106 protein-coding genes and 1 pseudogene (1 of these 107 running past the window's edge) are annotated in these 113,955 nt (G+C 61.3%); 69 read left to right on the forward strand and 38 right to left on the reverse strand.

Annotation, left to right across the window (positions count from 1 at the left end; all coding sequences use genetic code 11):
- Together HGHM_RS21590 and HGHM_RS16065 are read left to right on the forward strand one after the other, a co-directional pair.
- The coding region (locus HGHM_RS21590; RefSeq protein ID WP_034349274.1) for a response regulator at positions 1-3,394 on the forward strand (3,394 nt) is incomplete at its 5' end.
- 191 nt (positions 3,395-3,585) lie between these two features.
- A complete protein-coding gene (locus tag HGHM_RS16065; RefSeq protein ID WP_019142573.1) occupies positions 3,586-5,385 on the forward strand; it encodes a hybrid sensor histidine kinase/response regulator in 1,800 nt (599 codons plus the stop codon).
- On the opposite strand, the gene HGHM_RS16070 is transcribed toward HGHM_RS16065, so the two are convergent.
- Together HGHM_RS16070 and HGHM_RS16075 are read right to left on the reverse strand one after the other, a co-directional pair.
- Complete coding sequence (locus HGHM_RS16070) at positions 5,382-6,551, reverse strand: DUF3443 domain-containing protein (RefSeq protein ID WP_051155343.1); 1,170 nt, start codon at positions 6,549-6,551, stop codon at positions 5,382-5,384. The two genes, HGHM_RS16065 and HGHM_RS16070, sit on opposite strands and share 4 nt — an antisense overlap.
- A 7-nt stretch (positions 6,552-6,558) precedes the next feature.
- Positions 6,559-7,014, reverse strand: a complete 456-nt coding sequence (locus HGHM_RS16075; RefSeq protein WP_019142578.1) for a DUF2844 domain-containing protein — start codon at positions 7,012-7,014, stop codon at positions 6,559-6,561.
- A gap of 154 nt (positions 7,015-7,168) precedes the next feature.
- On the opposite strand from HGHM_RS16075, the gene HGHM_RS16080 reads away from it, so the two are divergent.
- From HGHM_RS16080 to HGHM_RS16095, 4 genes are all read left to right on the forward strand, one after another.
- Positions 7,169-8,371, forward strand: a complete 1,203-nt coding sequence (locus tag HGHM_RS16080; protein WP_081583593.1) for a serine hydrolase domain-containing protein — start codon at positions 7,169-7,171, stop codon at positions 8,369-8,371.
- Between the two features lie 180 nt (positions 8,372-8,551).
- The gene (locus HGHM_RS21595; protein WP_019142580.1) at positions 8,552-10,792 is read left to right on the forward strand and encodes an ATP-binding protein; all 2,241 of its coding nucleotides are present in this window, start codon (positions 8,552-8,554) and stop codon (positions 10,790-10,792) included.
- A 26-nt stretch (positions 10,793-10,818) separates the two neighbouring features.
- Positions 10,819-11,460, forward strand: coding sequence for a TenA family transcriptional regulator (locus HGHM_RS16090; protein WP_019142581.1), 642 nt, complete (start codon positions 10,819-10,821; stop codon positions 11,458-11,460).
- Positions 11,461-11,693: 233 nt separating this feature from the next.
- Positions 11,694-12,635 carry a crotonase/enoyl-CoA hydratase family protein gene (locus tag HGHM_RS16095; protein WP_019142582.1) on the forward strand — a complete coding sequence of 314 codons (942 nt, stop codon included), beginning with the start codon at positions 11,694-11,696 and terminating at the stop codon, positions 12,633-12,635.
- A 98-nt stretch (positions 12,636-12,733) separates the two neighbouring features.
- On the opposite strand, the gene HGHM_RS16100 is transcribed toward HGHM_RS16095, so the two are convergent.
- Positions 12,734-13,429, reverse strand: coding sequence for a DUF4197 domain-containing protein (locus HGHM_RS16100; RefSeq protein WP_019142583.1), 696 nt, complete (start codon positions 13,427-13,429; stop codon positions 12,734-12,736).
- A 164-nt stretch (positions 13,430-13,593) separates the two neighbouring features.
- Here HGHM_RS16100 and HGHM_RS22385 point away from each other — a divergent pair, with 164 nt between their 5' ends.
- From HGHM_RS22385 to HGHM_RS16130, 4 genes are all read left to right on the forward strand, one after another.
- Positions 13,594-15,828 carry a hybrid sensor histidine kinase/response regulator gene (locus HGHM_RS22385; RefSeq protein WP_019142584.1) on the forward strand — a complete coding sequence of 745 codons (2,235 nt, stop codon included), beginning with the start codon at positions 13,594-13,596 and terminating at the stop codon, positions 15,826-15,828.
- Between the two features lie 169 nt (positions 15,829-15,997).
- Positions 15,998-17,449, forward strand: coding sequence for a hydroxysqualene dehydroxylase (locus HGHM_RS21605; protein ID WP_019142586.1), 1,452 nt, complete (start codon positions 15,998-16,000; stop codon positions 17,447-17,449).
- Positions 17,450-17,599: 150 nt separating this feature from the next.
- Positions 17,600-18,019 (forward strand): secondary thiamine-phosphate synthase enzyme YjbQ, encoded by a 420-nt coding sequence (locus HGHM_RS16125; RefSeq protein WP_019142588.1) that lies wholly within the window; start codon positions 17,600-17,602, stop codon positions 18,017-18,019.
- Positions 18,020-18,060: 41 nt separating this feature from the next.
- A complete protein-coding gene (locus HGHM_RS16130; RefSeq protein WP_019142589.1) occupies positions 18,061-18,624 on the forward strand; it encodes a flavin reductase family protein in 564 nt (187 codons plus the stop codon).
- A 47-nt stretch (positions 18,625-18,671) separates the two neighbouring features.
- On the opposite strand, the gene HGHM_RS16135 is transcribed toward HGHM_RS16130, so the two are convergent.
- Positions 18,672-19,589, reverse strand: coding sequence for a YihY/virulence factor BrkB family protein (locus tag HGHM_RS16135; protein WP_051155353.1), 918 nt, complete (start codon positions 19,587-19,589; stop codon positions 18,672-18,674).
- Between HGHM_RS16135 and HGHM_RS23245 the strand changes: the two genes are divergently transcribed.
- Together HGHM_RS23245 and HGHM_RS16140 are read left to right on the forward strand one after the other, a co-directional pair.
- A complete protein-coding gene (locus tag HGHM_RS23245; protein ID WP_148415699.1) occupies positions 19,567-19,773 on the forward strand; it encodes a hypothetical protein in 207 nt (68 codons plus the stop codon). The two genes, HGHM_RS16135 and HGHM_RS23245, sit on opposite strands and share 23 nt — an antisense overlap.
- A 111-nt stretch (positions 19,774-19,884) precedes the next feature.
- A complete protein-coding gene (locus HGHM_RS16140) occupies positions 19,885-20,556 on the forward strand; it encodes a hypothetical protein (RefSeq protein WP_148415701.1) in 672 nt (223 codons plus the stop codon).
- Between the two features lie 9 nt (positions 20,557-20,565).
- On the opposite strand, the gene HGHM_RS16145 is transcribed toward HGHM_RS16140, so the two are convergent.
- Complete coding sequence (locus HGHM_RS16145; RefSeq protein ID WP_019142592.1) at positions 20,566-21,150, reverse strand: chromate transporter; 585 nt, start codon at positions 21,148-21,150, stop codon at positions 20,566-20,568.
- The gene (locus tag HGHM_RS16150) at positions 21,147-21,722 is read right to left on the reverse strand and encodes a chromate transporter (RefSeq protein WP_026076105.1); all 576 of its coding nucleotides are present in this window, start codon (positions 21,720-21,722) and stop codon (positions 21,147-21,149) included. The genes HGHM_RS16145 and HGHM_RS16150 overlap by 4 nt, the downstream gene beginning before the upstream one ends.
- Before the next feature lie 294 nt (positions 21,723-22,016).
- On the opposite strand from HGHM_RS16150, the gene HGHM_RS16155 reads away from it, so the two are divergent.
- Together HGHM_RS16155 and HGHM_RS16160 are read left to right on the forward strand one after the other, a co-directional pair.
- Positions 22,017-22,457, forward strand: a complete 441-nt coding sequence (locus HGHM_RS16155) for a CBS domain-containing protein (RefSeq protein ID WP_019142594.1) — start codon at positions 22,017-22,019, stop codon at positions 22,455-22,457.
- Positions 22,458-22,630: 173 nt separating this feature from the next.
- Complete coding sequence (locus HGHM_RS16160) at positions 22,631-23,869, forward strand: CynX/NimT family MFS transporter (protein WP_019142595.1); 1,239 nt, start codon at positions 22,631-22,633, stop codon at positions 23,867-23,869.
- A 24-nt stretch (positions 23,870-23,893) separates the two neighbouring features.
- Here the strand turns inward: HGHM_RS16160 and HGHM_RS16165 are convergent, their stop codons facing one another.
- A complete protein-coding gene (locus HGHM_RS16165) occupies positions 23,894-24,556 on the reverse strand; it encodes a GntR family transcriptional regulator (RefSeq protein WP_019142596.1) in 663 nt (220 codons plus the stop codon).
- A 176-nt stretch (positions 24,557-24,732) separates the two neighbouring features.
- Here HGHM_RS16165 and HGHM_RS16170 point away from each other — a divergent pair, with 176 nt between their 5' ends.
- From HGHM_RS16170 to HGHM_RS16215, 10 genes are all read left to right on the forward strand, one after another.
- Positions 24,733-25,749, forward strand: coding sequence for a TRAP transporter substrate-binding protein (locus tag HGHM_RS16170; RefSeq protein ID WP_026076107.1), 1,017 nt, complete (start codon positions 24,733-24,735; stop codon positions 25,747-25,749).
- Positions 25,746-26,300, forward strand: a complete 555-nt coding sequence (locus tag HGHM_RS16175; protein ID WP_019142598.1) for a TRAP transporter small permease — start codon at positions 25,746-25,748, stop codon at positions 26,298-26,300. Before HGHM_RS16170 ends, HGHM_RS16175 begins: the two co-directional genes overlap by 4 nt.
- On the forward strand, positions 26,297-27,646 hold the full coding sequence (locus tag HGHM_RS16180) for a TRAP transporter large permease (RefSeq protein WP_019142599.1): 1,350 nt from the start codon (positions 26,297-26,299) through the stop codon (positions 27,644-27,646). Before HGHM_RS16175 ends, HGHM_RS16180 begins: the two co-directional genes overlap by 4 nt.
- Positions 27,647-29,314 (forward strand): malonate decarboxylase subunit alpha, encoded by a 1,668-nt coding sequence (mdcA, locus tag HGHM_RS16185; protein WP_019142600.1) that lies wholly within the window; start codon positions 27,647-27,649, stop codon positions 29,312-29,314. It abuts the gene before it with no gap.
- 8 nt (positions 29,315-29,322) lie between these two features.
- The gene (gene mdcC, locus HGHM_RS16190; protein ID WP_019142601.1) at positions 29,323-29,637 is read left to right on the forward strand and encodes a malonate decarboxylase acyl carrier protein; all 315 of its coding nucleotides are present in this window, start codon (positions 29,323-29,325) and stop codon (positions 29,635-29,637) included.
- Positions 29,634-30,527 (forward strand): biotin-independent malonate decarboxylase subunit beta, encoded by an 894-nt coding sequence (locus tag HGHM_RS16195; protein WP_019142602.1) that lies wholly within the window; start codon positions 29,634-29,636, stop codon positions 30,525-30,527. Before mdcC ends, HGHM_RS16195 begins: the two co-directional genes overlap by 4 nt.
- Before the next feature lie 2 nt (positions 30,528-30,529).
- Positions 30,530-31,246, forward strand: coding sequence for a biotin-independent malonate decarboxylase subunit gamma (gene mdcE, locus HGHM_RS16200; RefSeq protein WP_019142603.1), 717 nt, complete (start codon positions 30,530-30,532; stop codon positions 31,244-31,246).
- Positions 31,230-31,910: a malonate decarboxylase holo-[acyl-carrier-protein] synthase gene (mdcG, locus tag HGHM_RS16205; RefSeq protein WP_245549287.1), complete on the forward strand. Its 681-nt coding sequence runs from the start codon at positions 31,230-31,232 to the stop codon at positions 31,908-31,910. Before mdcE ends, mdcG begins: the two co-directional genes overlap by 17 nt.
- A complete protein-coding gene (gene mdcB, locus HGHM_RS16210; protein WP_019142605.1) occupies positions 31,898-32,845 on the forward strand; it encodes a triphosphoribosyl-dephospho-CoA synthase MdcB in 948 nt (315 codons plus the stop codon). Before mdcG ends, mdcB begins: the two co-directional genes overlap by 13 nt.
- A gap of 78 nt (positions 32,846-32,923) precedes the next feature.
- Positions 32,924-33,853 (forward strand): ACP S-malonyltransferase, encoded by a 930-nt coding sequence (locus HGHM_RS16215; RefSeq protein WP_019142606.1) that lies wholly within the window; start codon positions 32,924-32,926, stop codon positions 33,851-33,853.
- Positions 33,854-33,980: 127 nt separating this feature from the next.
- On the opposite strand, the gene HGHM_RS16220 is transcribed toward HGHM_RS16215, so the two are convergent.
- On the reverse strand, positions 33,981-34,889 hold the full coding sequence (locus HGHM_RS16220; RefSeq protein WP_019142607.1) for a LysR family transcriptional regulator: 909 nt from the start codon (positions 34,887-34,889) through the stop codon (positions 33,981-33,983).
- A gap of 127 nt (positions 34,890-35,016) precedes the next feature.
- On the opposite strand from HGHM_RS16220, the gene HGHM_RS16225 reads away from it, so the two are divergent.
- The 4 genes from HGHM_RS16225 (at position 35,017) to HGHM_RS21610 (ending at position 39,482) form a co-directional block, all read left to right on the forward strand.
- Positions 35,017-36,369, forward strand: coding sequence for an acyclic terpene utilization AtuA family protein (locus tag HGHM_RS16225; RefSeq protein ID WP_019142608.1), 1,353 nt, complete (start codon positions 35,017-35,019; stop codon positions 36,367-36,369).
- Positions 36,356-36,679 (forward strand): AtuA-related protein, encoded by a 324-nt coding sequence (locus HGHM_RS16230; protein ID WP_019142609.1) that lies wholly within the window; start codon positions 36,356-36,358, stop codon positions 36,677-36,679. The genes HGHM_RS16225 and HGHM_RS16230 overlap by 14 nt, the downstream gene beginning before the upstream one ends.
- Positions 36,680-36,735: 56 nt before the next feature.
- A complete protein-coding gene (locus tag HGHM_RS16235; RefSeq protein WP_019142610.1) occupies positions 36,736-37,707 on the forward strand; it encodes a Bug family tripartite tricarboxylate transporter substrate binding protein in 972 nt (323 codons plus the stop codon).
- A 503-nt stretch (positions 37,708-38,210) separates the two neighbouring features.
- Complete coding sequence (locus tag HGHM_RS21610; RefSeq protein WP_019142611.1) at positions 38,211-39,482, forward strand: chloride channel protein; 1,272 nt, start codon at positions 38,211-38,213, stop codon at positions 39,480-39,482.
- A 440-nt stretch (positions 39,483-39,922) separates the two neighbouring features.
- Here the strand turns inward: HGHM_RS21610 and HGHM_RS16245 are convergent, their stop codons facing one another.
- Complete coding sequence (locus HGHM_RS16245; protein WP_019142612.1) at positions 39,923-40,999, reverse strand: tartrate dehydrogenase; 1,077 nt, start codon at positions 40,997-40,999, stop codon at positions 39,923-39,925.
- Between the two features lie 116 nt (positions 41,000-41,115).
- On the opposite strand from HGHM_RS16245, the gene HGHM_RS16250 reads away from it, so the two are divergent.
- Both HGHM_RS16250 and HGHM_RS16255 read left to right on the forward strand, forming a co-directional pair.
- A complete protein-coding gene (locus HGHM_RS16250) occupies positions 41,116-42,027 on the forward strand; it encodes a LysR family transcriptional regulator (RefSeq protein WP_020693859.1) in 912 nt (303 codons plus the stop codon).
- A gap of 130 nt (positions 42,028-42,157) precedes the next feature.
- A complete protein-coding gene (locus HGHM_RS16255; protein WP_019142614.1) occupies positions 42,158-42,613 on the forward strand; it encodes a universal stress protein in 456 nt (151 codons plus the stop codon).
- Between the two features lie 31 nt (positions 42,614-42,644).
- Here the strand turns inward: HGHM_RS16255 and HGHM_RS16260 are convergent, their stop codons facing one another.
- Positions 42,645-43,388, reverse strand: coding sequence for a YoaK family protein (locus HGHM_RS16260; protein ID WP_019142615.1), 744 nt, complete (start codon positions 43,386-43,388; stop codon positions 42,645-42,647).
- A gap of 154 nt (positions 43,389-43,542) precedes the next feature.
- Between HGHM_RS16260 and HGHM_RS16265 the strand changes: the two genes are divergently transcribed.
- Positions 43,543-44,301, forward strand: coding sequence for a CPBP family glutamic-type intramembrane protease (locus HGHM_RS16265; RefSeq protein ID WP_019142616.1), 759 nt, complete (start codon positions 43,543-43,545; stop codon positions 44,299-44,301).
- A gap of 39 nt (positions 44,302-44,340) precedes the next feature.
- On the opposite strand, the gene HGHM_RS21615 is transcribed toward HGHM_RS16265, so the two are convergent.
- Entirely contained in the window at positions 44,341-44,637 is a 297-nt protein-coding gene (locus tag HGHM_RS21615) for a hypothetical protein (RefSeq protein WP_148415705.1), read from the reverse strand.
- 218 nt (positions 44,638-44,855) lie between these two features.
- On the opposite strand from HGHM_RS21615, the gene HGHM_RS23250 reads away from it, so the two are divergent.
- On the forward strand, positions 44,856-45,092 hold the full coding sequence (locus HGHM_RS23250; RefSeq protein ID WP_148415707.1) for a hypothetical protein: 237 nt from the start codon (positions 44,856-44,858) through the stop codon (positions 45,090-45,092).
- A 97-nt stretch (positions 45,093-45,189) separates the two neighbouring features.
- Here the strand turns inward: HGHM_RS23250 and HGHM_RS16280 are convergent, their stop codons facing one another.
- From HGHM_RS16280 to HGHM_RS16300, 5 genes are read right to left on the reverse strand one after another with little or no spacing between them, the layout of a single operon-like run.
- Positions 45,190-45,933: an ABC transporter ATP-binding protein gene (locus HGHM_RS16280; RefSeq protein ID WP_019142619.1), complete on the reverse strand. Its 744-nt coding sequence runs from the start codon at positions 45,931-45,933 to the stop codon at positions 45,190-45,192.
- Positions 45,930-46,664, reverse strand: coding sequence for an ABC transporter ATP-binding protein (locus HGHM_RS16285; RefSeq protein ID WP_019142620.1), 735 nt, complete (start codon positions 46,662-46,664; stop codon positions 45,930-45,932). The genes HGHM_RS16280 and HGHM_RS16285 overlap by 4 nt, the downstream gene beginning before the upstream one ends.
- Positions 46,661-47,608, reverse strand: a complete 948-nt coding sequence (locus HGHM_RS16290) for a branched-chain amino acid ABC transporter permease (protein ID WP_019142621.1) — start codon at positions 47,606-47,608, stop codon at positions 46,661-46,663. The genes HGHM_RS16285 and HGHM_RS16290 overlap by 4 nt, the downstream gene beginning before the upstream one ends.
- Positions 47,605-48,468, reverse strand: a complete 864-nt coding sequence (locus HGHM_RS16295; protein WP_019142622.1) for a branched-chain amino acid ABC transporter permease — start codon at positions 48,466-48,468, stop codon at positions 47,605-47,607. The genes HGHM_RS16290 and HGHM_RS16295 overlap by 4 nt, the downstream gene beginning before the upstream one ends.
- 24 nt (positions 48,469-48,492) lie before the next feature.
- Positions 48,493-49,704, reverse strand: a complete 1,212-nt coding sequence (locus tag HGHM_RS16300; protein ID WP_019142623.1) for an amino acid ABC transporter substrate-binding protein — start codon at positions 49,702-49,704, stop codon at positions 48,493-48,495.
- Positions 49,705-50,183: 479 nt separating this feature from the next.
- Between HGHM_RS16300 and HGHM_RS21620 the strand changes: the two genes are divergently transcribed.
- Positions 50,184-50,609 (forward strand): DUF4148 domain-containing protein, encoded by a 426-nt coding sequence (locus HGHM_RS21620; RefSeq protein WP_019142624.1) that lies wholly within the window; start codon positions 50,184-50,186, stop codon positions 50,607-50,609.
- Between the two features lie 209 nt (positions 50,610-50,818).
- Entirely contained in the window at positions 50,819-51,490 is a 672-nt protein-coding gene (locus tag HGHM_RS16310) for a glutathione S-transferase (RefSeq protein WP_019142625.1), read from the forward strand.
- Between the two features lie 99 nt (positions 51,491-51,589).
- Here the strand turns inward: HGHM_RS16310 and HGHM_RS16315 are convergent, their stop codons facing one another.
- Complete coding sequence (locus HGHM_RS16315) at positions 51,590-51,826, reverse strand: hypothetical protein (RefSeq protein WP_019142626.1); 237 nt, start codon at positions 51,824-51,826, stop codon at positions 51,590-51,592.
- A 219-nt stretch (positions 51,827-52,045) separates the two neighbouring features.
- Here HGHM_RS16315 and HGHM_RS16325 point away from each other — a divergent pair, with 219 nt between their 5' ends.
- The 5 genes from HGHM_RS16325 to HGHM_RS16345 are packed head-to-tail and all read left to right on the forward strand — an operon-like array spanning position 52,046 to position 57,126.
- A complete protein-coding gene (locus HGHM_RS16325; protein WP_019142628.1) occupies positions 52,046-52,711 on the forward strand; it encodes a response regulator in 666 nt (221 codons plus the stop codon).
- Positions 52,708-54,132 (forward strand): sensor histidine kinase, encoded by a 1,425-nt coding sequence (locus tag HGHM_RS21625; RefSeq protein ID WP_019142629.1) that lies wholly within the window; start codon positions 52,708-52,710, stop codon positions 54,130-54,132. Before HGHM_RS16325 ends, HGHM_RS21625 begins: the two co-directional genes overlap by 4 nt.
- 50 nt (positions 54,133-54,182) lie before the next feature.
- Positions 54,183-55,160 carry a Bug family tripartite tricarboxylate transporter substrate binding protein gene (locus HGHM_RS16335; RefSeq protein WP_019142630.1) on the forward strand — a complete coding sequence of 326 codons (978 nt, stop codon included), beginning with the start codon at positions 54,183-54,185 and terminating at the stop codon, positions 55,158-55,160.
- Complete coding sequence (locus tag HGHM_RS16340) at positions 55,157-55,615, forward strand: tripartite tricarboxylate transporter TctB family protein (protein WP_019142631.1); 459 nt, start codon at positions 55,157-55,159, stop codon at positions 55,613-55,615. The genes HGHM_RS16335 and HGHM_RS16340 overlap by 4 nt, the downstream gene beginning before the upstream one ends.
- Entirely contained in the window at positions 55,615-57,126 is a 1,512-nt protein-coding gene (locus tag HGHM_RS16345; RefSeq protein WP_019142632.1) for a tripartite tricarboxylate transporter permease, read from the forward strand. Before HGHM_RS16340 ends, HGHM_RS16345 begins: the two co-directional genes overlap by 1 nt.
- Before the next feature lie 39 nt (positions 57,127-57,165).
- Here HGHM_RS16345 and HGHM_RS16350 read toward each other — a convergent pair whose 3' ends face one another.
- The 5 genes from HGHM_RS16350 to HGHM_RS16370 form a co-directional block, all read right to left on the reverse strand.
- Positions 57,166-58,248, reverse strand: coding sequence for a hybrid sensor histidine kinase/response regulator (locus HGHM_RS16350; RefSeq protein WP_019142633.1), 1,083 nt, complete (start codon positions 58,246-58,248; stop codon positions 57,166-57,168).
- A gap of 12 nt (positions 58,249-58,260) precedes the next feature.
- Positions 58,261-58,869, reverse strand: coding sequence for a chemotaxis protein CheB (locus HGHM_RS16355; RefSeq protein WP_019142634.1), 609 nt, complete (start codon positions 58,867-58,869; stop codon positions 58,261-58,263).
- Positions 58,870-58,884: 15 nt separating this feature from the next.
- Complete coding sequence (locus HGHM_RS23505) at positions 58,885-59,700, reverse strand: CheR family methyltransferase (protein ID WP_019142635.1); 816 nt, start codon at positions 59,698-59,700, stop codon at positions 58,885-58,887.
- Between the two features lie 15 nt (positions 59,701-59,715).
- The gene (locus HGHM_RS16365; RefSeq protein WP_019142636.1) at positions 59,716-62,841 is read right to left on the reverse strand and encodes a response regulator; all 3,126 of its coding nucleotides are present in this window, start codon (positions 62,839-62,841) and stop codon (positions 59,716-59,718) included.
- 75 nt (positions 62,842-62,916) lie between these two features.
- The gene (locus tag HGHM_RS16370) at positions 62,917-63,342 is read right to left on the reverse strand and encodes a response regulator (protein WP_019142637.1); all 426 of its coding nucleotides are present in this window, start codon (positions 63,340-63,342) and stop codon (positions 62,917-62,919) included.
- 344 nt (positions 63,343-63,686) lie between these two features.
- Between HGHM_RS16370 and HGHM_RS16375 the strand changes: the two genes are divergently transcribed.
- Positions 63,687-64,517: a response regulator gene (locus HGHM_RS16375; protein WP_019142638.1), complete on the forward strand. Its 831-nt coding sequence runs from the start codon at positions 63,687-63,689 to the stop codon at positions 64,515-64,517.
- Here HGHM_RS16375 and HGHM_RS16380 read toward each other — a convergent pair.
- Entirely contained in the window at positions 64,511-66,367 is a 1,857-nt protein-coding gene (locus tag HGHM_RS16380; RefSeq protein ID WP_019142639.1) for a putative bifunctional diguanylate cyclase/phosphodiesterase, read from the reverse strand. The genes HGHM_RS16375 and HGHM_RS16380 overlap by 7 nt on opposite strands.
- Positions 66,368-66,740: 373 nt before the next feature.
- Here HGHM_RS16380 and HGHM_RS16385 point away from each other — a divergent pair, with 373 nt between their 5' ends.
- Complete coding sequence (locus HGHM_RS16385) at positions 66,741-67,757, forward strand: AI-2E family transporter (RefSeq protein ID WP_026076111.1); 1,017 nt, start codon at positions 66,741-66,743, stop codon at positions 67,755-67,757.
- Between the two features lie 117 nt (positions 67,758-67,874).
- Positions 67,875-68,198 (forward strand): DUF3135 domain-containing protein, encoded by a 324-nt coding sequence (locus HGHM_RS21630; RefSeq protein WP_019142641.1) that lies wholly within the window; start codon positions 67,875-67,877, stop codon positions 68,196-68,198.
- Between the two features lie 14 nt (positions 68,199-68,212).
- On the opposite strand, the gene HGHM_RS16395 is transcribed toward HGHM_RS21630, so the two are convergent.
- Complete coding sequence (locus tag HGHM_RS16395; RefSeq protein ID WP_026076112.1) at positions 68,213-68,821, reverse strand: TetR/AcrR family transcriptional regulator; 609 nt, start codon at positions 68,819-68,821, stop codon at positions 68,213-68,215.
- Between the two features lie 96 nt (positions 68,822-68,917).
- Between HGHM_RS16395 and HGHM_RS16400 the strand changes: the two genes are divergently transcribed.
- The 17 genes from HGHM_RS16400 (at position 68,918) to HGHM_RS16485 (ending at position 88,509) form a co-directional block, all read left to right on the forward strand.
- The gene (locus HGHM_RS16400; protein ID WP_019142643.1) at positions 68,918-69,736 is read left to right on the forward strand and encodes a metal-dependent hydrolase; all 819 of its coding nucleotides are present in this window, start codon (positions 68,918-68,920) and stop codon (positions 69,734-69,736) included.
- A gap of 502 nt (positions 69,737-70,238) precedes the next feature.
- Positions 70,239-71,387 (forward strand): GGDEF domain-containing protein, encoded by a 1,149-nt coding sequence (locus HGHM_RS21635; RefSeq protein WP_019142644.1) that lies wholly within the window; start codon positions 70,239-70,241, stop codon positions 71,385-71,387.
- A 3-nt stretch (positions 71,388-71,390) separates the two neighbouring features.
- On the forward strand, positions 71,391-73,220 hold the full coding sequence (locus HGHM_RS21640; protein ID WP_019142645.1) for a putative bifunctional diguanylate cyclase/phosphodiesterase: 1,830 nt from the start codon (positions 71,391-71,393) through the stop codon (positions 73,218-73,220).
- Between the two features lie 104 nt (positions 73,221-73,324).
- Positions 73,325-76,111, forward strand: coding sequence for a DUF1631 family protein (locus tag HGHM_RS16415; protein ID WP_075111754.1), 2,787 nt, complete (start codon positions 73,325-73,327; stop codon positions 76,109-76,111).
- A gap of 366 nt (positions 76,112-76,477) precedes the next feature.
- Entirely contained in the window at positions 76,478-77,059 is a 582-nt protein-coding gene (locus tag HGHM_RS22390; protein WP_019142647.1) for a DUF3306 domain-containing protein, read from the forward strand.
- A gap of 7 nt (positions 77,060-77,066) precedes the next feature.
- On the forward strand, positions 77,067-79,178 hold the full coding sequence (locus HGHM_RS16425) for a 4Fe-4S binding protein (RefSeq protein WP_019142648.1): 2,112 nt from the start codon (positions 77,067-77,069) through the stop codon (positions 79,176-79,178).
- A gap of 289 nt (positions 79,179-79,467) precedes the next feature.
- Positions 79,468-80,130, forward strand: a complete 663-nt coding sequence (locus HGHM_RS16430) for a TorD/DmsD family molecular chaperone (protein WP_019142649.1) — start codon at positions 79,468-79,470, stop codon at positions 80,128-80,130.
- Positions 80,131-80,137: 7 nt separating this feature from the next.
- On the forward strand, positions 80,138-80,374 hold the full coding sequence (locus HGHM_RS16435) for a hypothetical protein (RefSeq protein ID WP_019142650.1): 237 nt from the start codon (positions 80,138-80,140) through the stop codon (positions 80,372-80,374).
- A 12-nt stretch (positions 80,375-80,386) separates the two neighbouring features.
- The gene (locus HGHM_RS16440; RefSeq protein ID WP_019142651.1) at positions 80,387-83,254 is read left to right on the forward strand and encodes a formate dehydrogenase subunit alpha; all 2,868 of its coding nucleotides are present in this window, start codon (positions 80,387-80,389) and stop codon (positions 83,252-83,254) included.
- A gap of 49 nt (positions 83,255-83,303) precedes the next feature.
- Positions 83,304-83,984, forward strand: a complete 681-nt coding sequence (gene fdh3B / locus HGHM_RS21650) for a formate dehydrogenase FDH3 subunit beta (protein WP_218918055.1) — start codon at positions 83,304-83,306, stop codon at positions 83,982-83,984.
- Positions 83,981-84,199, forward strand: coding sequence for a hypothetical protein (locus HGHM_RS16450; protein ID WP_019142653.1), 219 nt, complete (start codon positions 83,981-83,983; stop codon positions 84,197-84,199). Before fdh3B ends, HGHM_RS16450 begins: the two co-directional genes overlap by 4 nt.
- Positions 84,200-84,211: 12 nt before the next feature.
- Entirely contained in the window at positions 84,212-85,270 is a 1,059-nt protein-coding gene (locus HGHM_RS16455) for a formate dehydrogenase subunit gamma (protein WP_019142654.1), read from the forward strand.
- Positions 85,271-85,283: 13 nt separating this feature from the next.
- A complete protein-coding gene (locus HGHM_RS22395) occupies positions 85,284-85,688 on the forward strand; it encodes a hypothetical protein (protein ID WP_019142655.1) in 405 nt (134 codons plus the stop codon).
- 17 nt (positions 85,689-85,705) lie between these two features.
- On the forward strand, positions 85,706-86,137 hold the full coding sequence (locus HGHM_RS21660; protein WP_148415709.1) for a hypothetical protein: 432 nt from the start codon (positions 85,706-85,708) through the stop codon (positions 86,135-86,137).
- A gap of 46 nt (positions 86,138-86,183) precedes the next feature.
- Entirely contained in the window at positions 86,184-86,624 is a 441-nt protein-coding gene (locus HGHM_RS16470; protein ID WP_019142657.1) for a DUF3305 domain-containing protein, read from the forward strand.
- A gap of 362 nt (positions 86,625-86,986) precedes the next feature.
- Positions 86,987-87,280, forward strand: coding sequence for a hypothetical protein (locus tag HGHM_RS16480; protein WP_019142659.1), 294 nt, complete (start codon positions 86,987-86,989; stop codon positions 87,278-87,280).
- 77 nt (positions 87,281-87,357) lie between these two features.
- A complete protein-coding gene (locus HGHM_RS16485) occupies positions 87,358-88,509 on the forward strand; it encodes an ABC transporter substrate-binding protein (RefSeq protein ID WP_019142660.1) in 1,152 nt (383 codons plus the stop codon).
- Between the two features lie 201 nt (positions 88,510-88,710).
- Here HGHM_RS16485 and HGHM_RS16490 read toward each other — a convergent pair whose 3' ends face one another.
- The gene (locus HGHM_RS16490; protein ID WP_034349211.1) at positions 88,711-90,636 is read right to left on the reverse strand and encodes an AAA family ATPase; all 1,926 of its coding nucleotides are present in this window, start codon (positions 90,634-90,636) and stop codon (positions 88,711-88,713) included.
- A gap of 612 nt (positions 90,637-91,248) precedes the next feature.
- Here HGHM_RS16490 and HGHM_RS22855 point away from each other — a divergent pair.
- Positions 91,249-91,899, forward strand: a complete 651-nt coding sequence (locus tag HGHM_RS22855; RefSeq protein WP_148415711.1) for a DUF4142 domain-containing protein — start codon at positions 91,249-91,251, stop codon at positions 91,897-91,899.
- A gap of 384 nt (positions 91,900-92,283) precedes the next feature.
- Here HGHM_RS22855 and HGHM_RS21675 read toward each other — a convergent pair.
- The 6 genes and pseudogenes from HGHM_RS21675 to HGHM_RS16535 form a co-directional block, all read right to left on the reverse strand.
- A pseudogene (locus HGHM_RS21675) lies at positions 92,284-93,111 on the reverse strand (methyl-accepting chemotaxis protein); the annotation flags it as partial.
- A gap of 395 nt (positions 93,112-93,506) precedes the next feature.
- On the reverse strand, positions 93,507-94,856 hold the full coding sequence (locus HGHM_RS16515; RefSeq protein WP_019142667.1) for a DUF3422 family protein: 1,350 nt from the start codon (positions 94,854-94,856) through the stop codon (positions 93,507-93,509).
- A 474-nt stretch (positions 94,857-95,330) separates the two neighbouring features.
- Positions 95,331-96,656 (reverse strand): MFS transporter, encoded by a 1,326-nt coding sequence (locus HGHM_RS16520; RefSeq protein ID WP_019142668.1) that lies wholly within the window; start codon positions 96,654-96,656, stop codon positions 95,331-95,333.
- A gap of 72 nt (positions 96,657-96,728) precedes the next feature.
- A complete protein-coding gene (locus tag HGHM_RS16525) occupies positions 96,729-97,676 on the reverse strand; it encodes a hydroxyacid dehydrogenase (RefSeq protein WP_019142669.1) in 948 nt (315 codons plus the stop codon).
- Complete coding sequence (locus HGHM_RS16530; RefSeq protein ID WP_019142670.1) at positions 97,673-98,374, reverse strand: RraA family protein; 702 nt, start codon at positions 98,372-98,374, stop codon at positions 97,673-97,675. Before HGHM_RS16530 ends, HGHM_RS16525 begins: the two co-directional genes overlap by 4 nt.
- Before the next feature lie 78 nt (positions 98,375-98,452).
- On the reverse strand, positions 98,453-99,424 hold the full coding sequence (locus tag HGHM_RS16535) for a Bug family tripartite tricarboxylate transporter substrate binding protein (protein WP_019142671.1): 972 nt from the start codon (positions 99,422-99,424) through the stop codon (positions 98,453-98,455).
- Positions 99,425-99,622: 198 nt separating this feature from the next.
- On the opposite strand from HGHM_RS16535, the gene HGHM_RS16545 reads away from it, so the two are divergent.
- Positions 99,623-100,537 (forward strand): LysR substrate-binding domain-containing protein, encoded by a 915-nt coding sequence (locus HGHM_RS16545; RefSeq protein ID WP_019142673.1) that lies wholly within the window; start codon positions 99,623-99,625, stop codon positions 100,535-100,537.
- Between the two features lie 401 nt (positions 100,538-100,938).
- Here HGHM_RS16545 and HGHM_RS16550 read toward each other — a convergent pair whose 3' ends face one another.
- From HGHM_RS16550 to HGHM_RS16565, 4 genes are all read right to left on the reverse strand, one after another.
- Positions 100,939-101,565 carry a LysE family translocator gene (locus HGHM_RS16550; RefSeq protein WP_026076117.1) on the reverse strand — a complete coding sequence of 209 codons (627 nt, stop codon included), beginning with the start codon at positions 101,563-101,565 and terminating at the stop codon, positions 100,939-100,941.
- A gap of 66 nt (positions 101,566-101,631) precedes the next feature.
- Positions 101,632-102,069 (reverse strand): universal stress protein, encoded by a 438-nt coding sequence (locus tag HGHM_RS16555; RefSeq protein ID WP_026076118.1) that lies wholly within the window; start codon positions 102,067-102,069, stop codon positions 101,632-101,634.
- Between the two features lie 164 nt (positions 102,070-102,233).
- On the reverse strand, positions 102,234-103,223 hold the full coding sequence (locus tag HGHM_RS16560) for a zinc-dependent alcohol dehydrogenase family protein (protein ID WP_026076119.1): 990 nt from the start codon (positions 103,221-103,223) through the stop codon (positions 102,234-102,236).
- 109 nt (positions 103,224-103,332) lie between these two features.
- Entirely contained in the window at positions 103,333-103,995 is a 663-nt protein-coding gene (locus HGHM_RS16565; protein WP_019142677.1) for a nicotinamidase, read from the reverse strand.
- Positions 103,996-104,249: 254 nt separating this feature from the next.
- Between HGHM_RS16565 and HGHM_RS23410 the strand changes: the two genes are divergently transcribed.
- The 6 genes from HGHM_RS23410 (at position 104,250) to sorB (ending at position 108,431) form a co-directional block, all read left to right on the forward strand.
- On the forward strand, positions 104,250-104,702 hold the full coding sequence (locus HGHM_RS23410; protein WP_026076120.1) for a CBS domain-containing protein: 453 nt from the start codon (positions 104,250-104,252) through the stop codon (positions 104,700-104,702).
- Positions 104,703-104,894: 192 nt separating this feature from the next.
- On the forward strand, positions 104,895-105,344 hold the full coding sequence (locus HGHM_RS16580) for an Hsp20/alpha crystallin family protein (protein WP_019142680.1): 450 nt from the start codon (positions 104,895-104,897) through the stop codon (positions 105,342-105,344).
- Between the two features lie 481 nt (positions 105,345-105,825).
- Positions 105,826-106,194 (forward strand): hypothetical protein, encoded by a 369-nt coding sequence (locus HGHM_RS16585; protein WP_148415716.1) that lies wholly within the window; start codon positions 105,826-105,828, stop codon positions 106,192-106,194.
- A gap of 394 nt (positions 106,195-106,588) precedes the next feature.
- The gene (locus tag HGHM_RS16590; RefSeq protein WP_019142682.1) at positions 106,589-106,819 is read left to right on the forward strand and encodes a YgaP family membrane protein; all 231 of its coding nucleotides are present in this window, start codon (positions 106,589-106,591) and stop codon (positions 106,817-106,819) included.
- Between the two features lie 40 nt (positions 106,820-106,859).
- Positions 106,860-108,080, forward strand: a complete 1,221-nt coding sequence (gene sorA, locus HGHM_RS16595; RefSeq protein ID WP_019142683.1) for a SorA family sulfite dehydrogenase catalytic subunit — start codon at positions 106,860-106,862, stop codon at positions 108,078-108,080.
- 9 nt (positions 108,081-108,089) lie between these two features.
- Positions 108,090-108,431, forward strand: coding sequence for a SorB family sulfite dehydrogenase c-type cytochrome subunit (sorB, locus tag HGHM_RS16600; protein WP_019142684.1), 342 nt, complete (start codon positions 108,090-108,092; stop codon positions 108,429-108,431).
- Positions 108,432-108,457: 26 nt separating this feature from the next.
- On the opposite strand, the gene HGHM_RS16605 is transcribed toward sorB, so the two are convergent.
- The 3 genes from HGHM_RS16605 to HGHM_RS16615 form a co-directional block, all read right to left on the reverse strand.
- On the reverse strand, positions 108,458-109,297 hold the full coding sequence (locus tag HGHM_RS16605) for a universal stress protein (RefSeq protein WP_019142685.1): 840 nt from the start codon (positions 109,295-109,297) through the stop codon (positions 108,458-108,460).
- Between the two features lie 78 nt (positions 109,298-109,375).
- Complete coding sequence (locus HGHM_RS16610; protein WP_026076121.1) at positions 109,376-109,816, reverse strand: universal stress protein; 441 nt, start codon at positions 109,814-109,816, stop codon at positions 109,376-109,378.
- A gap of 55 nt (positions 109,817-109,871) precedes the next feature.
- A complete protein-coding gene (locus HGHM_RS16615) occupies positions 109,872-110,723 on the reverse strand; it encodes a universal stress protein (RefSeq protein WP_019142687.1) in 852 nt (283 codons plus the stop codon).
- 298 nt (positions 110,724-111,021) lie between these two features.
- On the opposite strand from HGHM_RS16615, the gene HGHM_RS16620 reads away from it, so the two are divergent.
- Together HGHM_RS16620 and HGHM_RS16625 are read left to right on the forward strand one after the other, a co-directional pair.
- Positions 111,022-113,721: a bifunctional acetate--CoA ligase family protein/GNAT family N-acetyltransferase gene (locus HGHM_RS16620; protein ID WP_019142688.1), complete on the forward strand. Its 2,700-nt coding sequence runs from the start codon at positions 111,022-111,024 to the stop codon at positions 113,719-113,721.
- 19 nt (positions 113,722-113,740) lie between these two features.
- A protein-coding gene (locus tag HGHM_RS16625; protein WP_026076123.1) for an HAD-IC family P-type ATPase crosses the window boundary here: on the forward strand, positions 113,741-113,955 show its 5' portion. It continues 2,326 nt past the right edge of the window; the window shows 215 of its 2,541 coding nt (coding positions 1-215); its start codon is at positions 113,741-113,743; the stop codon falls past the right edge of the window.

Genomic DNA, 113,955 nt, shown 5'->3' on the forward strand with positions numbered 1-113,955 from the left:
AGGCGAAATCCTGGAACTGAAGAACACCATCAATGTGATGGTGGACCAGCTTTCGTCGTTTGCGTCAGAAGTGACGCGGGTGGCGCGCGAAGTGGGCACCGAAGGCCGCCTCGGTGGCCAGGCCCACGTGCCGGGCGTGGGCGGCACCTGGAAGGACTTGACGGACAACGTCAACTTCATGGCGTCGAACCTGACAGGACAAGTGCGCAATATCGCGGAAGTGACGACGGCGGTGGCCCGCGGCGACCTGTCGAAAAAGATCACGGTGGATGTGAAGGGCGAAATCCTGGAATTGAAGAATACCATCAACGTGATGGTGGACCAGCTGTCCTCGTTCGCTTCGGAGGTGACGCGGGTGGCGCGCGAAGTGGGTACCGAAGGCAAGCTCGGTGGCCAGGCGCAGGTGAAGGGCGTGGGCGGCACCTGGAAAGACTTGACGGAAAACGTCAACCAGCTGGCGGCCAATCTCACGACCCAGGTGCGGGCGATTGCGGAAGTGGCGACTGCGGTGACGCGCGGCGACTTGTCGCGCTCGATCCAGGTGGAAGCGCGCGGCGAGGTGGCGGACCTGAAGGACAACATCAATGAAATGATCCGCAACCTGAAGGAAACCACGCAAAAGAATGCCCAGCAGGACTGGCTGAAAACCAACCTGGCGCGCTTTACCCGCCTGCTGCAGGGCCAGCGCGACCTGTCGACGGTGACCGCGCTGATCCTGTCGGAACTGGCGCCGCTGGTGTCGGCGCACCACGGCATGTTTTACATGATGGATTCGGCCGGCGAGGAATCGCGGCTGAACATGGTTGCAAGCTATGGCTATCGTCCGCTCAACCAGTTCTCAACCTCGTTCGCGCCGGGTGAAGGCCTGGTCGGGCAGTGCGCGCTGGAAAAGCAGCGCGTCTGGCTGACCGACGTGCCGCGCGATTACATCATGGTGTCCTCCGGCCTGGGCGCGGCACCACCCACCAATATCGTGGTACTGCCCATCCTGTTCGAGCAGCAGGTGAAAGCCGTGATCGAAATCGCTTCGCTCGACCGTTTCACCGAGACCCACCTGTCTTTCCTCGACCAGTTGATGGAATCGATCGGCGTGGTGCTGAACACCATCGAAGCCAACAGCCGTACGGAAAGCCTGCTGACCCAGTCGCAATCTCTTGCGCAGGAACTGCAGCAGACCAACCTGGAGCTGGCGGAAAAGGCGCGCCTGCTGTCGGACCAGAATATCGAAGTCGAGCGCAAGAACCGGGAAGTGGAGCAAGCCAAGCGGGCGCTGGAAGAAAAGGCGACCCAGCTGGCCCTGTCGTCCAAGTACAAGTCGGAATTCCTGGCCAACATGTCGCATGAATTGCGCACGCCGCTCAACAGCTTGCTGATCCTGGCCCAGCAATTGAGCGACAACCCGGAACACAATCTGTCCGAGACGGAGGTGGAATTCGCCAAAACCATCTATTCCTCCGGCAGCGACTTGCTGATGCTCATCAACGACATCCTCGACTTGTCGAAGATCGAGTCCGGCACGGTGACGCTGGAAATCAGCGAGTACCGCTTTGCGAATTTGCGCGACTATGTCGAGCGCACTTTCCGCCACATGGCAGCGGACAAGAATATCGATTTCCGCATCGAACTCGCGGACTCCCTGCCCGAGTCCATGATGACCGATACCCTTCGCCTGCAGCAGATCCTGAAAAACTTGCTGTCGAACGCCTTCAAGTTCACGCCTCAGGGTGAGGTATCGCTTCGCATCGGAGTCGCCGAATCGGGCTGGACACCGGGGCATGCACACCTGAACGAAGCCGATGCGGTACTGGCCTTTGCCGTGACCGATACCGGCGTGGGCATCGCCTCCGACAAGCTGCAACTGATCTTCGAAGCCTTCCAGCAAGCCGACGGCAGCACTGCCCGCAAATATGGCGGCACCGGGCTGGGCCTGTCGATCAGCCGCGAACTGGCGCGCTTGCTCGGCGGCGAGATCCGGGTGGAGAGCGTCATTGGTATCGGCAGCACCTTCACGCTGTACCTGCCATATAACGGCAAGGCATTCATCGACCACGACCTGTCACGGGAATGGGGCCGTCACATGCCGGCGGCCACGGCCAATGTCATTCACCCGGACGAGGACTCGCACGTGAATGCACGGATGCCGCGGCAGGAAGCCGAGGCCGCCGGCGCGGCGCAGGCGGAAGGAGAAGTCAGCCTGGACGACCGGACCCTGGTGGCCACGGGCGATCCCTCGGTGCTGATCATCGAACCGGACAGTCAGCTGGCAGCGGCCTTGCTGGACTATGCACGGGAAAAGAATTTCAAGGGCATTGTCACGCCGAGCGGGGAATCGGCGCTGACCCTGGCGCGCGACTATGCGCCGACGGCCATCCTCCTGGACCTCGATGAACTCGAACCGGATGGCTGGACGGTGCTGGAACGACTGAAGCGCGATCCGGACACCCGCCATATTCCGGTGCATGTGCTTTCGGCTTCGCCGCAGCGCGAGCGTGCATTGCGCCAGGGCGTGCTGTCCTGGCTGCCCAAGCCGATCGATCAGGCAAGCCTGGACGAAGAGTTCAACCGCATCCAGCACTTCCTGAAAGGGGAAGAGCGCAGCCTGCTGGTGGTGGAAAACGATTTGATGCAGCGCGATGCCGTCGTCAAGCTGATTGGCGGCAGCGACGTGAACATCGTCGCGGTGGACAGCGGGCAGGCGGCGCTGGAAGCCCTGGAAGGCAGGCACTTCGATTGCATGGTGCTCGACCCCGAACTGCCCGACATGGAATGCCGCGAACTGCTGGAAAGGATCGCGCGCAATCCGGCCCTGCATGAATTGCCGGTGGTGACCTATGCCGCGCAGTCGACGGCACCGACGGAGGTTCAACGCGAAGGCATGGCCGGGCCGGTCGTGCTCAAGGATGCGCGCTCGCCGGAAAGCCTGCTCGACGAGACGGCGCTGTTCCTGCATCGCGCACCGGCCAGCCTGCCGGAGATGCAGCGCCGCATGCTGGAAGAGATGCGCGCGGCTGAAGGGGCGCTCGAAGGCCGCACCGTGTTGATCGTCGACGATGATCTGCGCAATATCTTTGCGCTGAGCTCGGTGCTGGAGCGGCACGGCATGACCACGCTGTATGCGGAAAACGGCAGGGATGGCATCGAAGTCCTGAAAAACCACCCCGGCATCGAAATCGTCCTGATGGACATCATGATGCCCGAGATGGATGGCTATGACACGATGCGTGCGATCCGGGACATTCCGGAATTCAAGTCACTGCCCATCATCACCCTGACCGCGAAAGCAATGAAGGGCGACCGCGACAAGTGCATCGCGGCGGGAGCCTCGGATTACATCACCAAGCCGGTCGATGTGGCCCGTCTGCTGTCCCTGCTGCGGGTCTGGCTGCATCGATGAGCAGATTGTGACGCAGACTTGCGCCGTGCCAAGGCGGAGTGTCTGTCGCTATGGCATTACTGTTGCCTGGCTTGCCGGAACCAGGCACAGAGGAAACGCCATGGCGGCCGGTGTCCGTTGGGGGCAGGCCATGATCGGTGTTGACACCCGATCAAACTCCGCTAATGTTGTATTGTCAGGGTTTGAAAGTCATGCTCCAACTCATCCGTCCCCAGTCCGCTTTTGAAGCCGAGGTGCGAGAACGGCTGGGCCTGCTGCCGAACTTTTTCCGGCATGGGCCGGAATCAGCCGCCATCGTTCAGCAAATGTGGATGCTGGCCCAGGCAGCCTATCTCGACAACCCGCTTCCCAGCTTATTCAAGGAAAGGTTGCTGACTTATCTCGCGCGCCTTTCCTCGGCTCCCTACTGGCGTGCGCGCCATGCCGGCTTTTTAACGGGACGCGGATTTCCGGCAGGCGATGCCGCGGCCGACCCGCAGACTGTGCAGGAAGCCATTGCCTTGCTGCAGATGCCCCTGGCGTCGCCGGAGCGGATCCAGGCCGCCGCCACGCGCCTGCTCGCGCAACCGGTACCGCTTGCAGCCCTGCCTGCACCGGGAGAGGATGAGGAACTTGCATTGTTTCATGCAGCCGGCGCAATCCTGCTGGCTCCGGACGCAAGCGAATTGCCGCGCAAGGCATTGCATCATGCGCTGGGCAGTGAAAGGGCGGAGTCGCTGCTCGGCCTGATCACCTTTGCCCACGCTGCGCAGATGTGGGCCAGCGTCCATCCGGATATTGCAATCGAAGACGACATGCAGGACGTGTTGCGGCAGCAGCCGGAACTCTCTGCCCTGGTCCATCTTCCGCCGCCGAGTGCAGGCGCGCCCGGAAGCATGCGCTCCGGCGGCCCGGCTCTGCGCAGCGAGCGTGACAGCGAGCAGGACGACTTCCTGATGCTGGTGGGGCATGATTTGCGCAATCCGCTGGCGGCAATGAGCGCGGCAGTGGAAGTCCTGCAGTTAACGGGATCGCCAGACCCGAGGCTGCACAAGGCGAGCAACATCCTGAGTCGCCAGACCGAAGCGATGGGGCACATGCTGGATGAACTGGTGGATCTGGCGCAACTGTCGCGCGGCCAGATTTCTCTCAACAAAGAGTTGCTGGCAATTGATGACGTATTGCGGGAGGCAGTGCGTGGACGCCAGGCATCGCTGCAGGAAGCCGGCATCACGGTAAGGCTGGACTTGCCGCTCACGCATACCTATGTGCTGGCCGACCGCAGCCGGCTCGGCCAGATTTTCAGCAATCTCTTGTCTGGCGCGCAGCGCTTCATGAGAGGACCTGGCCAGATCGTGGTGAACATGAGCACCACGGCCGAGCGGGTCTTGATCAGCCTGGGTGAAGCCGGTTCGGCCAGCCTGCCCGGCCCTCCATCGCGGCTTCCGGCCCAAGGCCAACGGAGGCAGGCGCCGAACCTCGGGCTGGCGATCGCCGTCAGACTTGCCGAGCTGCACGGTGCCTTGCTTGAAATCGGCGCGCCATCACAGGGAGCGGGATTCAAGTTTTCCATGCCCGTGAAGCAGCAGGCAACGCCGCCCGCGGAAACCGATTCCGCAAGCGAGCCTGCGTCCGAGGCCGTCAAGGTGCTCGTGATCGAAGACAACCGCGACCTGGCCAAGCTGTTTTGCGATTTGCTGGAAGTGATGGGGTGTACCACGGAAGTCGCACTCAATGCCCGGGCCGGGCTGGAGCGTGCGCGGAAACGCGCGCCTGACATCGTGTTTTGCGACCTTGCGCTGCCCGGCGAGAAAAACGGCTTCGATTTCGCCCACGACTTGCGCGCCGATCCACAACTGGGACGCATTCCGCTGATCGCCGTCACTGGGCACAGCGGCGACCAAGACCGGCAGCGCGCGCTTGGCGCCGGCTTCGACCGGGTGTTTGCCAAGCCGATCAAATTCGCGGAAATTCAGGAAGTCCTGCATGCCTTCCAGAGGCAGGCGCGCTAGTAGGCATAATACGGGCCGGTCCCGCCGGGCGTGCTCTTGCCCTCGATCGCGGTGAATACGCTCCTGCCAAAGAAAAACGGCAGTCCCCAATCAAATTCCGCAGCAGACGCATTGTAATAGCCGAGGCCATCGAAAACGGCCAGGCCGGGATTGAGGCGCACTAATGCTTCCACATTATCCAGGTGAAAGGCGGTCGCGATCGCCGCACCGTTGCTTCCCTGGTTGAACGCGCCGAGAACCTGCGGCATGGCCGGGCAATACGAGCCGGTACTGCATACCGGGAGTTCCGTGTCCGAAAAAAATATTCCGTTCGAGCCGCTGTCGATAAAGCCTTTGACGCGAGCTACACCCTTGTAAAAGGTGGTGAAGTAGCCGGCGGGATTCACCGCCAGAACGCTTGCCGCACCGAGCGTATTGTTGGCTTGCGTGCCGATGCCGAACACAAGTTCGCCTGTGGCGGACGCAAGCCCGTGGGCAGCGGCGGGAGGCAGCTTGATCACGACGCCATTGTTATCGGCGGGGAAAAACGGGACCGGATGCTGCACCTGCCGCTCCAGCGGCGCGAGCGCCGGCTGGCAACCGGCCGGCGCACAGGCGTAATAAAAGCCCAGACTGGCGGTCTGGGCGCAAGGCAGGCCGCAGTCCTGAATGAACACGCCCACGCCCAGCAAGCCATTGGCGCGCAGGGATTGCACCCCGTCCACCAGCGGCGCAACGCCGGCGCAGTCGGCCGGCACATTCGGAAATTCGGCGCCGCCTATGAGCTGGATCGGTATGGCGCTCGCCTGTTCGCCGGCCAGGCGCACATCCGCCTGCTTGACCGGTCCCCAGGCGACATGGGTCAGGAACTGGGTGCATTCCACCAGTGCGCTGCCGTCGGCCAGCGTTTGCTGGGGCAGCGGCAGGTCGAGGGCCGAGGCAAGAATCCGCAAGCCGGATGAACCGGTATCGACCATGACATGGTCGATAGTACGGCAATCGGTGCGGCTGCCCGGCATGCAGACGGTGACGCTGACGAAAGGCCGGTTGATGCTCGCATTGACCGGTCCGGCATCGATCGTGATGGGAAGCACATTTGCATTCGCGCTGGCCGGAGTCTGAGCGCTCGCGGCGTGCCACGGCAAGAAATTCAAGCAGGACAGCAGGAGGATCAGGAAGGCGCGCATGCTTGCCTCACTGCAGGTCTTCGGCCGCGACGCCTTGGGGCAGCAAGTCGGGCAGGTATGCCTTTCCGGAAAAGGTGCGCATATGGCCGCTCGATTGCAGCACGAAGCCGGGCTGCCGGATCATTGCCTGCCTTTGTCCCGCTGGAACTTCCTGCGCTGCTTCGCTGTATTGATCGAAGTAAGGGCCGAGGAGCTGGTCCAGTTTTGGTTGTGCCGGGCCTTCCCAGGTCACGGCAAACACCTTGCCGTTGGCGCCCGCATATTCCCGGACGACGGTGCCCGAAGGCATGCGCATTTCATGCACGGTGTAATCGCTGCCCGCGCTGGCATCGGTGCGCGTGGCCTGCATGCGCAGGCGGTCAGCCTGGATGGACTGGATATCGCCGCCCAGTTCTGCCCGGGCGGGAAGAGTCATGTATGCGGCAATCAGGGCAATGCTTGCCGGCCAGATTGCAGGCTTCATTGCATTCTCCCGTCAATCCCAGCATAGACTCTTTGACAAGCATGATAGTTCTGCCGGGACGATCGCGAGGGCGATGCGCTATCATGCCGCCCGGATAAGACACCGGCCTGACAACTCATTACCATGTGCCATTTCCGATGCCCGGAGCAGGAAGATGAAGAAAATAATTGACCAGCCTGATTCCCGCGGGGTTTTGCGTGAGCGGCTCGCCATCTTGACGGACAGGATGCAAGCCGATATCGATGCCGGCCGGATTCCCGGTGCGGCCATGCTGATTGCCCGGGAAGGCGACGTCGTGTACGAGCAAGCCGTGGGTGTGCAGGATCCGGCCACCGGCGCGCCGATGACGCTCGATACCATTTTCCGCATTTATTCCATGACCAAGCCGATCGTATCGGTGGCGGTGATGATGCAGGTGGAGCGGGGCCGCCTCTTGCTCAGCGACCCGGTGGCGCAGTATCTGCCGGAACTGGCCAATCTCAAGGTCGGCATCGAAACCGTGGACGCGGACGGCCAGCCGGCACTGGAACTGGTCGAGGCGAGGCAGGCCATCACGGTGCAGGATCTGCTGCGCCATACTTCGGGCTTCACCTACGGAATCTTTGGCGAATCGCTGGTCAAGAAGGCGTACCTGAAGGCCGGCATCGGACATCCGAAAAGCACGAGCGAGGAATTCATCCGTGCCCTGGCCGGAGTGCCGCTCGCCTATCAGCCGGGAAGCACCTGGGAATACGGCGTGTCGACCGATGTGCTCGGCGTGCTGCTGGAAAGACTGTCGGGCAAGCCGCTGGATGCCTTCCTGGAACAGGAGATTTTCCAGCCGCTGGGGATGCGGGAAAGCGGGTTCTGGGTCGAGCCCCGGAACCAGCACCGGATCGCGGAACCGTTCGCGGCCGATCCGGTCACGGGCGCCGCGGTAAAGCTGCGCCAGGCGCAGACCAGGCCCAACTTCCTGTCCGGCGGCGGTGGCATGGTATCGACCATGCGCGACTACCGGCGGTTTGCACAAATGCTGCTGAATGAAGGCGAACTGGACGGCGTGCGCCTGCTGTCGCCCAAGACGCTGCGTTACATGACCAGCGACCACCTTGGCGACCTGCCGCAGGCGAAAGGCGGCGCTGCCTTCCTGCCGGGACCCGGTTATGGCTTCGGGCTGGGATTTGCGGTCCGCACCAGCATGGGCGGCCCGGTCATTCCCGGCACGCCCGGCGATTACACCTGGAGCGGTCTGGCCGGCACTTATTTCTGGGTCGATCCTCAGGAAAGGATGCTGGCGATTTTCATGATGCAGGCGCCGGAGCAGCGGGACCGTTACCGCCAGCTGTTTCGCCACCTGGTGTATGCCGCGCTCAGGTGATGCCGGCGGCTGCGGCCGGGTCGGGGCGCCTCTTTTCCCCGGGGCTGCCACTAAAGAGGTGTATGTCGACTTTAAGCAACACTCTCTGCTCGCGGGAGAGAGGACCTGTAGTACCTTCTACCGGTATTGCCACTTTGATTGCGGATTGGCGTCGGACTACAAACAGATACTTTGACAAGCATGCAAAACCAGAATCAATTCGCAAATGCCGGCCTTTACCGCTTTCCCGAGAAAGCCCGCAAGCTGTTCAAGCCTTTCGAGCGGCGTTTCGTGGGCCGGCTCGACAGCGAACATGAGCAGGCTTTCGTCAGGCTTTGCGTCGGCATCGTCCTTGGTTGTTATTTTTCCTATTTCGCCTACCAGCATCCCGACAGCGGCCAGATGCTGAATACGCTTACCGTAAGCGTCATGGCGGTGTTCATTCTCGCTTCGGCGGCGCTCATCATCCACATTGCCCTCTATCCGGAGATTTCGGTCAGCAGGAGGATGATCGGCGCAGCGCTCGACTCGGGCACGACCACCTATTTCGCCTTTACCCTGCCGGAATTCGCGGCACCCCTGTACAGCCTGTACCTCTGGCTCATTTTCGGCCACGGATTCCGCTTTGGCCGGCGCTACCTGTTCTTTACCCTGGCGCTGTCGCTGGTCGGCTTCGGCGCGGCGGTCGCCTATGTGCCGTATTGGGCCGACAAGACTTTCCTCGGGGTTGGCCTCTGGGTGGGGATGTTGCTCATTTCCTGCTATCTCAGCACGCTGGTCAATCGCCTCATGAAGGCGCTCGAACATGCGGAGGCGGCAAACCTTGCCAAGCGCAGGTTCGTCTCCTCGATCAGTCATGAAATGCGCACGCCGCTGAATGCGGTGATCGGCATGGCCGATCTCCTGCAAAGCACGGACCTGAACAAGGATCAGGAAGAGATGGTGCGCAGCATGGACAGCGCATCCCGGCTGATGCTGTCGCTGATCGAGGATGTGCTGGACTTTTCCAAGATCGAGGCCGGCAAGCTGGTGGTGGAGAACACGCCGTTCAACCTGCATCAGTTGATCCATGAAACCGCCAAGCTGTTCAAGTACCAGGCTGCCGCGAAAAACCTGGCCCTGCAGGTTGACCTCCATCCGGACGTGCCCGAACCGGTAATCGGCGACCCGACCCATCTGCGCCAGGTCCTTTCCAATCTCTTGTCCAACGCCCTGAAGTTCACCGAGAAGGGCAGGGTGGTCCTGCGCACCCGTGCGCTGGGCGTGGATACGAAGGCTGCGCGCCTGCGCTTCGAGATCGAAGACACCGGCATCGGCATTGCTCCGGACGCGCAAGCCCACATCTTTGAAAGCTTCACGCAGGCCGACGCCTCCACCACCCGGCAGTATGGCGGCACCGGCCTGGGCACGACCATATCCAAGCAACTCGCCGAACTGATGGGCGGCCGCCTGGGTTTTTACAGCGAAGCCGGCAAGGGCAGCACTTTCTGGCTCGAGCTGAAGCTCCCGCTCCAGCCTGCAGTTCCGGCTGCCGCGCCTGCACCCGTCATGCACGGTCCGCAAAAGGCCCAGCTGCCACCGCCTCGGCAGAATCAGGACATATCGGTGCAGCGCCAGTACAGGATTCTGGTCGCCGAGGACAATTCCCTGAATCGCAAGGTCATCGAAAAAATGCTGGCGCGTGCAGGACATGTCTGCACACTCGCTACCAACGGGGAAGAGGCGCTCGATTTGCTGACGCAGTCAAGTTTCGATGCAGTGATCCTGGACATGAACATGCCGGAAATGAGCGGACTGGAAGTGATCAAGGCCTACCGCTACATGCACGGTGCCAAGCCGCGCTTTCCGTTCGTGATGCTTTCCGCCGACGTGACGCAGGAATTGCAAACCGAATGCCTGGCTTCAGGCTTCGATGAATTCCTGCCGAAGCCAATCCAGATCGCCCAATTGCTGACCACGATAGACCGACTGGTCGAGCAATACCAGAGCATCTCGAGTCCGGACGAAGGCAGCGGGGGCAGCCCGGCATCCGCAGCGGAGACAGGGATGGCGAAGGAAGACTCCAGCTTGCTCAATTATGAAATCCTGCATGAGCTGGATGAGATCACGAGCGACAATGCCTTTTTGAACGGCCTGATTGATGAATTTGCCACAAGTACGCAAGCGTTGACCGACAAGCTGGAAAGGGCGTTGCACATGCAGCAGATGAGCGACTGCAGGAATATCCTGCATGCGATCAAGGGGTCGGCGCTCGGAATCGGCGCGGTTTCGCTGCAGGCCACCTGCGAGGAATTTGAACGCACGTCCCAGCAGAAACTGCAAAGCGATCCGCAATTCGTGGTGGCTGCAGTGCGCAACAGCTACCGGCTGACGCAGCAGGCCCTTGAGAATTACCGCAGACGCCGGCAGCGGCCGCGCGCGGCGATGAACGCAACCAATTGAAGAAAAAATCAAAACAAGGAAGCTACATGTCATTTTTTATCCGTCTCATCGAGTCCACCGATAACAGCCGCCGCGAATTGGAAGCGCTCCCCAAGGTGCAGGACATGTTGAACAGCAGGATGTCGCGGGAAACCTACCAGGCGTTTTTGATGGATCTCTACCATATCGTGTGGCACTTCTGCCCGATCATGGCGGCGGCGGCAAGCCATTGTCCCGACGAGTTCCGGGATGTGCGCTATCACCTCTACAACAACATCAATGAAGAAAAGGGACATGAATCGCTGGTGCTGAACGACCTGGCAGTGTTCGGCGTCAGTGCGCAACAAGTGGCCGCAGCGCCGCCGACTTATCCGGTACAGGCCATGATTGCCTATAACTACCATGCGGCGGAACGCATCCATCCCTGCGCGGCACTCGGCATGCTGTATGTGCTGGAAATCATTTCATCGGTGTATGGCGGCCAGGTGGCGACATCCATCTCCCGGGGCTTGAACATGGAACTGCCGGACGGCTTTACCTTCCTGGAATCGCATGCGTCGATGGACATGGACCACATGGCGAAGCTGCGGGCGCTGCTGCAGAAGATCACGGATGAAGAGGTGCAGGATATCGTCATCAATGCGATCCACATGAATTTTTATCTCTTCATCAAATTCCTGTCCCAGTAGGAGACGGAATCTTGCTTCCGCGGGGCGCCAGGCATCGATGCAGGCCGACGGCATGCGCGTGCCTCATTCAGCATGGATTTGGGCTAGAGTAGCGGATCCGCGAATGAACCGCGCTGTGACTGCGCCGACCAGACATTACATAACAAGGTTCGAAGTACTGTCCGGCGGCGGGCAAACCCGTACCGGTTCGGCCAGCAATTTCCAATCGCAGCGCAATCCTAGGGAGTATGAAAATGAATGCATTGACAGGGCCGCAGCACCTGAGATTTCCGGTTAGCCCTGAAACTGCAGGGGGCAAGAAATTCAGCCAGATCGATGTCGAATACGATCCGGCCACGCGCTCGGTCTGGACTTTTCTGAAGCCGTCCGGCACGGCCTGCTTCAACCTGGGCATCCTGCAGGATTTGCACAACAACCATGAGTTCTTCAAGAAGAACGGCGGCAAGGCCTGGCATGCCGGCGACCTGTGCCCGGTGGATTATTTCGTCGTTGCTTCCAGGGTCGAGCACATCTTCAATTACGGCGGCGACCTTGCGCTGTTCGTCCTGCTGATCAAGTCGCGCGACCGCGAGGCGCTGCTGCATTACGCCAGGCTGTGCATTGACTGCATCTATGCGCGCATCAGGAATTACGACACCAATGCCCTGACCATTTCACTGGTGCAGGGCGATGCCCTAGGCGGCGGTTTCGAAACGGCATTGACCAGCAACGTGGTCATTGCGGAAGAATCTGCGCGCATGGGCTTTCCTGAAATCCTGTTCAACCTGTTTCCGGGCATGGGCTGCTACAGCCTGCTGGCGCGCCGCCTGGGCCCGAGGAAGACGGAAGAGATGATCTTGAGCGGCAAGATCTACTCCGCCGCCGAGCTGCATGAGATGGGTCTGGTCGACGTCCTGGTGCCGGCGGGGCAGGGGGAACAGGCGGTGTATGACTTCATGCGTCAGAGCGGCAAGCGCCTGAACGGCATGCGCGCCATGTATGAATGCCGGCACCACACCTTCCCGGTCTCGTATGAAGAATTGATGAGCATTACCGAAGTGTGGGTGGATGCGGCGCTGCGCCTGCAGGACAAGGACTTGAAAATGATGGGGCGGCTGGTGCGTTCCCAGATGCGCCAGCAGGAGTTGCGCAAGAACGGCTTGCCGGTGGATCCGGACGGCGACTGCATCGATTGAGCGCGGAACGGCGACGCTTTTTACACTGTCCCGTCCCGCCCGCGCCGCCGTCTGCTGGCTAATGCGGAATGCCCGACTGCCGCCAGAGAATCAGCCTTTCAGTTCAGGCTGCCGAACACCTTGCCGATGATTTTGCTGCCGGTACCGATCGGGTCGCGCCGGATCGCCTTTTCTTCCTCGCCGATCATGTAAAACAGCCCGTCCAGCGCGCGCTGCGTCACATAAGCTTCCACCGTCGCCTGCTGCTCCGGTACCAGGTTCAGTGACGAGACCTGGGCCATGGCGGCGTTGTATCGCGTGGCAAGGCCGGAGCGATCAGTCACGGCCTTCACCAGCGGCAGGAATTTCACGGCCAGCGGAGCGGTGGTCTTTTCCCTGAAAAAATCGGTGACGGAAGTCTCGCCACCCGTAAGAATTCTTTTTGCATCGGCCACCGACATCGATTTCACCGCATCGAGCAGCAAGGGCTTTGCCATCGGAATGGCGGACTCGGCGGCCCGGTTCATCGCCACCTCCAGCTCATCCAGGCGCTTGCCATGTCCCGTGATCTTCAGCAGCGGTTTCGCCCGTTCGAGCATGTCCGGCAGCGTGATGCGTACCTTGTCGTTCTTCAGAAAGCCATCCTCGATACCGAGTTTGGATACGGCCGCAAGCGAGCCCGTTTCCAGCGCCGCCTTCAATCCACTGGCGGCGTCACGGTTCGACAAATCCGACAGGGACAGCGCGAAGGCGCTCGAAGCGATTGCGATGGACAGCAGGAACGATGACAGTTTGAAGACTTTGAAGCCGGACATGAAGTTTCGATGCATGGAACGGACAGGGCGCTTAGTGTAACCGGAACGGGAGGGGGACAGGCATTTGAAACAGACATTTTCAACCGCTAGCCGAATTGACATAAATCAATCAGTTCTCCGCCGGTTTTGAGAACCTTAGCGCTTCACGAACTCGCCATGCCTCCATGCGCCTGCGCTCCCGTCTTCTGATCCTGATTACGATCGTCTTGCTGCCGACGGTGCTGGGCGCGGTATTCGCCATCAGCTACGTCTATCAGGAGCAGCAGAAGGCTTACCGGCGCAGCATTCAGGAACTGGCCCGGGCCATGGCCATTGTGCTCGACAAGGAAATTCGCGAACGCGAATCCCTCCTCAAGTTGCTGGCAGCATCGCCTGCCCTGAAAACTGGCGACCTTGAATCGTTTTATGTCCATGCGACCGCCCTGGCGAGCTCATGGGATACCACCATCATCTTGTCCGACCTCTCCGGCCAGCAATTGCTCAATACCCGGGTACCCCTGGGCACGAAGGATTTGCCGCACTCCAGGCCCTTGATGCCGCTGCGCGAGCGTCTCGGGCCGGAAGCAAGTGTGGTTTCGGACGTGTACTTTGCGCCGATCGGCAAAAGTCACAGTTTCGCCATGCAGATCCCGGTGAAAATAAACGGCGAACTGAAGTACTACCTTGCGATCGGATCATTCACCAGCCATTTGCAGGACGTTTTCAAAGGCCAGCAGATGATGCCGGGCTGGGTGACGGCGATCATCGACCGAAACGGTACTGTCGCCGCACGTTCGCATGAGCCGGAAAAATTCGTCGGGAAGCAGGTAAGTCCGGGATTGCGCAACGCCTTCGCCCAACAGAACGAGGGGTTTTACGAAGGGACTGGTTTGACGGGCATTCCGGTCACCGCGTTCTTCAGCCGTGCTCCCACTGCAGGCTGGGGATTCGTCGTGGCTGTGCCGCGGGCGCAGCTGCAGCAGACCGCCGTTCACGCCATGCTGCTGATGAGCGGCGTATTCATCCTCATGCTCATACTGGCGATCGCCGCCGCCGTGCTGGTCGGACGCAAGATCGCCAAACCCATGGAATCTCTGCGCCGCGCGGCAGGAAGGATGGGGCAAGGGGAAGCCGTCGCCGCGCGCCAGACGGGCATTCTCGAGATCGATTCCGTCAACCTCGAGATGGCGCGCGCGAGCGAGCAGATCCGCAATACCAGGGCCGAACTCGAACATCGGGTCGCCGAAGCGGTGGCGGCCGCCGAGCGTTCGCATCGCGCGCTTTTGCAAGGCCAAAAACTGGAGGCGCTCGGGCGGCTGACCGGCGGTATCGCACATGATTTCAATAATGTCCTGCAAACCCTGACGACCGGTCTGCAGGTGGTTCTTATGCGCTCCCAAGAACCTGGCGTCAGGAAGGCAATCGAGTCGTGCCAGCGCGCGGTGCAGCGTGCGGCGGAGCTGGTGAGGCAGCTCATGGCTTTTGGCAGGGTGCAGGAAGCCCACTTGTCGACCATCGACCTCGGCAGGCAAATCGAGGAAATCCTCCCGATGCTGAAAAGCGGCCTGCGCAGCGATATCGACTTGCAGGTCGAGGTGGAAGCCGGCTTGTGGCCAGTGACGATCGATGCTCTGCTATTCGAGCTTGCCATGCTGAACCTGACGATCAATGCACGGGATGCCATGGCCTCGGGCGGCATGCTGAGGATAGCCATGTGCAATCGAGCGCTGGATCAGCTCCCCGACAACCTCCCGCCGGGAGATTATGTGCAGATTGCCGTCGCCGATACCGGGGCAGGCATGGAGGAGGAAGTGCTTGGGCGCGCCCTGGAGCCCTATTTCACGACCAAGAAGCTTGGTCACGGCTCCGGCATGGGCTTGTCGCAGGTATATGGATTTGTGAAGCAGGCCGGAGGCGCCCTCTCGATCGACAGCGATCCGGGCAAGGGGACCGTCGTTACGCTCTATCTGCCGAGGGCAGCAGCCTGCGTGGCAACCGCTCCTTCCAGCCAGGCAAGGCTGGTGCCCGGACCTGTGAGCGGAAAGGTATTGCTGGTCGAGGACGATCCGCTGGTGTCGGTTGTCGTCCGCCCCGCCCTTGAAGCAGCAGGACTTGATGTGCGGGTGGCAATGAATGGCGACGAAGCATTGGCCATCCTGGCCGGGAATGAAAGCTTCGACGTCGTGTTTTCCGATGTCGTGATGCCGGGTATGACGAGTGGCATCGAGCTTGCACACCTTATCCGGGAGCAGCATCCGGACACCGCCATCGTCCTGGCAACCGGTTATTCCGAACAGCGCATCAGCCTTCCGCATGTAAGAGTTCTCGCCAAGCCGTATGAAACGGCAGACGTGGTGCAGGTGCTGCGCGGCGAACTGACCAGGAAGAGGGAACATGCCGCGGCTAGGCACGGCCTTTAGATTAATCGGCCTGCGGGCCGGCTTCCACGCCTCTGTCCTCGGACTCCAATCGCATTTCCCTCAGGGGAACGAGCCAGGCATCCAGCCTTGCGAACGCGAACATATCCACGCGGGCAGGGTCTAAACGGCGGCCTGAATTTCTTGCCGTATCTCTCTTCCGGAGCTTTGGATGTTCGATGTGGTCGTCATCGGCGGCGGACTCGCCGGGCTTGCCTGCGGGGTAGCACTTGCGGACAGCGGTGTGCGCGTCGCCGTGATCGAGCGCGACGGGCGTCTTGGCGGGCGTGCGGGCAGCTGGGCGCACAGCGGGACCGGCGACATGGTCGATGTCGGGCCGCATGTGGTGCATACCGAGTATCGCGACATGCTGGCACTGTTGGAGCGCCTGGGCACGCGCGACCTCATTACCTGGCACATGGACAAGGTGCTGACGATCGCGAGCAAGCCGCGGCCCGTCGTGTTGCGGCACTGGCCCCTGCCGCCACCCTTCAGCCTCTTCCCCAGTCTGCTCGGCGCGCCGGGCCTGACGATTCGCGACTGTCTTTCCATGAGAGCGACGACCTGGAAAACCATGCAGTTCGGCGAGGAACAGGTGCCAGCGCTCGATCGCATGAGCGCGCTCGACTTCCTGCGCGCGCAAGGCGTGAGCCAGCCGATGATCGACTGGTGGTGGAAATTTGCTGCAATGGTGGTCACGAATGTGCCGCTTGAACACTGCTCGGCAGCGGCGCTCATGCGCATTCATGCTCAGCTGAGCGGCCATCGCCGCCTGCATTTCGGTTTCGCGGCGGTCGGTCTGGCGGAGCTTTTTGCACAGCAGGCTTCGCAGGCTATCGAAGCCGCAGGCGGCCGCGTCCTGACGGGCAGGGAAGTGCGTGCCTTCATCGGAAGCGACAGGGTGGAGGGCGTGGTCCTGGACGAGGGCACCCGGCTGCAGGCCGCGCATTGCGTCAGCGCCGTGCCGCCGCAAGAACTTGCGCCATTGGTGCCGGATGCATGGAAGAGCCGGCAGCCGTTCGATGCGCTGGCCGCCTTCGAGCCCAGCCCCTATGTCTCCTGCTATCTCTGGTTCGATCGCCAAGTCCTGAACGAGCGCTTCTTTGCGCACCTGTGGTCGCCGACGCGCCTCAACTACGATTTTTACGATCTCTCCAGGATTCGCCGCGGCTGGGCCGACAGGCCATCGGTCATCGCCAGCAATATCATCTACAGCCACCGGGCGCATGGCATGAGCGACGAAGATATCGTGCAGGCGACGGTGCGCGAGCTTGCCGAATTCGCGCCGGAAGCGGCCAATGCACAGGTGCTGCATGCCGACGTGCACCACATTCCGATGGCCATTCCCTGTCCGACGCCGGGCACCGAGCGCAAGCGGCCACATACGCGCACGCCCATCCCCGGCCTGGTGCTTGCAGGCGATTGGGTGCAGACCCATCTGCCCTGCTCGATGGAGAGTGCGGTGCGATCAGGCTGGCTGGCCGCGGAACAGGTGCTCGCCGAGCGCGGCTCGCCGCGGCAAATCGCACTGCCCCAGCGACCGTATGACGGGCTTGCCGGGCTGGTGCGCCGGGCAACCTGCTGGTATCGCGGGCGCACGGCAGCGGGCAAGACTGACCCCTAATCGGCAAGGGCGCAGAGGCGCGATGGCCGGCATGGCATGTTCGTTCAAAGGGAAGGCCGGGATCGGATGCCGCCGGCCGCCTGCGGGAAGATGGCATAGAATCGGGCCACCGGCTTGCGGGCCGGCAGGAGGATGGAGCGGAGCATCGTCATGAAAAGTTATCGCAAGGAACTCTGGTTCAACATACCCACGCGCCGCGCCTTCATCAATATCACGCAGCAAGTCGAGGCAGCGCTGGAAGAGAGCGGCATCCGGGAAGGGCTGGTGCTCGTCAATGCCATGCATATTTCGGCGTCGGTGTTCATCAATGATGACGAACCGGGACTCCACCATGACTATGAAGTCTGGCTGGAAAAGCTGGCGCCGCATGAACCCGTTGACCAGTACCGCCACAACGATACCGGCGAAGATAATGCCGATGCCCACATCAAGCGCCAGGTCATGGGACGCGAAGTGGTGGTCGCAGTCACTGAGGGCCGGCTCGATTTCGGGCCATGGGAGCAGATCTTCTATGGCGAATTCGATGGCATGCGCAGAAAGCGCGTGCTCATCAAGATCATCGGTGAATGAGGGGATGTTCCTCCGCGCCGGACAAGGAAAGAAGTGTTGTCATGTCCTATCGTCTTCCGGTCGAACTATCCAAATGCTATCGCCTGCTCAATCACGGACCGACCGTCCTGGTCAGCAGCGCGCATGGAACGACTGTCAATGTGATGGCGGCGGCGTGGTCGATGCCGCTCGATTTTTCGCCGCCCAAGGTGGCGGTCGTGATCGACCGCAATACGCTGACGCGGCAACTGGTTGAAGGCTCGGGCGAGTTTGCCCTGAACATTCCTTCGCGGGAAATGGCAAAGGCAACGCTGGCGGCAGGCTCGGTCTCCGGTCGCGAATTGGACAAGTTCCGCGCGCATGGATTGCAAACCTTTGCCGCCGACAAGATCGGCGCACCCTTGCTCGATGGCTGTCTTGGCTGGCTGGAATGCCGGGTCCTTCCCGAGCCGCAGATCCAGGACCGTTACGACCTGTTCCTCGGCGAGGTTGTCGCGGCCTGGGCCGATCCGCGCGCATTCAGGGATGGGCACTGGCTGTTCGAGGAAGGCCAGCCGCGCAGCATCCACTATATTGCAGGGGGCAATTTCTTCGAGACGGGAACCGAGTTCGAAATCGAGAAATAGCGGCAAGGATTCCGGGCTCTCCCTTCCTGGCCGTAACCATGCCGGACTCAGTCCGTGCGCCACGCCTGCTGCCGCATATCCTCTTCCGTCTTGCCGATCCGCTCGTACTCTGAAATGACCTGGGCGCCGAACAGCAGCAGGGTGGCTGCGATTTCGAGGCTCAGGAGGACGGCGATCGCCGTCGTCAGCGATCCATAGACCACCGTGACTTGCGACAGCGTGGCGAAGTACCAGACCAGCACGTGGCGGGTCAGCTCCCACAGGAGCGCGGCAGTCACGCCGCCGAGCAGGGCATGGCGCAGTGACAGCCGCCCGACCGGCATGACAAGATAGATCGAGGTGAGGACGAAGATTTCTCCTCCAAGGCCAAGCAGGTAAAGCAGCAGGCCGGACACGCCGCCCAGCGACCAGGTATAGCCGAGGAAGTCGACGCTTTCCTGGCCCATGGCTTGCAAAATGCCTGCCACCAGCGTGACGATCAGGATGCCGATGCCGAGGAACAGGATGTAGCAGTAGGGGAGCAAGGCCGACACGAGGAAGTGGCGCCGCCGGATCGCGACCCGGTGGATGAAGATCACCGACATGGCATTTTCCAGCACGGTGAATGCGAGCGAACTGAAAAAGATCATCGTCGCCAGCAGCACCCATCCCATCACATCCCGGTGTTCGAGGAAATTCGCCAGCTCGGCAATGATCGGTTTCGATTGTCCCGGAATCAGCCACTCCAGATAGCGGCCCAGGGTTTGCAGCAATTCCCCCTGGTCGATCAGGTGCGAGAGTGCAATCACGATCAGGATGAGCAGGGGCACGATGGACAGCAGGGCGTAATAGGCGACCGCGCCCGCGAGCAGCAGTCCCTGGTTGGCGCGGAACGCCTTGAGCGTGCGCACCGCGAAGCTGCCGGGGCGCTGCAGTACCTGCTGCGCCTGGGGGCCGATGTTCATGAGTGAAGGCTTGCCTTTCATGCGATGCCCTTGTTCCTGCCATGTCCGCCATGCGGAAGGCAGCATGCCGCGGATGGCTATTTTTACAGGAAAACCCTGCGCTCTTGTTGATCCACAAAGAGATCCGCGCGCATCTCTTGAAGAACCCGCAAGCTTTACGCCGATGCCTTTAGCCTTCCTGCAAGCTTCTGCAGAAAATGATTGATTCGCGGAACCGGTCCGTGCATCGACAGTCGTATGCCCCTGTGCCTCAGGCAATTTTGCTTACCCGCAAAAATGGCTTGTTCACTTATCACCTCGTAAAAGGAACGAAATAGTGAAAAAAACACTTGCGGCTTTCGGTGTATTGACAGGATTGATGACAGCAGGTGCTGCAGCGCATGCGGGCGTCTTTGGCGAAATTGGCACGACCGGCGCTGGCGCGCATGTCGACATACCCTTGCGGCCCGACCTCAGTGCGCGTGTCGGCATGGGCCAGCTCAGCTATTCCTACAAGGGTGGCGCCCGCGACCTGGACTTCGATTTCAGGCTGCATGGGAAGACCTACGATGTCCTGCTCGACTGGTATCCCTCGAAGGACAGCTCCTTTCATCTGACCACCGGGCTCGCCTACAACGGCAACACCATCAGCGGACGCGCGCGCTCGAACGCTGCCGGCGGCTATACCATACAAGGCAATACCTATCAGGCCGGCAGCGTCGGCAGTATCGACAGCAGAATGGATTTCAACAAGATCGCACCCTATCTCGGCATCGGCTGGGGACGCCCTTCGGAAACGGACAAGGGCTGGAGATTTTCCACGGATGTCGGCGTGCTGTTCCAGGGAAGGCCGAAAACCAGCCTGACTTCCTCGGGGTGCAGTGCCGGTACGGTGGCCTGCAACCAGCTTGCCGCAGACCTTGCCAGGGAAAACGGTGCGCTCGGGCATGAGGCAGGCAAGCTCAAGCTGTATCCGGTGCTGCGCATCGGCATCAGCTACAAATTCTGATCTTTGTCGTCAGACCAAACCGAACCAGCCGAGCAGGGCACCGGCACCGAGCAGCCACAACAGGTGGATCCTGACGCGCCAGACGATGATGGCTGTAACCGCCGTCAGCAGCCACAGACGCCAGTCCTCGGCCGGACGATTGTGCGCGCTGGCCAGGATCCAGCCGGTGGCAATCACGAGCGCGACAACGATCGGCGCCATGCCCAGCTTGAATGCCCGCACGCCGCGCAATTCGCGGTTCTTGTGTCCCCAGCGCGCAGCCAGGTAAGTCAGCGTCGTACTCGGCAGCAGGATGCCGACCATGGTGATCAGCATGCCGAGCAGCCCGATCCACATGCTGCCGGCATTGTTGCCGACGTTCCAGCCCATCAGTGCGACGAACAGGATATTGGGCCCGGGAGCGGCCTGGGCGATCGCGATCGAAGCATTGAATTGCGGATCGGTCAGCCAGCGCTGCTGGTCCACCAGGTAGCGATGCATTTCCGGCGCGGTGGTGATGCCGCCGCCGACGGACAGGAGCGACAGCAGCATGTATTTGGCGAACAGGTGCAGCCAGTCGCTCCATTGCAGGGACAGGTGAAGAGATTCGTTCATGGCTTGAGCTTCCGGTAGGCCAGGATGCAGGCGATGATGCCGAGGCCGAACAGCACGTAAGCCAGCTGCCAGCGCAGCAGCGCCACCATCACGAAGCAGGCGAGTCCGAGCGCGGCGCAGACGGGAATGCCGAGCGGATTCTTTTTCAGCGCGGTGGACAGCTTCAACCCGGAAGCGATGATCAGTCCGGCAGCGACTGCGCCCAGTCCGCGCAGGGCGCCGGCGACGCCTGCATTGTCGGCGAAATGCACATAGGCCAGCGCCAGCAGCATCACCACTACCAGCGGCAGCGCCAGCATGCCAATTAGTGCGACCATGGCGCCGCGCAAACCGAAATAGCGATCGCCGATCATCAGTGACAGATTGACGACATTCGGTCCCGGCATGAGCTGCGCGACTGCCCAGTCTTCAATGAATTCTTCCCGCGTCATCCAGCGTTTTTTTTCCACCAGTTCATGCTGCACGATTGCCATGACGCCGCCAAAGCCTTGCAGCGCGAGCAGGGTGAAGGAGACAAACAGGTCGGTGAGGGAGCGGGGTCGCGGCCGGTCTTCGGTCGGCATGGCATTCATACGGAGGAACTCGTCTTCGGAAATCTGGAACAGCCAGCCCGGCAGGGCAGCGACCGGTCATGGCAAAGGCATTACTATACCTATCCTCATGGCAAGAAGCGATCCTGTTTACGATCGCTTACGCGCGCTCTCGTCAGCGTGTAGTTTTTCGGGTTTCCATCGCTCAAGCTGATATAGCCCAAAAAGCTGCAGGAATTCCTTAGCGCTGCCGGGAACCGGATGGGAGAATGGGCAAAAACCGTACGGCTGCCGTCGTTTGCTTGCCGGTACAAGACTGCTTACAGGAAGCCCGCCATGAAAACAGTTGCGCACATTCTCAAGTCCAAGCCGAGCCAGACTGTCTACACCATCGCCCCGGACAAGCCGGTGCTGGATGCCATCAAGCTGATGGCGGAAAAGCGCATCGGGGCGCTGCTGGTGATGGAAGGCGAAAAGATCGTTGGTATCATGACCGAACGCGACTATGCCCGGAAAGTCGTGCTGATGGGGCGGTCTTCGGTCGATACGCCGGTGCGCGCCATCATGACTTCATCAGTGATGTATGTGCGCCCGGACAACAGCAATGAACAATGCATGGCGCTGATGACGGAAAACCGCTTGCGCCATCTGCCGGTGATCGATGATGGCAAGCTGGTTGGCCTGGTCTCGATCGGCGACCTGGTGAAAGACATCATCTCCGAGCAGCAATTCATCATCGAACAGCTCGAACATTACATCCGCGGCGAGCGCGGTTGAGCGGCCCCGGCCTGCACGAGCACGTATCGCCCGCCGGGGGACGCACCTCGATATGACAGGGCCGCCCGCGCACGGGCAACTACTCCTGGCACCGGCAGCAAAAAACACCTGTTTGGTAGATACTCACGGCTTTCTTCGCCGCCCGGCGGCGAATCAACCCGACAGGATTTTGAATGGTGCATAAAGACGGGCCGTCTCCTTCTTCCGCGCTCGACGCCAAGGCCGAGCCTTTGCCTTCCGAACACTCCCGCTGGTATCTCTTGTTCGCGCTTTTCCTGGTCGGCATCAACCTGCGGCCGGCATTGTCCAGCGTCGCGCCCGTGCTCGCAATCATCCGTGACAGCATCGGCCTGTCTTCGACCGGCGCCGGCCTGCTGACCACGCTGCCGGTGCTGTGCTTCGGCTTGTTTGCCCCGCTGGCGCCGCGCCTGGCAAACCGGCTCGGCGCGGAACGGACGGTGTTCCTCGGCCTGCTGGTTCTGGCGGCGAGCCTCGGCTTGCGGGTATTCGGCGGCATTCCCGGCATGTTCTTCGGCACCCTGGTGGTCGGCGCCAGCATCGGCGTGATCATGATCCTGCTGCCTGGCATCATCAAGCGTGATTTTGCGCAGCAAGCCGGCAGCATGACCGGCGTCTATACCATGGCATTGTGTCTCGGCGCCGCCTTGTCGGCCGGGCTGACCGTGCCGCTGGAAAAAATCAGCGGCAACAGCTGGCGCGCTGCCCTCGCATTCTGGCTGCTGCCTGCAGTGGTGGCGGCTGCGGCATGGTGGCCGCATGCCCGCGATATGCGCAACGAAGGCGCTGGCCGGCAGAGCCGGGTGCAGGGCTTGCGTTCCAATGCACTCGCATGGCAAGTCACGGCGTACATGGGACTGCAATCGGCGCTTGCCTACTGCGTGTTCGGCTGGCTGCCCACCATCCTGATCGAACGCGGCATGAGCCCGCTGACGGCAGGCGGCATACTGTCGCTATCCATCGCGCTGCAACTGGTCACTGCGCTGGGCGGACCGTGGCTCGCCAGCCGGCTGGGGCGCGACCAGCGGCCTTCGATTGCGCTGATGATGGCGCTGAGCCTGGTCGGTTATCTCGGCTGCATCTATGCCGGCCTCGATGCGATCTGGTTCTGGGCCATCCTGCTCGGCCTCGGGCAGGGCGGCTCCTTCAGTATCGGCCTGACGCTGATCGTGCTGCGCGCGCCGAATCCCGCCATCGCCGCTTCCCTGTCGGCGATGGTGCAGGGCATCGGTTACACCGGCGCGGCGCTCGGTCCGCTTGCCTTCGGCCTGCTGCGCGACCTGAGTCACGACTGGAATGCCGCGACCGAGTTTTTCGTGGTGGTATGCCTCGGCGCCCTGATTGCCGGCATGGGAGCCGGGCGCAACCGCTACGTGACCGCCGCCGCTGCGTAAGCGCAACGGCCGTAACCGGTTTCGCTAGGCGGCTTTCGCCGACAGTTGCGGCAATGATGCGATCAGATCGGCGAAGCGCTGTCCCTGGATCATGATGTGGTTGCGCAGCAGGTCAGCAGTCCGCTCGCCATCGCCCGCGACAATGGCATTGACGATGTCTTCGTGCTCGGAATACGAGGTGGCTACCCGGTCGCGCACCCGCAACTGCAGGCGGCGGTAAGGCCGCAGGCGGCGGTGCAGGTTGCGCGCCTGTTCAGCCAGGAAGGTGTTGTGGCTTCCGGCATAAATCTCCTGGTGGAACGCTTCGTTCTGATAGTAGTAGCTATCGGCATCATTGGCGTCGCGCGCCTGCTGGCAGGCCCGGTGCGCCGCCAGCAGCTGTGCATGCTCGGCTTCCGACATCCGACGTGCGGCCAGACGGCCGCACATGGCTTCCAGTTCCGCCATGACTTCGAACATTTCCACCAGCTTCTGCGGCGGGATTTCCGCGACGACGGTGCCGCGACGCGGACGAGTCACGACCAGGCCCAGCGATGCCAGCTGGATCAGCGCCTCGCGAATCGGTGTGCGGGACACGCCGAAGGCATTGGCCAATTCGGTTTCATCGAGATGCTGGCCGGGCTTCAGCTTGCCGACCGCAATCATTTCCTCAATCGAATCGCGCAAGGTTGCAGAACGGTTTTTCATGGAACAGGCTGCGTCCGAGATTGATTTACTTCAAATACAAAAAAGTAAATATGTTTTGACAAAGTATTCTATAGAGGTATTCTTGTATACACAAATAAAGAGTTTGCATAAAAGTTGACTTAAAGTCATCGCGAAGCGAACCTCAAATTCCTATTTCTTACTTGTAGGAGGAGCACATGTCTTTTTTAAAAAGAAGATCCGTTCTTGGCGCAATCGCAGCAAGCCCCCTGTTGTCGGTCCTGCCGGCCTGGGCAGAAACAAACCTGAAGATTTCCCATCAGTTCCCCGGCGGGACCATCAACGAAGGAGACTTTCGCGACCGTCTGTGCCGCATGTTTGCAGCGGAAGTGGAAAAGCGTACCAAGGGTGACCTGAAATTCACGGTGTATCCCGGCTCGTCGCTGATGAAAACCGTGGCCCAGTTCTCCGCGATGCGCAAAGGGGCTCTCGATCTTTCACTGGTTCCACTGTCCTATGCCGGCGGAGAAGTGCCGGAAGTGAATATCGGGCTGATGCCGGGCCTGGTGCCATCCTATGAAGTGGGTTATGCCTGGAAAAACGCCGAGATCGGCAAGGCGCTGACCAAGCTGCTGGAAGACAAGGGCATCGTGCTTGTCAGCTGGATCTGGCAAGCGGGAGGCATGGCGTCGCGCGGCAATCCGGTGATTAATCCGGAAGATGCGAAAGGCATGAAAATCCGCGGTGGCTCGCGCGAGATGGACCTGATCCTGAAGGCGGCCGGTGCCGCGGTGGTGTCTCTACCCTCGAACGAGATCTACGCCGCGATGCAGACCGGCGCCATGGATGCCGCCCTGACTTCGTCGACTTCCCTGATTTCCTTCCGCCTCGAAGAAGTGTCCAAAGCCCTGACGACCGGACGCGGCAAATCCTACTGGTTCATGTTCGAGCCGCTGATGATGTCCAAGGCCGTATTCGATCGCCTTACCAAGGAACAGCAGGCAGCCGTGATGGCGGTCGGCGCAGAGCTGGAGCAGTTTGCACTGAAGTCCGCGCGCATGGACGACAATCAGGTTGCCTCGGTCTACCAGAAAGTCGGCGCAAAAGTGGTTGACCTGAACGATGCGACAGTCAAGAAATGGCAAGCCATCGCGCGCGACACTGCATGGAAAGACTACGCCGCCAAGAATGAGAACTGCGCCAAGCTGCTCTCGCTGGCGGAGAAAATGCTATGAGTCACGGCTTTGAACTGGAATCGGCGAACACACCGCCGGTTCCCGAAAACCTGACGATGGCCGGCGCATTCCATGTTCTGCATGTCATCAACAAGGGATTGCTTGGTCTTTCAATGGTGGCCATGGTACTGACCAGCATCGTCCTGACCTACTCGGTGGTGACCCGCTATTTCTTCAGTGCCCCCACCGACTGGCAGGACGAGGCATCCGTATTCATGCTGGTCGGTGTCACCTTTTTCTGCTCGGCTTACGTGCAGTCGTATCGCGGGCACATCGGGATCGAGGCGCTCGCCCCCTTGCTGCCGCCGGCAGTGAACGCAGTGCGCCTGCTGCTGGTCGACGTTTTCTCGTTCGCATTCTGTGCCTTCTTTTCCTGGAAGTCGTGGACCTTGTTTCATGAAGCATGGCGCGATGGGCAGACCACATCGTCCACACTTGCGCCTCCGCTCTGGATTCCTTATTCCATGATGGCGCTGGGCATGACCCTGCTGACAGTCCAGATTCTTGTGCAAGTGCTGTCCCGAATCACCAGCAAGAAGGGTGGGAAATGAGCGATCTGACATTAGGTGCGTTGTACGGCATCGTTACCCTGCTGGTGATGTTCTCCGGCATGCCGATCGCGTTCGCGCTCGGCGTGGTCTCGGTCGGGTTCATGTATTTCTTCATGCCGGAATCCTCCCTCGATACGGTCACGCAGAACGTCTATGAAGAGCTGGCTTCCATCACGCTGCTCTCCATCCCGCTGTTCATCCTGAAGGGGGCGGCCATCGGAAAATCGCCTGCCGGCCGCGACCTGTATGCCGCGATACATGCCTGGTTGCACAAGGTCCCGGGCGGTCTGGGTATCGCCAACGTGTTTGCCTGTGGTCTGTTCGCGGCGATGGCTGGATCCTCACCCGCTACCTGTTCGGCCATCGGATCGGCTGGCATTCCGGAGATGCGCCGGCGCGGCTATTCGCCGGGCTTTGCCGCCGGCATCATCGCCGCGGGAGGCACGCTGGGAATCCTGCTGCCGCCATCGATCACGATGATTCTGTATGCGGTGGCGGCGGAGCAGTCGCTCGGCCGCCTGTTCCTGGCCGGCATCGGTCCCGGCTTCCTGCTGGTCCTCCTGTTTGCCGGATATGCGGTGTACCGGGCCCGCAAGGAATACCGCATTGCGCTCGATGTCTATCAGCGCGGCGGCGAGAAATCCGCCTACCTCGCCGACGAGCATTTCACGTTCTCACAGAAAGTTGAGATGCTGCCGCGGGTGCTGCCTTTCGTCGTGCTGCTGATCGGCGTCATGGTGGCCTTGTACGGTGGCTATGCCACGCCTTCCGAAACCGCCGGTCTCGGCGCCCTGCTGGCCATGGTACTGATCGCGCTGGTCTACCGCATCTGGAAGCCGAAGGACTTGTCACCCATCCTCGGATCCACCATCAAGGAATCGACCATGCTGCTGATGATCATCGGCATGTCGCTGCTGTATTCCTATGTGATGAGTTACCTGCACATCAGCCAGTCGGCTGCGCAATGGGTGGTCGGCCTGCACCTGTCGAAATGGCTGCTGCTGGCGATGATTCTGTTCATGGTGATCGTGCTCGGCTTTTTCCTGCCGCCGGTCTCGATCATCCTGATGACGGCGCCCATCATCCTGCCCCCGCTCCGAGCAGCCGGATTCGACCTGATCTGGTTTGGCGTCGTGATGACGATCGTCATGGAAATGGGCCTGATCCACCCGCCGGTCGGCCTGAACATATTCGTGATCAAAAATATCGCGCCGGACATTCCGCTGCGCGACGTGATCTGGGGTGTCATGCCTTTCGTCGCTCTCATGTTTCTGGCGGTCGTGCTGCTCTGCGTGATGCCTGAAATCGCAGTCGGCTTGCCGAATGCGATCATGGGAGGACGATAAATGGGCGTGCCTGACCGGGCATGGAACACGCAGCGGGCAAATCGGTCGCAGCGCCTGGAGCGCGCACGTTCCGCCCTTGGGAGCTCGTTGTCGGGCAAGCTGTGTGCAACAGACCGCATTACCGACTTGCTGCACCAGGTGCTGGAACCCGGAGATCGGGTTTGCCTGGAGGGCAATAACCAGAAGCAGGCTGATTTCCTGGGCAAGGCGCTCACTCGGCTCGACTCGGCCCGCATCAATAGCCTGCACATGCTGCAATCGGTGCTGGCGTTGCCGGAACACCTCGACGTCTTTGAGAAGGGCATTGCCTCGCGGCTCGACTTTTCCTTTTCCGGACCACAGGCCGGACGACTGGCGAAACTCACGGCGGCCGGCAAGCTGGATATCGGCGCGATCCATACCTATCTCGAACTGTTCGCCCGCTATTTCATCGACCTCACGCCGCGCGTGGCTCTCGTTGCAGCACAGGCGGCCGACCGCCACGGCAACCTGTACACCGGGCCGAATACCGAAGACACGCCAGCCATCGTGGAAGCGACGGCGTTCAAGAGCGGCATCGTGATCGTCCAGGTCAATGAAATCCTCGACGTGCTGCCGCGGGTGGATATCCCGGCCGACTGGGTCGACTTCGTAGTCCAGGCGCCGACGCCGCATTACATCGAACCGCTGTTCACACGCGACCCGGCACAGATCTCCGAGATCCAAATATTGATGGCAATGATGGCCATCAAGGGCATCTATGCCGAATACGAGGTTCAAACGCTGAACCACGGCATCGGCTTCGATACCGCAGCAATCGAACTGCTGCTGCCGACCTATGGCGCATCTCTTGGCCTCAAGGGAAAAATCGCCCTGCATTGGGCCTTGAATCCCCATCCGGCGCTGATCCCGGCGATCGAGGCCGGCTTCGTCGAATCGATCCATTCCTTCGGCTCAGAACTTGGCATGGAGGAGTACATCCGTGCCCGCCCCGATGTGTTCTTCGTCGGGCCGGATGGCTCCATGCGCAGCAACCGCGCATTCTGCCAGGCAGCCGGGCACTATGCCTGCGACATGTTCATCGGCTCGACGCTGCAGATCGATTTGCAGGGCAATTCCTCGACTGCCACGCTGGGCCGCATTTCCGGTTTCGGCGGCGCGCCCAACATGGGCGCGGATGCGCGAGGACGCCGCCATGCGAGCGCCGCATGGCTGAAGGCGGGACAGCAAGCGCGCAATGGCAAGAAACTGATTCCGCGCGGACAAAAGCTGGTGGTGCAGACAGTCGAGACCTTTCGCGAACACATGCAGCCCGCCTTTGTCGAAAAGCTCGATGCCTGGCAGCTGGCGGAACAGGCCAGCATGGCGATTCCGCCGGTGATGATCTACGGCGAGGATGTCACGCATATCCTGACCGAGGAGGGCATTGCCAATCTGCTGCTGTGTCGCACGGAGGAAGAGCGCGAACAGGCGATCCGCGGCGTCGCCGGTTATACCCCGGTCGGCCTTGCACGCGACAAGCGCATGGTGGATAACCTGCGCGACCGCGGCATCATCCGGCGCGCCGAAGACCTCGGCATCGACAAGCGGCGCGCCACGCGCGACCTGCTGGCAGCCAAGAACATGAAAGACCTGGTGCGCGCATCCGGCGGTCTGTACGACCCGCCCAAACGTTTCAGAAACTGGTGAGTCTCGACATGGAAACCCTGAAATTCCGTTTCGACCGTGGATCCCGCAAAGGCGGCTCGCAGCCGCAGATCGTCGGCGTCGTCAGTTCCGGCAACCTGGAAGTGCTGATCGAGCCGGCAGCGCTGAATGGTGCCTGTGAAATCGAAGTGAAAACCGCGGCCGTCGGATTCGGCACGATCTGGGATGCGGTGATGCGCGACTTCCATGCGCGCTGGCCGCTGGCCGATACCCGGATCTCCATCAACGACATGGGCGCGACGCCGGCGGTGGTCAGCCTGCGCCTCGACCAGGCAGTGGAATCCCTGCTGGGAGCGGCCGCATGAGCAGCTATCTCGAAGCCAGCGCCCGCGAGCGCGTGCAGCAGTTGCTCGATGCCGGTTCTTTCGAGGAATTCCTGCCGCCGGCGATGCGTGTCATCAGCCCGCACCTGGAACAGCTCGGCGCGCCGGTATCGTTCGACGATGGCGTCGTCATCGGGCGCGGCCGCTTGCAGGGAAAAGCGGTATTCGCCGCCGCGCAGGAAGGCGGCTTCATGGGCGGCGCGGTGGGGGAGGTGCATGGTGCCAAGCTGGTCGGACTGCTCAAGCGCGCCATCCAGGAGCATGCCGAGGCAGTCGTGCTGCTGCTGGAAACCGGCGGTGTGCGCCTGCATGAAGCGAACGCCGGCCTGATCGCGGTATCGGAAGTGATGCGCGCCGTGCTCGACGTGCGCGCAGCCGGCATTCCCGTGATCGTGTTGATCGGCGGTGCGAACGGCTGTTTCGGCGGCATGGGCATTGTCGCGCGCTGCGCCAATGCCATCATCATGTCGGAAGAAGGGCGGCTTGCTTTGTCGGGCCCGGAAGTGATCGAAACCGCGAACGGCGTGGAGGAATTCGATTCCCGCGACCGCGCGCTGGTGTGGCGCACCACCGGCGGCAAGCATCGTTATCTGTTGGGCGACTGCCAGCGCATCGTCGACGATGACATTACCGTCTTCCGGCAGGCTGCCGCGGAAGAGATCGAGTTCACCGCCGCAGCAGGTACCGGGCTGTCGCTGTCCGAACTGGAAGCCGAACATGAATTGCTCGACCGCCGTCTGCATGACTTCGGCACGGCAGCCGATTCGATGGAGATCTGGTCCGGTCTCGGCATCGTCGAACCACAGAAGCTGCCGATTCTGGACGGCGACGCCTTCCGCAAAGCCGCAGAACACCACCGGGCAGGAGCGTGACGATGGATTGGAAAACCCTGGCATCAAACCTGTTCCCGCAAGGTCATGACATTACCGAACGCGATTGCTTCCTCTCGGGCACGGCGCAGGTCGGCGACACGACCGTCACCGTGATCGGCACTACCGGGCATACGCCGATCGGCGTCGAGATTGCCTTCGCCCAGGCCACGGCCATCCTGCACACGATGCGCGAGCATCCGGGCCGGGCAATCGTCATCCTGATCGACACCGAAGGCCAGCGCCTGCGCCATCGTGATGAAATGCTGGGCATCAACAGCTACATGGCCCACCTCGGCAAGTGCATCGATCTCGCGCGCCGGCGCGGACACAAGGTGATCGGGCTGGTCTATGACCAGGCGCTGTCCGGCGGCTTCATCACCAGCGGCCTGATGGCCGATGCCTGCTATGCCTTGCCGGATGCGACGATCCGGGTCATGGGCTTGCCGGCGATGGCGCGCATCACCAAGGTGCCGGAAGAACGGCTGCGGGAATTGGCCAAGACCAATCCGGTGTTTGCACCCGGCGCGGAAAATTATTTCGTGATGGGCGGCGTGGAAGCGATCTGGACCGGCGACCTCGCCCAACAACTGGCCCGGGCCCTCGAACACGCGAGCCCGAAAGACAGGCGCAGCCGGCTTGGCGCCGAACGCGGCGGACGCAAGCTGGCGCAGCGGGTGGCGCAGGCAGTGATGTCCGATGGCCATGCTCGCACGACATAGCCTGGTCTGGCTGACCGACGCGGGATGGCAGGAGGCGCAAAACAGCGCGCCGCAAGACTGCCGCGAGATCATCGCGGCGTGGAAGCGCACAGACTGGCCGGCAATTGCGCGGCGCCACGATCCGGAAGCCACGCAGGAGCAAGCTTGCCTCGGCATCGCATTGCCACCGGATTCTGTCGATGGCAGCAAGAAGCGCATCCCAGTGCGCGTATCCCGCTCCAGCATCCGGAAGTCCGATGCCCCTCCGGCACTCGATGCGGTGCTGGCAGCGGCACCACCCGATTGGCGTGAACCGCTGGCTGCGCTCGATGCCAATGCACGGGCAGCCGGCATCTGCCTGAGAGTGTATGGATCGCTTGCATTGCAGGCGTTCACCGGCCAGGCTTATCTCACCAAAGCATCCGATATCGATCTCCTGTTTGCGCCGCACTCTGTGGCGAGCCTGTCACGCGGGCTTGAGTTGCTGCGTACCTATGCCGGCAGCTTGCCTCTGGATGGCGAAATCCTGTTTCCGGCGGGACAGGCTGTGGCGTGGAAGGAATGGGACAGGGCGCAGACTTCGGGAGGCGGCTGCCGCGTACTGGTCAAGGAAATGCAAGCCGTGCGGCTCCGGTCCTTGGATGAGCTGCTGTCGCTACTGGAGACTGCGCCATGGCCGGCATAGCGACGCATGCCATGCAGGTATCCGAATGGATTCGGCCTTACCCGCCGGCGGAAGACGCGCATCGGGAACGGAAGTTGGCCGCAGCTCATGCGTTCTGCGCACGGTTGGGCCGCCTTGCAGTACGCAGCCTCTACGACGAACTCACGCTGTATCCCAAGCCCGGCCTGGTGTCGCTTGTCGACAATGGCAGCCATCGCGACATGAATGCGGAAACTTTCATGCGCAGCCTGTTCGCCTTGCGACACTACTTCATCCGGATTGCCAAAGCGGGCGCGGACGGTGCGGCGTTTACCGAACTCAGGCAGCTCGGCATCGATGCCGAGCAAAAAATGCTGCACGCCACCCGTGGCATCAACACCCACCGCGGCGCAATCTTCTGCCTTGGCCTGCTATGCGCCGCTGCCGGCTATTGCCACGCACATCGCATCCGCTTGTCGCCGCAGGCGCTGCGCGCGGTGCTGCTGATGGAGTGGGGCCAAGCCCTGACCATCCATGCCCGGGCGACTGACGGCAGCTCGCACGGCTTGCAGGTCGCGGCACGGCATGCCGCGAGCGGTGCGCGGGAAGAAGCCGCGCTTGGCCTGCCTTCCGTGTTTGAGGTTGCTCTGCCGGCGCTGCAAAGTACTCTGGAAACGCGCGCCTGCTGGGAGCGCGCACGCATCGATGCACTGTTCGCCCTGATGGCGTACGTCAGCGACACCAATGTGTACTACCGCGGCGGCACGACAGGCGCCGCAATGGTGCGCAGCATGGCGCAGGAATTCCTCGTGCGTGGTGGCACGGCGCATGCTCAATGGAAAACGTATGCGCTCGAATGCCACCGCCAGTTCATCAGCAGGAAACTGTCGCCGGGCGGCGCGGCGGACTTGCTGGCGGCTGCCTGCCTGGTGCACAGGCTGACTTACCGTTTGGGCGGCACGATTGCCGCTGCGTAGTGAAATGAAGCGCTGCAGGTATTCATTCCACGTCGCTAAAGGCATTACGGACGGGAGGAAGCCGCAAGGAGCGCACGCATGAGCCGCCTCGCCATCCTGTGCCCGGGACAGGGCGCACAGCATCCGCACATGTTTGACTTTGCCCACGTCGTGCTTAGCGCCGATGTGGTGCCAGATCATTGGGCGCTGGAACAGGCGCTTGGCATGCCGCTGGATGCGGCGCTGAACGACAAGGCTATGCTTTTTTCCAATCGCATCGCGCAACCCTTGATCGTTGCCGCAACCATGTCCACCTGGGCAGCCATCCGGAACCTGCTGCCACAGCCAGCCCTGGTCGTCGGCTACAGCATCGGCGAAGTGTCGGCTTATGCGATCACCAATGGACTGCAACCGGAAGAGGCCATACGCCTCGCCGCCCGCCGCGCACAACTGATGGATGCCTGCCTTGATCCGGATGCGCCGCAAGCCCTCGTCGCGGTTTCCGGTCTCACCCGGCAAGCGCTAGCCGGCCTACTGGATCAATATGGGTTCGCCATCGCGATCGAAACCGGTGAAGACAGCATCATCGCAGGTGGCCTGGCTGCATCCTTGCCCGCGCTGCAGCAGAAGATCATCGATCTGGGCGGGCACCCGACTGTCCTCCCGGTGGAAATCGCATCGCACACGCCCCTCATGCATGCTGCAGTCGAACCTTTCAGGCAGGCATTGCACCAATCCGGCTTGGCGGACCCGGAGGTGCCCGTGCTGGCAGGAGTACTGGGAGAAGCAGTGTCCCGCAAGGAGCAAGCCATCGCTACGCTCGCACGCCAGCTGGAAGAAACCATACGCTGGAAGGATTGCATGGATGCCTGTGCCGAGGCAGGCATTACTGTCGCCCTCGAACTCGGTCCGGGTTCGGCGTTATCGCGCATGCTGCAGGCGAGACATCCCGATATTGCGTGCCGGTCGATTGCGGATTTCCGTAGCGCCGCGGGAGTGGGGGCCTGGGTTGGACGGCAGTTGGACTGAGCGGGCCGGCAGCATGCCATTTCGATGAAGCGATGTATTGATGGGGTCTGCATCGTTGGCTCAAGTGATATGAATTACACGGAGCCGGAAAAACGAACAAAAGCGTATCCCGGTCTCGGGAAGAGCCTTACTTGCGAAGGGCGCTGGCCGATCCGATTCTTTCCTCTATCAAATCAAGCATGGCCTTGGCCGCTATCGACAGAGGCTGGTCTTTGCGTTTCACCATCAATATGGGCCGCTTCTGTTCAGAGCGCAAAGGAACCGCAACCAGATCCATCTGCCGGAACTGAAACAGCGTTAATTCGGGCACCAGACTGATTCCCAGGCCCTGGCTGACCAAACCTGCGACGGTCGCAAGGTGCTCCACCTCGAACCCAGAGTGGATGGCACGCACCTCCCGCAGCAGGATGTCGACGTGCTGGCGGACGCTTGACGACTTCGCGAGATGTATCACTTCCTGGCCTGCAAGGTCCGTTACCCGAACAATGCGTTTTCTTGCAAGCGGATGGTCATGCCGGCAGACGAGGTAAAAAGGATCGCTGCAAAGCGTCCGCGACTCGAACTCTGCGACATTGGACCCTGGTGCAGTGAGCACGATGTCAGCTTTTCCCTGGCGCAGGAGGGAAAGGCACTGGTCGGACAGCGCGTCATGCAAGGTGACTGCCACGGCCGGGTACAGCTTCTTGTACTCGGCGATGATCTCGGGCAGGCCGTTGGCGGCGAGGGACGGCAAAGCCGCCACGGAGACTCGCCCGCGCCGTCGTGCAACGTAGTCCGACATATCGTCGAACGCCGATTCGATCTCGGCAAGGAGGGAGCGGACCGCTTCAGCGAACAATTCGCCTTCCGGGGTCAATGTGACCTTTCGCGTATCCCGCTCAAATAGCCGTGTCCCGACTTCGGACTCGAGTTTCCGGATCATCACGCTTAATGCCGACTGCGAAGTGTGGCATCGCTCCGCCGCGCGGGTGAAGTGTTTCAGTTCCGCGAGTGCAGCGAAAGCGTACAGAAGGCGCGTGGAAATATTGGCTTGCATGATTAATACTGGAACACGATTAAATGATCAGAAATTTTCATTTTACTTAATCAAACTACCTGGGGAAAATCAGATCATCAATCGTTCGGGGCGTCGGCATTTCGTCCAGCGCCTCCAAAGGGTCTTCATGAAAAGCATCAGAATAGGTTCGGGCGCAGGCTACTCCGGTGACCGCATCGAGCCGGCTGTCGAGCTTGCCGAAAAAGGTGCCATTGATTACCTGATTTTCGAATGTCTCGCCGAGCGCACGATCGCTCTTGCCCAGCGCACCAGGCTGGCCGATCCGGCAGCTGGTTACGACCCCTTGCTTGAGGACCGGATGCGGGCAGTGCTCCCGGCTTGCCGGAAAAGGGGGATCCGCATCATCACGAACATGGGTGCGGCCAATCCGCTTGCGGCGGCGGTAAAGGTGCGGGAAATCGCGGAATCACTGCAGCTTGGCGGATTGAATGTGGCAGCCGTGCTGGGAGACGATGTACTGGATATCGTGCGAAATGGCGACTATACAGACGATACCGGGCGCCAGGTCGGCGAGCTCGGCGAACGCCTGATCTCTGCCAACGCGTATCTCGGAGCCCAGCCGCTGGCTGATGCGCTAGAACAGGGAGCCGACGTCATCATTACGGGCCGCGTCGCGGATCCATCCCTGGTCCTTGCGCCGCTCATCCACGAATTCGGCTGGGCGATGGACGACTGGCATCGTCTCGGACAGGGAACCCTGGTCGGCCACCTGCTGGAATGTGCCGGGCAGATTACCGGCGGCTATTTTGCGGATCCCGGCTACAAGGATGTTGCTGGCCTGGCCCGCCTCGGATTTCCGATCGGAGAAGTGTACGAGGATGGCACTGCCATCATAACGAAGGTCGACGGAAGCGGCGGGCAAGTCACCACCGCAAGCTGCAAGGAGCAGATGCTCTATGAGATCCACGATCCTCGCTCGTATTTGACGCCGGATGTCGTGGCCGATTTTTCCGGCGTCGATATTGCGCAAGTCGGCCCGGACCGGGTTCGCGTCAGCGGGGCGACGGGGCGCGCCCGGCCGGATAATTTAAAAGTGTCGATCGGCTACCTCGACAGTTACATCGGAGAGGGCCAAATGTCCTACGCCGGGCCGGGCGCTTTGGCTCGCGCCCGGCTGGCGCTCGACATCGTGGCTGAGCGCTTGAAGATCATAGGCTTGCAGGCGAGTGAAGTCCGCTACGACCTTCTTGGCGTCAATGCAATGCACGGAGAAAAGTTGTCCTCCGGCTCGCAGGAGCCGTACGAAGTACGCATCCGGGTGGCAGGTCGGACTGAAAGCCTCAAGGAAGCGATGCGCGTCGCCAACGAAGTCGAAAGCCTCTATACCTGCGGCCCCGCAGGCGGCGGTGGCGCAACGAAATCGGCGAAAGACATCGTGGCAGTGGTTTCCACGCTTTTGCCGCGCGATAAAGTAAAAGCGTCAGTGCACATCGAGGAGGTTCCGGATGTTATTGCGTGAGATCGCCCATGCTCGTGCGGGCGACAAAGGAGACATCTCCAACATATCGCTCATCGCGTATGAGCTCAAGGATTACCCCCTGCTCGAAAAATATGTGACTGCTGCTCGCGTCAAGGATCACCTCTCAGGAATCGTGCACGGCACGGTGGAGCGCTATGCCTTGCCCGCGCTAGGCGCCCTGAACTTCGTGATGCACCACGCGCTTGCTGGCGGCGTTACCCGTTCGCTTGCGCTCGACGCGCACGGAAAGACCTTAAGCTTTGCCCTGCTCAGCATCGAGATACCCGAACCCGGCCAGCCTGATAGCTGATGATTGGCGGGCTAACTCCTGCAACTCCCCATCACAATCCTACAAAGGAGACAAACATGAAGTTCACCAAGCTGCCTTATATCGCGATGTCGTCGCTTTGCCTGGCGTTGCTGGCGGGTCCAGCGGCTGCAGAATTCCCGGAAAAGCCGATCCGCTTTGTCGTGCCGTTTGCTTCCGGAACAGCAACCGACCAGCTCGCGCGCGCACTGGGACAAGCCATTACCCAGGAAACGAAGCAGCAGGTGATCGTCGATAACAAACCCGGCGGCAATGGCTTCATTGGCGCGAACGATGCGGCCCGCTCGGCGCCGGACGGATATACCGTGTTTATCACCACCAACACCACCCACGCGGCCGCAGAGCATCTCTTCAAAAAGCTCCCCTACGATCCCGTGAAGGACTTCGCTCCCATTACTGCATTGGGCAAGGGTGGGCAAATGATGGTCGTCAACGCTCAGTTTCCCGCAACAAGCGTCAAAGACGTCATCGCCATGGCCAGGAAAGAACCGGGAAAGATCACGTTTGGCAGCGGAAGTTCATCGAGTCGGATCGCAGGTGAACTATTCCAGCAGCTCGCTGATGTGAAATTGCTGCATGTTCCATACAAAAGCAACACATTCGCCATCACTGATTTGCTGGGCGGGCAAATCGACATGATGATCACGGACACGGCTACCGGCCTGCCCCATGTAAAGAGTGGCAAGCTGCGCGCCTTGGGCTACTCTGCAAAAACCCGGTCGCCGCTGGCTCCTGATGTCCCGACGATTAATGAGGCCGGCGTGAAAGGCTACGACATCGGATATTGGTTTGCGGCGTATGCGCCAGCCAAGACTCCACAAGCGATTGTCGCGCGGCTTAATGAATTCCTGACGAAGGCTGCCAAGAGCCCTGCTGCAAAATCGGCGTTCTATGCCCAGAGCGGTGTGGAGGTTTTCGTGACAACACCCGAAGAGCTTGCCCAGTTCCAGGCGGAGGAAACACGGAAATGGGGCGAGATCATCAAGAAGGCGGGAATTGAAAAGGAATAAGAGCGCCTTGAACTGCTTCCTTTCGCGCTGCTGATTCCGCAGCTGGAAGGTTATTGCAAAAGCAGGGAGATCGGATCTACCCTGCCTTCCTTGAGAGGCGGCCTCAAATGGCCGCCGCAATCGCCTTCCCTCCGCCGTCGTAATTTGCCATGCCGCCCAAATCTGGCGTGCGCGGCCTGCATGCTCTTAAAAGGCAAAATTCCGAACCATCGACTACGTGCTCTTTGTACAGCTCTGGGTTACCGGCAGCAGCGAGTCTGCCTTTCCAATCCATCTCTGCAGGAGTCACGACCCCGGACTATAATCTGCCCGTTCCCTGCCGTTCCAGCCCGATCATCTTGCCACCCACTTCCTCCCATACGCAGGTGTCCAGACAAACATCTGCGCGATCCCGCCTTGTTGGCTCCGTCCGACGCCGCGCGCGCCACACCCTGAGGTTCTCCCGCCACGGCATTCGCTATGCGGTCTTCCTGGCCGGCGCAGCATGCGTCGCCCTGGTGTCGATGTCCTTTGCCTGGCTGGCTGAAAAGGCGCTCGACGTCAACCTCCTTGTCACGCATGCCTATTGGTGGAGCAGCTTGCTGATGCTGCCGCTCGGCTTCGCCGGCTTGCGCTGGCTGACGGTTCGCTATGCGGCACAGGCGCGCGGAAGCGGGATACCGCAGGTGATCGCGGCGATGGACATGCCTTCCCGCAGCGACCAGCAGCGTCTGCTGGTCTCGCTGCCGCAAGCGCTCTGGAAGATCGTGCTCACTGTCAGCGGCCTGGCGATCGGCGCTTCGATCGGCCGTGAAGGCCCTTCGGTGCAGGTCGGCGCCGCAGTCATGCTGGCATGGGGAGTATGGTTGCATGAAAAGACGCGCGCAAACAGCAACTTGCGCTTCGGTTTCCGCACCGACGCCCTGATTGCCGCCGGCGCGGCAGGCGGGATCGCCGCCGCGTTCAACACACCGCTGGCCGGCGTGGTGTTCGCCATCGAGGAGTTGGGGCGCGGCAGCGTGGTGCGCTTTGACAGGCTGGTGATGGCAGGTGTGCTGACGGCCGGCTTCCTGACACTCGCACTCCTTGGAAACAACTCGTATTTCCGCGTCGACCATACTTTCCTCGCGCTGAGCACCGATTGGTGGGGCGTATTGCTGGCGGGAGTCGTGAATGGCGTGCTTGGCGGGCTGTTCGCGCGGCTTCTGTTGCGTGGCGCGCCGGGCCTCGTGCCTGCCGGGTGGCGCCACTACACGCAGCAACATCCCATCGTGGTGGCAGCGGCATGCGGTCTGCTGGCTGCGCTGCTTGGCCTCGTCGCGCATGGCAGCACATACGGTACCGGCTATGCGCAAGCCTCGTCACTGCTCAACGGCCGCGAAAGCGGCAGCGACCTGTTCGGCATTGCGAAACTGGCCTCGACCGTGCTGGCCTATGTCGCCGGTCTGCCTGGCGGCATCTTTACGCCCTCGCTCGCCATCGGTGCCGGCATCGGCGAACATCTTTCAGCACTGTTACCCGGGCATTTCTCGCCCGGTATGCAGGCCCTGTTGTGCATGGCAGGTTTCCTCGCCGCTGCCACGCAGGCGCCGATCACCGCGACTGTCATCACGATGGAAATGACGCGCTCGCAAGACCTGACGCTCCTGCTCCTGGCGGTGACGGTAGTCGCCTCCTTCGTCTCGCGTCAGTTCTGTCCGCGCCCGTTCTATCACAGTGCCGCCCGCAACTTCCGCCGCGAAGCGGTGACATTGGTACGCGCGAGCCAGGAAACGCGACTGGATCGGCACGGTTAGCCGCGCCGGCTTTGCGGTTACATCCTCTAGCTGCGGACTGGGTCAGTCTGCAGCTACCGACATCATGGTCATGGTGCCGTCATCCGGATGAACCGACGGCCGATCTGCATTCAGGCGCAACCAGAAACTTCCCTTGCCTGTTCAACATCGGCGTCAACAAGTCCGGCAAGACGTAGGTAAGGCAAGCACAGGCGCCAAGTCAGTCAAGGCCCGCTGGCTGGGATTACTGCGGAATGGTGCCTCATGGCCGACAGCAGTCGTGAAAAATGTCCAAGGCACACAGGATGGTGTACCGCTGCACCGGGTATGCGGCAAATCCGAAGGCCGACCGAACCATTAACAAAGCAGGAGCTTGATGCATTCCGGGCCAGCCATCTTCTCGATACATGCGAAGAGCGGCGGGCAGGACGTCTCCCCGCTGCTTTTCTCAGCAGTCGATTTCAAATCGCTGCCGCAATTGCCTTCCCTACCTCCGTCGTATTCGCCGTGCCGCCCAGGTCCGGGGTGCGCGGGCCTTCCACCAGGCTCTTCTCAATCGCCTTGATGATCGCGTCATGCGCGGCAGTGTAGTTCTGGTCGCCGTTCCCGAGGAAGTCGAGCATCATTGCGCCGGACCAGATCATGGCGATCGGGTTGGCGATGTTCTTGCCGTAGATGTCGGGAGCGGAGCCGTGCACCGGTTCGAACAGCGAGGGGAAGGTGCGCTCCGGGTTCAGGTTGGCCGACGGTGCAATGCCGATGGTGCCGGTGCAGGCCGGGCCGAGGTCGGAGAGGATGTCGCCGAACAGGTTGGAGGCGACCACGACATCGAAGCGCTCCGGGCTGAGCACGAAGCGGGCGGTCAGGATGTCGATATGGTATTTGTCCCAGTGCACGTCGGGGAAAGCCTTGCCCATCGCTTCGACGCGCTCGTCCCAGTACGGCATGCTGATCGAGATGCCATTGGACTTGGTGGCCGAGGTCAGGTGTTTTTTCGGCCGGCTTTGCGCGAGCTCGAAAGCGTACTTCAGGATGCGGTCGACGCCCTTGCGGGTGAATACGGCTTCCTGCAGCACGGTCTCGCGCTCGGTGCCTTCGAACATGCGGCCGCCGACGGAAGAGTATTCGCCTTCCGTGTTTTCGCGCACCACGTAGAAGTCGATGTCGCCCGGCTTCTTGTTTGCGAGCGGACAGGGCACGCCGGGCATCAGTCGCACCGGACGCAGGTTCACGTATTCATCGAAGTCGCGGCGGAACTTGATCAGCGAGCCCCACAGCGAAATATGGTCGGGTACGGTGGCAGGCCAGCCGACCGCGCCGAAGTAGATGGCTTCGAAGCCCTTGAGCTGCTCGAACCAGTCGGGTGGCATCATTTCGCCATGCTTGATGTAGTAGTCGCAGTTGGCCCAGGCAAACGTGGTGAATTCCAGGTTGATGTTGAACTTGCGGGCGGCGGCCTGCACGGCGCGCAGGCCTTCCGGCATGACTTCCTTGCCGATGCCGTCGCCGGCGATCACGGCGATCTTATGAGTTTTCATGGTCGTATTTCCCAAGAGTAAAAAGGCAGAATAGGGGAGAGGATGACTGGCGAGGATGATACTGCACATGATTGGCAATATAATGCGCCGTCATGTAATGCAACCAATCACGAATCGTGAACAATCGACCTCTCCTGGAAGACTTGCGCCTGTTTTGCATCGTGGTGCGCAAGCAAAGTTTTGCCGCATCGGCGCTTGAGCTGGGAGTGTCCAAAGCCTTTGTCAGCAAGCGGATCGCGCTGCTGGAGGCATCCCTGCAAGTGAAGCTGCTGCACCGGACCACGCGCAGCGTCAGCCTGACCGAGAATGGCGACATCGTGCAGCAGTGGGCGCAGCGCATCCTGGAAGACGTCGACCAGATGGCTGAAGCCGTCTCCAGCGCGAAGCTCACGCCGCGCGGGTTGCTGCGGGTATGCACCAGTTCCGGTTTCGGTCGCAACCGGGTGTCGCCGGCGATCTCGGCATTCGCCCTGAAGTATCCGTCGCTGGAAATCCAGCTCGAATTGCTGGACCGGCCGGTGGATTTGATCGGAGAAGGTTTCCACTTGGATATACGCATCGGCGAAGTGCATGAGTCGAACCTGATTGCCAAGCGCATCGCGCCGAATGCGCGTGTGCTGTGCGCCTCGCCTGCCTATCTGAAAAAGCATGGAACGCCGAAAGCGCTCGCCGACCTGGTCAGCCACCGCTGCATCGTGATCCGGGAGCGCGACCAGGATTTCGGGCGCTGGAAGCTGAGCGGACCCGACGGGACAGAAACGGTGCGCGTTGGCGGCCCGCTGTCGGCCAACAATGGCGAACTCGTCCACCGCTGGGCCATAGACGGGCACGGGATCATCCTGCGTTCGATCTGGGATGTCGGCCCCAGCCTGGAAAACGGCGACCTGGTCCGGGTGCTGCCGCAGTATCGGCAGGAAGCGGACGTCTGGGCGGTTTATCCCTCGCGGCTGTCGAGTTCGGCCAAGGTCAGGGTATGCGTCCAGTTCCTGGAACAGTGGCTGAACAAGCCCGCAAGGCGCTCCCGCTGACCGGGCTTGCATTGGCGGCGATAACGAAGTATTAATTCTTATCAGAGACGCGGCCTGCAGAAGCTTTGAAGATAAGCAGTGCAGCGGCTCCGGACTGGCATACAGCCGCTTCTCATGAAAGGAGGCTCACATGTATCGCAAGATCCTGGTCGCCTACAATGGCACCCCCGAAAGCCGTCTCGCTTTGCAGGAATGCATACGCCTCGAGCCCGGCCCCGCGACGGAAATCCATTTGCTGGCGGTGATCACGCCGCAGCCGGTGCTGCTGATCGGGGAATTCGCGGCTGCAGCCATTCCCAGCGAAGAAGAGGAGCGGGCGGAGCGGCAGGCGATGGAAGACGTGCTGGAATCGGGGCGCAGCTACCTGGCGGACGCCGGCCTGCGTGTGCAGACCCGTCTGGAAACCGGTGAGCCGGCCGACATCATCGCCAATATGGTCAACAGGCTGGGAATCGATCTGGTGATCGTCGGCCACTCGCGCCACAAGCCGTTTGCCCTGCGCTGGTGGCGCGGCTCCATGGATGCCCTGCTGGTGGAAAAAGTGCGCTGCAGCGTGCTGGTGGCGGGGGATCCGCAGCGGTCCTGATGCGGCAGCCATCGTTCTGCCGTCAAAGCGTTCAGAGAGTCGGCTTCGACGGCTTGAGCGAAGGTGCCATCGAAATCAGAACCAGCACGACGGCAAGTGGAACGGTCGAGGAAAAACCGACATACTTGAATCCGAGCGCGCCTGTCAGGCCTCCGGTGAAGAAGGAGACGATCAGGGAGGAATGCACGACCAGCCGTTTCCGGTTCGCGAGTACCAGCTGCTGAGTTCCGCTTCCGCTGCGATTCCAGTACAGGAGCTTCCCCAGTTCGATGCCGAAATCCGTCACCAGCCCGGTGAGATGGGTGGTGCGGATTTCCGCATTCGAGATCTTTGTCACCAGGGCATTCTGCAATCCCATGACATAGCACAGCAGGACGGTCGTCAGCGACACGCTCACTAATTCATGCAGCTGCAGCCTGGCGCCGACAAATCCGAACACGAGCAGCAGCAGTGCTTCGATGATCAGCGGCGTGGTGTAGATATTGGTTTTGCCGTTTCGCTTTGCATAATTGACCAGCAGTGCCGTGGTTGCCGCGCCGGAAACGAAGGAACCGAGGGAGAGAAATCCGGCCGCGGCAAGGGCGATATTGCCGAGGACTAGATTGTCCGCGGCTGATGACACGATTCCCGTCATGTGGGAGGTGTACTGTCCGATGGCGAGGAAGCCCCCGGCATTGACGGCGCCGGCGACGAAGGCAAGGCAAATACCCAGTTGAAGATTGGCACGCGCGCTGCGCTCGGGGGAAATGAGGCGGCTCAGATAAGCAACCGGCATGCTATTGCTGGAAATGATTGCGTACGGACATTGCGGTAGTGTACGCGCCGCAAAGCAGGCCTGTCCATCCAGAGGCGGCATTTCTTCGGCCGGGGCCGCATGCAGTCATGGTTCACCGGACCGCTTAACAAACTATCAATCCAAACCATCAACCATGAACGACAATGCCCTCCCTGTCTCAAGGCTTCGCCTCGCTGTCACGCTCTGGCTTGCCGGCGTGCCGGGCATTCTTGCCGTCGTGCTGTTCTGGCTACCCGGCTTGCTGGCTGGCCGCGTGCTTTCGCTGACGTCCTGGGCCATCCTGACGCTGAGCGGCTTGCAGACTGCAGTCCTGCTGGCCGTCGCCGTATGGGTGGGAGTTCGGTTTGGCACAAGGGCTGACTTGCATGCACCTGCGTTCGAGGCCTTGGTCGCTTCCCGGCCGCTGCTGCCGGCCTTCCTTCCCCAATTGCGGCCAGGCTTGGTCGGCGGGCTGGCGGGTGCCATCCTCCTGATCCTGTTCAGCCAGCACGCTCCTGCTGAACTGGCGTCCGCACCGGAGAGGGCCGGCATGCCGCTCTCGGTACGCGTGCTGTACGGTGGCATTACGGAAGAGCTTTTGCTGCGCTGGGGATTGATGTCATTGCTGGTGTGGCTGCTGTGGCGCATTCTGCAACGAAGCCGCCCCGTGCCTGGGGCGTTCTCTGTACTGCTGGCGGTGCTTGCCAGCGCCCTGTTGTTTGGAGCAGGGCATTTGCCGGCAGCGCATGCGGTCGCCGGCAGCCTGTCTCCTGCAGTAATTGCCTATGTCGTCGGTGGCAACGCCTTGTTCGGTATCCTGGCCGGCTTCCTGTTTTGGCGTTTTGGGTTGGAAGCTGCCATGCTGGCACATGCATTCGCCCACCTTCTTGCCTACTGGCTTGCTGCCACGTGACCGCGTCACGGGTCGGGCCGTGTACGCAGTGCGGCAGCTTCAAGGCAGCTGGTCTGCCGAATGGGAGGGAAACTGCCAGGTCCGGCTCATATGATTGAGCCAGTCGCCGCAGCCCGAATGCCGCGCGGCCCAATCCTCAGTCAGCCTGGCTATGAAGAGCACATCATCCGTGCGGATGAATCTGCTCAGTTCATCCCGAATTTGTGTTGCAGTCTTGTTGGTATCCAGCAGCCAGACCGGCTCCATGCCATGGCAATGCGTAAATTTTTGTAAATGCTGTGTCAGGGGACGGTAATCGTGATCCTGCCCTTTCAACACATAGCTGACCAGTATCACTGCCATTTTCTTCTGCTTTTCTCTCTGTTAGACGGGGTTGCGGGGCAAGTCACTTCGATGCCCTTGCGAGCGGGCGCTGATTGCATCATAGAGTGGCCAGATACGCCATCCCATAAATGCGGTATCCCCACAGGAAGCGCTCTTGTGTACTCTTCCTTCGCCGCCTCTCTTCTATTCCACAACGAAGGACGCGTATGTTCAACAGACCGTTAAATGTAATGAAAGAAGCCCCACGCTGCTCCCCGCCCTCTGTTCGCCTGTCACGCGGCTATTGTCTTGCCGGTGGCGTTGTCGCGTTGTGTGCCGGGGTCGCATTCCTTCTTGTCGGGCCGGCGAAGTCCTTGCCCCTGACTGCCGGACTGCTGTCGGGCGGTGCAGCATTGATGTTCCTGGCGTTTTCAAGGACTGACCATGCCGATGCAACGCCCGGCGAGGACGAGGACATCACGGGCTGAGCACGAAAACGGTTCGATGTCGTCAAAGAGACGGGGAATTTTTTTCAGGACAATGCCCAAGATCCCTGCCCGGTAGCGATCGTCTTCCGCATTTCTACTAGGCTCCAAGATAGGCACGCTGCACCGCCGGGTCGTCTATCAGCACGCTGGCGGGACCGCTGTGCACGATGCGGCCGGTTTCCATGACATAGGCGCGGTCCGCGTTTGACAATGCCAGTTGCACATCCTGTTCCACCAGCAGTACCGTCACGCCATTGCCGCGAATCGCGGCCAGCACTTCCATCAGCTGTTCGACCACCACCGGCGCCAGGCCAAGGCTCATTTCATCGACCATCATCAGCACTGGCGCTGCCATGAGCGCCCGCGCCATCGCGCACATTTGCTGCTCGCCGCCCGACATGCTGCCAGCCAGCTGGCGCCGCCGCTCGCCCAGCCGCGGAAACAAGGCATACATCCGATCCAGGTCGTGCGCCACAGCCACCTTGTCGGAACGCCGGTACGCCCCCATCAGCAAGTTATCCTGCACCGTCATGCGGTCGAACAGCTGGCGGCCTTCAGGCACCTGCACCAGCCCGAGGCCGAATACCTGGTCGGGCGTCATTCCGACGAGTTCCCGACCGTTCATCGTGACGCTGCCGCTGCAGGGCAGCACGCGGGACAGCACCCGCAGCAGGGTGGTTTTGCCGGCGCCATTGCTGCCCACCAGCGCCACCATTTCTGCCGGGTACACCTCGAGTGCAAGCTCGCGCAGCACCAGCATTTCGCCGTAGCCTGCGGACACATTTTCGAGCTTCAGCAGCGGCTTGTTTGCCTGCGTGCCAGGGATCGGTGAGTCCTTCATCGGCGTTTCTTTCCGAGGTAAGCCTGCACTACCGCTGGATCCGAAAGCACGGCATCCGGGGCACCATCCGCGATCTTTTCCCCGTGGTGCAGCACAAGCAGCCGGTCGGACAGGCTCTTGATCGCCTTGATCACATGTTCGATCACTAGAATGCTGATGCCCTGCGCACGCACCTTACGGATCACTTCGATCACTTCGTCGATTTCCACATGGTTCAGCCCGGCCATGACTTCATCGCACAGTAGCAGCTTCGGCTGCATCGCCATGGCCTTGGCCAGCTCCAGCCGCTTGCGGCCGGGGCCGCCGAGTTCCTCGGCACGCTGTCCGGCATATCGGCCGAGACCGACGAAATCGAGGCAGGCGCGGGCCTGTTCACGCGCCTGCTGCAACTGGGCTTGGCCGCCGCCGTAACCGAACAGCGCGCCGACTGCAACGTTGTCCAGCACCGTCAGGCCCGGGAAGGGACGCATGATCTGGAAGGTGCGGCCGATGCCAAGGCGCGCGCGCCGATAAGCCGGCAAGCGGTTGATCTGTTCGCCCTGGAACAACACGTCGCCTGCGCTCGGCGCGAGCGTGCCGCTGATCAGACTGACCAGCGTGGTCTTCCCCGCGCCGTTGGGGCCGATCAGGCCGACGATGTCGCCTTGCTCCAGCGTGAAGCTGACGTCGCTCACCGCTACCAGGCCGGCGAAGCGCCGCGTCACATGCCGCACTTCGAGGATTGCACTCATAGACGGTGCGCCCGGATGTTTTCAATGAAATAGCGCCAGCCGGCGCCCCGGATGCGCCGCAGCATGTCGGCCAGCCCGCGCGGCATCAGCACCACCGCGGCGACGATGACGACGCCGAAGAAGAGGCCGGCGATGCTGGTGACTTCGCTCGCCAGCACTTCGGAAATCGCGGACAGGCTGAGCGCGCCGACGATCGGGCCGAATACCGTTCCCGGGCCGCCGAACACTGCCATGATGATCATCTTCACGTTCAGGCTGATGTCGAAGGCGCTGTCGGGATCGAGAAAGGTGATCCAGTAGGCGTGGATGCCGCCTGCCAGTGCGCTGAACACACCCGACAACGCGAATGCCAGTACCTTGTACAACGTGGTGTTAACGCCCATGACCGCCGCTCCTTCCTCGTTTTCGCGGATTGCGATCAGGCCGAAGCCGAACCGGCTGCGCGTCAGCCAGAACACCGTCAATGTCACGATGATCAGCAGGCCGAGCGCGAGCTCATAGAACAACAGGTCGTTGTTCAGCGGCGGCAGGACCAGGCCGATGTTCTGGCCGGCCAGCTCGACATTGGACACGATCGCCGTCATCACTTGCGCCAGTGCGAGCGTCGCGATGGCGAAATAATGGCCGCGCAGCCGCAGCACCGGCAGCCCGAGCAGCACCGCGAACACCACGGCCAGCACCACGCCAAACAGCAGGCCGACGGCGAACGGCAGCTGCCACTGCACCATCGCGATCGCCACACCATAGCTGCCGAGGCCGTAGAACACCGAGTTGCCGAAGGAGGCGTATCCGGTGTAGCCGCCGATGATGTTCCAGGCCTGTGCCAGCACCGCCAGCAGCAGAGCATTGATGCCGAACTGGACCAGCACGTCCGACTCGAACCAGGGCAGGGCGGCCAGCGCCGCGAGGATGACCGCGAGTACTATGATGCGGAAAGCCTTCATGCGGTTTTCCCAAGCAGGCCGCTGGGACGGACGATCAGGACCAGCACCAGGATGCCGAAGCTGGCCACGTCGGCAAAGGTCGGCCCGATGTACAGCGCGGTCAGCGATTCGACGATGCCGAGGAACAGGCCGCCGACGATCACGCCGAGCGGATTGTCCAGCCCCCCGATGATCGAAATCGCAAACGACTTGGCCGTCAGCGTTGCGCCGATATAAGGGTTGATTTGCGACACCGTGCCATACAGTCCGCCGGCCGCACCGGCGAGTGCAATGCCGAGCGCAAAGGTGGTCGCATACAAGTGACGCGGCTCGACGCCGTACAGGCGCGCCGCGACTAGGTTTTGCGCGGTCGCACGGATCGCCCTCCCGAGCCGGGTGTGCAGCAGGAACAGCCACATCCCCACGGTCAGCACGATGGCCGTGCCGAACGCCGCCAACCGGACCACCGGGATCACTACTGTCCCCCATTGCAGGTTGCTGCCGGCATACGGCGGATTGATGGTGCGGAAATCTGCCGAAAACGCCAACTGCGCGAGGTAGGTCAGCACCACTTCCAGGCCGAAGGTGATCAGCAGGGTGTTGAACATCGGTGCCCGCACTACGAAGTTCAGCAGGCCGCGCTGCAAGCCGTAGCCGATGGCGTACATCAGCAGCGCGGTCAGCGGCAGCCCCAGGAACGGATCGATATGGAGGTGGTAATACAGGTGCCACGATGCATACGCGCCGAGCATGATGAAGGCACCGTGCGCCAGGTTAACAATGTTGAGCACGCCCCAGACCAGCGCCAGACCCAGCGCCATCACCGCATACAGCCCGCCCAGCAGGACGCCGTTGACCAAAATTTGGGCAAGCAGGCTCATTGGGGTGCTTGGCGATGACAGTCGTCAGCGCGCATCCCAGGCCGGCATCGGATACTTCGGCTGCTTGACGAAACCTTTGCCGCCGAAGATTTCGGCCAATTGATTGCCTTGAACCTGGATCACCACCTGCGGCAGGTCGATCTGGCCGTTCTGGCCAAAGGCGATCGGCCCGTACAGGCTGTCGAACTTGATCTTTGCCAGTGCATCACGCACTTTCTGAGGATCGGTGCTGCCGGCGGTTTCCATCGCCTGCGCCAGCGCTTCGACGTCGGCCACCCCGGATGCAGCATGGTAATCCGGGTCATAGCCGAACTTCGTCTTGTATTCCTTCGCGAATTGCTCGGCGTCGCCGAACCACCGGTCCTTGAGCGAGGCGGACGGCAGCCATGCCGTCATGCCGAAGGCATAGTTGGCGTCGGCGCCAAGGGCCCGACGGAAATCTTCGCTTGGCACGCCGACGGTGAACGAATACATTTTCGGCGCCACCGCGAGGCTCTTGGCTTGCCGCACGAAATTCAGGATTTCGGTTTCATGGCCGGCCACCAGCACTGCGTCCACATTCTTGCTCTTGATCTGGGAGAGCAAGGAGTTGAAATCGGTGGCGTTGGTGCTGTAACGCTCGTCCATCACGATGTTCAGCCCGGCCTGCTTCAGCTTCGGCCGTGTGCCGTCCGCCACCGAAACGTCGAATGCGTCATCGGCATACAGCAGTGCCACCGCCTTCGGAACGGGCTTGAGCTGCTTCATCATTTCGATCGTGCTGCCGAAATAATTGCTGGCCGGCGCCAGCGTGCCGAAGATGTACTTGAACTTACGGGCAAAGATCTGATCGGAGGCGCCGCCGCCCTGCACCATGGGAATCTTGTATTTTTCCGAAACCGCTGAATCGGCCAGCGCGAAATTGCTGGCGAACGGCCCGAGCAACAGGTTGACCTTGTCCTGTGACACAAGCTGGGTGTACTGGCGCACGCTCAGGTTGACGTCGGACTGGTTGTCATAAATTTTCAACGCCAGCTTGTGAGGCTTGCCGCCGATCTTGACGCCGCCACCGGCATTAATCTTGTCGATGGCAATCTGATAAGCATCGCGATAGTAGCGACCGGTATTGGCGAGCGGCCCGGTGAGCTGGACCGATGCGCCGAGCACCACTTCCTGGGCCTGCAAGGCAGTGGCGGAAAGTGCACCGGTCAAGGCAAGGAAAAACGGCGCCAATAGTCGGAACAGTCTGGGCAGCATGACGTTTCCTCCGTGCAGTTGTTCTAATACCCCGGACAAATTAAGACTAGTACAAGGCGTGGTCGATATAAAAAAATCGGGGGTAATCAAGATCTGCATCAATTCCGGCAATAGCGTCGGCGGGAACAGCGTTTCGGCGATTCATCCGGTTTGACACTGTTTGCCAAAAGCACGATTACCAAATGGCATCGTTGGGATGTGAAAAGCTTGCAGGCCAGGTGCAGACTCTTGTCGCGCCGCTTTATTTCGCACTTGCCGAGGTGCGATGGCGCCAGGGGCATTATTTCTTATATAGGAATAGTCATTTTCCACCAATGATGTTTTTTGCGAGCCGCGCAACGACTAAACTACGCTTCATCGATGAGCACACAGTTGATTCAAGTGCGCCTCACCGAGGCAGGACCTATCGGGCAGCAAGATTGCCCGAGTCGCCAAACCGAACTTGAGTCATCAATGACTTATCCTTTCAGGAGAACAATATGAACGCAAAAAAACTGATTGCTGTTGCCGCTCTTGCCGCTACCGGATCTGCATTTGCCGGCACCCCGGGTACCGACATCACCGGCAGCTACTTTGATTTCAGCAATGTCCAGTCGACCAAATCCCGTGCCGAAGTGCGCGCTGAAGCCGTACAGGCTAACGGTCGCAGCAACAAGCTGAGCCGGAACAATGAAGTCGCCGAGCCCGCGAAATTCGCCGGCGTTCAGGCGCCGAAGACCCGTGCAGAAGTGCGCGCCGAGCTTGAGCAGGCCTATGCCCAAGGCGAGCTGAACAAGAACAACGAATACGTCGATACGCTGCAATTTGCAACGGCATCTCACAAGACGCGTGACGAAGTGCGCAATGAAGTCACTCAGTTGGCAAAGGACCGCCAGGTTGCTCCGCGTTACGTCGGCGGCAACTAAGCCGAACCAGGTAATCTCCTCCCGAAAAACGCCACGCAATGTGGCGTTTTTTTTTGTCATTTGCCCACACCGATCTGGGCGTCGCCGAAAACGCCACGTTCAGCCATAATGCGCGGCACGCACAGCGCATATCGCGACTTGTGGCAGACATCAGCGCCAGCGTACGTTGGCTGCAGAGAGTTCCCATAACCAGAAAGAGAAAAGGCTCCATGATTACTGTTCACCACCTCAACAACTCCCGGTCGCAACGCGTGCTGTGGCTGCTGGAAGAACTCGGCCTCGACTATCAGATCAAGCGGTACGAGCGCGACCCGAAAACGATGCTTGCGCCTGCGTCCTTGCGGGAAGTGCACCCGCTCGGCAAGTCCCCGGTGATCACGGATGGCGCACTGACGCTCGCCGAATCGGGAGCGGTCATGGAATACCTGGTGGAGCGCTATGGCAAGGGGAGCTTGGTCCCCGCGCCCGGCACACCGGAGAAGCTCCGCTACACCTATTGGATGCACTATGCGGAAGGGTCGGCCATGCCCCCGCTGCTGCTGAAGCTGGTGTTCGACCGCATTGAGCGCGGACCGATGCCATTTCTAGTGAAACCGGTTGCCCGCGCCATCGCGGCCCGAGCCAAAAGTTCCTTCATCGCACCGCAGATTGCGCGCCATCTCGATTACCTCGAGGCGGAAATCGGGAAGGAGGGATGGTTTGCGGGCAAGGAATTTACTGCAGCGGATATCCAGATGAGTTTTCCGCTTGAAGCAGCCGCTGCGCGCGCCGGCTTGAACGAGAGCAGGCCGCAACTTATGGACTTCCTGAAGCGGATTCATGCACGCCCAGCCTACCGGCGCGCACTCGAACGCGGCGGCGAGTACCAGTTGCTGGATTGAGCGGAACGCCGATGCGGGACGGCAGGTGCGCGTCCCGCTTGACCGGATCAAGGCAGACTTCGCCTCGTACACAATTATCCTCGTGCGACGGGCAGCAGCTTACTCTCCTGCCGAATCGAATTCAGCGACGGCCTTTGCCGTCCAGAGCGCCTTGTTGTAGGAATCGAACGGGGCATCATAGGTTTCGGTTTCGCCGTCTTCACCGACAAAATGCGTCCACCAGCCCGGACCATCCTGCACCAGCGCAATATCGCCGGGCTTGCAGCAATCTGCGATTTTCTCGTGCGGATCCAGGGTAACGATATTCGCATTTCTGTGCCGGATTACGGTTGCCATTGGCGCTCCTTTCCATCAAGCGGACGGGATTTTGGAATGTAGTCTGCTCCGACGCCGTTCCGGCGTAAAGGTTCGGTCAGCATCGGCATGTGCATCCATCTTGCCCGGTTTTTGGCAAACCGGTTCGGCAAGTGGGACGCCGGCCATGTATGCTTTCGCGAAATTCCAGGTTGCCGCATTGAAGGCGGATTTGGAACTCATTTTGCAAAGCGACCGAACATGAGACTTTTGCTGGCTGAAGATGAACGCGAATTGGCCAACTGGCTATGCCTGGCCTTGGGGCAGAATGGCTATATCGTTGACTGGGTCAACGACGGACGCCTGGTCGAAAACAGCGTGCGCGAGGTGAAGTACGATGCATTGATCCTGGATCTCGGCCTCCCTGGCATCGATGGTCACGCAGTGCTGGCCCGCCTGCGCGAGCTCGATGCCAGGCTGCCGGTCCTGATCCTGACGGCGCGCGATTCGCTGCTGGAACGTGTGACCACCCTGAAAAAGGGAGCGGACGACTTCATGGCGAAGCCGTTTGCCATCGATGAACTGGAGGCTCGCCTGACGGCACTGATCCGGCGCGCGCGTGGCAGCGAGCATCCGCGGATGAGCTGCGGTCCGCTCGTTTTCGATCCCCTGACCCGGCAATTTACCCTCAACGACAAGATCCTGTCGCTGTCGCGGCGCGAGCATGCGCTGCTCCATGCGCTCTTGCAATGCAGCGGCGAGCCGCTGTCCAAGAAGGATATCCACGACAAGGTTTTCAGCGACGAGGTCGACGCGATGCCCGAGGCGGTGGAAGTGCTGATCTACCGCGTACGCAGGAAGCTGGAAGCCAGCCCGCTGCATATCGTTACCCTGCGCGGCATCGGCTATCTGCTGGAACTGCGATGAGGCGGGATCTTTCGCTGCCGCGCTGGAGCCTGAGGCGTACCGTCCTGACGTTGCTTCTGCCCGCCTTTGCGCTCATAGGCGCAGCCGAATTGTGGGTCACCTACCGCACCGCCGTGGATGCGGCCAATTCGGCTTACGACCGGTCGCTGCTCGGCGCGATCAAGGCAATGGATGCGAACATTTCCACAGCATCCGGCGGCATCGCTGTGGAGCTGCCTTACACCATGCTGGAATTCTTCGAGCTGACTGCGGCAGGGGAAGTGTTCTTCCGCGTCGCTACCGAAGACGGCTTGATGGAAGTGGGCAGCGCCGACTTGCCCAAGCCACCCGTCAAGCTCGAGCCACGTATGCCGTATTTCTACGACGCGGTCTATTTCGGGGAAAAGGTCAGGATCGGCGCCTATGCGCGCTATCTCGACAAGCCGGTGACAAGAGGCGCGAACCCGCAGCACCGCATCGTCATCCAGGTTGCGGAAACCACCGGCTCGCGCGCGGAATTCATCCGCAAGCTGGTCTGGCAAGCGGCCTGGCGCGACTTCCTTCTGCTGGCCGCGGCGGGCGGCCTGCTGGTACTGGTGCTGAACCTGAGCCTGCGGCCGCTGGCACGGCTGCGCGAGGAGGTCAGTGCTCGCTCGCCCACCGACCTCACGCCGATAGACAGGAGTGCCGTGCCGGTGGATGTGCAGCCCCTGGTCGATGCCATCAACCAGCATATGCTGCGCAACCAGAAGATGTCGGAAGAATTGCGGCGCTTCGTGGACGATGCCTCGCACCAGTTGCGCACGCCGCTGACCACGCTGCGGACCCAGCTCGATTATGTGCTGCGCGAAAGCGATCCCGGAAACGTCAGGCGTGCGCTGGGGGCGATTTCCCGGCAGCTCGACGACGCCACCCGCCGGACCAACCAGATGCTCTCGCTGGCACGGGCGGATGCAGCCGAGCTGCCGGTGTCCACAGTGGACCTGCAGTTCGTGGTCGGACAGGTGGCTCGCGATTTCGTGTTCCAGGCGCGGGAAAGGAGAATCAACCTGGAGCTGGACTGTGTCGACCAGTCCTTGCCGGTGCAAGGCCATGCCGGGATGTTGCGGGAAGCCGTGGCCAACCTGCTGCACAACGCCATCCGCTTTGCCCCGGAACACGGCAATGTGAACCTGAAGCTGAGCCAGGCGGCGGGATATGCTTTTCTGTCGATCACCGACGACGGTCCCGGCATCCCGGCTGACCAGCTTCCGCGCCTGGGCCAGCGCTTTTTCCAGGCACACAATGCCTCGCCCGCTGGCTCTGGCCTGGGAATCGCCATCGCACGGGCAGTGGTAGAACGGCACGGCGGCAGTCTTGCGATAGACAATGCTCCGGACACGGCCGGTTGTATCGCCACCATCATCCTGCCGCTGGCGGAAAGCGAGTTGACAGTTTCCTGACAGCTTGGACCTGCTACATTCCGGGTACAACTCACAACCTGGAGACAAGCATGAAGAAACTGTTTGGCCTGCTGGCCTTCGCCTCCCTGACCGTTTCTGCTGTGGCCGGCCCGCTCGACAAGAGCGAATGCATCGCGGCTGCCAAGCCCGGCGGCGGTTTCGACCTGACCTGCAAGCTCGCGCAAAGCGCGCTGATGGACACGCACCTGATCAAGGACCCGATGCGGGTCACCTATATGCCCGGCGGCATAGGCGCAGTCGCCTACAACGCCATCATCGCCCAGCGCCCGGCCGAACCGAATACCATCGTCGCCTTTTCCGGCGGTTCGTTGCTCAATATCGCGCAGGGCAAGTTCGGCAAGTACACCGAGAACGATGTGCGCTGGCTGGCTGCCGTCGGTGCCGACTACGGCGCAGTGGTGGTGCGCAAGGATTCGCCCTACAGGACATTGAAAGATCTTGCGGACGCCCTGAAAGCCGATCCCAGCAAGGTCGTGTTCGGCGCAGGCGGCACGGTGGGCAGCCAGGACTGGATGAAGGCCGCGCTGACCGCCAAGGCAGCCGGCATCGGTTACAAGACAATGCGTTTCGTCGCCTTCGAGGGCGGTGGTGAAGGCATCGCAGCTCTGCAGGGCGGACACGTCCATGTGTATTCCGGTGACGCTTCCGAGGCCGCATCGCAGATCAAGGCCGGTGCCAATATCCGCATCCTGGCCGTGATGTCGGACAAGCGTCTGCCGGGGCAGTTGAAGGATGTGCCGACCGCCAAGGAGCAGGGCTTTGATGTCGAATGGCCGATCATCCGCGGCTTCTACATGGGTCCGAAAGTCAGCGATGCCGATTTCAAGGTCTGGACTGATACCTTCAACAAGCTCATGAAGACTTCGGAATTCGCCAGGTTGACTGACGAACGAGGGCTGTATCCGTTCGCGATGACCGGGCCTGAGCTGGACGCCTATGTCAAGCGCACGACCCAGAACTACCGCACGCTCGCGCAGGAATTCGGCCTCATGGGACCCAAGCAATGAGTGACCGCATACTTGGGGCAGTCGCGATCCTTGTAGCCGCCGCCATGGCGGTGGCGTCCTGGGGTTATGCGGCGCCGGTGGAATACGAGCCGGTCGGGCCGCGCGCCTTCCCGCTGCTGCTGGCGGCCCTGATGGCCCTGTGCGGCGCCTGGCTCGTGTTGCGGTCGGCGGCCGGCGAAGGGCCGTTCTTCATGCATGCCGGGAATGGCCCCAGGGTAGCCCTGTGTGCTGCTGCCGTCGTGGTCTATGCCATCCTGTTCCAGCTGCTCGGCTTCATCCTGGCGACCGTCCTGATGGCCTTGCCGGTTGGCCGCCTGTTCGGCGGCAGCTGGAAGCAATGCACACTCACCGGCATAGTCTTGGGCGTGGCGCTGTATATCCTGTTTGACAAATTGCTGGACGTGGTGCTGCCTGTTGGCGTGCTGAAGCCGGTATTCGCCCAGATCGGACTGTAATGAATACGCTTTCCTTCCTGATGAACGGCTTCGGCGTTGCGCTGCAGCCGGTCAATCTGATGGTGGCCCTGTTCGGCGCCTTCGTCGGCACCGTGGTCGGGCTGCTCCCGGGCCTCGGCCCGATCAACGGGGTCGCGATCCTGCTGCCCCTGGCCTTCGCCCTCAAGCTGCCGCCGGAAACCGCGATCATCCTGCTCGCCGCCGTCTATATCGGCTGCGAATATGGTGGCCGCATCTCCGCCATCCTGATCAATGTGCCGGGCGACGCCTCGGCCATCATGACCGCGATCGACGGCTATCCGATGGCTCGGAAGGGCCTGGCCGGCGTGGCGCTGTCCATCTCGGCCTGGAGTTCCTTCGTCGGTTCCATTGTCGCCACCATCGGCCTGGCGGTCGCCGCGCCTCTCCTTGCGAAATGGGCGCTTGCGTTCGGGCCGGCCGAGTACTTCGCGCTGATGGTGTTCGCCTTCGCCTGCCTCACCGGCCTGGTCGGCGACCAGCCGGTCAAGGCGCTTCTGGCCACCGTCATCGGCCTGGCGCTGGCTACCATCGGCATCGATGCGAATTCCGGCGTCTACCGCTTCACCTTCGACTCGGTGCACATGGCGGACGGCATCCAGTTCATCGTGGTGGTGATCGGCCTGTTTTCCATCAGCGAAATCCTGCTGATGCTGGAAGAGATGGCGCATGGCACGGCGTCGATCCCCATGACCGGGAGGATGCTGTTCAACCTGAAGGAGCTGGCACATACCTGGTGGGGCACGCTGCGCTCCTCGGTGGTCGGCTTCGTTGTGGGTGTCCTGCCGGGCGCCGGCGCAACCGTCGCCAGCGCAATCACGTACTCGATGGAAAAGCGGCTGACCGACAAGGAAGGCACGTTCGGCCAGGGCGACATCCGGGGCGTGGCGGCGCCGGAAGCTGCCAATAATGCCGCGGCCAACGGCTCCTTCGTGCCTATGCTCACGCTCGGCGTGCCGGGCTCCGGCACGACGGCGGTGATGATGGGGGCGCTGACGCTGTACAACATCACGCCCGGCCCGGCCCTGTTCGAGCAGCAACCCAACCTAGTATGGGGCCTGATCGCATCCATGTTCATCGGCAACGTGATCCTGCTGGTGATGAACATCCCGATGGTCGGCCTCTTCACCCGCATGCTCAAGGTGCCGAACTGGGCGCTGGTGCCAGGCATCCTGGCGATCAGCGCAGTCGGCGTGTATGCAGTGCATGCCACCACCTTCGACCTGGTGCTGATGTCGGCGCTCGGTGTCCTTGGCTACCTGCTGCGCAAATGCAAGGTGCCGATGGCACCGCTGATCCTGGGTTTCGTGCTGGGAGAAATGATGGAGCAGAATCTGCGCCGCGCCCTCTCGATCACCAACGGGGATGTGGCCATCCTGTGGGAAAGCCCGATTTCGATCGGACTCTGGATCTGTGCTGCGGTCATGGTAATCGTGCCGATTCTCTACCGCCGCCTCAGCCGCCGCGGCAAGACGCAGGCCGTCGCCGCCTGATTCTGACCGGGAGCGTTGCCTCCCGGTCAGCTCTGTTTCCTACGCGTTGCGTGGCAACGAGATTTCAAACGTCGTTCCTTGTTCCTCTGTTGAGGTCATGCTCACGCTTCCACCGTGGGCTTCCACGAAGCGCTTGACGATGTACAGGCCCAGGCCGAGGCCGACGGATTGCTCTTCCTGCGAACCGGTTTGGAACGGTTCGAAAATCCGGGCGAGCGCCTCGGCTGCCATGCTTCCGCGATTGCGGATGCGAATGAGGACATGGCTGCCACGCGAACCATCCATGGCGATCCGGATCGGTCCTTCCGGATCGCCATGCTGCAACGCATTTCCTACCAGATTCGCAAGTACCTGGCCTATGCGGTCGACGTCGAACATGCCCTGCATGTCGCCCTGGCATTCCATGCGGATGCGGTCGGTGTGCGCGAATTCCTCGATGATGCGCCGCCCGACTTCTTCATAGCTGGCTGGCTGCAGCTCCAGCCTCAGCTTGCCGCTGCGCAGCCGCGTCACATCGAGCAGCTGGCTGACCATCTTTTCCATCCGCAGGCTGCTTGAGCGGATGCGCTCCGCTGCGGCGTTCACCTTCGGATCGGCGGACAGCTGCAGAATCAGTTCAGCGCCGTTCATCACCGCCGACAGGGGCGTGCGCAAGTCGTGGCCGAGTACGGCCATGAACATTTCATTGACCTGCAGTGCCTGGCGCAGCTCTTCGAGCTGGTGCGAGATCTGCTTTCTTTGCGCGTACAGTTCGACGAACACCTCCACCTTGCTGCGCAAGATGGCAGAATCGATCGGCTTGTACAGGAAATCGACGGCACCTGCCTGGTACCCCTGGAAACTGCGCTGAGGCTCTCCCGTGGCAGCGGTCAGGAAGATCAGTGGGATGGACCGTGTCCGGCTATTGCCACGGATGAGTTCCGCAAGCTCGAATCCATCCATCTGCGGCATCTGCACATCGATCAGTGCCAGCGCAACCTCTTGCACCAGCAGGATCTCGAGCGCTTGCTCGCCGGAGGAAGCTTTCAATATGTTCAGCCCGGGGCGGGCAAGCAGGGCTTCCGTGGCCAACAGGTTTTGTTCAATATCGTCGACCACAAGCACATTGATACTTGGAGGCATGGCTGTCTGTCTCTAATTATTTCTATCGATCTGATGATTGCTGGCGCTGCGTGTCATGCGCGACAGCCGCAAGGCCATGTCCTTCAAGGGCAGAACCAGGTCCGCACCCGCCTGCGCAATTGCCGCAGCAGGCATGGCCCGGGCCTGCGCTTCCGCCGGGTCCTGTACCCAGGCCAGGCCTCCCTCTGTGCGAACGGCTTCCAGCCCGGCTGCGCCATCCATGTTGGCGCCGGTCAGGATGATGCCGAGCAGGCGGTCGCGGTAGGCATAGGCTGCGGATTCGAACAGCACATCGATGGATGGCCGCGAAAAGAGCACGGCTTCTTCCCGGGACAGCGAAAGCAACTTCTCCCGTTCCACCAGCAGGTGGTAGTCGGGCACTGCGAAGTATACCGTGCCGGGCTCGATCGCTTCCTTGTCTTCCGCTTCCTTCACCGGCAATGCACAGCGGCGGCCGAGCAGCTGCGGCAGCATGCCGGGTCCGTCGGGTGCAAGATGGATCACGGCGCAGACCGCCGGCGCGAAATCGGCCGGCAAGGCCTGCAGCAGCATGGTGAGCGCCTCCACGCCGCCTGCCGATGCGCCGATGACCACTGCCTCGATCTGCCTGCTGCTGTCCATGTCCACCTCGCCTTTTCAAATGCGCTGGTAAATCCGCTGCCGCGCCGGGATTTCGGAAAAACGATGGGCATGGGCAGAAAAGCGCAGGCTCTCCTTCGGACCGATGCCGAGGAAGCCGCGATGGACCAGCGCATCGTGGAACAGTCCGATCGCCCGGTCCTGCAAGGCGCGGTCGAAGTAGATCAGCACATTGCGGCATGACACCAGGTGGACTTCCGAAAATACGCTGTCGGTTGCAAGGCTATGGTCTGCAAACACGATCTGGCGCTTCAGCTGCTGGTTGAAGATGGCACTGTTGTAGGCGGCGCTGTAGTAATCCGACAGCGACGCCGTGCCGCCGGCCTGCCGGTAGTTTTGGCTGAACTGGGCGATCCGGTCCAGCTCGTAAATGCCGGCCTCGGCCGTGCGCAGGGCTTCCGGGTTGATATCGGTCGCATAAATGATGCTGCGTTCGAGCAGCTCTTCCTCTTGCAGCAGGATCGCCAGCGACCAGACTTCCTCCCCGTTGCTGCAGCCGGCCACCCAGATCTTCAGCGACGGATAAGTGCGCAGGACCGGAACCACATGCTCGCGCAGCGCCTTGAAATAGGCCGGGTCGCGGAACATTTCACTGACCTGCACGGTGAAAAAGCGCAGCATCTGCGGGAACACGGCGGGGTCATGCAGGACCTTGTCCTGAAGTTGCGACAAGGTCCTGCACTCGAACCGGACCATTGCCTGCTGCATGCGGCGCCTGAGCGAAGCGAGCGCGTAATGCCGGAAATCGTGCTGGTACTTGAGGTACACGGCTTCCAGCAAGAGCTTCAGTTCGATGTCGAAATCGGCGTTCATGGCAGCGCCTGCGCCTTACTTCGGCATCCAGACCCGGCACAGCGATACCAGCTGGTCCACATCGATCGGCTTGGCGATGTAATCGTTGGCGCCCGCTTCAAGGCAGTTCCGGCGGTCGTCAGCCATCGCCTTCGCCGTCAGCGCGATGATCGGAAGACGGGCGAGTTGCGGCTGCTTGCGGATTTCCCGCATGGCTGTCAGGCCATCCATTTCCGGCATCATCAAGTCCATGAGGACCAGGTCGATGGCCGGATTTCTTTCCAGGAGTTCGAGCGCTTCCCTGCCGTTGCGTGCAATTTCCAGCGTCGCGCCCAGCGGCTCGAAAACGCTGGTCAGGGCGAAGATGTTGCGCACATCGTCTTCCACCAGCAGGATCTTCCTGTACTCGAACACTGCGTCACGCTGGCGCGCCTGCAGCAGCAGCTTCTGCTGGTCGGCAGGCAGGGATGCCTCGACCCGGTGCAGGAACAGGCTGACCTCGTCGAGCAGGCGTTCCGGCGACTTGGCGCCCTTGATGATGATGGACTGGGAATAGCGGCGCAATCTCTGCTCTTCGTCCCGCGTCAGGGCGCGGCCGGTGTAGACGATGACCGGCGGGAAGGAGTATTTGCCGCCCTGTGCCATGCGCTCGAGAATGTCATGGCCGGAGGCGTCCGGCAGCATCAGGTCCATGACCATGCAGTCGAAGGTGTTTTCGGACACCTGGTCGAGCGCTTCGGCGGCAGTGGCCGCGGTAACGATTTCGACGTCGTCGGCGGCCAGCATCCGTGCCAGGCTTTCGCGCAGGGTCGCATTGTCTTCAACGATCAGAATGCGGCGCAGCCCGTTCTGCAATTTGCGCTCCAGCTTGCGGATCGCATCGGTCAGTTCTTCCCGTGCCACCGGCTTCAGTGCATAGCCGACCGCGCCCATTTCGAGCGCCGTTTGCCGGTAATCGTTGACGGAAATCATGTGGACCGGGATGTGGCGGGTCGCCGGGTCGCGCTTGATGCGCTCCAGCACGCTCAATCCGGAATGATCGGGCAGGCCGACGTCGAGCAGGATGGCGTCGGGCACATATTCCTGCGCCAGCCGCAGCGCCTCGCCGGCAGAGGGTGCATGAATGCAGTCGAAACGCATCTCGTGCGCGAGTTCATACAGGACGGACGCGAATTTTTCATCGTCTTCGACCATCAGGATCAGCCGCCCGTGCCGCCGCTGCTCCCGATCATCCTTGATTGCCGCTGGCGCGGGCTCGTTCTGCTGCGGCTTGATGCGGGCCTGCGTCACGCTGGCTTGGCGCGCATTCTTTGTCCGGTCTTCGTCCTTGCGAGTCGTACCGGCAGCCGGGCTCTGGCCGGGCGCCTCGCCATCCGCAGGCGCGGCAGCGAGATGCACTGGAATCTCGAGCGTGAAGGTGCTGCCCTGACCAAGACTGCTTTCCACGGAGATTTCGCCGCCGAGGAGTCGGGCCAGTTCGCGGGAGATCGACAGGCCCAGGCCAGTGCCGCCATAGGCCCGGCTGGTGCTGCCGTCAGCCTGCCGGAAGGCTTCGAAGATCACCTGCTGCTGATGTTCGGCGATACCGATGCCCGTGTCGCGCACGGAGAAGCGCACCCGTCCTCCGGTCGCGTCCACCCGCAGCGTGACTTCGCCCTCTTCGGTGAACTTGAAGGCATTCGACAGCAGGTTGCGCAAGACCTGCTGCAGGCGCTGGCTGTCGGTGACCAGGAAGGCCGGCACGTCTTCGCCGGCTTCCAGGATGAAGGCCACGCCCTTCTGTCGGGATACCGGTTCGAAGGTCTGGCGCAACTGGTCCAGAATCGTGGCGACTTCCGCGGGCTCCGGCTTGAGCTCGACGTGTCCGGCTTCGATCTTGGACAGGTCGAGGATATCGTTGATCAGAGCAAGCAAATCCTGGTTGGAGGCATGGATGGTGCGTGCATAGTTCACCTGCTCTTCCGTCAGCGTACCCTGCTTGTTTTCGGCCAGCATGTGGGAAAGGATCAGCGAGCTGTTGAGCGGCGTGCGCAATTCATGCGACATGTTGGCCAGGAATTCCGACTTGTAGCGGCTCGCCTTCTCCAGCTCGATTGCATTGTTTTCGAGCGTCTGCTGGACGAACAGCAGCTCGCGCTTCTGCTTTTCAAGGAGCCGGGTGCGTTCTTCCAGCTGGATATTGGTCTGCTCCAGTTCGCTCTGCTGTGTCTCGAGCTGGGCTTGCGACTCCTGCAGGGCACGGCTCTGTTCCTGCAATTCCTCGTTCGCTACCCGCAGTTCTTCCTGCTGGCTTTGCAGCTCTTCGCTCTGGCGCTGGGTCTTTTCCAGCAGTGCCCTGAGGTTTTCCCGGTATAGCGCCGAACGCAGGGCCATCCCGATCTTTTCTGCGACCAGGCGCAGGAGCTGAAGCTCAACGTCGAGGTCCCGGGAACGGCGCACAAAGCCGAGTTCGACCACGCCGAACACGCGGTCGTCGGCTGTGATGGGGGCAATGAGTACATGAGCCGGGCTGGCTGCGCCGACCGCCGAGTTCACGCGCAGATACGCTTCCGGAAGCTCGCTCACGACCATCGGGCTTCCATGCCGGGCCACCTCTCCCGCCAGACCCTGGCCGAGCTTGATTTCGGGTATGTCGGGCAGGGCTGAATCGGTCGCATAGGCTGCGGCCGGCACGAGAGTGCCGCCGTCGAGGCGGTACAGCAGGCCGACCTGCGCATTCACATACTTTGCGAGTGCATGGAGGATGTTATCGGCGACTTCGTGGACCCCCAGCTCGCCCATCAGGCTGCGCGAGATTTCCACCCGGCCTTGTTCCAGCCAAAGCTGGCGCCGCATTTGCTCGCGCTCGCCAATGAAGCGTTGCACCAGGTACGCGACGGCGAACACGGCGCCCATGCCGAGCACGCGGTTGATGAACGCGACGTCAGCTGCTATCCCGGGGGCCGAGACGAGGAATCCGATGGCGGTCAGGAGGATTTGCGCGCCGGCGACGAGCAGCGGCAGATAGCGGTGTGACTGAAATATGCAGAGAAAGACCGGGACCAGGTAAAAAATCCATTCGGCGACGCCGAGGCGGGTGTACAGGTCGACCAGAAAGACCAGGAGGCTGGTGCCCGCCACGAGGAGGTAGACGGGCGTATTGGATTGGCTCTTGAATAGCATGACGACACAAGCAAAAAGAAAAAGCCGGCCGGGCAATCATGCCGTGGCCGGACACGGGAAACTTCCGAACCGTTCTTAAGGTCGCGTACCCTGCGATGCCCTGAATTCCGTCAATACCTCGTGCATTTGCGCGAACTTGACTGGCTTGATGAACACCCGGTTGAACCCGGCATTCAAGGCACGCTCATGCATGGCCGGGTCTTCGTGGCCGGTGACAGCCACCAGCCAGGTGCCCGCCAGGTCCTTGTGCGCGCGGATGGCGCGGGCCACATCGAAGCCGGTTTTCTCGCCGGGCAGGCTGATGTCGCAAAAGATGATATCGGGAGCGGTTTTTTCCGCCAGCTCCAGGCCGGAACGGCCGCTCCAGGCGACTTCCGCCGTGCAGCCCATCGCCTGCACCAGATTGCGGAACAGCAAGGCCAGATCCCGATTGTCCTCGATGATCAGGATGCGCACATCGGGAGCGCGTTTTTCCTGTTGACTGCTATTGTTGTTGTTCATGATCCCTGGCGGTTGTTAGTTCAACGGCTGCTGACAATGGCGAAGCGTGCTGGACAACCCTGCCGGGACAGGTACGCTGCAAAGTTTTTTAAATTGCTGAGCAAGAAAAACATTAGTGTACCTTTTCGCGCTACCGGTTGCCCATTTTTACTATAAAAGGCTTCCGGGATCCGATCATGAGCAGGCGCAAGACTTGCCCGCTGAATGAGCATCCCCTGTCCTTGGAGCAGGCTCGGCGGAGATAGATGCGCCCCCGTCCCATTGCGCTACAATGCATTGCAGGCCTTCCGGCGGCTATTTGTTCCCTCAAGCAAGAATCGAATTGCCCAACTCAGGCATGCCCCATGAACTCTTCCATTGATTTCAAGGCGATTTTCACGGCGTCTCCCAACGGATGCGTGCTGCTGACGCCCGACCTGACGGTACTTGAAGTCAACGAGTCCGGTTTGCGTGTCCTGGGCAAGTCGCGTGACGCGGTGTTGCAGCGCAATGTCAGGGACTTGTTGGTTGACATACTGCCGGATGCGGCCAATGGCCTGGCGATCGAGCTGAGCGCTTCCTATGCCCGGGTGCTGTCGAATAATCATCCGGAGGTGGCATGGCTGCCGCAGGCCGGCTCCCCCGGGCGGTACTGGAAATTGACGCATACGCCGATTTTCGACCCCGACGGGCAGCTTTCCCTGGTAGCCACCTATCTGACGGATGTGCATGCGCCGGCGGAAGGTCAGGCTGCGCCTGGCCTGGCCTTCGGAGCGGAAAACAGCCTCGCTTCAGACGGGATGCCGGCAGCCGGGGAAGGGAAGCCATCGCCGCAGGAAGGCAAGGCACAGACCACCTCGCGCGTTCTGTTTGTCGAAGACAATGAAGACTTGCGCGAATCGACTTCCCAATTGCTCGAAGGCCTGGGCCATGGCGTCACGGCGGTGGCGAATGCGGAAAAGGCCCTGGTCTGCCTCGAAACCGAACGCTTCGACGTGCTGCTGACCGACCTCAGCCTGCCCAAGATGACGGGCGCGGAACTGGCGCGCGAAGCCGCCCGGCGTTATCCGGACATGCGCATCATCATCACCTCCGGCTATGGCCGTGCCATGGCCAATGTGCGCGGCTTCGAAGCAGTGCTCTTGCCCAAGCCTTACCGTCTCGCGGACCTGAAGCGCGCGCTTTCGGGTCAGTGAAGCGTGGCCGGCCGCGCGGGATATAAAGTCTTTTGCTGGCGCAGCATCTGCGCAAAGGTGGCTGGCGGCACCGGACGGCTGAAGTAATAGCCCTGGATTTCATCGCAGCCATTCTGTTCCAGGAAGGCCAGCTGTTCATGCGATTCCACGCCTTCCGCAATCACATGCAGCTTCAGGCTGTGGGCAAGCGAAATGATCGATGACACGATGGTTTCGTCATCCGGATCGGACGTGATGTCCTGGACGAAGGATTTGTCGATCTTGAGTACGTCGATCGGGAAGCGCTTGAGGTAGGACAGGCTCGAATAGCCGGTGCCGAAATCGTCGATGGATATCTGGATGCCGTGCGCCTTCAGATTGCGCAGCACGTCGAGCGAGCGTTCGACGCCGGTCATCACCAGGCTTTCCGTCAATTCCACCTCCAGAAAGTGCGGCGACAAACCGGTCTCCTGAAGGATCTGGTTGACCGAATCGACGAGATCGGGCTGCGCGAACTGGCGTGCCGACAGATTGACCGCCACCCGCAATTGCGCCAGCCCCGCATCCTGCCATGCCTTGTTCTGCCGGCAGGCTTCATGCATCACCCAGGCCCCGATTTGCACGATGAGGCCGGTTTCTTCCGCAAGTGTAATGAATTCCCCCGGCGGCACGATGCCAAGCTGAGGGTGCTTCCAATGCACCAGGGCTTCCATGCCGACGATATTGCCGGTCTTCAGGTCGACCTGGGGCTGGTAATGCAAGCCGAATTCGCCGCGTTCCACCGCACCGCGCAAGGCCATCTCCATCTGCAGCCGCGCCAGTGCCCGTTCATTCATCGCCGCATGGTAGAACTGGTAATTGTTGCGCCCGTGCTCCTTGGCGCTGTACATCGCGATGTCGGCATATTCGATCAGCTTCTCCGCGTCTTCGCCGTTGTCCGGATAGACGGCGATGCCGATGCTGCAGGTGAGGGTGAATTCATGTCCGTCGATGGAGGCCGGGTGTGCGATGGCTTGCACCAGGCGGTCGACCATGGCGGCAGATACCGTGCTGTCATCCGCTTCCCGCATGAGCACGGCAAACTCGTCCCCGCCGAGGCGGGCGACGGTATCCGATTCCCGCACCGCATGGATGAGGCGTTCGGCCACGGTATTGATGAGGCGGTCGCCGGCCTTGCGGCCAAGGCTGTCGTTGACGATCTTGAAGCGGTCGAGATCGATGAACGCCACCCATACTTTTTGTCCGGGATGGTCCCGCGCCTGCGCAATCGCTTCTTCCAGGCGCTGGCGCAAAAGCGCGCGGTTGGCCAGGCCGGTGAGGGAATCGTAATTCGCATGGAGCTCGAGCTCCGCCTGGTAGCGCTTCATTTCCGATACATCATGCTGGGCCAGCACGAAATGCGTGACAGCGCCGGTTTCATCCCGCAGCGGCGATGCGGAGATGCTGTACCAGGCGGGACTGCCATTCCTGCGCTCGCTGCGCACGACTGCATTACCCCCGCGCTTGTCATTGATCAGCGCCTGCAAACCTTTGTCCGCTTTCCGGCCGCCTACCGACGGATACAGGGACCAGATACTGCGACCGATGACTTCCGAAGCAGCGTGGCCGGTGACATGCTCGAATGCAGGATTGACGCTTTCTATCGTGCAATCAGGCATGTTTGCCCTGATGATGATGATGGGCATCGGGCTGTCTTCATCAGCCTGACGCCGCAATTCCAGTGCACGGTTGGCCTGCTCCAGATCTCCGATGCGCCGGTTGGCCTTCTGCAGCTGAAGCCGATGGCGTCGCACATAAAACAGGAGCGGAGCGATGCATAGTAAAAGTAATGCAATGCCTGCCAGAATAAGCCATATCGATTGATGGTTCATGAAAACGTTTTAGAGGCGGCTGATTTTTCTGCGCCTTCTCTTTGGGTTGGTGCGACATGCCTGGGCTTTTGACCGCAAGGACGCACGGCTTAGAGATTCTTTTCGGAACATGGTTTCCTGTCCCAGACCCTCTTTTCAGGGGAAGAACCGGCGTTCCATACTTTGTGGCAATAACCGGTGCCGGTAATGGCGCGGTTGAAGTGCACTCAGAGGTGAAAGCCGGACAAATGATCCCGGGCTATCAATCTATATGGCGGCGAATTGCGGATCACAAGGCGAAAAGCCTTCTTTCCGGCACGCAGACCTGCCAGACAGCTTATGATGTCGCCATTTCCCGCACTTTGTTTCTTACGCCATGAAGCTTCATTTTCCCGTGAATGAAAACACTGAATCCAGGCCGGGTGTCCAGCTTGCATCCTACGTGCTGGTGCTGGTCGCCTTGTTTCTTGTCTTGCAGAAAGGCTTGCTGATTGCGCTGTTCGCCGGAATGCTGGTGTATTCGCTGGTGCATTCCCTGACGCCGGTGTTGGGAAAGACCATCAGTGGAAAGCGGGCGAAAATGGTTGCGGTCGTCGCACTCAGCTTCCTGATCATTGCCGTGCTGTCCGCGGGCATTTGGGGACTGGTTGTATTTTTTCAGAGCGAAGCGGGAAATCCCGGAGCACTGCTGGACAAGATGGCGGGAATCATCGATGCCTCGCGCGACCAGTTGCCGGTGTGGATCCGCGAGCGCTTGCCGGCCGGCGCCGAAGCCTTGCGGGAAATGATTGCCCGATGGCTACATGAGCATGCAGTGGAAGCCAGAACCTTAGGGGAGGAGGCAGGGAGAGGAGTCGCTCGCTTGTTGATCGGAATGATCATCGGTGCCATGGTGGCATTGCATGATACTGCCGATATTCACAGCCCCCGGCCGCTGGCACGTGCCCTGGGCGCGCGCGTTACCAACCTGAATGATGCATTTGGCCGTATCGTGTTTGCACAGGTGCGCATTTCCGCAGCGAATACCATATTTACCGGAATCTATATTTTCATTGTGCTTCCACTGCTCGGCATCCACCTGCCGCTGTCCAAAACACTGGTGATCATTACCTTCATTGCCGGCTTGCTGCCCATCATCGGCAACCTGATTTCGAACACCGTACTGGTGGTGGTAGCCCTGTCTCACTCGCTGCAGGTGGCGCTCGCTTCGCTGCTTTTCCTGGTGGTCATCCACAAGCTCGAATATTTTCTGAATGCCCGGATCATCGGCTCCCACATCAATGCCCGCGCCTGGGAATTGCTGATTGCAATGCTCGCGATGGAGGCTGTGTTCGGCTTGCCGGGCGTGGTTGCTGCGCCCGTGTTCTATGCCTATGTGAAAAAGGAATTGTCGGACCAGGAATTGATCTGATCGTAGCCGGTGCGTTTTCAATGAGAGGCTGCAACATCGATTGACAGTGCGCAAGGCATAGCCCGGCAAAAGTCCCAACAATGGGAACTATTCATATCTTGCAGGCAGGAGTGCATCATGAAGCCGGTCACGCCGATTCCCGACTTTGACATGCTGGTGGCATTGCATCAGCAGGACCCGGAAGCCTTTGAAGCGTTTCGCCGGCATTTGCTGAGAGATGCCGTCGACGCCGCCCCGCCGGAGCATCGCGAGCGCCTGCAGCAGCTGCTGACACATATTGATTCTGTCCGCGATGCCGCTGCCACGCCGCTCGAAGCAATGGTGGCGGCATTTCGCATGATGCAGGATTCGTTGGGGGACTTGCGTTTCCAATGGCAGCGGGCCCATGAAGCCCTTGCCGGATTCCAGACTTCTTTATTGATTGCGAGCCTGCGCAGATAAGCCGGCCAGCAAGGTCATCCCACGACAGCCCGCACCAGGCGCACTGCCGGGGCGACGAGTTCCTGCAACTGGCTTACCCGCCCGCGTTCGATGGCTTGCAGTACCAGTTCATTGATTCCACCTACGACTGCCATCGCCATTTCCGGCGCCAGGGGGGTGACGTTCTTGTCCGGACTTCTTTCGGCGACATTGACGACCTGCAGCATGAATGCAGCGATTTCCTCATTGACACGTCGCCGCGCCGCCAAGCCTTCCGGGCCCAGCCCAAGGATTTCGATAAACAGGGTGCGCATCAGCACCGGATTCTGCGCCAGACAGCCGAAATAAGCGGCCATCGCCTTTTCCACCTGTGCCTGCCAGTCGTGGGCGGGATCGATTGCCGCGCGCAACACATTCAGGGAGTTGAAGCTGGCGGCCTCATACAAGGCGATGAAGCATTCTGCCTTGGTGGCGAAATGCTCGTAAAAGGTCCGGCGCGAGACGCCGGCTGCGCGCACGATATCGGCAATCGTGGTGTCGCTATAGCCCTTGTCCGCAACGGCGTGCGCCATGCCTTCCAGCAAGCGATGCCGGTGTTCGCTCGAAGCGGCGTCGAGGATGCGATGTTCTTGCGCCATATTCATTGAAGCGTGGATTGGTACTTGACAGTACCACACATGCGGGACAAGATTAAGTCTTGGTACTGCTTCGTACCGTGTTCTTCGCTATGGAGAATTCTCATGGCCACTCTTGCGGTCCGCCGACTGCTGATTGATCTTGAAACGCCGTTTGCACGTCACTGGCATGGGGGCGATGCCTTCCGCTCCGCACTCTTCAACGCTCTGTCGATGAGTTTCCCGGTCGGCGAGCAATTCTTCATCGATTCGGTGCGCAAAGGCTTTCAAGATTTGCCGGCAGAGAAGCAGGAACAGTTCAAGGCCGAAGTGCAGGGGTTCATCGGGCAGGAAGCGACCCATCGCCGCATCCACAGCCTGTTCAACGGGCATCTGGAGAAGCAGGGACTGGTCAATGAATGGGCGCCGCGCGCGCAGGCCCGCATGAAGCTGATGGAAGGCATTGATGCACGTCATTGGCTTGCGATTACCGCCGCCAATGAACATTTCACCGCGATCTTCGCCGAATGGCAGCTGCGGCATCACGACTTGCTGGATGGCTGTGAACCGCGCCTGAAAACCATGTGGCTCTGGCACAGCGCGGAGGAATCCGAACACAAGAGCACCGCCTTCGACCTGTACCACGCGCTGGGCGGGGATTACGAGTGGCGCATCAAGTGGTTCCGCCGCGCTACCCTGATCTTCCTGACCAATTTGCTGCGCCAGACCGTCTGCAATCTCCGCCACGACGGCATGCTCTGGAAATGGAGTACCTGGAAGAGCGCCGCGAGCTATCTGCTTGGCCGGCGCGGGCTGATCCGCGAAAACTTCAAGTCGTGGTGCGCCTATTTCCGGCGCGATTTCCATCCGAGCCAGCAGGAAAGCGATCTTTCCCGGCGCTGGCTGGCCGACAATATGCGCGAATATTCCCTGGTCGGGACCTGAATATCCCCTCGCACACCGATTCCCTATCCTGAATCAGTCCAGCTCCTGAGCTTCCCGGTTGTGGCTGTCTGGGTCCGCTGCCCCATCTGATCCATAATCCCGCTATTTCGGCGCCTGGCCGAAGCCTCTGCAACGAAGCATGCACTGGTTTGCCCGGCATGCCACATGGCACTGCAAAGTTATGGGCCAGTTGCGCCAACTTTGTTACTATTTGGAAAAAATCATAATATTTTCATACGGGAGACATTGCCTGTAGCTTTGCGCGGATGAAAAGCGCTCCAGCTGCCGTTCCTGCTGCATGAGCCCTTCCGCCGCCTGCTGCTTACTGCCGTTTCAGTCCGGATTCTGCATGGGCCAGAGCCGGACCGGCGTTTCCCCGCATGGAGTGAAGACAGAGCCGACGCTACCTTGACCAGCCTGGAGAGGCAAGGCAGCGCGACGGCGTGAAGCAGTGTCCGGACCGGATTCAGGCTCGGGCTTGATTGGAAAGGCTGCGATCGCAATGCTCAAATCGATCATCTTCGGACAGGATGCAAAGCAGGCATTGCGCGTGCAACGGCTCCTGCTTGCCGCCAGCACCTATTTTTTCTGTTCCCTGTTTGCCGCCTATTCCATCTGGAGCGGCCTGCTGAGCAACGTGGATCTGCGCTCCCTGCTTGCCTGCGCACTGCTGATCAATCTGGTTTTTTATTGCCTCATCCGTTTCAATGTCAATCTCCGGGCCCGCGATCCCAGCCTGACCATTCCTCAACTCATCGCCGCGACCTTCTTCAATACCTACCTCGTCTATTACGCGGGCAGCGCGCGCGGCGCCTACATCATGGGTTACCTCCTGATCCTGGTATTTGCCATGTTCAGGCTGCGCCCGCAGCAGGTCCTGCTGATCGGCTCACTGACCGTCGCCATGTACGGCATCATCATCGGTGTCGAGTTCGCTGCTGTCCGGGACCACGCCAATCTCGCTCTCGAATTCGGCCAATGGCTGGTGCTGTGCTTCGTCTATCCCTGGTTTGCCTGGATTGCCCGCCATATCATGAGCGGCCGCCGCGAACTCCAGGAGAGCAATGAAAGGCTTGCCGCGGCGCTGCGCGAAAATGAAGCCGCGTTCAAGATCATCCAGGAACAGGCTGCGCATGATGAATTGACCGGGCTCTTCAACCGCCGCTACATGGTAGAGGCACTGCGGCAGGAACACGGCCGGGCCGAGCGCACGCGCGAGCCGTTCTGCGTCCTGATCATCGATATCGACCACTTCAAGAACATCAATGACAGCATCGGTCATCTGGCCGGCGACAACGTCCTGGTCGCGGTCACCCGCACCATCGCCGCGCAATTGCGCACCGCGGACAGGCTGAGCCGGTATGGCGGCGAGGAATTTCTTCTGCTGATGCCCTCGACCACCCTGTCCGAAGCCAGATTCGGCGCGGAGCGGATCCGCGCCTGCGTGGAAGAAAACCGGGTTGCCGAGGCCGACGCCATGATCCGGGTGACGGTTTCCATCGGAGTTGCCGAATTCCGGCCCGGCATGTCGATCGATATGCTGCTCTCCAATGCCGACCGCGCGCTTTACCGCGCCAAGAACAATGGCCGCAACCGGGTGGAATATTGGGAAGACGGCGTGCCCGCTGCCTCAGTCGTACAGTATGGATAAAGAATGAACATGAACTGGATCATTGCAGGCTTCGCCGTATTGCTGGTGCTGGCCTCCGGCTTCGCTGCCGGCTATCGCAAGTGGAAGTGGCGTGCCCGCGGCCAGCGCGAAGCGCGGATCGCGCATCAGAGCTACCGGCTCGCCACCGAAATGGCGAACGAAGGATTTTATGTGCTCAGCCCGGTCGTTTCTACCGCTGGCGCAGTGACCGACTGGACCGTCACCGATTGCAACGAGCAGGGCGCCGCCTATCTCGGACTGCAGAAGCATGAGGTCATCGGAAGTAATTTTTCCCGTTTCTGCTCTGCGGCATCCTTTGCCAACCTGCTGCACATCTGCGCGCGGGCAGTGGAGGACGGTTATTACGAAGACCAGCATGAGGAAGAGGCGGATTCGCCGTTCAGGATCAGGTGGGTGCATCGGCAACTGATCGCGACGAAGTCGGGCCTGGCCATCGCGCTGCGTGACATTTCGGGCGAAAAATATCATGCGCTCGAAATGTCCCGGCTGGTTAACGAAGACGCGATTACGACCCTGCCCAATCGGAAATGGCTCACCGATGCTTTTCCGAAGATGCTCGAAGATGCCCGGCAAAAGGCGGCATTGCTGTTCATCGATCTCGACGACTTCAAGAACGTCAATGAGGCGCTCGGTCACCCGGTCGGGGACCTGCTGCTGCGCGCTACCGCAATGCGCTTCAAATCCGTGATAGGCAGCCAGGACCAGGTAGTCAGGCTGGGCGGGGACGAATTTGCCATCGTCCTGACTGCAATGAACAACAATGGCGAAGCGGTGCGCGTGGCGGAACTGGTGAATGAAATCCTGCGCTTCCCGCTCGAACTGGTGAAGGGGAAGAAAACCATCACGGCGTCGATCGGCATCAGCATCTTCCCCGATGACGGCAAGGACACCGACACCTTGCTGAAATGCGCTGAAATCGCCATGTACGCGGCGAAAGACAGCGGCAAGGCGCAACACCGCTTCTACAATTCGTCGCTCTATGAAAGACTCAAGGGCCGCCTGATGCTGGAGCATCAGCTCGCGGACGCGATCGAGAAAGACCAGTTCATCCTCCACTACGAGCCGCGCATGGATGTGGCAAGCGGCAAGCTGAGCGGAATGGAAGCACTGGTACGCTGGCAGCACCCCGAGCGCGGCCTTGTGATGCCGCTGGAATTCATTCCGCTGGCGGAATCGACTGGCCTGATCCTCAGACTGGGCGACCTGATCATCGACAAGGCATGCTCGCAGCTTGCGCTCTGGAGAAAGGCCGGACTGCCTGTCGTGCCGGTGTCGATCAACATTTCGGCCCACCAGTTCAATTCAGGCAATCTGAGCCAGACCTTCTTCGCTGCATTCGACAAGTACAAGATCAATCCGCAAACGGTCGAGATCGAACTGACCGAATCGACGATGCTGGGTGACCAGAGCTCGACCGAGAAAGAGTTGGCTGCGCTGAGGACGATCGGGGTCAAATTGCTGATCGACGATTTCGGCACCGGATATTCGTCGCTGGCACAGCTGCAGCGCCTGAAAATGGATATTCTGAAAGTGGACCGTGCCTTCCTGAGCCAGCTTGAAAAGACTGCCGAGGGCAAGATCTTCGTCAGCGCGATCATCTCGATGGCGCACGCGCTCGGGATGCGGGTCATTGCGGAAGGCGTGGAAACGAGAGCGCAGCTCGACATCCTGCGATCGCTTTCCTGTGATGAAGTACAGGGCTACTACTTGTCGAAACCGCTGCCGCCGGAGGCAATGGCACGGCTGCTGGCAGACCGCGAGTCGGGGCTGCGGAATGCCTTGCCGTCCGACGCTGCCGCGCTTCAGGTTTGAAATACTTCGCAGGGATATGCTGTTTTTTTGCTGTAGCAAGCGCAAAATAATTGTAGACTCTCCAATGCACTGGTATTTGGCTTAGACGGATCGCGAACCCCTTGATGAACAGACAAGAACTTCTTCTCGCCGCGAGAGCTGAATGCCTCAGACTGTTTGCACTATTGCTTCCCGATCTGCCCAAACGCTGTGCCGACAAGTTGTTTTCCATGGCGGAGCAATCCAGGGATTATGCAGAACAGCGCATCTTCCTGGATGCGTACGGAGCACTCGTCAAGCGCAAGGCCGATCTGGCCAGGCAACTGGAAGCCGGCCTGTCAGAACTGACCAGCAGGGCGCTTCACACCGTATACAAGAATGAGCGCCGGGCCCTGATCGGTGCCATCTCCGCCGATTCCCTGTCCCTGGTGGATTCCTCGATCATCGAGGATGAGCTGAAGCTGGGGAGACTGACGAGCCGCTTCCATGCCAAGTCGGGTGCGCAGATACGCGAGCTGAACCTGCGCGTTGCAACACTGTTCGAACAGAACAATGTCGTCGAGAGGGAAAATCCTTTCCGCCCTTACCTGTTCTCCCGTGCCATCTCGACCGCCGTCGATGACATAGGCTTGTCCCCGGATGCAGCCAAGGCGGCTTCCGGGGAACTGACCAACGAACTGCTTGACGGCGTGGACGGCATTTACAGGGCCTTGAATGCCTTGTTCGAAAAAAACGGCGTGACGAACAAGCTGCGGATGCAGCCCAAGCCCCTGCGGGAGCAATTTTCAGCATTCGCAAAGGATATTTTCGGCGAGTCCGGCCGTTCCGATACGGCCAAAGCCGAAACAAGGGGGGCGGCTGGCACGATCCGCAAGCCCGAAGGCCAGACGGACGGAGCGCGTAGTGAATCCCGGCTCAGGAAAGTGGAGCAGCTTTTGCGCATGGTGCGCCGAAAGGCCGTGCCTGCTGCGCCCGGGGTGTCGGAGGACATCGCGGGCAATCCATCCCGTATAGCCCCGCCGGCAGCAGCCGGCTGGTTTCCTTCAGTCCCCTCCGGCACTGTTCCAATGCCCGGCGAAGCGACGGATCCGGCTATGGGGCTGGCATCGTCCCTCGGTCATGAAGGCAGGATGGTGCCGGACCCCGATGGCACCGGATTTGCGCCGAATGCGGCTTACCCCGCGCTTTTCACAGCGGGCATTATGCAACCGGGCGGACAAGCCGGCGGCGCTTCGCCTGAGGCGACTTCGGGCCTGAAATATTCCGTCCTGCGCGACGGCATAGCCCATGCGGCCAGCGATCCTGCTTCCGGCCTGCCGATGCTGGATGCCAGCCTGTTGGAAGGCTGGGCTTCTGGCCCCCAAATTGTGGGCGACACCTTGAAGCAGTTCCTGGGCGGTGTTAGTTCGGATACCGCTTCTGGGCCTGCCACAGGAGACGGCGCGCTGCCCCAGGCGCCGAAAGCGCCGGTCGACCTGAGCGAAAGCTCGGTCTATCACGTCCTGAAAGAAAGAAACATCAACAAGCTGGATGATGTGCTGGGCGATGACGGCGAAGTCCGCAACCTGATTTTCGAAAGCCGACAGACGCTGATCAGCAAGGCGAAAGACATCAATGAAATGATGACCATTGATGTCGTGGGCATGATTTTCGAGTTCATCCTGCGCGACCCCCAGGTTCCGGCGGAGGTGCGTGCCCAGCTCGGCCGGCTCCAGCTGCTTCTGCTGAAGATGGCGCTGCTCGACGCGCGACTGCTGACCCAGCAGGGCCATCCTGCACGCAAGCTGATCAACCGCATCGGCACCATTTCCCAAGGGGCCAGGGAACACGATCCGTTCAGCGGCCGGCTGACCGCGGAAATCCACCGGATCGTCGAAGCCCTGCTATCCGATGATGCGCAAGACAACAGCGCGCTCGCTGCCAGGCTGCTCGAGGAATTCGAAGCCTTTGTCGCCCACGAACTGAGATTCGGCAATGCCAGCGTCGAGCGCGCCGTCGAGGTGGTGGAAGAGGCCGAAAAGCGGACCGCGTATGTGGCGCAACTGCGGGCCAGGCTGAGGGACGCCTTCACGGTGGTGAAAACCGAGCCCTACCTGCAAAAGCTGATTGAAGACTGGTGGCTGCTGGCAATCGAAAAAGCCGAGCATGCCGGTCCCCAGCTTGCCCTTCGCTATCGGCAGGTCGTGCCCGAGCTCGTGTGGAGCATCCTCGACAAGCGTACCGACCGCGACCGCTCCCAGTTGCTGTCGCTGCTGCCGAACCTGCTGCGCGACCTGAAGGCTGGCCTCGACCTGGTGAACTGCAGCGCAAAGCAGGAATTCCTCAGCTGGCTGATCGACAACCACACCCGGGCCATCAAGGCCGTGGGCATCCGTTCGGAACTCCTGTCCCTGCAATGGGTGCAGGATGGGTTCAAGGACTTTACCGGGCAGCCCGTGTCCCGAGATGCCGTCATCCCCGATGAAGAGCTCGGTGACGTGGAATTCCATCGAAGAGTGCTGAATGATGCGATCGAAGACCTGAGGGTGCAGCTGAACCTGAGCGGCCCTATCCTGGACTTCGGCCACGAGCTGCTGGGCCGGGACGGTGACGAGGCCGACGCTGCAGAATCGGAAGGCGCCGAAGCCCCGGATGCGGAACAGGTGCTCGGGCGTCTGAGCGTGGGCGTGCCGATCGAAATCAACCTGGATGGCACATCGCGCTATGCGACGCTCAACTGGATGAGCGTGCATGCCAAACACATGGTCCTCAGCTTCGAAGGAAGCAGCACGCCCACCATGATCACTGTGCGCCTGTTCCGCAGGCTGCTCGCCAATGGGCGGGCCCGCTTCATGGAAGCTGCGCCCTTGTTCGAAAGGGCGGTCACGGCACTGCTCGAAACTGCGGACCAAGTGGACGAAATTTTTGAATAGCGCCGACGGCCGGAGCGGCCGGTTTCCTTCCCTTCCGCGGCGCCATTGCCTGCACCGCGCACTCTCCTTCTTTCGCACTAAGCCGCACAAAGTCTGCGGCGCAATTCATTAAGCGCGGTCAAAGCACCATCCCAGAGTTGAGGCAGCATTGTCTTGCAGCCTGGTATTCCAACCGCATGCCAGGCTTCATGCGGCAGGATGACGCGGGCAAACAGGCAAGACAAATTGCAATCGCATGGAAACCATGTTCAATGCAGCATGTCTTAATGGCATTGGTGGCTTCATTGTCTGAAGCCTAGCCTATCTACTTGCGCAACAGAAAGCCTGCTCACGCAAGCGGCGCGGCAGCAACAGGGACTGGGATGCATGGATTCTGACAGCTTTTTCCGGCGCTGGGCCAAGCGCAAATCCGAGGTCGGAGCTGGCAAGGCACCGCCTGAACCTGAATTCCCCGCGCGCAACGATGTCTCCCCGAAAGGAACAGAGCCTGCTCCGGCATCTCCTGCGCAGCGACTTCCCACCCTGTCCGATGTTGCGGCATTGAATGCCGATTCGGACTATTCGAAGTTTCTGGCGGAAGGCGTGCATCAGACGGTGCGCCGGGCGGCGCTGAAAAAGCTGTTTGCCGATCCTCACTTCAATGTCATGGACGGCCTGGATATCTACATTGCGGATTACACCAAGGCTGAACCGATACCCGCAGCCATGCTCGCCGCCTTGCGTCACACTCAAAGCCTGTTCCATTCGATCACCGCCCTGGAACAGCCGGAAGCAGATGGCGAAGATGGGCGGCCAGACCAGGCGGAAGCGATGGAGCCGGCTGTCGGCAAGTCGGAAGCAAGCCCGGCGGCCGCCGATGAAATGAAAGGCGAGCTGGCACAAGGGGCCGGAGCCGATGCGCCCCCGCCGAGCCAGTCGTCCGCGCCTGATACCTGTAAGGATGCCTGAGGATTGCATGCCTACTCAATTCAAGCTCTGCAATTGCAACCACAGCGCGCCGATCGATGCCGCCGACGCGGAGAAGCTCGGCACGGTATTGGGAACAGGGCCGCTGCCCGTGGCGACGCAGTTATGCCGTCGCGAACTCGGCAGCTATGAGGATGCCATCGGCGCTGCGCAGGCGACCGTTGTTTGCTGCACTCAGGAAAGCAGCGTCTTCAGTGCGCTTGCACAGCAACGGGAAGCAGTTGCGCCGGTCCGCTTCGTCAATATCCGGGAAGCCGCCGGCTGGACTGTCGAGGGCAAGGAATCGCTGCCCAAAATGGCGGCCCTGCTGGCGGAAGCGGCCTTGCCCGAAGCCGACCCGGTGCCAACCGTCACTTACGTGTCGCATGGCAAGCTGCTGATCGTCGGCGCTGCCGAGCAGGCATTGCGATGGGCGAACAGCCTGCGCGAGCACCTGGAAGTGAGCGTGCTCCTCACCGGCAGCTCCGCAGCCGATGCCAGCCTCATGCTGGAAGACCGCCTGTTCCCGGTCTTTTCGGGAAGCGGCGTGCAGATCAGCGGCTGGCTCGGTGCATTTCATGTTGAGTGGCAACAGGACAATCCGATCGACCTCGAACGCTGCGTGCGCTGCAATGCCTGCGTCGAAGCCTGTCCGGAACATGCCATCAACCTTCTGTATCAGGTGGACAGGGACACATGCCGCGAGCATGGCGATTGCGTCAAGGCTTGCGGCGCCATCGGCGCGATCGACTTTGCCCGCAGCGAAACCGGTCGCAGCGCCGAATTCGACCTGATCCTCGACCTGTCACCCGAGCCATTGATCGCCCTGCACCAGCCGCCGCAGGGATACTTCGCCACCGGTAACGCGGGTGGCGATCCGGTCGACATCGCCCTGCGCCTGACGCAAATGGTCGGCGACTTCGAAAAGCCGAAATTCTTCGCCTACAAGGAAAAGCTGTGCGCCCATGGCCGCAACAGGAAGACCGGGTGCAACGCCTGTATCGAGGTGTGCTCGGCGCAGGCGATTGAAAGCAACGGCGACCATATCGCCGTCAACCCCAATCTATGCGTCGGCTGCGGCGCCTGCACCACGGTTTGCCCTTCGGGCGCGCTCAGGTATGCCTACGCGACTGCGCCCTATACGGGCCGGCGCCTGAAAACCCTGCTGACGACGTATGCCGAAGCCGGCGGCGAACAGGGCGCGCTCCTGTTCCATGCCCAGGGCCAGGGCGCGGCACTGATCAGGCAGCTCGGCCGCCTGGCAAAAGCCACGCAAGCAGTGCGGGGATTGCCGGCGCGAGTGATGCCGGTGGAAGTGCAGCACATCGCTTCGGTCGGGATCGACCTCTGGCTGACGGCGATCGCCTACGGCGCAAGCGGCATCGCCGTGCTGGCCACCGGCGAAGAAGCACCGCAATACATTGCCGCACTGCAGAAACAGATGGCGGTGGCCCAGGCCATCCTGTCGGGCTGGGGATATGCCGGCACCCATCTGCGGTTGATCGAAGCATCGAGCCCGGCCGAGCTCGATGCCGCCTTGCGCGCGATGCCGCTCGGCCTGGCGCCGCAGCAGCGGGCAACCTTCCTGCCTTCCGCCGACAAGCGCAACACCCTCGATTTCGCGCTCGAACACTTGTACCGTCATGCGCCGCAGCAGAGGGACGAGCTGCCGCTGCCGCCGGGTGCGCCATACGGTGCGGTGCAGGTCAATACCGATGCCTGCACTCTCTGCATGGCCTGTACCGGCGCCTGCCCGGCATCCGCCCTGATCGATACGCCGGACCTGCCGCGGCTGCGCTTCATCGAAAAGAATTGCGTGCAATGCGGCCTGTGCGTGCAGACCTGCCCGGAACAGGCGATTACGCTGATGCCGCGCCTGGCAATGACCGAGGCGGCGAAAAAGCCGGTCACCCTGAACGAAACCGAACCATTTGTCTGCATCCGCTGCCACAAGCCTTTCGGCACGCTGAAGATGGTGGAAAACATGCTGGCTCGGTTGATGGAGCATGGCGCCTTCGCCGGCAACCTCGACCGCCTCAAGATGTGCGGCGACTGCCGGGTCATCGACATGATGGAAAAGAAGAGCGTACCAGCGGTGACTGCCCTGCGGCGGCCGCGCTAGGCTCTTTTCGCAAAACGACTGCGCACCCCGCCTGTCGACCTGCGGCGCTCGGCCTGCTCTCTGCGTGCATGCGCTTATTTGGTGTGCGGCAAACGAGGTGGAACAAGTCCTGTGCAGAGGGATTGAACCTCTGGTCACACTTCTTATCAAACGGCCATGTCGCGTGTTGATCCGGCAGGGCAGGGAGTGCGGGACTTGCGGTTTGGCCCGACACGATGATTTCAAGGCTGACGATGACGCATCGATCCATGACGCATAAGGTACCAAGCCGTCCAGGCGGAGGCATGCGATGAATGCTTCCGGACTTGAGATGCCCTCTTCGCAAACCCTTCTGCCGCCGCTTGCGCCCGAAGAGCAGGCGCGCGCCGACCTGTATGCCCTGATCGCTTCCCTGCTGCTGACGCCTCCCGACGCGCAATTGCTTGCGTCACTGGCGCAGGCCGATTCGCTGAGCTCCCAGCAGTCCGACAATCCGCTCGATCTTGCCTGGGAAAAACTGGTTGCCGCTGCCGCAGTGGTTGACGAATATGCGGTGCGCGAAGAATTCGACGCCCTGTTCGTCAGCGTTTCCAAACCCCAAGTCAATCCCTACGCTTCCCTCTATCTCGCCGGCTTCATGATGGAAAAGCCGCTGGCCGAGCTGCGCGACGACCTGGCTAAACTCGGACTGCGACGAAGGGAAGGCGTGCGCGAACTGGAAGATCACCTGGCGGCGCTGTGCGAAACCATGCGAGTGCTGATCACCGGGGGGCAGGCCGGGGACAGGCAAACGCTCGAATGCCAGAAGGCGTTTTTCGAAAAGCATATCGCGCCCTGGTATGAACGCTGCCTGCACGACATCCGCTCTGCCGGCGGCGCCAATTTTTACCTGCATGTCGCAAGCCTGATCCAGGCTTTCTTTGAAATCGAGTTGCAGGCTTTCGACATCGAAGAAGCCTGCCCTGTTGAGTGAGGATGGAATGAACGCTTTGCATCCCAAGGAAGAAGCGGCCAGCGGTAAACAAGTGAATGCCTCGCGACGCAGATTCCTCTCCGGCGCCAAGGTGCTGGGGGCGATCGGCGCCGCTGCCCTGGTCGGCAAGCAGCTGGAAGTCGAGGCATCGGTGGTGGAGCTGGAAACGCCCGAACCGCCGGCCACGAACGGCTACCACGAGACCGAACATATCCGGAAGTATTACCACTCTGCACGTTTTTAAGGAGCGGCGTCCATGTCACTCACGAGAAGTTCCGGCAGCGGCACCAGCACATTGCTGCGCAAGGGAATCGACCGGGCTGCCACGGCCACCTTGAACCGGCGCTCCTTCCTCAAGCGGGTCGGGTTGACGGCAGGCGCGGGCGTGCTGGCGCGCCAGCTGCCGCTCAACGTGATCCAGTCTGCGCGGGCCGACAATGTCGTCGTTCCGCCGGGCGGCGCGACCGAAGTCAAGCATACGGTTTGCAGCCACTGTTCGGTCGGCTGCTCGGTCGAGGCAGTGGTGAAGAATGGCGTGTGGATCCGCCAGGACACCGCCTTCGATTCCCCCATCAACATGGGTGCGCATTGCGCCAAGGGTGCCTCGGTGCGCGAGCATGGGCATGGCGAAGGCCGGCTGCGCTATCCGATGAAACTGGTGAACGGCAAGTACCAGCGCATTTCCTGGGATCAGGCGATCCAGGAAGTCGGCGACAAGATGCTGCAGATCCGGAAGGAGGCGGGACCGGATGCGATTTTCTGGATCGGTTCCAGCAAGCACAACAATGAACAGTCGTATTTGCTGCGCAAGTTCGTGTCCATGTGGGGCAGCAACAATATGGACCACCAGGCGCGCATTTGCCACTCGACCACTGTTGCCGGCGTCGCTCAGACCTTCGGCTACGGGGCGATGACCAATTCCTTCAACGACCTGCATCATTCCAAGGCGGTGCTGTTCATCGGCTCCAACCCGGCAGAGGCACACCCGATCTCGATGCTGCATTTCCTGCATGCGAAGGAACTCGGCGCAAAGATGATCGTGATCGATCCGCGCTTCACGCGCACCGCGCGCTTTGCCGACCATTACGTGCGGGTGCGGCCCGGGACCGATATTCCGCTGGTGTGGGGCATCCTGTGGCATATCTTTGCCAACGGCTGGGAAGACAAGAAATACATTGCCGAGCGCACCTACGGCATGGAAGAGGTGCGCAAGGAAGTGGCGAAGTGGACGCCGGACAAGGTGGCGGATGTCACCGGCGTGGCCGAAGTGGATGTGCGCCTGGCAGCCGAGATGCTGGCGAAGAACCGGCCTTCCTCCGTCGTCTGGTGCATGGGCATTACCCAGCACCATGTCGGCACCGCCAATGTGCGCGCCTTGTGCACCCTGCAGCTGGCGCTGGGCAACATCGGCATTGCCGGCGGCGGCGCGAACATCTACCGCGGCCATGACAATGTGCAGGGCGCAACCGATGTCGGCCCCAATCCGGATTCCCTGCCGGGTTACTACGGCATCGCGGAAGGCGCGTGGAAGCATTTCTGTTCCGTGTGGGGCGTCGATTACAACTGGATGGTGTCGCGCTTTGCATCCAAGGAATTGATGGAAAAGCCGGGCATGACCGTGTCGCGCTGGTTCGACGGCATCCTGGAGAAAAACGAGTACGTCGACCAGCCGAGCAATTTCCGCGCAGTCGTGTACTGGGGCCATGCGCCGAACAGCCAGACCCGCTTGCCGGACATGAAGGCGGCGATGCAGAAGCTGGACATGCTGGTGGTCATCGATCCCTATCCGACCATGACCGCCGCCATGCACGGCCGCAAGGATGGCGTCTACCTGCTGCCGGCCACCACCCAGTTCGAGACGCAGGGTTCGGTGACCGCGTCGAACCGCAGCCTGCAGTGGCGCGAGCGAGTGATCCAGCCGCTGTTCGAATGCAAGACCGACCATGAAATCATGTACCTCTTCGCGAAGAAGTTCGGCTACGCGGAAGAGCTTTGCAAGAACATCAAGGTGGTCAACAACGAACCGGTGATCGAAGACATCCTGCGCGAGATCAACCGCTCCTGCTGGACCATCGGCTACACCGGCCAGTCGCCGGAGCGGCTGAAGCTGCACATGCTGAACAAGCACACCTTCAACCCGACCACGCTGCTCGCGGAATCCGGGCCGTGCAAGGGCGATTACTACGGTCTGCCCTGGCCGTGCTGGGGCACGCCGGAACTGAAGCACCCGGGCACGCCCATCCTGTATGACCTGTCCAAGTCGGTGATGGAAGGCGGCCTGCCCTTCCGCGCGAACTGGGGCGTCGAGCATAACGGCCAGACGCTGCTGGCAGCCGACGGCTCCACCAACAAGGACAGCGAACTCGATATCGGCTACCCGGAATTCGACCATGTCTTCCTCAAGAAGCTGGGCTGGTGGAACGAGCTCACGCCGGAGGAGCAGAAGCAGGCCGAAGGCAAGAACTGGAAGACCGACCAGTCGGGCGGCATCATCCGGGTCGTGATTTCCCACGGCTGCGCGCCCTGGGGCAACGCCCGTGCCCGCGTCAATGTCTGGAACTTCCCGGATCCGGTGCCGGTGCATCGCGAGCCGATCATGAGCCCGCGGCGCGACTTGGTGGCGAAATATCCGACCTACGACGACAAGGCTGCCTTCTGGCGCCTGCCGACCTTGTACAAGTCGGCGCAGGCCAAGGATTTCTCCAAGGATTACCCGCTGATCATGACCTCCGGTCGCATCGTCGAATACGAAGGCGGCGGTGATGAAACCCGCTCCAACCCCTGGCTTGCGGAGCTGCAGCAAAACATGTTCGTCGAAATGAACGAGCATGATGCAAGGCAGATTGGCGTGAAGCTCGGCCAGTACGTTTGGGTCGAGACGCCTTCCGGCGCGCGCCTGAAAATAATGGCAATGGTGACGCCGCGGGTGCCGCAAGGGCTGGTGTGGATGCCCTTCCACTTCGGCGGCTGGTGGATGGGCGAGGACTTGATCGGGCATTACCCGGAAGGCGCGGCACCGCTGGTGCGCGGAGAAGCCTGCAACACCGGCTTCACCTACGGATACGACATCGTCACCATGATGCAGGAGACCAAGGTTTCACTGTGCCGGCTGGTGAAAGCATAAAGCGCGGACGCTACGCACATTTTTGATCGCGCTTTCTCAGGAGAATGCAATGGCAGCCAGAATGAAGTTCATTTGCGACACCGAGCGCTGCATCGACTGCAACGGCTGCGTGACCGCATGCAAGAACGAGAACGAGACGCCGTGGGGCGTGAACCGGCGGCGGGTCGTGACCATCAATGACGGCGTGCCGGGCGAGCATTCGATCTCGGTGGCCTGCATGCATTGCACCGATGCGCCCTGCATGGCGGTGTGTCCGGTAGATTGCTTCTACCACACCGAGGACGGCATCGTCCTGCATGACAAGGACATGTGCATCGGCTGCGGCTACTGCTATTACGCCTGTCCGTTCGGCGCGCCGCAGTTTCCGGAAACCGGCGCCTTCAACCATCGCGGCAAGATGGACAAGTGCACCTTCTGCGCCGGCGGCCCGGAACCAGACCAATCCGAAGCCGAATTCAAGAAGTATGGCCGCAACCGCGTGAGCGAAGGCAAGTTGCCGGTATGCGCGGAGCAATGCGGCACCAAGGCCTTGCTCGGCGGCGAAGCCAACATCATTGCCGACATCTACCGCGAGCGGGTGGAAACCCGCGGCTACGGACCGGAACTCTGGGGCTGGAATATCGCCTATCGACCGAAGAACGGCGAACCGATCCGCAACAAGGGGGACGGGCCGCGCGAGAACCAGATCCAGGGCCAATACCAGAACCAAGTACGGAAACTGCCGACATGAAACCTGCACGCTATCTGGCCGTCGGCCTGCTGCCCCTGATCCTGTGCGGCTGTCTGGAAGTGGAACAGCATCCGTCATGGGTTCGCGGCGAGTACAACGGCAAGCCGGACAACCAGCCGCAACAGACCAGCTTCCATGGCGACCGCCTGGCCTGGAATGCCGCCATCACCGACCGCAACTACCGCCAGAACGAATACCGGCGGGCCAAACCATGAAAGGCTAGTGACATGGATTCCTTATCCTTTCGGCAGCTTTTGTCCGTCCTGCTGTTCGCCTTGCTGATCCCGGTCCTGGCGCATGCCGCAGTGCCCAATGAAGATGCGGTGCCGGCATATGCGGAAGAGCAGACCATCCTGCAAACCGAGAAGAACACGCCCGAACCCGGGTGGGGCGATGCGGCTTCCGGCCGGGTGCACATGGACCGGCACTTCCTCGGCCAGTACGGCGAGTCGGAAGGCAATGTGATCCTGCAGCGCGGCGGCAATACCTGGCGCAATCTGCGCAACGGCCCGATCGCCACGATCAGCGGCGCACTGATGGTGCTGATGCTGCTGGGGATCGTCGCCTTTTACCGCGCGGTGGGGCCGGCACCGGCGCCGCCGGAATCCGGCCGCCGGGTCGAACGGTTTTCCAGCTGGGACCGGATCGTCCACTGGGCGACCGCGATCAGCTTCCTGATCCTGGCGATCACTGGCCTCATCGTCATGTTCGGCAAGAAGCTGCTGTTGCCCTGGATGGGGCATGACGTCTATTCCTGGCTCGCCATCATTTCCAAGTACCTGCACAACTTCTTCGGCCCGCTGTTCATCCTGTGCTCCGTCATCCTGTTCTTTACCTTCCTGCGCAAGAACATCTTCGAGCGCTGGGACTGGCAATGGATCAAGAAGGGCGGCGGCTTGCTGAGCCATGAACATGTGCCGGCGGGTTATTTCAATGCCGGTGAAAAGCTGTGGTTCTGGGGCGGCGTCACGCTGCTGGGCCTGGTCATGTCCATCAGCGGCCTGATCCTCGACTTCGTGAATTTCGGGCAAACGCGCTACATCCTCCAGTGGGCAAACTACCTGCATGTTGCCGGCGCCACCTTCTACATCATTGCCGCCATGGGCCACATCTATATCGGTACTCTGGGCACGCCGGGCGCCTATCATGCAATGCGTCACGGGACGGTGGATGAAGAATGGGCGCGGACGCATCACCCGATCTGGTATGAGGAATTGCGGGGCGGCGGCTCCCGTCCGCCGCCGGCAGGCGCCTTCCCCGAAGGCACGGCGCCGCGACGTACCTGAAGAGGAGGAAACGATGCGCACATCATCAACCGCCCTGGCCGGATGCACCATCTGCCTGCTGGCAGCGCTTGCCGGCTGCAGCAAGGATGAAGGCGGCTCGCCAGGCAGCAAGTCTGCGCAGACACATTTCCCGGGCATGGTGACTGCCGGCGGCGGCACCAGCGGCGAAGTCATGGCGCAAGCCAAGCAGACAACTGTTCAGGGCAACCCGAGCGGCACGCCAGGCATACCCGAAGGTGCCCAGGGCAACCCGAGCGGCGCTGCGATGGGTGGAACGACGCAAGGCGCAGCGGCTTCCAAGACCGAGCCGGGCGGCGCGTCTTCCCAATCCACTCCACCATCCGGCACGCCGCAAAGCCAGGTTGGAGGCGGCAGCGTCACGACGCCCAATACGCCCGCATCTCCCGCTAAACCCTGAACCAGGAAGACATGGCGATGAGCACGATACCCCATCATCTGATGCGTTACGGCGCAGCCGTCCTCGGCGCCATTGCCTGCAGTGCAGCCGTGGCTGCACTGCCGCCGCCGACGCCGGAGCAGCAAAAAGCCGCGGCGGCCAAGAAGGAACAGGCAGCGGCCGAAGCCGAAAAGCAGAAGCAGGAGTTGGCTGCCTCCATGGAAAAGGTGACGGAACACTGGCGTTCGCAAGCCAAGGCCAACGGTTGGGAAACCCGTCCGCCGGTTCCGGTGTCAGCCCCGCAAGGCATCCAGGCCTCCACTTCGCAGTCCAGCGCCTCCGGCCAGCCGGAAGGCCGTCTGGGCAGCGCAGCCCAGCAAGCGCCGATCCGCAGCGAAAAGCTGGGCACGGCGCCGCCGAGCGAGGATGTGAAGAAAAAGCCCTCCGACGATTCGGGCGGGAAGAAATAGCGATGCGGACATTGCGATCCATCCGGCTTGTCCGCGGAGCGTCTTCATGCTGATGGACAGCATGCCGATCGCCGTGATCATGCAGCGGCGCCTCCTCCATCATCCGTGGATGGATGACACCTGGTCCGCGATTGCCGTGGTGCCGGACAGCGGGGGGCTTCCCCCGATGCAGAAGCTGAGATGCAGCGAGGACTGCGAATCCTATCTGGTCTCCGGCCTGCAGCTGGAGCTTCATCGCGACGGCAACGACGCCTATTTCGAAAACTGGAATGCACCGGAACCGAAAGTCTTCGTGATGTGGCGCATGCAGGAAGGCAGGGCGATTCCGCTTCTCGCATCGGTCAGCTATGTCGAGGGCACCCGCATGTTCGACTCGGGCGAATCGGCGGACGGGGTGCCGATGCCGGCTGAAATCCATCTCTGGCTGGGACGCTACCTGCAGCAGCATTACCAGCCGCGCCAGCGCCGCGGGCGCGAACACGGCTAGGCTCCGCGAACCGCGGCCGGGTTAGGCCGGCAGAAGCCGGTGGCGCAGACATTCGGGCGATCCCGGTTCACACATTCTTCCTTCCCCATTGCCCGTCCGGCATCCCGGCCTGCGAATCTACCTACCCCCCAAATAGGGCATTTACAATTAGTTACACAAGAGTAAGATTTCCATAAGGAAATGCCGATCCAGCCTCACTTTTCTCTTGAAAATCAATGGCTTGGTGATGGCGTTTTCCTGAGTGGTGCTTACAACTTGTTGCATCTTGGCTTGCTTGTTAACCGCGCTTTGCATGCGTGCGCAGCTTCCGGTGCTCCCGGTGGCGGCCTCGGAACGGCGCCGTATGACGAAAGGGGAAAGAAATGAAAGCAATCGCACTTGCCATTCCGGTTCTGGTTTTTTCCAGCGCTGCCCTTGCCATCGAGGTGGCGACCACCGGGCCTCTGCCTGCCTTTGACAGTTTCAGCTGCGCCCAGCTGGCGGATGCGGCCGACACCATCGGTTCCATTGCGCTCGCGGTGCGGCAATCGGCGGAAGAAAACCGGGTTCAGCCGGTCCCTGCCCGGGACAGTCTGGAAGCCAGACAAGCCATGTTGATGACTCTGGCCGACGGCGTTTTTGTCGCCTACCACGACAAGCAGTGTTCTTCGTATTGAGCCGGCCGACTGACGGCAGGCCATCACAAAACGCGGCACCGGCGCTTGTGCAGGCAGCCGCATGAAAGGGGGGAGAAATGAAAGTCATGAAGAGTGTTTGCCGCCATGCGGCAGTGGCCGCCATCCTGTATGCCGCACTGGGCCTTGCTGCGTCGCATGCCGAGCCCGGGGTCACGCCGGGTGCCATCCTGATCGGCCAGTCCGCGGCTCTGACCGGCACGCCGGCTGAAGAAGTCAAGCAAGCCACCGCCGGTGCTCAGCTCTATTTCGATGGCATCAACAAGAAAGGCGGCATCCATGGCCGCAAGATCATCCTCGAAACCATGGATGACGGTTTCGTTCCCAAGCGCACGGTGGAAAACACCAAGAAGCTGATCGAGGAAAAAAACGTCTTCGCCCTGTTCCTGTATCGCGGCACGCCCACCACGGAAGCTGTTCTGCCCATGATCACCGAGGCGAAGATTCCGCTGATCGCGCCCGTTACCGGCGCCTCCTCGCTGCACGAGCCGATGCCGCGCTACCTGTTCAACGTGAGGACGAAATACCGCGATGAAGTGGGCGTGATCGTCCGCCAGATTTCCGCCATGGGCATGCAAAGGCTGGCCGCCGTGGCGTCCAACGACTCCTTCGGCGAGGATGCGCTGGCCGGGCTGAAGGCCGCGGCGAAAGAGCGCAACCTGCCGGAGCCGGTCATTGCGAAATACGAGCGCAATACCACCGCAGTCGAAGGCGCGGCCAAGGCGATCCTCGCCGCACAGCCGCAGGCAGTACTGATGTTCTGCACCGCCAAGCCGTGCGAAGCCTTCATCCATGAATACCGCAGGCAGGGCGGCTTCCAGCCCCTGTTCGCGCTCTCGAATGTCAGCTCGAGGTCCTTCATCCAGAGCCTGGGCGAGCAAGCGCGCGGCCTTGGCCTCACCCAGGTCTTCCCCAATCCGGGCAACATCACCATCGGCGTGGTCAAGGAATTCATCCACGCAGTGAAGGATGCGCCCGAACTCGCAGAATCCTATCCGGCGCTCGAAGGCTTCATTTCCGCGAAGGTCCTGGCGGAAGGCTTGCGCAAGGCTGGCGCTTCTCCCACCCGGGAAGGCCTGGTGGCGGCACTCGAAAGCTTCAGGGGGGCGGACGTCGGCGGACTCACGCTGAACTACAGCCCGAGCAGCCGCGATGGATTCAATTTCGTCGAACTGACCGTGGTCGGAAGAAGGGGCGCAGTGGTCCGCTAAGGCGCGCCCGCAGCGCCGGCCGGCGCAAGTAAGTAGGGTGCGTCGTGCGTCCCGAAATTGCATGGTGCGCGCGGCGCACCCTACTTCGACATGGGTTATCGAAATTCAATTTGAGGTGGAGCAGCGGCGCCGGCCCGGGCAAGAAAAAAGCCCCCGGCCTTGCGGCACGGGGGCTTGACCGGAGCACCGGAGCGGCAGGCTTTACGCCGCCACGGCTTCTTCCTTTTTCATCATCTTCGACAGCAGTTCGAACACTTCATCCTTGGACAGGACATAGCGTTCCAGCAGCGTGTCCTTCAGTGCCCAGGCGATGTCCTTGTATTCCTTCATCGCTTCCAGGGTGCGGGTGTACAGCTCGTCCGCCTTGCTTTCCACCAGCTTGACTGCCTCGTCGTGCGAGCCTTCGCCCTTGAGCTGGGAATAGTCGAGCTTGGAGCGCGAATACATCGAGAGCCGGTTGACCATCAGGTCGAGCTTGGACGTGACCTTCTGGATGTCGTTCTGGCTGCCGACCGAGATGCCGCGCGCGCCGTAGAACAATTCCTCCGCCGCCACGCCGCCATACAGCTGGATGATGTCCTGTTCCATCTCTTCCAGCGTCTGCAGCGATACATCCTCGCCCGACGACAGCACGTAACCCAGGGCGCCGATCTTGGACACCGACTCGGTGCTGATCTTCAGCAGGTGCGATTTTTCCTTGACCTGTTCCAGGCTCATGCCCTTGCGCAGGTAGGGGTCGATCTGCATGAAGAAGTGGCCGAGTTCATGCAATGCCACGCGCTCGCGCTGCTTGTCCTTTTCCGCGGTGGTGGCGCGGTCGGTCAGGCCGATCGAGGCGCGCTCGAAGGCACGGAACATCACATCGGTGTCGATCAGGACGCTTTCCTGGATCGCGATCATGCTGGCACGTTCGACCACGGTTTCAAGCAATGCCGGGCTGAGGTTGGCCGTGATGTCGGCGACATAGTCGAGGTTCAGGTTGTTCCAGTCGACGAAGCGCTCATCCTTCTTGGCGAGGAAGACGCGCAGCAACTCGCGGCGCTCGGCCTTGTTCGGCAGGCGGAAGTTGATCTTCACCGAGAAGCGGCGCAGCATCGCTTCATCCATCTGCGAATTGGCATCGTCGAAGTTCGACGCCACTACCCAGATCACGCCCGCGCCTTCATTGCTCTTGACGCCGTCGAGCAGGCCGAGCAGGGTGTTGGCGGTATCGTCATCCCAGCGCTTGTCGCTGCGGCCGCGCGGCATGAACAGGCTTTGCGCCTCGTCGAGGAAGATGATGCAGCGGCCTTCCTTAGAAGCCTTCTTGTAAATCGCATTCAGGGTCTTGGAGCCGCCGCCGACGAAACCCGTCTCCAGTGCGGAACCGGAAGCCTGGATCAGCGGAATGCCGAGCTTCTTCGCCAGGTAACCGGCGAGCTTGGTCTTGCCCGTGCCGGCCGGGCCGGTGAGCATGACGTTGAACGGTTTGTCGATGCCGTGCGAACGGTACAGGTCGCGGTTGCGGATCATTTCTTCCAGGTGCGCGACTTCCTGCTTGATGTCTTCCATCCCGACCAGGTCGTCCATGCTGCCCTTGAGGTTTTCCGGCTTGATCATCGACGCGCCGCCGCCGCCCATGCCCGGAATGCCTTTCTTCAGGCCGACGAAGAGAAATACCAGCAGGGCGATGCCGATCGCGTTGCGTGCCAGGAAGACGCCGACATCGGTCATCACGCCGCTCGTGCCGCCTTCGTTCTGCAGCACGGCCTTGTGCGCGTCGAGGTAGTCGTCGCGGGCGATGGAATAGGGGATGCCATTCTTCAGGAGCACTTCACGTTCCAGATTGACATGCGAGGTGCTTGGCACCTTGACCACATGGATCTCGGGGCTGTCCTTGTACTTGAAGACATAGCGCGGGAATTCCGACAGCGGCTGGGCCAGCAGCAGGTATTCGAGGCGTTCCTTGTTGGCTGCCACGGCGGTGATTTCCGAGATGTCCTGGGAATGGACGACCGGCTCGCTATCCTGCAGCGCTGGCGGCCGATGGATGATTCCGGCGACGACGGCGATCGTGAAAACGAAGATCGCGGCAACGCGAAAATAAACGCTACGGGAGAAATCATGCATTTTGGAAGAACTGGGCATTTATTAGTCCTGTGGATAATGGTTTCGGCAAGGCGACGCCATCTCCTGCATCGCTTTGCGGCAACATTTCTGATGCGCACCTTTAAGACTGGGGCCCCGGCAAATGGTTGCCCTGCCCAAGATTGAATTTCCTTATCGGTCGATAGGGAGAATCGATCCTTCAAGCAAATTTCAGGCAGGGAACAAACGGGGCGAAGAAGCAGTGCTTCTTCCGTTCGAGGCGGGCGTAAAACGGCCTTCTTGCGTATGCCGCTGATTTCACCGGCGGGGCAGGTGCAACCTTCGAATTGCCGACCAGCATTTTGCGTTCGCTCATGACGAATCGCACCGTGAACCGGCAACTGCCTCAACCCTGTTATCGACAATCTCGCTTTGTAATAATTCCCGACGACGGCGAATTTTTACTGACTGCCGCATGCCATGTTTGCGCATGGCAAGTTCATCAATACCGATCCACCTATACGCAGGGACTGGCGTACATTGTTGTCGCCTGGCGCGAGAGGCCTTGAAAATACTGGCAACTCCGATATGCGGGGGGCAGTCACAGCATTTTCCTGCGAGGGCTGCAAGGCTGTCGCTGTTCGCTGTACTAGTGTGTATATGGGGGTCGTCATGGCGCATGTCAACCCGGTTCAGATCCAGAAATTTCTCAAGGGTGTCGATTACCCGGCAAACAAGGCCACGCTGATCGAAAACGCGAAAACCCGGGGCGCCGACGAAAACGTGTGCGCCTCGCTTGACCAATTGCCGGATGAGGAATTCCAGACGCCGGCCGATGTAAGCCAGGCATTCGGCCGGATGCTCGACGAGCCCGCGCGCTCCGCGTACACGAGCGGCGGCAGCGAATTCCTTGCACAGGCGCTGCAGGATTCGCTGGCCGAGATCGAACTATGCGAAATGGCGCTGCAAAAGACAACGAACCAGGACATCAAGATGTTCGCGCAGCGCATGATCGAAGAGCATGGTCAGATGGGACAGGAAATCGAACGCCACGCAGGCAGGATGAAGTTCGCGCTGCCAAAGGATGTCAGTTCCGAGCAGCAGTCGACCGCCAAGGATATGTCCAGGCTCTCCGGCGCGGACTTCGACCGCAAATTCATGGAACACAACGCCAAGGACCATGAAAAGGATGTCAAGGCGTTCAGGCATTACGCCGAACAGGAAAGCGATGCCGAGATCAAGAGCTTTGCCGAGAAGAGCGCGCGCACGCTGAGTCAGCACCTCGACACGGCCAAGGATATCAGCCGCAGGCTGCAAGCCTGAGCCCGCGGGCGGGGACCGTGTCCGCCTACCCGGTGGCCAGCGTGCGTCACCCGCGCGTCCCATGCAGCCGCTGCTGCACCAGCATGAACGCATCCGGCATCCGCTGGTGCACTATCCGGCGCATGCCCTTGCGCAATCGATATCCCACAGCCCCATCGGCATCCAGCGCCGCGTGGCATGCCAGCGTTGCACGCCGATTGTGGGATGGAAGCAGGCGCCGCGCATAGGCACGCCTTCTTCCAGCAGGGTGCGCCGCGCGCACCGACATTGCAGGGTGCGCACGGCGCACCCAACTTCCTTCTCCTTTCAGGCTTGCGGAGGACACTCAGGCGCGGATGAGCGCAGGATTGTTCGCCAGATGAACCAGCTCGCGACCCGGGCCGCATCCACCTTGCCGACCGAGTCTTCGATCAGCGTCTTGGCGTCGCGGACCGCGGCTGCGGAACGCTGCGCCAGGTTCCGTACCTCGGTTGCCACTACCGCGAAGCCCCGTCCCTGTTCACCGGCGCGCGCCGCTTCGACGGCGGCATTCAGCGCGAGGATATTGGTCTGGAAGGCGATGCCGTCGATGACAGCGATGATGTCGACGATCTTGCCGGAAGAACTCTTGATCGACTCCATTGTATCGACCACCTGCGCCACGATCTGGCCACCCTGCGAAGCCACCGCGGAGGCGGGGACGGCAAGCTGGTTGGCCTGGCGTGCATTGTCGGCATTCCGCTTCACGGTCGAGGTCAGCTCTTCCATGGACGAAGCGGTTTCTTCCAGCGAGCTGGCCTGCTGCTCGGTGCAGGACGACAGGTTCTGGTTGCCGGCGGCGATCTGCGCGGATGCGGTCGCGATCATTTCCGTGCCGGTACGGACTTCGCTCACGATCTTTACCAGGCTGCCATTCATGTCATGCAGCGATCGCAGCAGCTGCGCCGCTTCACCTTTCGATCGCTGGTGGAATTCTTCCTGCATGGAAGCCGTGAGGTCGCCATCGGCCACGCGGCACGCCACTGCGACAGCCTTCTGCAGCGGACGGGTGATCCCGGCAGTAAGCCACCATGCGCAGGCAGTGCCGAAAGCCACGACCAGCAGCGCCAATATGATCAGTCTGCTTCTGCTCCTGGCGGCGATTGCATCGATTTCCCGCGCCGTGCATTCAACTACGCGGGGGGACTTGCTGGCTCGTTTACGGATGGATCGCGCAAAGCTTGAGGGCGCCGGGGAAGGCGGATGAATCGTCTTTTGCGGCGAAGACGCTCTGGATTATTTAGGCAAAGGCCGGTAGGAGCCTGTCAGGAACTGTCGGAAAGGAAAATAGTTGTGGCGCTTCGGGTGTTTAACGATAGGCTGCCCACCATCCTACTGCGACGGTACAGGCGAGATAGAACAGGACGACCCAGTTTTCATCGATGCCTGTGAGGATGGCTTCCATTCCGGGCTCCTGCAGATGGGCACGCATTCCGCAGGCGGTATAGGGAAGATCCTGAGCGGAAGCAGGCGGGTTGAACGGGAAGAACGTGACGACTTCCCATTGTCCTTGCCTGCCGCAGGCCGGTTTTGATCAAGCTTAACTTTCGCGAACCTTCGTCCTGCTTCATCTCGCAGGCACAACCGGATCACACCACATCGATGCGCTTGTGCATGCGCCGCAAGCCCAGCCAGACGCCGATGGCGATCAGCGGCACCAGTATACCGGTGGCGACATCGGGGTTGATCTGCAGCCCGGCTGCCTTGGTGGCCTTGCCCGCATAGTTCAGCAGGCCGGCCATGTAGTAGGAAATCGCGGCCACCGACAAACCTTCCACCGCCTGCTGCAGCTTTACCTGCTGCGCCGCGCGCGCGTTCATCGATTGCAGGATCTGCTTGTTCTGTTGTTCCTGCACGATGCCGACGCGGGTGCGCAGCAAGTCATTGGTATGCGCAATGCGCCGGGCCAATGCTTCCTGCCGGCGCGCGATCGCGGCACAGGTATTCATTGCCGGCGTCAGGCGCCGGTCCATGAATTCGCCGATGGTCGGGAAGCCTTCGATGCGCTCTTCGCGCAATTCGTCGATGCGTGCGTACACCAGGCGGAAATAGGCTTCCGATGCCGCGAAGCGGTAATTGTTGTCCAGCGAAAGCTTTTCCACGCGGGCGGCGAGCCCGGTGATGTTGCGCAACAGGGCTTGCTCGTCGATCACTTCCATCGCCGGCTGGTCGTTGCCGATGGCTTCGTCGATGTCGACCATGGCCGCGGTCAGCGTGGTCAGCTCGCCCTCGATGGCATTCAGGACGGGAGAGGCGCGCTGCGCATGCGGCAGGCCGAGCAGCGCCATCATGCGGTAAGTCTCGATTTCCAGCACGCGCTGCACCAGGCGGCTCGCCTGCTGCTCGCGCAAGCCGAGGTCGCGCACCACGAATCGGCTGAAGCCGTCAGACTGGATCAGGAAATCAGTCCAGATTTCGCCGCCTTCGAGCACACGGCTGCCAACCAGCGTGTTCCCGGTAAACAACCGGCGCAGGCTTTCGGCAAAGACTTCGGTCGGCCCGCCGCTCCTGTCCACTACCACATGCGCCGCCACCATCAGCTTGCCTTGCAGTCCCATCAGCCAATCCTGCGGGATCTGGCACACCGGCACGCGGGAGAAGGCTTCCGTGACCGAAACATCCTGCGCATGGCGCTCGGCAAAGGTGTAGGTCGCGAATTCGGTATGGCATTCCCACTTCAGCCGAAAGCGCCCGAAGTCATGGGAAAAATAATTCGCTTCCGGGCCGGGAGCGGCCACGCCGAAATGAGAGCACAGGGCGGCGAGCAGCGCATGCTGGGCAGCGGAATTCGATACCGCCGGATCGGTGCCGTCGCGGGCATAGACGGCCAGGTGACTGATGCTTTCCGGTGCATCTACCGCCAGCGAAGGCCGGGAATGGATTTCGGCCGCCAGGGGAACGCGCAGGGCATGGTTCAGGCTGGAATAGACGATCGACATGGCTTGCTATCAGGATTGTGGTGAGAGCGTTTCGGAAAAGACCTGCTGCGAAAAGCAGCAAGGGTCCGATTCTAACTCGTGTGCGGCCCGATTCCGGGTGCTTGGCCGCGCGGGTACAAAAAATGTCGCCGCACCGGCGCATACATGCTGAAAGGAAAAAGTTAGCGGCTAGCGGCTTTCGGTCCGGCACAGGCACATGCAGTGCGGGCATTCCCCATTTCCGTTTCGCGGAACATCCGCCAGCAAGGCAAGGACAGGGGAGGATTGGAGGAGGGGCGGGTAATAAAGGGGGGGCAATCCGAAAAGACAGGACGCCATGTTTCATGGCTCCTGCATCAGACCTCCCTTATCCGGACAAGTCGGGGCTGCATCCGGGCCGGGGACGCGAGGAGGCGGACGGCCGCCCACTATCATGCCTGCCAGAGTTTGCTGTTCCGTGGCGACCCGCCAGCCTGCGCGGGCCTGGGGTTCTGCTCATGCGACCGTTTCCGCCTTGGGCATGGGTGTACCAGCCGCCGGCTTTCGGCTTAAGTACAGCAGCGTCACTACGCTGATGAAGGAGAGCAGTGCGAGCGGCATTAAGGCAAGCGCATAGCTTCCAGTCACTTCTTTGACCCATCCATACACGTTAACCATTAATCTGCCGCCAATCAGATTGGATACCGCATTGATTCCGGCCAGACCCGCTGCGGCCGAGCCTGATGCCAGCCAGCCCGACGCCAGGGCCCAGAACGGCCCCTTGAATGAATAGGCGCCGATCAGAATCATGCACAGCATGGCGATAACAGGTATGAGCGCGCCGGTCAGCAGAGTTGAACCCAGGCCAGCGGCGATCAGCAGCAGCGGGATGGCCGTATGCCAGCGCTGCTCCCTTGTGCGGTCGGAATGCCGGCCCCACCAAACCATCAGCACGGATGCGGCGGCATAGGGTACCGAGTTCAGCATGCCGGTTTGCATCACGGTCAAGCCGAAGGATTTCAGAAGTTGCGGCTGCCATACCCCCAATATCGAACCGGCCGCCGAGGCACATGAACAGACCAGCGCCATGCCCCAGACTCGCGGATTACTGAACAGCTTCCAGAGAGACAAATGACTGCCTGCACCGCGTTTCGCGCGTTCGCTTTCGATGCGGCGTGCCAGCCATTCACGCTGCTGCTCCGTCAGCCATTTCGCTTCCCTTGGCTGGTTCGTCAGGAAGAAGAGACACACCAGACCCAGCAGCACGGTCGGCAAACCTTCGAACAAAAAGAGCCAGTGCCAGCCGCGCAATCCCAGCACACCGTCCATTTGCATCAGCATCGCGGAGACCGGCGAACTGATGAAGCTGGCCGCCGGTATCGCCACCATGAAGATGGCGACGATCCGGGCGCGATAGGCAGAGGGTATCCAGTAAGTCAGGTAAAGGATCACGCCGGGAAAGAAGCCTGCTTCGGCGGCGCCCAGGACAAAACGCAAGACATATAGTGAGTTCGGCCCTTGCACAAGGGCCATGCATGCAGAGACCAGCCCCCAGGTAATCATGATGCGGGCCAGCCATTTGCGGGCACCGAAGCGTTGCAGCGCGAGGTTGCTCGGCACCTCAAAGATAAAGTAGGAAATGAAGAACAGGCTGCTGGCGAATCCGAACATTTTGGGCGAAAGCCCGAGGTCATGATTCATCTGCAGGGCGGCCATGCCAATGTTGCCGCGATCAATGAAGGCAAACAGGTAACACAGCATCAGGAAGGGAACGAGACGAAGGCTCACCTTTCGGATGGTTTCCTTCTCCAGTTGCTGTTCATTAAGAATGGTGGTCTCCATATCACTCTTTCTCCTGCCTAGTCCGATCCGTCGCATGCGATTCGGTGCGGCGGATCGGCAAGTCCGGATTTGTCAGCCCGCCGTGCTTTCGGTTTCCAGAACAGCCAGAACATTGCTTGCCGCGCCAGTCCCCATCGCAACGTAAGCATTGCTGGTGACGCCGCCGATATGCGGGCTGAGGATGACGTTGCCGATGTCCTGGAAGCGATGCGGTGCGGTAAGCGGTTCTTTCTCGAAGCAATCCAGCCCGGCGGCTCTCAGCTTCCCGCTAGTCAGCGCAGCCGCCAGGGCCTCCTCATCGATGAGGCCTCCGCGCGCGGTGTTAATCAGAATCGCGCCATCTTTCATCCTGGCCAGCGCCTGGGCATTGATCATGTGCCGGTTTTCATCGGTCAGAGGGCAATGCAGGGACAGTACATCCGATTGCGCCATCAAGGTGTCCAGATCGACCATGCCGATCCCTGATGGGACCCGCGACGCATACGGATCATAGGCCATGACCTGCATGCCGAGCGCAAGCGCAGTCTCGGCGACACGTGTACCGATGGCTCCGAGGCCGACCAGCCCGAGTGTCCTGTCTTTCAGCTCCAGGCTCTTGTGCGTGGCCTTGTCCCAATGGCCTTGCCGCATGCGCTGATCCAGGCGGACAACATCCTTTGCACATGCGAAGATCAATGCCCACGTGTGCTCCGCCACCGCAGGTGCATTGGCCCCGGCAGCCGCCTTCACCGCAATCCCGCGGTCCCTCGCGGCGGCGACGTCGATGGTGTCGATTCCGGTGCCATGCTTTGAAATGACACGCAGCGAACGGCTCGCGTCCATGATGCGTTTAGTGATGCGGCCGTACCGCACGATAATGGCCACCGGCTGATGCTCCTCGCAAAGACGGACCAGATCGTCTTCGCCCGGTGTCTTGCCGGCATAGATCAGCTCATATCCCCGCAACAGTAAAACCGCCTGGGGCGCCAGGTCGGCACCGGTGACGAGGACGACGCCTCTGCTGACTGCCGATCGGCTCACAATGCCTCTCCTTCCTTCAGTACGCCAGCCTTGCGCAGCGCGCCATCCAGCCAGCTTGGCCGCAGCTGCTCGCCGCTGCGGATGCCATGCAGCCGCTTGGTTTCATCGGCCACTTTTTGGGCTGCAGCACCAAGCAGGGCAGCCGCCTTTTCGCGTTCGATCACGACCACGCCGTCGGCATCGCCGACGATCAGATCGCCGGGCTGGACCGTAGTGCCGCCGACGGAGACGGGCCAGTTGACCCGTCCGGGAATGTTCTTGGTCGGGCCATTCGGATTCATCCCCACTGCAAATACCGGGAGACCCAATTCCCTCAGCTCCAGGACATCGCGCACTGCGCCGTCGATCACCACCCCGGCCAGGCCCATTGCCTTGGCTTGATTCATCATGATCGCGCCCATGAGCGCGGAACTCAGGTCTCCCTTTCCATCGATGACCAATACGTCGCCGGGCCGCGCAATGGCCATTGCGGCATGGATCATCAGGTTGTCGCCGGGGCGGACCTCGACCGTGATGGCAGGGCCGGCCAGCTTCATTGACGGGGCGACGGCGGTAATCCGTCCATGGAGCGCGCCGCGGCGCTCGTTCACGTCGGCGAGGATGGCTGCCTGGAATTGCGCTGCCTGCGCGACGATCTCAGGCCGGACGCGCGATATGTCGCGTCGGATTTCGGGAAAGGCATTGGATTGGGTTGTCATCGGATCTCTCTACAAACAAATGGAAGCGGGGCGCGCCAGCCCCGCCATGGCTTTCCATCCCGGCATGGTTGGAACAAGTCAATCGATCTTCGCGCCGGACTCCCTGACTACTTGCCCCCACTTGACGATGTCGGCCTTGAGCAGGGCAGCGAATTCTTCCGGGGTACTGCCTTGTACATCCCCGCCTTCCACGCGGATCTTTTCCTGCACATCCTTCATCTTGAGGACTTTGTTCACCTCGGTATTGAGGCGCGCAACGATCGAGGGCGGCGTACCGGCGGGCACCAGCAAGCCGAACCAGGTGACTGCATCGAAGCCCTTGTATCCGGACTCATTGATGGTCGGGACGTTGGGAAGATCTTCGGAACGCCTGGCCGATGTCACGGCGAGCGGGCGGATTCTTCCGCTCTTGATTTGCGAAATCGCGGAAGGAACCGAGGACATGTAGAGCTGCACCTGCCCTCCCAGCAAGTCGGTGATCGCCTGGGACGATCCCTTGTAGGGCACATGCTGAAACTTGACGCCCGCTGTCTTCTGGAGAAGTTCGCCGGTCAGGTGAGAGACGGTGCCGTTCCCGGGGGAGGCAAAGGTAACCTCGCCCGGTTTTGCCTTGGCCGCGCTAATGACATCTCCCAGTGTCTTGAATGGCGAGTTGGCGGGAACAACCAGGACGAGCGGTGCGGTTGCCACGGTCGTGACCGGGGCAAAGTCCTTTGTCGGGTTGTAGGGCAGCCTGGCGTAGAGCGTTGGGTTCACGGCCAGGTTGCTGGTTTGGCCCATGACAACGGTGTAGCCATCGGCCGGCGATTTCGCCGCGAGGTCCATGCCGATATTGCCGCCTGCGCCTGACCGGTTGTCCAACACGACGACCCATTTGAGGTTCTCCTGCAGCTTGTTTCCCACGAGGCGGGCGAGAATGTCCGTGCCGCCGCCCGGCGGGAAGGGGACGATCAGGCGGATCGGCTTGTTGGGATAGTCGGCCTGCGCAGAAGCGCCGGTCACGCTTGCGGCCAAGGCAGCCGCAAGAAAAATGCGTGAAAGGATGGTCACAGAAGTCTCCAGTGTTCTAGGTAGTTTTGAATGTCAGGTCGAGTCCCGTGTCGGCCTCGCCGGTTTCGCTCGCACCCGTACTCACCTCAAGTCTTGGCCTGGCGCTCTCAGGGAGTTCCTGGCCGGGCAGGGGTACGTGGCGATTGTGTGTGACATAATCCAGTAAGTCCATTTCATAATTTTTTCAAATCCATAAATATGGCTTTTGATGTCGACCTCCGCGACCTGCGCTATTTCGAGAAAATTGCCGAACTGCAGCATGTGGGCCGGGCTGCTCAGGCACTCCACCGGACGCAGCCCGCACTGACAAGTGCCGTTCGCCGTCTCGAAGAAGCATGCGGGGCGCCGCTGTTCGAAAAGGCGGGTCGAGGCATTCGCCTCTCTTCTGCCGGCACCGTGCTTCTCAAGTGGGCCCAGCGGATGCGCTTCGATATGGAAGATGCGCGGCGGGAGATTGCAGAACTCGGCAAGGGGATCTCCGGCCAGGTGCGGATCGGCATTGTCCCGACCGCCGCACAATTCATTCTGCCGGCAGCCGCAAGACAATTGCTGCACGAAGCGCCCAACGTCAGTCTGAAAACCGTGGTGGGACTGGTGGATACGATGAAGCCGCTGCTGCAGGCCGGAGAACTGGATCTGATGGTGGGTACCGAGAGCAGCAAGGATCCAAGGTTCGCTTCCGATCTCCTTGCCGAAGACCAGATCGTTGTCGCAGCGCACGCCAGGCACGAGCTGTTTCAGGGCAAGGTCAAACTAGGAGACCTCACCCGGTATCAATGGGTGCTCCAGCCTGCCGGCGCCCCTACTCGCGACTGGCTGGATCACACATTCGAACGAAAGGGGCTTCCCCGGCCACAGGTCAAGGTGGAAGCCAGCATGCTGCTGATATTGCCAGCCTTGATTGCAGAAACCGGATTGCTCAGTTTTATCCCGCGTCGCCAACTCGGCGGGGCGGCGGGAGTCCATCTGAAGGAAATAAAGCTTTGGGATACGACCATGCGAAGAAGACTGGCAGTGACTTATCGGAAGGACAGCTATCTGTCGCCCGCAGCAAAGCGCATGCTTCACATACTCGAACAAACCGCCAGTCAGCAGTCAGCCTTGAGCCAGTAAGGGGGAATCTGGCGAACGTGCGACCGTAGGCATGCCTCGCCATCACCTGTTGTCCTGACCGGACGCACGCTGCCGACGAATTGGCAGGCGTGTTACTGAGCTATTTCCCGAGGCAGATAGTTGATCAGTTGAATGCATCGACAAGCTTTCCCAGTCATGGATGCATGTGCGCAGTTCCCGCATCGTCCATGCATCGTCAAGAGCAATCATCCGACCGGCAACTCGCGCACATGGCGCACTCCGGCGGAAGGCAGAGAAATGCAAGGCCCAAACCATGCCGCAGGCGGCGGAACGAGTAACACTAGCTTGTCATGGCCGGGCCATCTGCAACGACAGGGGCTGCCGACGGCAGGATACTCGCCGCATGGCAGCATGAATACGCCATGGGCCAGCCGCCCCGTTCATCTCTGCGTGGTGGCAAGCTTCAGTGCCAAACCGGCGAAAACGGTACCGGCCACCCGGTTCATGATGCGCTCGGCCCGCGCGGACTGGCTCAGGCGCTGGCCAAGCAGTCCGGCCAGCAAGGCGATGGCGCCGAAGACCAGTAGGGTGGCGAGAATGAACAGGCCGCCGAGCAGCATCATCTGCAGCGTGAGGGAACCGCGTGCCGGATCGGCAAACTGCGGCAGGAAGGCGAGGAAGAAGATCGACACCTTGGGATTGGTGATGTTCATGATGATGCCGCGCCGGTACAGCTGCCATGGGCCAAGCGAGCTGCGCTGGCCGAGGTGTACGCCGCTGGCGGAGGCGTGGAAGGCTTGCCAGGCGAGATAGAGCAGGTAGCAGGCGCCCACCAGCTTGAGTGCGGTGAAGGCCAGGGTCGAGGCCTGAAAGATCGCGGCCACGCCGAACGAGACGGTCAGCGTGTGCACGACCAGGCCGGTGCACAGACCGAGGGTGACCAGCAGGCCGGCGCCGCGGCCGCGCAGCGCCGACTGCGTCAGCACGAAAATATTGTCGGGGCCCGGCGCGAGGCCAAGCAGGATCGAAGTGCCGAAGAAGGCGAGCAGGGCGGTGAGCGGGATCATGACGCATCCGACGAAAAACAGGAGCGTCATTCTACTCCGCTTGCCGGCCTGGACGCGCCTGTGGCGTTACCGGAACACCATCACCGGGATGTCCGAATGCGCCAGCACCTTCTGCGTCTCGCTGCCGATGAACAGGCGGTTCAGTCCCTTGCGCCCGTGCGACGCCATGAAAATCACGTCGCAGCCCTTGTTCCGGGCCACGTCGATGATCTCTTCAAAGGGACTGAAGGATTGGGCGACCATCGCTTCGCAGGGCACGTTGGCGGCTGCGGCGGCGTCCTTGACCTTTTGCACATGGCGCTGCGCCAGTTCGCGCGACCTGGCTTCGTAGGTGGCGGCATCGCCGGCAATCGCGCCTTCAGACAGCGGCGAGTAGGGATAGGGTTCGGATACGCACAAGCCGACGATGGAGCCGTCGATCTTGCCGGCAAGTTCGACGGCAGCCTTGATGGCCTTGCCGGACAGCTCCGACCCATCGGTCGGCACAAGTATCTTCCTGAACATGATGTCCCTCCATGTCGTAATGGGCTTATGTTGGTGCAGCGTGCGGCGTGCGGTTTGAGGATGCTCAAAGCCCCCGTCCATGAGGGCGAATCATGCTGACGCCGGGAATGTCCTGTTTCCTGCGGTCAGCGCAGAGCCACTCCTTTGCCCCAGCGCGGGAAAGTTCAGGCATCCGGCAGGAGCACCGCAGCTCCGTCGAAGGCGCCGGCACGCAAGGCATCGAGCGCCCGGTTCGCGTCGCGCAGTGCAAACGGCACCGGGGCGATGCGCAAGTCGCATTGCTGCGCCAGCGCAAAGAAGGCTTCGCCATCGGCGCGGGTCAGGTTGGCCACCGACCTGATCACCCGCTCGCCCCACAGCTGCGCATAGGGAAAGCCGGGGATGTCGCTCATGTGGATGCCGGCGCAGACCACGATGCCGCCTTTGCGGGTAGCGGCCAGCGCCTGCGGCACCAGCGCGCCGGCAGAAGCGAAGATGATGGCAGCATCCAGCGGCACGGGCGACGCTTCGTCTGAACCGCCGGCCCAGGCCGCGCCGAGCGCGCGCGCGAATTCCTGCGAGCGCGTATCGCCCGGGCGGGTGAAGGCGAACACTTGCCTGTCCTGGCATTGCGCGAGCTGGGCGATGATGTGGGCTGCCGCGCCGAAGCCGTACAGGCCGATGCGACGCGCGTCGCCTGTCATGGCGTAGGCGCGGTAACCGATCAGGCCGGCACACAGGAGGGGCGCGGCATGCTGGTCGTCGTAGCGCGCCGTCAGCGCAAAGCAGTAGCGCGCATCGGCGACCATGTATTGCGCATAGCCGCCATTGCGGTCGTAGCCGGTGAAGCGGGCCTCATCGCACAGGTTTTCATGGGCGCTGGCGCAGAATGCGCAATGGCCGCAGGTGCCGCCCAGCCAAGGCACGCCGACCCGGTCGCCGACGGCAAACTGGTGCGCGAGTTCGCCTACATGGGTGACCACGCCCACGACTTCATGGCCGAGGATGACGGGAGAACGGTGCGGCGGCAGTTCGCCATCCGCGATGTGCAGGTCGGTGCGGCACACGCCGCAGGCGCCGACGCGGATCAGGATCTCGTGCTCGCCGGGGAAGGGAATCGGGATGCAGCGCGGACGCAGCGGCGCGTGCGGCTGTTCCAGCATCATTGCCCACATGAGGCCGTCACCGCGCCGGCCACCCCATTCAGTATTCATCTTGCTTTCGAACGACGCAAGGCAGGCGGCAGGCACGGCATGCTGCGGAACGCTGCAGAATGCTTCATGGTCAGCGTGCGGCTGCGCGTCTGGACGATCCATTTGCGCGCCGGCCTGACAAGGGAGGCCGGGCGGCGAGACGCGAGGCCGATTCCAGCTCGGCCAGTCTGGCCGGTTGCGCCCCCTGCTGGATCATTTCCTCGATGGCAGCCTCGCCATCACCTGCGCACAGATTGACGGCGGCGATCGCATCCAGCAACAGCACGACTTCGAAGCCTTCCTTCATCGCATCGATCACCGTGTTCAGCACGCAGTAATCGGTGGCCAGCCCGCCGATGTACAGCCGCTCCACGCCGCGTGCGCGCAACTGGCTTGCCAGTCCGGTCTGCTCGAAGCCGGAATAGGCATCCGCATCGGGTTCGGTGGCTTTCGACACGATGATGGCATCGGGCGGGAGCCGCAGGCCGGTCGCGAACTGCGCGCCATGGCTGCCGGCAATGCAATGCGGCGGCCATATGCCGCCCTGCGGCTTGAAGGAGCAATGGTTTGCCGGATGCCAGTCGCGCGTGGCATAGACCGGCAATCCGCGCAGGGAAAACAGTTCGATATAACGGTTCAGGAAAGGAATCACTTCATTCCCCGACGGTACAGCCAGTTTTCCGCCGGGGACAAAATCATTTTGAACGTCAACAGTGAGCAATGCATCTTTCTCAGTCGGTTCAAGGGTCTTCATGGAGGGCAGGGAAGATTCCGGCGACGCCGTATGCCTCTAAGTTTCGTGCGACGTGCGTCAGGTTCATTGATGCAGATCAGACTTCACACTGGCAGGCCGTGTCAACGGCGCGGCAGCATGCGCCACAGAAAGGAGAGAACGCCTGCACTGGCAGATCAGGCGACATGCGGAAGGCATTGATGGAACTCAAACGCCGCTGCGTCAGGCCGCATAAGCTGAGTTGGGGCTTGCCTGCACCGCTTCGGGAGAATGCCATGCCGATCAACGAATGCTGCAACATGACAGTCGTCAGCTGCGAAGCCTCCATGCCGCTGCCGGAAGTCGCGGCGCTGATGCGCGGGAATCATGTCGGGGACGTGATCGTGGTCGAGCGCAAGGAAAATGGAAAGATACCCGTTGGCATCATCACCGACCGTGACATCGTGCTGGGCACCATCGCCGTCGGCATCGAAGCAAACATTTTCACTGCGGGCGACATCATGAGTGCGCCGATCGTCACGGTGCGCGAAGATGCCGGGCTGGTCGATACGCTGCGCCTGATGCGCAGCCACAGCATACGGCGCATGCCGGTCGTGACCGATGCCGGCACCTTGATGGCCATCGTGACGGCAGACGACATCATCAACCTGCTGGCGATGGAGCTGTCGCTGATGACCGGCGCGATCGTCGAACAGCCAATCAACGAAAGCCAGCGGCGCAAGTCGTGAGCCGCGGTGGCATCGGCTACAGGGGAGTCGCGAGATGGAACGGATCGGCACGGATCTCATCAATATGCCTGTCGGCGATGCATTGGGGCCGATGGGTCTGCCGCGTGACCATGACCGCTTTGGCAGGCAGGGCAGCCGGACGGGAAGAGCGGGACCGAAACATGCATAAACTGCAAGAGAAGGAGGTCGATTATGGCTGGTAACCTGACGCGCATGAATGCGCTCAACGACATGATGCGCCTTGACCCATTCCGCAACATGGATGATTTCTTCCGGGACTTTGCGATGTCGTCGCCCTGGCGCGGCATGGAAGGCGAGCCCCGGATCCGGATGGATGTCTCGGAAAACGAGCAGGCGTATACCGTGAAGGCGGAAGTGCCGGGCGCGAAGAAGGAAGACATCAAGATCGCCATCGAAGGCAACGTGGTATCGATCCAGGCAGAAGTGAAAGAAGAAAAGGAAGCAAAGGGCGCCGGCAACATGGTGCGCAGCGAACGCTTCTACGGCCAGCAAAGCCGCAGCTTCGCGCTGCCGCAGGAAGTCGATGACGCCAGTGCGGAAGCAAAATACCAGGATGGCATTCTTACACTGACCCTGCCGAAAAAGCAGGGCGGGGGCAGGAAGCAGCTGACCGTGCAATAGGAAGCATCCTTGCAGGACGGGGCGGATTTGTTTCCGCGCCGTCCTTGCATGTCTGTCCAAACCCTCCTTGCTCCGCGTGAAAAGGCCGCTGGCAAAAATCCGTAAGCGGAGCCGGGCAATCCCGCATTAAGCCGCCAAGATGGACTCCGGCCTTCGCATCGGGCCGGGGAATCCAGACCTGGGAGCCCCTCTGCGGCCGTGATGACGGCCCCCGGCAGGGTTCGCCGTCATTCTTCATGTGCCATCCATGAAGCACGACGCCAGCTGATTCCATCCGCATGCGCTGGATAGGCAAGAGCGCACGCTTCTTGCATGGATACCGACAGGAAGCAAGGATTGAATGAGTGGCAAGCCCCTGGCTTGAACGAAACATTTCGCTGAAAAAACGGTCTTGATAATGCATGGAATCATCACCATTTAGGTATTTTCTGAAAATTTTTTCAAGGTTGAATGAAAAGTGGAAGCTGAAGCATGTGAAAAAGTGGAAGTTTCTCGCGTCGTGATCGAACGCCTGGATGGCATGCCATCGAAGGCAAGGGTTACTTCCATCGAAGCGGCCAACAAGGTGCTTGACAATTGGGCAAGCTGCGCGCCCGAATCCGGCTATGACCAGTGCGATTTTCAAATCCTGTTCGAAGACGGATTCCGCTATCAGGGGCATTACCCGCTCAGCAAAACCCAGAAGCGCGTCTCCCTGTCCCGCCATATCCGCAAGCAGTTGACGGCACTGGCGACGACGGCGGCAAAAGCCGGCAAGGCGGCCGACGAAGAGGATCAGCCCGTCATGAGCCCGATCGGCTCGGATCTGGCGGAGTCGGCCCGGATTGCCTTGGACCATTACAACTTCTGACGGTGGCTAGTACGTAATCCGCCGGCGCATCGCTCTGCGCCCTGAGCTGGTCGCATGTAAATTTTGCCCGGATTTCCCCGCCGGGGTGCAATGTGCTGCCCCGGAAGCTGACGGCTGCGGCCATCTTCCTTTTCAGCCAGGCTCGCACTCTAGCTGCACGGCAATATCCTTCTTCCCGCACCTTGCCACGCTTGAGCCAACTCAAGCTACCTGCATAACGTAATAACAAAGCCGCGGGACACGGGTCTAGCGGTATAGCAGGCCGCCTTTTTCCGGGCCGGGCTGGATTCGGCCTTTTCCTTTGCAATCATGCTCTCAAGAAAGCTGCGGCTCGTCATGAGGCGGCCGTTGGCTGCGTTTGGGCAGCAATCGCCATACCGGAACGGAGGCAGCAATGGCAATTCCGCACAACGTCGGCGGCACTGACAAGGCAGCGCGGCTCATGGCCGGGCTGGCGCTGCCAGCTTACGCCCTGCTTTCCCGCAAACGTCCTCTTCTGCGCGGTATCGCAGGCGCGGCCGGACTGGTTGCGCTTGCCACTGGGTTGTCGGGTTATTGCCCCTTGAACGGGGTGCTCGGCATCGATACCAGCAGACGCAAGGCAGTTCCCGGCAGCCTCGTCTAGCCGGGCAATTGCCATCTTCGCGAAAGGAGGAGCAGCAGGCATGAGTCAGGGTTTCAATCCGTCGCGGCGCGCCATCCTGAAGGCAGGGTTGTATGCGGCGGGCAGCAGTCTGATGCCGGGCGTGGCCGGCGCTGCCCAGAAGATCGTGCTGCCGATCGAAAACGGCGAACGCGAACTCGTCGCGTATCCGGAAAAGCGGCCCCTGATCGTACTTACTGCCCGCCCTCCCCAGCTCGAAACTCCGTTTGCCGTCTTCAACGAAGGCGTCATCACGCCCAATGATGCGTTTTTCGTGCGCTATCACCTGGCCTCGATTCCGCTATCCGTCGATCCCCAGACCTATCGCATCCGCATCGGCGGCCTGGTCGACAGGCCGCTGGAATTGTCGCTGCAGGATTTGCAGACGCAATTCAAGCCGCTCGAGTATCTGGCGGTGAACCAGTGCTCCGGCAACAGCCGCGGCTTCTTCAATCCGCGCGTCAACGGCGGGCAACTCGCCAACGGAGCCATGGGCAATGCGAAATGGACCGGCGTGGCATTGCGCGATGTCCTCAGCATGGCGGGTATCCCGGCCGGGGCGCGCCAGGTGGCCTTCGACGGCCTGGACCGGCCGGTGCTCGACAGCCCGTCGGACTTCGTGAAAGCCCTCGACATCGATCATGCAATGGATGGCGAAGTGATGATCGCCTATCGCATGAACGATGCCGACCTGCCGATGCTCAATGGTTATCCGGTGCGCCTGGTGGTGCCCGGCTATTACGGCACGTACTGGGTCAAGCACCTCACCGATATCCGCGTGCTGGACGGCGTGTACGAAGGCTACTGGATGAAATCGGCCTACCGCATTCCCGACAACGCCTGCCATTGCGTCGACCCCGGAACCACGCCGGCGAAGACGGTGCCGATCGGCCGCTTCACTGTCCGTTCCTTCATCACCAGCCCGGCGCCCGGCGCCACCATCCGCGCCCTGCGCGAAACCGTCGTGCGCGGCATCGCCTTCGATTCCGGCCAGGGCATCCGCGAAGTCATCTTTTCCGAAGACGGCGGCAAGACCTGGCGCGAAGCCCAGCTAGGCAAGGACATGGGGCGCCATTCATTCCGCGAATGGTCGATCGCCGTCATCCCGAAGAAAAAAGGCATGCTCGACCTGCGCGCGCGCGCCTTCAACCGTACCGGCGAATCGCAGCCGCTGACGCCGCTGTGGCAGCCCGCGGGCTACATGCGCAACGTGGTCGAATCGGTCAAAGTCAACGTGGTGTGAGAGGCGTGCATGAAAACGGCCTATCGAGCAAACGCCATCCTTCTCTCCGCCGTGCTGGCCTTTGCCATCCCGGCCGGGGCGAAGGAGATCGTGCTGCCGCAGGAGCAGGTGCAGTGGCGCCCATCCTCGCTGCCGGGATACCAGAAGGTGGTGCAGGAATGCACGATCTGCCACTCGGCGCATTATGCGGAATACCAGCCGACCAGCACCACGCGCAATTACTGGGAAACGCAGGTCAAGCGGATGAAGACGGTATTCAACGCACCAATCCCGGATGACGATATTCCCTTGATCACCGAATATCTCACCAGGACGTACAGCGTGGACCGGAGCAAGGCTGCCGGGCAGTGATGCCGCCGCGGGAGGCCCGGCCTTTTTCAGTGCGCCATGAAAACCGGCAGCGACATCGATTGCAGGATGGTGCGCGTCGCGCCGCCCAGCAGCACTTCGCGCACGCGCGGATGGCCATAACAGCCCATGGCGATCAGGTCGGCGTCAAAATCGTCCGCCAGCGCCAGCAGCGCTGCGCCGACATTGATGTCGGTCGTGCGCTGCACGACATTGACCTTGATGTTGTGACGAGCGAGATAGAGCGCGAGGTCGGCGCCCGGCTGTTCGCCATGGTCGTTACGGCCGGGGGAGGGATTGAACACCGCGACATTCACGGATTGCGCCCGTGCCAGCAGCGGCAAGGCGTAATGAACGGTGCGGCGTGCCTCCATGCTTGCATTCCACGCGAGCAGAATCTTGTGGCCGATGACAGGAAAACTGCCTGCGTAGGGAATGACCAGTGCCGGGCAGCCGGCAGCCATGATCACCTGCCCCGGAAATCCGGGATTGGTGGAATAGGCGATCTCGTCCGGATCTTCCTGCCCGAGGACCACGAGGTCGGCGTAGCGCGCCTGCAGGCTGATGCCGCTGACCGCCTCATCGTCCACCAGCCGGCGCTCGAAGGAAGCGAGGCCGGCCTGGCGGGCGATGGACTCGAATCGATCCAGCGCGGCTTCCGCCTGGTCATGCAGCATTTGCACCCAGGATTCGATGTCGGGATTTTCGACGCTGAACGCCGCGGCCCGGTACAGGGTGCGCGACATGCCGCTCGTCGCCGCCCCAATCAGATGCGCCTCGTTTTCCAGCGCCAGCCGGGCCGCAACCTCGATGCGGCCCGGCGCATGGGTCGATTCATCCACGTGCACGAGTATCGTCTTGTAGGCCATGCCGATTCTCCTTGGTGCATCGATTCGAGCATGTCGGGCGCATGCAGGCCGGGAACAGGGCCGCGCAGCGCTGATTCGTCAGCGCACGACCAGTACCGGAATGTCTTTCGTGGTGGCGAGCACCTTGGTGGCAACCGAGCCCATCACCACGTTGGCGAGCGCGCCATGCCCGTGCGACCCCATCACCATCAAGTCCATCTGGTTCTGCGTCGCATAGGCACAGATTTCTTTCGCGACCTCGCCGACCTTGTAGATCTGCTGGAAGGGAATGTTATTCGCGCGTAGAACTTTTTCCGCCGGCGCCATCGCGGCATCCGCTTCTTCCTTGTAATACGCCTCGACCGCATCCTGCCCCAGGATCGCCTGTGCCTGCGACAGGGCCAGTCCTTTCGGAATGGGCAAGCGGACATGGAGCAGGTGCAGTTCCACCGGGCCCTTGAACCACTCGAAATGCTTGACCAGGAATTCCGCTGCCTTGGATGTATAGGCGGAACCGTCAACTGCAAACAAGATCTTCAAACCTGCCTCCATTCAATGACATGAAACTCCAGAAACCACGACGACTGCTTGCCTTTCAATGGGCCATCAGGGCCGGAATGGTCATCGAAGACAGCACGGTGCGGGTGGCCCCGCCCAGCAGGATTTCGCGGAAGCGGGAATGGCCGTAGCAGCCCATTACCAGCAGGTCGGAATTCAGGTCGGCCGCCAGAGACAGCAGGTCGCCGCCGATGTCGTCCGGCTTCTCACGGGGGATGATCTGCCGCTGCACGTTCGCCTTGATGCCGTGGCGGGCGAGATAAAGGGCAATGTCGTCGCCCGGCGTGTCTCCATATGCATCCGGATTCGCGTTGGACATGAACAGCGCCACTTCCACGCTCTTTGCCTGCCGCAGCAGCGGCAGCGCGCCACGTACCGCGCGCATTGCCTGCGCGCTTGCATTCCAGGCCAGCAGCACCCTCTCGCCAACCGGTGTCGATGCGCCCACGTAGGGATACACGAGCACCGGGCAGCCGCTGTTCATCGCCACAAATTCGGGAAGGTCGGAATCCATCACCGCCGAGGCTTCTTCCGGGTCGTACTGCCCCAGCACCGTCAGGTCGGCGTAGCGCGCCTGCAGGCTGAGGCCGCTCGCCGGTTCGTCGTCGACCAGCCGCGCTTCCCAGGATGGGACGCCGATGCGCTGCACGATGTCTTTGAAATTCACAAGGCTTTCCTTTGCCCGCTGCTGCAGCATGTCGAGATGCGGCGCGATGGCGGGGTCGCCCGGCGCCAGCGCCATGGTCTGGTAAAAATACTTGGACACCCCGGTCGTGGCCGTGCCCATCAGATGCGCATTTTCGTGCAGCGCAATCATCGCCGCCGTTTCGACGCGCTGCGTAGCCTGCCTGGACTTGTCGATGTGTACCACGATGGTCTTGTATGACATGGAAAACGCTTCCTGTTGAACGCTTGCGGACGGAGCGGCGGGGCCGCGCCGACATCGGAGTCCGGATACCCGGTTTCACCTCCTGCAAGCTTACTTCCCTGATTTTTTCCAGTCCATGTTCCCTAGGAAAGTATGTGCCTTAACTTGCTGTGCTTTGTTCCGTATCAAGCCGGTGAACCGGTCAGATTTCTGCCGCTCATTCATGAATTGACCTTCACAATGACCTATGATGTGGCGAAGTCAGAGGCATGCTGCACGAGGCGACTCATCCGCAACTTTTTCACGGATACACGCACCCATGAGCACGAGAAATCTGAAATCCCTGTTCGAACCCGCATCCGTTGCCATCATCGGCGCCTCGCAAAGGCCGCACAGCGTGGGTGCGACGGTGCTGCGCAATATGACGGAAGGAAATTTCAAGGACGCGGTATTCCCGGTCAATCCCAAGTACGGGCAGATCGGCAGCCACAAGGTATATGCGCGCGTCGCCGACTTGCCGCAGGCCCCGGACCTTGCCGTGATCTGCACGCCACCCTCGACCGTGCCCGGATTGATCCGTGAACTCGGCGCACGCGGCACGAAAGCGGCCGTCGTGATCACCGCCGGCCTGGGGGCGACCCGGGACGAGCAGGGCATCACGCTGAAGCAGGCGATGCTGAATGAAGCGAAGCCGCACCTGTTGCGCATCCTCGGCCCCAACTGCGTCGGCCTGCTGGCGCCGGGCATCGGATTGAATGCGAGCTTTGCGCATACCGATGCCTTGCCCGGCCGGCTTGCCTTCGTGTCGCAATCGGGCGCACTGATGACGGCCGTGCTCGACTGGGCCAAGTCGCGCGGCATCGGATTTTCGAAATTCATTTCCCTGGGCGAGAGCGCCGATGTCGATTTCGGAGATGTGCTCGATTACCTTGCCGGCGACGGTTCGACCCAGGCCATCCTGATGTACATCGAAGATATCCGCCAGGCGCGCAAGTTCATGTCGGCTGCACGTGCCGCAGCGCGCAGCAAGCCGGTCATCGTGGTCAAGGCCGGGCGTGCGCCCGAAGGCGCGAAGGCAGCGGCATCGCACACCGGCGCACTGGCCGGGGCCGACGATGTGTACGATGCCGCAATCCGGCGCGCCGGCATGCTGCGGGTCTTTTCGACCGAGGAATTGTTCGATGCGGTGGAAACTCTGGCGCGCTCGCGCCTTCCGTCGGGTGACCGCCTGGTCATCATGACCAATGGCGGCGGGCCCGGTGTAATGGCGACCGATGACCTGATCGGCAGCACCGGGCACCTGGCGAAGCTGTCGGAGGAAACGCTGGACAAACTCGATGAAGTTCTGCCCGCCATCTGGTCGCGCGCCAACCCGGTCGACATCATCGGCGACGCGGCGGCCGAGCGCTATGTGCAGGCGCTGGAAATCCTGCTCAAGGATCCGCAAGCCGATGCCATCCTGTGCATCCATGCGCCCACCGCAATCGTGTCGAGTACCGTGATCGCCGAAGCGATCGTGCCGCTCGCGCGCAATACCTCGCGCAGCATCATCACCTGCTGGCTGGGCGGCGATGCGGTGGTGCCGGCGCGTCAATGTTTTGCCGCCGCCGGCATCCCGGCGTACGACACCCCGGAAGACGCGGTCGGCGGCTTCATGCAGGTGGTGCAGTACCGGCGCAACCAGAATCTGCTGATGCAGGTGCCGCCTTCCGCACCGGCCGATTTTGTCCCCGACCGCGGCAAGGCGCGGACGACGGTGCGCGCCGCGCTGGAGGAAGGCCGCACCATGCTGTCCGAGCCGGAAGCCAAGGCGATCCTGTCGGCCTACGGTGTTCCGGTGGTGGAAACCCGCATTGCGCACGACATCGAGGCGACGGTGCAATGCGCGCGCCATATCGGCTTTCCGGTCGCACTCAAGATCCTGTCGCCGGACATCACGCACAAATCGGATGTCGGCGGCGTGGTGCTCGACCTTGAATCCGAGGAAGCGGTGCGCGCTGCCGGCACTCGCATGCACCGGCAGCTCGCCCGGCTGCAGCCCGGCGCCCGTCTCACCGGCTTCACCGTGCAGGCGATGGCGCGCCGGCCGCAGGCGCATGAACTGATCATCGGCATCACCACCGACCCCGTGTTCGGCCCGGTGATCCTGTTCGGCCAGGGCGGGGTCGCGGTGGAAGTGATGGCCGATCATGCGATTGCCCTGCCGCCACTGAATATGGTGCTGGCGCACGACCTGGTGTCGCGCACCCGCGTGGCAAAGCTGCTCGCCGGCTACCGCAACCAGCCGCCGGCCGATCTCGATGGCATCTGCCGCACCCTGATCCAGATATCGCACCTGATCACCGACATTGCCGAAATCGCCGAGCTCGACATCAATCCCCTGCTGGCCGACAGCCGCGGCGTGATCGCGCTCGACGCGCGCATCCGGGTGGCAGCGCCGGCTTCCGCCACCACCGGCGCCGACCGTTTTGCGATCCGGCCCTATCCGGAGGAATGGGAAGAACTTGTGACCTGGCAGGACAAGCCGCTGCTGCTGCGGCCGATCCGGCCGGAAGATGGCGCGTCCCACCTGGAATTCTTCCATGCGCTCACGCTGGAAGACGTGCATTACCGCGCCTTCATCGGCATCCGCGAATTGCAGCCTTCGCAGCTCGCGCGCCTGACCCAGATCGACTACGACCGCGAGATGGCCTTCGTCGCCACCCGCCAGCGCGAAGGCGGCGGCACCGAGACCATCGGCGTGGCGCGCGCCATCGCCGACCCGGATAATGTCAACGCAGAATTCGCCGTCATCGTCCGTTCCGACCTCAAGGGGAAGGGACTGGGCAAGATGCTGATGAAAAAGCTGATCGATTATTGCTGCGCCCGCGGCACGAAGGAAATGGTCGGCGAAGCGCTGGGCGACAACAAGGCGCTGCTCAACATGGTGCGCGGGCTCGGTTTCCAGGTCCGGCCGGATCCCGAGTCCGGGACCATGCTGCTGAGGCTCGACCTGGCTGCCTGTGGGCGGGTAGCCTGATAGCGGCGGGGCGAAGAGCATCATGAAACAGGCCGGCCAGGCGCCGCGCGGCTGTTCTGCCGAGGAAGCCGCGCGGCGCCTGAAGCAGGAAGGCTACAACGAGCTTCCAGCCAAAAGGAAACGCGACGCACTCCACATCGTGCTGGAAGTGCTGTGCGAGCCGATGTTCCTGCTGCTGCTCGGCGCCGGACTGATTTACCTGTTGCTGGGGGATGCCGGCGATGCCCTGATGCT

It is taken from the genome of Noviherbaspirillum massiliense JC206, from assembly GCF_000312045.1.
Classification (GTDB): Bacteria; Pseudomonadota; Gammaproteobacteria; order Burkholderiales; family Burkholderiaceae_D; genus Noviherbaspirillum; species Noviherbaspirillum massiliense.

Excerpts from the sequence above, each read along its gene's own strand:
- HGHM_RS16065 (WP_019142573.1), top strand. The coding sequence starts at position 3,586 with ATGCTCCAACTCATCCGTCCCCAGTCCGCTTTTGAAGCCGAGGTGCGA.
- HGHM_RS16070 (WP_051155343.1), bottom strand. The coding sequence starts at position 6,551 with ATGCGCGCCTTCCTGATCCTCCTGCTGTCCTGCTTGAATTTCTTGCCG.
- HGHM_RS16075 (WP_019142578.1), bottom strand. The coding sequence starts at position 7,014 with ATGAAGCCTGCAATCTGGCCGGCAAGCATTGCCCTGATTGCCGCATAC.
- HGHM_RS16080 (WP_081583593.1), top strand. The coding sequence starts at position 7,169 with ATGAAGAAAATAATTGACCAGCCTGATTCCCGCGGGGTTTTGCGTGAG.
- HGHM_RS21595 (WP_019142580.1), top strand. The coding sequence starts at position 8,552 with ATGCAAAACCAGAATCAATTCGCAAATGCCGGCCTTTACCGCTTTCCC.
- HGHM_RS16090 (WP_019142581.1), top strand. The coding sequence starts at position 10,819 with ATGTCATTTTTTATCCGTCTCATCGAGTCCACCGATAACAGCCGCCGC.
- HGHM_RS16095 (WP_019142582.1), top strand. The coding sequence starts at position 11,694 with ATGAATGCATTGACAGGGCCGCAGCACCTGAGATTTCCGGTTAGCCCT.
- HGHM_RS16100 (WP_019142583.1), bottom strand. The coding sequence starts at position 13,429 with ATGTCCGGCTTCAAAGTCTTCAAACTGTCATCGTTCCTGCTGTCCATC.
- HGHM_RS22385 (WP_019142584.1), top strand. The coding sequence starts at position 13,594 with ATGCGCCTGCGCTCCCGTCTTCTGATCCTGATTACGATCGTCTTGCTG.
- HGHM_RS21605 (WP_019142586.1), top strand. The coding sequence starts at position 15,998 with ATGTTCGATGTGGTCGTCATCGGCGGCGGACTCGCCGGGCTTGCCTGC.
- HGHM_RS16125 (WP_019142588.1), top strand. The coding sequence starts at position 17,600 with ATGAAAAGTTATCGCAAGGAACTCTGGTTCAACATACCCACGCGCCGC.
- HGHM_RS16130 (WP_019142589.1), top strand. The coding sequence starts at position 18,061 with ATGTCCTATCGTCTTCCGGTCGAACTATCCAAATGCTATCGCCTGCTC.
- HGHM_RS23245 (WP_148415699.1), top strand. The coding sequence starts at position 19,567 with ATGAGTGAAGGCTTGCCTTTCATGCGATGCCCTTGTTCCTGCCATGTC.
- HGHM_RS16135 (WP_051155353.1), bottom strand. The coding sequence starts at position 19,589 with ATGAAAGGCAAGCCTTCACTCATGAACATCGGCCCCCAGGCGCAGCAG.
- HGHM_RS16145 (WP_019142592.1), bottom strand. The coding sequence starts at position 21,150 with ATGAACGAATCTCTTCACCTGTCCCTGCAATGGAGCGACTGGCTGCAC.
- HGHM_RS16150 (WP_026076105.1), bottom strand. The coding sequence starts at position 21,722 with ATGAATGCCATGCCGACCGAAGACCGGCCGCGACCCCGCTCCCTCACC.
- HGHM_RS16155 (WP_019142594.1), top strand. The coding sequence starts at position 22,017 with ATGAAAACAGTTGCGCACATTCTCAAGTCCAAGCCGAGCCAGACTGTC.
- HGHM_RS16160 (WP_019142595.1), top strand. The coding sequence starts at position 22,631 with ATGGTGCATAAAGACGGGCCGTCTCCTTCTTCCGCGCTCGACGCCAAG.
- HGHM_RS16165 (WP_019142596.1), bottom strand. The coding sequence starts at position 24,556 with ATGAAAAACCGTTCTGCAACCTTGCGCGATTCGATTGAGGAAATGATT.
- HGHM_RS16170 (WP_026076107.1), top strand. The coding sequence starts at position 24,733 with ATGTCTTTTTTAAAAAGAAGATCCGTTCTTGGCGCAATCGCAGCAAGC.
- HGHM_RS16175 (WP_019142598.1), top strand. The coding sequence starts at position 25,746 with ATGAGTCACGGCTTTGAACTGGAATCGGCGAACACACCGCCGGTTCCC.
- HGHM_RS16180 (WP_019142599.1), top strand. The coding sequence starts at position 26,297 with ATGAGCGATCTGACATTAGGTGCGTTGTACGGCATCGTTACCCTGCTG.
- mdcA (WP_019142600.1), top strand. The coding sequence starts at position 27,647 with ATGGGCGTGCCTGACCGGGCATGGAACACGCAGCGGGCAAATCGGTCG.
- mdcC (WP_019142601.1), top strand. The coding sequence starts at position 29,323 with ATGGAAACCCTGAAATTCCGTTTCGACCGTGGATCCCGCAAAGGCGGC.
- HGHM_RS16195 (WP_019142602.1), top strand. The coding sequence starts at position 29,634 with ATGAGCAGCTATCTCGAAGCCAGCGCCCGCGAGCGCGTGCAGCAGTTG.
- mdcE (WP_019142603.1), top strand. The coding sequence starts at position 30,530 with ATGGATTGGAAAACCCTGGCATCAAACCTGTTCCCGCAAGGTCATGAC.
- mdcG (WP_245549287.1), top strand. The coding sequence starts at position 31,230 with ATGCTCGCACGACATAGCCTGGTCTGGCTGACCGACGCGGGATGGCAG.
- mdcB (WP_019142605.1), top strand. The coding sequence starts at position 31,898 with ATGGCCGGCATAGCGACGCATGCCATGCAGGTATCCGAATGGATTCGG.
- HGHM_RS16215 (WP_019142606.1), top strand. The coding sequence starts at position 32,924 with ATGAGCCGCCTCGCCATCCTGTGCCCGGGACAGGGCGCACAGCATCCG.
- HGHM_RS16220 (WP_019142607.1), bottom strand. The coding sequence starts at position 34,889 with ATGCAAGCCAATATTTCCACGCGCCTTCTGTACGCTTTCGCTGCACTC.
- HGHM_RS16225 (WP_019142608.1), top strand. The coding sequence starts at position 35,017 with ATGAAAAGCATCAGAATAGGTTCGGGCGCAGGCTACTCCGGTGACCGC.
- HGHM_RS16230 (WP_019142609.1), top strand. The coding sequence starts at position 36,356 with ATGTTATTGCGTGAGATCGCCCATGCTCGTGCGGGCGACAAAGGAGAC.
- HGHM_RS16235 (WP_019142610.1), top strand. The coding sequence starts at position 36,736 with ATGAAGTTCACCAAGCTGCCTTATATCGCGATGTCGTCGCTTTGCCTG.
- HGHM_RS21610 (WP_019142611.1), top strand. The coding sequence starts at position 38,211 with ATGTCCTTTGCCTGGCTGGCTGAAAAGGCGCTCGACGTCAACCTCCTT.
- HGHM_RS16245 (WP_019142612.1), bottom strand. The coding sequence starts at position 40,999 with ATGAAAACTCATAAGATCGCCGTGATCGCCGGCGACGGCATCGGCAAG.
- HGHM_RS16255 (WP_019142614.1), top strand. The coding sequence starts at position 42,158 with ATGTATCGCAAGATCCTGGTCGCCTACAATGGCACCCCCGAAAGCCGT.
- HGHM_RS16260 (WP_019142615.1), bottom strand. The coding sequence starts at position 43,388 with ATGCCGGTTGCTTATCTGAGCCGCCTCATTTCCCCCGAGCGCAGCGCG.
- HGHM_RS16265 (WP_019142616.1), top strand. The coding sequence starts at position 43,543 with ATGAACGACAATGCCCTCCCTGTCTCAAGGCTTCGCCTCGCTGTCACG.
- HGHM_RS23250 (WP_148415707.1), top strand. The coding sequence starts at position 44,856 with ATGAAAGAAGCCCCACGCTGCTCCCCGCCCTCTGTTCGCCTGTCACGC.
- HGHM_RS16280 (WP_019142619.1), bottom strand. The coding sequence starts at position 45,933 with ATGAAGGACTCACCGATCCCTGGCACGCAGGCAAACAAGCCGCTGCTG.
- HGHM_RS16285 (WP_019142620.1), bottom strand. The coding sequence starts at position 46,664 with ATGAGTGCAATCCTCGAAGTGCGGCATGTGACGCGGCGCTTCGCCGGC.
- HGHM_RS16290 (WP_019142621.1), bottom strand. The coding sequence starts at position 47,608 with ATGAAGGCTTTCCGCATCATAGTACTCGCGGTCATCCTCGCGGCGCTG.
- HGHM_RS16295 (WP_019142622.1), bottom strand. The coding sequence starts at position 48,468 with ATGAGCCTGCTTGCCCAAATTTTGGTCAACGGCGTCCTGCTGGGCGGG.
- HGHM_RS16300 (WP_019142623.1), bottom strand. The coding sequence starts at position 49,704 with ATGCTGCCCAGACTGTTCCGACTATTGGCGCCGTTTTTCCTTGCCTTG.
- HGHM_RS21620 (WP_019142624.1), top strand. The coding sequence starts at position 50,184 with ATGAACGCAAAAAAACTGATTGCTGTTGCCGCTCTTGCCGCTACCGGA.
- HGHM_RS16310 (WP_019142625.1), top strand. The coding sequence starts at position 50,819 with ATGATTACTGTTCACCACCTCAACAACTCCCGGTCGCAACGCGTGCTG.
- HGHM_RS16315 (WP_019142626.1), bottom strand. The coding sequence starts at position 51,826 with ATGGCAACCGTAATCCGGCACAGAAATGCGAATATCGTTACCCTGGAT.
- HGHM_RS16325 (WP_019142628.1), top strand. The coding sequence starts at position 52,046 with ATGAGACTTTTGCTGGCTGAAGATGAACGCGAATTGGCCAACTGGCTA.
- HGHM_RS21625 (WP_019142629.1), top strand. The coding sequence starts at position 52,708 with ATGAGGCGGGATCTTTCGCTGCCGCGCTGGAGCCTGAGGCGTACCGTC.
- HGHM_RS16335 (WP_019142630.1), top strand. The coding sequence starts at position 54,183 with ATGAAGAAACTGTTTGGCCTGCTGGCCTTCGCCTCCCTGACCGTTTCT.
- HGHM_RS16340 (WP_019142631.1), top strand. The coding sequence starts at position 55,157 with ATGAGTGACCGCATACTTGGGGCAGTCGCGATCCTTGTAGCCGCCGCC.
- HGHM_RS16345 (WP_019142632.1), top strand. The coding sequence starts at position 55,615 with ATGAATACGCTTTCCTTCCTGATGAACGGCTTCGGCGTTGCGCTGCAG.
- HGHM_RS16350 (WP_019142633.1), bottom strand. The coding sequence starts at position 58,248 with ATGCCTCCAAGTATCAATGTGCTTGTGGTCGACGATATTGAACAAAAC.
- HGHM_RS16355 (WP_019142634.1), bottom strand. The coding sequence starts at position 58,869 with ATGGACAGCAGCAGGCAGATCGAGGCAGTGGTCATCGGCGCATCGGCA.
- HGHM_RS23505 (WP_019142635.1), bottom strand. The coding sequence starts at position 59,700 with ATGAACGCCGATTTCGACATCGAACTGAAGCTCTTGCTGGAAGCCGTG.
- HGHM_RS16365 (WP_019142636.1), bottom strand. The coding sequence starts at position 62,841 with ATGCTATTCAAGAGCCAATCCAATACGCCCGTCTACCTCCTCGTGGCG.
- HGHM_RS16370 (WP_019142637.1), bottom strand. The coding sequence starts at position 63,342 with ATGAACAACAACAATAGCAGTCAACAGGAAAAACGCGCTCCCGATGTG.
- HGHM_RS16375 (WP_019142638.1), top strand. The coding sequence starts at position 63,687 with ATGAACTCTTCCATTGATTTCAAGGCGATTTTCACGGCGTCTCCCAAC.
- HGHM_RS16380 (WP_019142639.1), bottom strand. The coding sequence starts at position 66,367 with ATGAACCATCAATCGATATGGCTTATTCTGGCAGGCATTGCATTACTT.
- HGHM_RS21630 (WP_019142641.1), top strand. The coding sequence starts at position 67,875 with ATGAAGCCGGTCACGCCGATTCCCGACTTTGACATGCTGGTGGCATTG.
- HGHM_RS16395 (WP_026076112.1), bottom strand. The coding sequence starts at position 68,821 with ATGAATATGGCGCAAGAACATCGCATCCTCGACGCCGCTTCGAGCGAA.
- HGHM_RS16400 (WP_019142643.1), top strand. The coding sequence starts at position 68,918 with ATGGCCACTCTTGCGGTCCGCCGACTGCTGATTGATCTTGAAACGCCG.
- HGHM_RS21635 (WP_019142644.1), top strand. The coding sequence starts at position 70,239 with ATGCTCAAATCGATCATCTTCGGACAGGATGCAAAGCAGGCATTGCGC.
- HGHM_RS21640 (WP_019142645.1), top strand. The coding sequence starts at position 71,391 with ATGAACATGAACTGGATCATTGCAGGCTTCGCCGTATTGCTGGTGCTG.
- HGHM_RS16415 (WP_075111754.1), top strand. The coding sequence starts at position 73,325 with ATGAACAGACAAGAACTTCTTCTCGCCGCGAGAGCTGAATGCCTCAGA.
- HGHM_RS22390 (WP_019142647.1), top strand. The coding sequence starts at position 76,478 with ATGGATTCTGACAGCTTTTTCCGGCGCTGGGCCAAGCGCAAATCCGAG.
- HGHM_RS16425 (WP_019142648.1), top strand. The coding sequence starts at position 77,067 with ATGCCTACTCAATTCAAGCTCTGCAATTGCAACCACAGCGCGCCGATC.
- HGHM_RS16430 (WP_019142649.1), top strand. The coding sequence starts at position 79,468 with ATGAATGCTTCCGGACTTGAGATGCCCTCTTCGCAAACCCTTCTGCCG.
- HGHM_RS16435 (WP_019142650.1), top strand. The coding sequence starts at position 80,138 with ATGAACGCTTTGCATCCCAAGGAAGAAGCGGCCAGCGGTAAACAAGTG.
- HGHM_RS16440 (WP_019142651.1), top strand. The coding sequence starts at position 80,387 with ATGTCACTCACGAGAAGTTCCGGCAGCGGCACCAGCACATTGCTGCGC.
- fdh3B (WP_218918055.1), top strand. The coding sequence starts at position 83,304 with ATGGCAGCCAGAATGAAGTTCATTTGCGACACCGAGCGCTGCATCGAC.
- HGHM_RS16450 (WP_019142653.1), top strand. The coding sequence starts at position 83,981 with ATGAAACCTGCACGCTATCTGGCCGTCGGCCTGCTGCCCCTGATCCTG.
- HGHM_RS16455 (WP_019142654.1), top strand. The coding sequence starts at position 84,212 with ATGGATTCCTTATCCTTTCGGCAGCTTTTGTCCGTCCTGCTGTTCGCC.
- HGHM_RS22395 (WP_019142655.1), top strand. The coding sequence starts at position 85,284 with ATGCGCACATCATCAACCGCCCTGGCCGGATGCACCATCTGCCTGCTG.
- HGHM_RS21660 (WP_148415709.1), top strand. The coding sequence starts at position 85,706 with ATGAGCACGATACCCCATCATCTGATGCGTTACGGCGCAGCCGTCCTC.
- HGHM_RS16470 (WP_019142657.1), top strand. The coding sequence starts at position 86,184 with ATGCTGATGGACAGCATGCCGATCGCCGTGATCATGCAGCGGCGCCTC.
- HGHM_RS16480 (WP_019142659.1), top strand. The coding sequence starts at position 86,987 with ATGAAAGCAATCGCACTTGCCATTCCGGTTCTGGTTTTTTCCAGCGCT.
- HGHM_RS16485 (WP_019142660.1), top strand. The coding sequence starts at position 87,358 with ATGAAAGTCATGAAGAGTGTTTGCCGCCATGCGGCAGTGGCCGCCATC.
- HGHM_RS16490 (WP_034349211.1), bottom strand. The coding sequence starts at position 90,636 with ATGCCCAGTTCTTCCAAAATGCATGATTTCTCCCGTAGCGTTTATTTT.
- HGHM_RS22855 (WP_148415711.1), top strand. The coding sequence starts at position 91,249 with ATGGCGCATGTCAACCCGGTTCAGATCCAGAAATTTCTCAAGGGTGTC.
- HGHM_RS16515 (WP_019142667.1), bottom strand. The coding sequence starts at position 94,856 with ATGTCGATCGTCTATTCCAGCCTGAACCATGCCCTGCGCGTTCCCCTG.
- HGHM_RS16520 (WP_019142668.1), bottom strand. The coding sequence starts at position 96,656 with ATGGAGACCACCATTCTTAATGAACAGCAACTGGAGAAGGAAACCATC.
- HGHM_RS16530 (WP_019142670.1), bottom strand. The coding sequence starts at position 98,374 with ATGACAACCCAATCCAATGCCTTTCCCGAAATCCGACGCGACATATCG.
- HGHM_RS16545 (WP_019142673.1), top strand. The coding sequence starts at position 99,623 with ATGGCTTTTGATGTCGACCTCCGCGACCTGCGCTATTTCGAGAAAATT.
- HGHM_RS16550 (WP_026076117.1), bottom strand. The coding sequence starts at position 101,565 with ATGATCCCGCTCACCGCCCTGCTCGCCTTCTTCGGCACTTCGATCCTG.
- HGHM_RS16555 (WP_026076118.1), bottom strand. The coding sequence starts at position 102,069 with ATGTTCAGGAAGATACTTGTGCCGACCGATGGGTCGGAGCTGTCCGGC.
- HGHM_RS16560 (WP_026076119.1), bottom strand. The coding sequence starts at position 103,223 with ATGTGGGCAATGATGCTGGAACAGCCGCACGCGCCGCTGCGTCCGCGC.
- HGHM_RS16565 (WP_019142677.1), bottom strand. The coding sequence starts at position 103,995 with ATGAAGACCCTTGAACCGACTGAGAAAGATGCATTGCTCACTGTTGAC.
- HGHM_RS23410 (WP_026076120.1), top strand. The coding sequence starts at position 104,250 with ATGCCGATCAACGAATGCTGCAACATGACAGTCGTCAGCTGCGAAGCC.
- HGHM_RS16580 (WP_019142680.1), top strand. The coding sequence starts at position 104,895 with ATGGCTGGTAACCTGACGCGCATGAATGCGCTCAACGACATGATGCGC.
- HGHM_RS16590 (WP_019142682.1), top strand. The coding sequence starts at position 106,589 with ATGGCAATTCCGCACAACGTCGGCGGCACTGACAAGGCAGCGCGGCTC.
- sorA (WP_019142683.1), top strand. The coding sequence starts at position 106,860 with ATGAGTCAGGGTTTCAATCCGTCGCGGCGCGCCATCCTGAAGGCAGGG.
- sorB (WP_019142684.1), top strand. The coding sequence starts at position 108,090 with ATGAAAACGGCCTATCGAGCAAACGCCATCCTTCTCTCCGCCGTGCTG.
- HGHM_RS16605 (WP_019142685.1), bottom strand. The coding sequence starts at position 109,297 with ATGGCCTACAAGACGATACTCGTGCACGTGGATGAATCGACCCATGCG.
- HGHM_RS16615 (WP_019142687.1), bottom strand. The coding sequence starts at position 110,723 with ATGTCATACAAGACCATCGTGGTACACATCGACAAGTCCAGGCAGGCT.
- HGHM_RS16620 (WP_019142688.1), top strand. The coding sequence starts at position 111,022 with ATGAGCACGAGAAATCTGAAATCCCTGTTCGAACCCGCATCCGTTGCC.